Source organism: Brachybacterium sp. P6-10-X1, from assembly GCF_001969445.1.
Lineage (GTDB): Bacteria > Actinomycetota > Actinomycetes > Actinomycetales > Dermabacteraceae > Brachybacterium.
The window spans coordinates 2403345-2518687 of record NZ_CP017297.1 but is presented as its reverse complement, the minus strand read 5'-3'; the positions used below and the strand labels follow the sequence as shown (position 1 = coordinate 2518687).

The 115343-nt window shown below is 71.7% G+C and carries 92 protein-coding genes, 1 tRNA gene, 1 other RNA gene and 1 pseudogene (2 of these 95 cut by a window edge); 44 read left to right on the top strand and 51 right to left on the bottom strand.

Translation table 11 applies throughout. The features are described from left to right. Positions 1–778 carry the 3' portion of an Rv2578c family radical SAM protein gene (locus tag BH708_RS11340; protein WP_076808765.1) on the top strand. 275 nt of this gene lie to the left of the window's left edge, so 778 of the gene's 1053 nt are visible here — the last part of the coding sequence; its start codon lies beyond the left edge, outside the window; its stop codon occupies positions 776–778. Between the two features lie 53 nt (positions 779–831). On the opposite strand, the gene BH708_RS11335 is transcribed toward BH708_RS11340, so the two are convergent. The 4 genes from BH708_RS11335 to BH708_RS11320 all read right to left on the bottom strand — a co-directional run bounded on the left by BH708_RS11335 (position 832) and on the right by BH708_RS11320 (position 3077). Next, positions 832–916 (bottom strand) — tRNA-Ser (locus tag BH708_RS11335). Positions 917–1006: 90 nt separating this feature from the next. After that, entirely contained in the window at positions 1007–1555 is a 549-nt protein-coding gene (locus BH708_RS11330) for a hypothetical protein (RefSeq protein ID WP_157235898.1), read from the bottom strand. Positions 1556–1613: 58 nt separating this feature from the next. Beyond that, on the bottom strand, positions 1614–2144 hold the full coding sequence (locus tag BH708_RS11325) for a flavin reductase family protein (RefSeq protein ID WP_076808761.1): 531 nt from the start codon (positions 2142–2144) through the stop codon (positions 1614–1616). 201 nt (positions 2145–2345) lie between these two features. Then, positions 2346–3077 carry a TetR/AcrR family transcriptional regulator gene (locus BH708_RS11320; protein ID WP_076808759.1) on the bottom strand — a complete coding sequence of 244 codons (732 nt, stop codon included), beginning with the start codon at positions 3075–3077 and terminating at the stop codon, positions 2346–2348. A gap of 87 nt (positions 3078–3164) precedes the next feature. Here BH708_RS11320 and BH708_RS11315 point away from each other — a divergent pair, with 87 nt between their 5' ends. Then, complete coding sequence (locus BH708_RS11315) at positions 3165–4040, top strand: NAD(P)H-binding protein (RefSeq protein WP_076808758.1); 876 nt, start codon at positions 3165–3167, stop codon at positions 4038–4040. Between the two features lie 23 nt (positions 4041–4063). Here the strand turns inward: BH708_RS11315 and tyrS are convergent, their stop codons facing one another. The 5 genes from tyrS to BH708_RS11290 all read right to left on the bottom strand — a co-directional run bounded on the left by tyrS (position 4064) and on the right by BH708_RS11290 (position 10667). Continuing rightward, positions 4064–5419, bottom strand: a complete 1356-nt coding sequence (gene tyrS, locus BH708_RS11310; protein WP_083713520.1) for a tyrosine--tRNA ligase — start codon at positions 5417–5419, stop codon at positions 4064–4066. 559 nt (positions 5420–5978) lie between these two features. Further along, on the bottom strand, positions 5979–6086 hold the full coding sequence (locus BH708_RS11305; protein ID WP_076808756.1) for a methionine/alanine import family NSS transporter small subunit: 108 nt from the start codon (positions 6084–6086) through the stop codon (positions 5979–5981). Between the two features lie 172 nt (positions 6087–6258). Further along, on the bottom strand, positions 6259–7899 hold the full coding sequence (locus BH708_RS11300) for a sodium-dependent transporter (protein WP_076808754.1): 1641 nt from the start codon (positions 7897–7899) through the stop codon (positions 6259–6261). Between the two features lie 231 nt (positions 7900–8130). After that, positions 8131–9708 carry a PTS ascorbate transporter subunit IIC gene (locus BH708_RS11295; protein WP_076808752.1) on the bottom strand — a complete coding sequence of 526 codons (1578 nt, stop codon included), beginning with the start codon at positions 9706–9708 and terminating at the stop codon, positions 8131–8133. Between the two features lie 44 nt (positions 9709–9752). Continuing rightward, positions 9753–10667 (bottom strand): PTS sugar transporter subunit IIA, encoded by a 915-nt coding sequence (locus BH708_RS11290; protein WP_076808750.1) that lies wholly within the window; start codon positions 10665–10667, stop codon positions 9753–9755. A 241-nt stretch (positions 10668–10908) separates the two neighbouring features. Between BH708_RS11290 and BH708_RS11285 the strand changes: the two genes are divergently transcribed. From BH708_RS11285 to BH708_RS11275, 3 genes are all read left to right on the top strand, one after another. After that, complete coding sequence (locus BH708_RS11285; protein ID WP_076808748.1) at positions 10909–12276, top strand: M20 family metallopeptidase; 1368 nt, start codon at positions 10909–10911, stop codon at positions 12274–12276. A gap of 86 nt (positions 12277–12362) precedes the next feature. Beyond that, entirely contained in the window at positions 12363–13949 is a 1587-nt protein-coding gene (locus tag BH708_RS11280) for an AbgT family transporter (RefSeq protein WP_076808746.1), read from the top strand. Between the two features lie 390 nt (positions 13950–14339). After that, positions 14340–14900: a pyridoxal 5'-phosphate synthase gene (locus BH708_RS11275; RefSeq protein ID WP_076808744.1), complete on the top strand. Its 561-nt coding sequence runs from the start codon at positions 14340–14342 to the stop codon at positions 14898–14900. A gap of 26 nt (positions 14901–14926) precedes the next feature. On the opposite strand, the gene BH708_RS11270 is transcribed toward BH708_RS11275, so the two are convergent. Further along, the gene (locus BH708_RS11270; protein WP_076808743.1) at positions 14927–15562 is read right to left on the bottom strand and encodes a hypothetical protein; all 636 of its coding nucleotides are present in this window, start codon (positions 15560–15562) and stop codon (positions 14927–14929) included. 195 nt (positions 15563–15757) lie between these two features. Beyond that, positions 15758–16303: a GNAT family N-acetyltransferase gene (locus tag BH708_RS11265; protein ID WP_076808740.1), complete on the bottom strand. Its 546-nt coding sequence runs from the start codon at positions 16301–16303 to the stop codon at positions 15758–15760. 75 nt (positions 16304–16378) lie between these two features. Between BH708_RS11265 and BH708_RS11260 the strand changes: the two genes are divergently transcribed. Beyond that, on the top strand, positions 16379–16783 hold the full coding sequence (locus BH708_RS11260; RefSeq protein WP_076808739.1) for a CidA/LrgA family protein: 405 nt from the start codon (positions 16379–16381) through the stop codon (positions 16781–16783). Continuing rightward, positions 16780–17478: an LrgB family protein gene (locus tag BH708_RS11255; RefSeq protein WP_076808737.1), complete on the top strand. Its 699-nt coding sequence runs from the start codon at positions 16780–16782 to the stop codon at positions 17476–17478. The genes BH708_RS11260 and BH708_RS11255 overlap by 4 nt, the downstream gene beginning before the upstream one ends. Before the next feature lie 80 nt (positions 17479–17558). On the opposite strand, the gene BH708_RS11250 is transcribed toward BH708_RS11255, so the two are convergent. Next, positions 17559–18002 (bottom strand): helix-turn-helix transcriptional regulator, encoded by a 444-nt coding sequence (locus BH708_RS11250; protein ID WP_253705312.1) that lies wholly within the window; start codon positions 18000–18002, stop codon positions 17559–17561. 83 nt (positions 18003–18085) lie between these two features. Here BH708_RS11250 and arsB point away from each other — a divergent pair, with 83 nt between their 5' ends. The 3 genes and pseudogenes from arsB to BH708_RS11235 all read left to right on the top strand — a co-directional run. After that, complete coding sequence (gene arsB, locus BH708_RS11245; RefSeq protein WP_076808735.1) at positions 18086–19198, top strand: ACR3 family arsenite efflux transporter; 1113 nt, start codon at positions 18086–18088, stop codon at positions 19196–19198. Further along, positions 19195–19671 (top strand): low molecular weight phosphatase family protein, encoded by a 477-nt coding sequence (locus tag BH708_RS11240; protein ID WP_076808733.1) that lies wholly within the window; start codon positions 19195–19197, stop codon positions 19669–19671. Before arsB ends, BH708_RS11240 begins: the two co-directional genes overlap by 4 nt. An 88-nt stretch (positions 19672–19759) precedes the next feature. After that, positions 19760–20074, top strand: a pseudogene (locus BH708_RS11235) (iron chaperone); the annotation flags it as partial. Between the two features lie 140 nt (positions 20075–20214). Here BH708_RS11235 and BH708_RS11230 read toward each other — a convergent pair. The 6 genes from BH708_RS11230 to BH708_RS11205 form a co-directional block, all read right to left on the bottom strand. Then, complete coding sequence (locus tag BH708_RS11230; protein ID WP_076808731.1) at positions 20215–21306, bottom strand: zinc-binding dehydrogenase; 1092 nt, start codon at positions 21304–21306, stop codon at positions 20215–20217. Positions 21307–21312: 6 nt separating this feature from the next. Beyond that, positions 21313–22017, bottom strand: coding sequence for a phosphonatase-like hydrolase (locus tag BH708_RS11225; RefSeq protein ID WP_076808729.1), 705 nt, complete (start codon positions 22015–22017; stop codon positions 21313–21315). 244 nt (positions 22018–22261) lie between these two features. Then, entirely contained in the window at positions 22262–23962 is a 1701-nt protein-coding gene (locus tag BH708_RS11220) for an ABC transporter permease (RefSeq protein WP_076808727.1), read from the bottom strand. After that, entirely contained in the window at positions 23959–24819 is an 861-nt protein-coding gene (gene phnC / locus BH708_RS11215; protein WP_076808725.1) for a phosphonate ABC transporter ATP-binding protein, read from the bottom strand. The genes BH708_RS11220 and phnC overlap by 4 nt, the downstream gene beginning before the upstream one ends. Before the next feature lie 75 nt (positions 24820–24894). After that, positions 24895–25848, bottom strand: a complete 954-nt coding sequence (locus BH708_RS11210; RefSeq protein ID WP_076808724.1) for a phosphate/phosphite/phosphonate ABC transporter substrate-binding protein — start codon at positions 25846–25848, stop codon at positions 24895–24897. 76 nt (positions 25849–25924) lie between these two features. Next, positions 25925–27046 carry a TIGR03364 family FAD-dependent oxidoreductase gene (locus BH708_RS11205; protein ID WP_076808722.1) on the bottom strand — a complete coding sequence of 374 codons (1122 nt, stop codon included), beginning with the start codon at positions 27044–27046 and terminating at the stop codon, positions 25925–25927. 203 nt (positions 27047–27249) lie between these two features. Here BH708_RS11205 and BH708_RS11200 point away from each other — a divergent pair, with 203 nt between their 5' ends. The 4 genes from BH708_RS11200 to BH708_RS11185 all read left to right on the top strand — a co-directional run bounded on the left by BH708_RS11200 (position 27250) and on the right by BH708_RS11185 (position 34036). Next, positions 27250–28080: a GntR family transcriptional regulator gene (locus BH708_RS11200; RefSeq protein WP_216639464.1), complete on the top strand. Its 831-nt coding sequence runs from the start codon at positions 27250–27252 to the stop codon at positions 28078–28080. Positions 28081–28585: 505 nt separating this feature from the next. Next, the gene (locus BH708_RS11195) at positions 28586–30349 is read left to right on the top strand and encodes an ABC transporter ATP-binding protein (protein ID WP_076808720.1); all 1764 of its coding nucleotides are present in this window, start codon (positions 28586–28588) and stop codon (positions 30347–30349) included. Further along, a complete protein-coding gene (locus BH708_RS11190) occupies positions 30346–32520 on the top strand; it encodes an ABC transporter ATP-binding protein (RefSeq protein ID WP_083713519.1) in 2175 nt (724 codons plus the stop codon). Before BH708_RS11195 ends, BH708_RS11190 begins: the two co-directional genes overlap by 4 nt. Positions 32521–32890: 370 nt before the next feature. Continuing rightward, positions 32891–34036: an FAD-dependent oxidoreductase gene (locus BH708_RS11185; protein ID WP_076808719.1), complete on the top strand. Its 1146-nt coding sequence runs from the start codon at positions 32891–32893 to the stop codon at positions 34034–34036. Positions 34037–34219: 183 nt separating this feature from the next. On the opposite strand, the gene BH708_RS11180 is transcribed toward BH708_RS11185, so the two are convergent. The 6 genes from BH708_RS11180 to BH708_RS11155 all read right to left on the bottom strand — a co-directional run bounded on the left by BH708_RS11180 (position 34220) and on the right by BH708_RS11155 (position 39055). Then, the gene (locus tag BH708_RS11180) at positions 34220–35122 is read right to left on the bottom strand and encodes an AraC family transcriptional regulator (protein ID WP_076808717.1); all 903 of its coding nucleotides are present in this window, start codon (positions 35120–35122) and stop codon (positions 34220–34222) included. 7 nt (positions 35123–35129) lie between these two features. Further along, positions 35130–35909: a phytanoyl-CoA dioxygenase family protein gene (locus BH708_RS11175; protein WP_253705311.1), complete on the bottom strand. Its 780-nt coding sequence runs from the start codon at positions 35907–35909 to the stop codon at positions 35130–35132. 131 nt (positions 35910–36040) lie between these two features. After that, on the bottom strand, positions 36041–36610 hold the full coding sequence (locus BH708_RS11170) for a dihydrofolate reductase family protein (protein ID WP_076808715.1): 570 nt from the start codon (positions 36608–36610) through the stop codon (positions 36041–36043). Positions 36611–36793: 183 nt separating this feature from the next. Continuing rightward, entirely contained in the window at positions 36794–37681 is an 888-nt protein-coding gene (sigJ, locus tag BH708_RS11165) for an RNA polymerase sigma factor SigJ (RefSeq protein WP_076808713.1), read from the bottom strand. After that, positions 37678–38298 carry a carboxymuconolactone decarboxylase family protein gene (locus BH708_RS11160; protein WP_076808711.1) on the bottom strand — a complete coding sequence of 207 codons (621 nt, stop codon included), beginning with the start codon at positions 38296–38298 and terminating at the stop codon, positions 37678–37680. The genes sigJ and BH708_RS11160 overlap by 4 nt, the downstream gene beginning before the upstream one ends. Positions 38299–38458: 160 nt before the next feature. Continuing rightward, positions 38459–39055 (bottom strand): DUF4188 domain-containing protein, encoded by a 597-nt coding sequence (locus BH708_RS11155; RefSeq protein ID WP_083713517.1) that lies wholly within the window; start codon positions 39053–39055, stop codon positions 38459–38461. A 125-nt stretch (positions 39056–39180) separates the two neighbouring features. Here BH708_RS11155 and BH708_RS11150 point away from each other — a divergent pair, with 125 nt between their 5' ends. Next, positions 39181–39804, top strand: a complete 624-nt coding sequence (locus BH708_RS11150) for a MerR family transcriptional regulator (protein WP_076808710.1) — start codon at positions 39181–39183, stop codon at positions 39802–39804. Positions 39805–40002: 198 nt separating this feature from the next. On the opposite strand, the gene BH708_RS11145 is transcribed toward BH708_RS11150, so the two are convergent. Then, the gene (locus BH708_RS11145; RefSeq protein WP_076811167.1) at positions 40003–40422 is read right to left on the bottom strand and encodes a DUF779 domain-containing protein; all 420 of its coding nucleotides are present in this window, start codon (positions 40420–40422) and stop codon (positions 40003–40005) included. Between the two features lie 516 nt (positions 40423–40938). Beyond that, positions 40939–42462 carry an aldehyde dehydrogenase family protein gene (locus BH708_RS11140; RefSeq protein ID WP_076808708.1) on the bottom strand — a complete coding sequence of 508 codons (1524 nt, stop codon included), beginning with the start codon at positions 42460–42462 and terminating at the stop codon, positions 40939–40941. A 177-nt stretch (positions 42463–42639) separates the two neighbouring features. Here BH708_RS11140 and BH708_RS11135 point away from each other — a divergent pair, with 177 nt between their 5' ends. Further along, the gene (locus BH708_RS11135; RefSeq protein WP_076808706.1) at positions 42640–43644 is read left to right on the top strand and encodes an aldo/keto reductase family protein; all 1005 of its coding nucleotides are present in this window, start codon (positions 42640–42642) and stop codon (positions 43642–43644) included. 198 nt (positions 43645–43842) lie between these two features. Here BH708_RS11135 and BH708_RS11130 read toward each other — a convergent pair whose 3' ends face one another. Further along, entirely contained in the window at positions 43843–45414 is a 1572-nt protein-coding gene (locus tag BH708_RS11130; RefSeq protein WP_076808705.1) for a sodium:alanine symporter family protein, read from the bottom strand. Between the two features lie 353 nt (positions 45415–45767). On the opposite strand from BH708_RS11130, the gene ffs reads away from it, so the two are divergent. The 3 genes from ffs to BH708_RS11115 all read left to right on the top strand — a co-directional run bounded on the left by ffs (position 45768) and on the right by BH708_RS11115 (position 48375). Then, positions 45768–45864: signal recognition particle sRNA small type (gene ffs, locus BH708_RS11125), an RNA gene on the top strand. A gap of 126 nt (positions 45865–45990) precedes the next feature. Further along, positions 45991–46959, top strand: coding sequence for a CPBP family intramembrane glutamic endopeptidase (locus BH708_RS11120; protein ID WP_076808703.1), 969 nt, complete (start codon positions 45991–45993; stop codon positions 46957–46959). 36 nt (positions 46960–46995) lie between these two features. Beyond that, positions 46996–48375, top strand: coding sequence for a TIGR01777 family oxidoreductase (locus BH708_RS11115; protein ID WP_076808701.1), 1380 nt, complete (start codon positions 46996–46998; stop codon positions 48373–48375). A 30-nt stretch (positions 48376–48405) separates the two neighbouring features. Here the strand turns inward: BH708_RS11115 and BH708_RS11110 are convergent, their stop codons facing one another. The 5 genes from BH708_RS11110 to BH708_RS11090 all read right to left on the bottom strand — a co-directional run bounded on the left by BH708_RS11110 (position 48406) and on the right by BH708_RS11090 (position 56819). Further along, positions 48406–51690: an endo-alpha-N-acetylgalactosaminidase family protein gene (locus BH708_RS11110; protein ID WP_083713516.1), complete on the bottom strand. Its 3285-nt coding sequence runs from the start codon at positions 51688–51690 to the stop codon at positions 48406–48408. Between the two features lie 224 nt (positions 51691–51914). Continuing rightward, positions 51915–52904: a hypothetical protein gene (locus BH708_RS11105; protein WP_076808697.1), complete on the bottom strand. Its 990-nt coding sequence runs from the start codon at positions 52902–52904 to the stop codon at positions 51915–51917. A gap of 172 nt (positions 52905–53076) precedes the next feature. After that, the gene (locus BH708_RS11100) at positions 53077–54384 is read right to left on the bottom strand and encodes an MFS transporter (RefSeq protein ID WP_076808695.1); all 1308 of its coding nucleotides are present in this window, start codon (positions 54382–54384) and stop codon (positions 53077–53079) included. Positions 54385–54807: 423 nt separating this feature from the next. Then, complete coding sequence (locus BH708_RS11095) at positions 54808–56298, bottom strand: dicarboxylate/amino acid:cation symporter (RefSeq protein ID WP_076808694.1); 1491 nt, start codon at positions 56296–56298, stop codon at positions 54808–54810. Between the two features lie 110 nt (positions 56299–56408). Beyond that, on the bottom strand, positions 56409–56819 hold the full coding sequence (locus BH708_RS11090; RefSeq protein ID WP_076808692.1) for a VOC family protein: 411 nt from the start codon (positions 56817–56819) through the stop codon (positions 56409–56411). Positions 56820–56957: 138 nt separating this feature from the next. On the opposite strand from BH708_RS11090, the gene BH708_RS11085 reads away from it, so the two are divergent. Then, complete coding sequence (locus BH708_RS11085; protein WP_076808690.1) at positions 56958–58202, top strand: hypothetical protein; 1245 nt, start codon at positions 56958–56960, stop codon at positions 58200–58202. Positions 58203–58282: 80 nt separating this feature from the next. Here BH708_RS11085 and BH708_RS11080 read toward each other — a convergent pair whose 3' ends face one another. Beyond that, positions 58283–58828, bottom strand: a complete 546-nt coding sequence (locus tag BH708_RS11080; protein ID WP_076808688.1) for a hypothetical protein — start codon at positions 58826–58828, stop codon at positions 58283–58285. A gap of 347 nt (positions 58829–59175) precedes the next feature. Here BH708_RS11080 and BH708_RS11075 point away from each other — a divergent pair, with 347 nt between their 5' ends. Next, positions 59176–62553: a DNA polymerase III subunit gamma and tau gene (locus BH708_RS11075; protein ID WP_076808686.1), complete on the top strand. Its 3378-nt coding sequence runs from the start codon at positions 59176–59178 to the stop codon at positions 62551–62553. A gap of 18 nt (positions 62554–62571) precedes the next feature. Here BH708_RS11075 and BH708_RS11070 read toward each other — a convergent pair whose 3' ends face one another. Further along, positions 62572–63204: a transcriptional regulator gene (locus tag BH708_RS11070; RefSeq protein ID WP_076808684.1), complete on the bottom strand. Its 633-nt coding sequence runs from the start codon at positions 63202–63204 to the stop codon at positions 62572–62574. Further along, positions 63204–63626 carry a DNA-binding protein gene (locus BH708_RS11065; protein WP_076808682.1) on the bottom strand — a complete coding sequence of 141 codons (423 nt, stop codon included), beginning with the start codon at positions 63624–63626 and terminating at the stop codon, positions 63204–63206. The genes BH708_RS11070 and BH708_RS11065 overlap by 1 nt, the downstream gene beginning before the upstream one ends. A gap of 55 nt (positions 63627–63681) precedes the next feature. Between BH708_RS11065 and BH708_RS11060 the strand changes: the two genes are divergently transcribed. Together BH708_RS11060 and BH708_RS11055 are read left to right on the top strand one after the other, a co-directional pair. Beyond that, complete coding sequence (locus BH708_RS11060; RefSeq protein ID WP_076808681.1) at positions 63682–65040, top strand: PEP/pyruvate-binding domain-containing protein; 1359 nt, start codon at positions 63682–63684, stop codon at positions 65038–65040. Further along, positions 65037–65657, top strand: coding sequence for a histidine phosphatase family protein (locus tag BH708_RS11055; protein ID WP_076808679.1), 621 nt, complete (start codon positions 65037–65039; stop codon positions 65655–65657). The genes BH708_RS11060 and BH708_RS11055 overlap by 4 nt, the downstream gene beginning before the upstream one ends. Before the next feature lie 22 nt (positions 65658–65679). On the opposite strand, the gene BH708_RS11050 is transcribed toward BH708_RS11055, so the two are convergent. The 3 genes from BH708_RS11050 to BH708_RS11040 form a co-directional block, all read right to left on the bottom strand. Continuing rightward, positions 65680–66201, bottom strand: coding sequence for a transcriptional regulator (locus BH708_RS11050; protein WP_371329775.1), 522 nt, complete (start codon positions 66199–66201; stop codon positions 65680–65682). 117 nt (positions 66202–66318) lie between these two features. After that, positions 66319–66642, bottom strand: a complete 324-nt coding sequence (locus tag BH708_RS11045) for a 2Fe-2S iron-sulfur cluster-binding protein (protein ID WP_076808675.1) — start codon at positions 66640–66642, stop codon at positions 66319–66321. A 315-nt stretch (positions 66643–66957) separates the two neighbouring features. Next, positions 66958–68310 (bottom strand): glycoside hydrolase family 125 protein, encoded by a 1353-nt coding sequence (locus BH708_RS11040; protein ID WP_076808674.1) that lies wholly within the window; start codon positions 68308–68310, stop codon positions 66958–66960. 182 nt (positions 68311–68492) lie between these two features. Here BH708_RS11040 and recR point away from each other — a divergent pair, with 182 nt between their 5' ends. Beyond that, complete coding sequence (recR, locus tag BH708_RS11035; RefSeq protein WP_076808673.1) at positions 68493–69086, top strand: recombination mediator RecR; 594 nt, start codon at positions 68493–68495, stop codon at positions 69084–69086. A 19-nt stretch (positions 69087–69105) separates the two neighbouring features. After that, a complete protein-coding gene (locus BH708_RS11030) occupies positions 69106–70821 on the top strand; it encodes a hypothetical protein (RefSeq protein ID WP_076808672.1) in 1716 nt (571 codons plus the stop codon). Between the two features lie 510 nt (positions 70822–71331). Here the strand turns inward: BH708_RS11030 and BH708_RS11025 are convergent. The 4 genes from BH708_RS11025 to BH708_RS11010 all read right to left on the bottom strand — a co-directional run bounded on the left by BH708_RS11025 (position 71332) and on the right by BH708_RS11010 (position 76187). Beyond that, a complete protein-coding gene (locus BH708_RS11025; protein ID WP_076808671.1) occupies positions 71332–72660 on the bottom strand; it encodes a sugar ABC transporter substrate-binding protein in 1329 nt (442 codons plus the stop codon). A gap of 196 nt (positions 72661–72856) precedes the next feature. Beyond that, positions 72857–74119, bottom strand: a complete 1263-nt coding sequence (locus BH708_RS11020; protein WP_083713514.1) for a multidrug effflux MFS transporter — start codon at positions 74117–74119, stop codon at positions 72857–72859. Positions 74120–74320: 201 nt separating this feature from the next. Then, positions 74321–75310: a carbohydrate ABC transporter permease gene (locus BH708_RS11015; RefSeq protein WP_253705310.1), complete on the bottom strand. Its 990-nt coding sequence runs from the start codon at positions 75308–75310 to the stop codon at positions 74321–74323. A gap of 13 nt (positions 75311–75323) precedes the next feature. After that, entirely contained in the window at positions 75324–76187 is an 864-nt protein-coding gene (locus BH708_RS11010) for a carbohydrate ABC transporter permease (RefSeq protein WP_076808670.1), read from the bottom strand. Between the two features lie 408 nt (positions 76188–76595). On the opposite strand from BH708_RS11010, the gene BH708_RS11005 reads away from it, so the two are divergent. Next, entirely contained in the window at positions 76596–78728 is a 2133-nt protein-coding gene (locus BH708_RS11005) for an NAD(+) synthase (RefSeq protein ID WP_076808669.1), read from the top strand. Between the two features lie 512 nt (positions 78729–79240). Here the strand turns inward: BH708_RS11005 and BH708_RS11000 are convergent. From BH708_RS11000 to BH708_RS10990, 3 genes are read right to left on the bottom strand one after another with little or no spacing between them, the layout of a single operon-like run. Beyond that, complete coding sequence (locus tag BH708_RS11000) at positions 79241–80128, bottom strand: carbohydrate ABC transporter permease (RefSeq protein ID WP_076808668.1); 888 nt, start codon at positions 80126–80128, stop codon at positions 79241–79243. A gap of 49 nt (positions 80129–80177) precedes the next feature. Continuing rightward, the gene (locus BH708_RS10995) at positions 80178–81179 is read right to left on the bottom strand and encodes a carbohydrate ABC transporter permease (protein WP_083713513.1); all 1002 of its coding nucleotides are present in this window, start codon (positions 81177–81179) and stop codon (positions 80178–80180) included. A gap of 56 nt (positions 81180–81235) precedes the next feature. Continuing rightward, positions 81236–82681, bottom strand: coding sequence for an ABC transporter substrate-binding protein (locus BH708_RS10990; protein WP_157235892.1), 1446 nt, complete (start codon positions 82679–82681; stop codon positions 81236–81238). Between the two features lie 331 nt (positions 82682–83012). On the opposite strand from BH708_RS10990, the gene BH708_RS10985 reads away from it, so the two are divergent. Together BH708_RS10985 and BH708_RS10980 are read left to right on the top strand one after the other, a co-directional pair. After that, entirely contained in the window at positions 83013–84080 is a 1068-nt protein-coding gene (locus BH708_RS10985) for a sugar-binding transcriptional regulator (RefSeq protein WP_083713511.1), read from the top strand. Between the two features lie 393 nt (positions 84081–84473). Next, positions 84474–86060, top strand: a complete 1587-nt coding sequence (locus tag BH708_RS10980) for a mannitol dehydrogenase family protein (RefSeq protein WP_076808667.1) — start codon at positions 84474–84476, stop codon at positions 86058–86060. 524 nt (positions 86061–86584) lie between these two features. On the opposite strand, the gene BH708_RS10975 is transcribed toward BH708_RS10980, so the two are convergent. Then, positions 86585–87529: a hypothetical protein gene (locus BH708_RS10975; protein ID WP_076808666.1), complete on the bottom strand. Its 945-nt coding sequence runs from the start codon at positions 87527–87529 to the stop codon at positions 86585–86587. An 871-nt stretch (positions 87530–88400) separates the two neighbouring features. Here BH708_RS10975 and BH708_RS10970 point away from each other — a divergent pair. The 6 genes from BH708_RS10970 (at position 88401) to BH708_RS10945 (ending at position 96314) form a co-directional block, all read left to right on the top strand. Next, positions 88401–89768: an aspartate kinase gene (locus BH708_RS10970; RefSeq protein WP_076808664.1), complete on the top strand. Its 1368-nt coding sequence runs from the start codon at positions 88401–88403 to the stop codon at positions 89766–89768. Then, entirely contained in the window at positions 89765–90898 is a 1134-nt protein-coding gene (locus BH708_RS10965) for an aspartate-semialdehyde dehydrogenase (RefSeq protein ID WP_076808661.1), read from the top strand. Before BH708_RS10970 ends, BH708_RS10965 begins: the two co-directional genes overlap by 4 nt. Before the next feature lie 104 nt (positions 90899–91002). Next, positions 91003–91833 carry a TetR/AcrR family transcriptional regulator gene (locus BH708_RS10960; RefSeq protein WP_253705309.1) on the top strand — a complete coding sequence of 277 codons (831 nt, stop codon included), beginning with the start codon at positions 91003–91005 and terminating at the stop codon, positions 91831–91833. A 16-nt stretch (positions 91834–91849) separates the two neighbouring features. Next, positions 91850–92776, top strand: a complete 927-nt coding sequence (locus BH708_RS19825) for a PRC-barrel domain-containing protein (protein WP_076808658.1) — start codon at positions 91850–91852, stop codon at positions 92774–92776. Further along, positions 92773–94062 (top strand): glycosyltransferase family 4 protein, encoded by a 1290-nt coding sequence (locus BH708_RS10950; RefSeq protein WP_076808656.1) that lies wholly within the window; start codon positions 92773–92775, stop codon positions 94060–94062. The genes BH708_RS19825 and BH708_RS10950 overlap by 4 nt, the downstream gene beginning before the upstream one ends. Positions 94063–94121: 59 nt before the next feature. Further along, on the top strand, positions 94122–96314 hold the full coding sequence (locus tag BH708_RS10945) for an acyltransferase family protein (protein WP_253705308.1): 2193 nt from the start codon (positions 94122–94124) through the stop codon (positions 96312–96314). Positions 96315–96956: 642 nt separating this feature from the next. Here the strand turns inward: BH708_RS10945 and BH708_RS10940 are convergent. The 4 genes from BH708_RS10940 to BH708_RS10925 are packed head-to-tail and all read right to left on the bottom strand — an operon-like array spanning position 96957 to position 102108. Beyond that, positions 96957–97811 (bottom strand): carbohydrate ABC transporter permease, encoded by an 855-nt coding sequence (locus BH708_RS10940; RefSeq protein ID WP_076808654.1) that lies wholly within the window; start codon positions 97809–97811, stop codon positions 96957–96959. Next, entirely contained in the window at positions 97811–98809 is a 999-nt protein-coding gene (locus tag BH708_RS10935) for a carbohydrate ABC transporter permease (protein WP_083713510.1), read from the bottom strand. The genes BH708_RS10940 and BH708_RS10935 overlap by 1 nt, the downstream gene beginning before the upstream one ends. A gap of 9 nt (positions 98810–98818) precedes the next feature. Further along, entirely contained in the window at positions 98819–100165 is a 1347-nt protein-coding gene (locus BH708_RS10930) for an extracellular solute-binding protein (RefSeq protein ID WP_157235886.1), read from the bottom strand. Then, entirely contained in the window at positions 100141–102108 is a 1968-nt protein-coding gene (locus BH708_RS10925) for a glycoside hydrolase family 127 protein (protein ID WP_076808653.1), read from the bottom strand. The genes BH708_RS10930 and BH708_RS10925 overlap by 25 nt, the downstream gene beginning before the upstream one ends. Positions 102109–102260: 152 nt before the next feature. On the opposite strand from BH708_RS10925, the gene BH708_RS10920 reads away from it, so the two are divergent. The 5 genes from BH708_RS10920 to BH708_RS20140 all read left to right on the top strand — a co-directional run bounded on the left by BH708_RS10920 (position 102261) and on the right by BH708_RS20140 (position 108763). Then, the gene (locus BH708_RS10920; protein ID WP_076808651.1) at positions 102261–103235 is read left to right on the top strand and encodes a LacI family DNA-binding transcriptional regulator; all 975 of its coding nucleotides are present in this window, start codon (positions 102261–102263) and stop codon (positions 103233–103235) included. Between the two features lie 96 nt (positions 103236–103331). Beyond that, the gene (locus BH708_RS10915; protein ID WP_083713505.1) at positions 103332–104015 is read left to right on the top strand and encodes a M15 family metallopeptidase; all 684 of its coding nucleotides are present in this window, start codon (positions 103332–103334) and stop codon (positions 104013–104015) included. A gap of 49 nt (positions 104016–104064) precedes the next feature. After that, entirely contained in the window at positions 104065–104739 is a 675-nt protein-coding gene (locus BH708_RS10910; RefSeq protein ID WP_076808650.1) for a response regulator transcription factor, read from the top strand. After that, positions 104732–105820, top strand: coding sequence for a HAMP domain-containing sensor histidine kinase (locus BH708_RS10905; protein WP_076808648.1), 1089 nt, complete (start codon positions 104732–104734; stop codon positions 105818–105820). The genes BH708_RS10910 and BH708_RS10905 overlap by 8 nt, the downstream gene beginning before the upstream one ends. Before the next feature lie 252 nt (positions 105821–106072). Continuing rightward, a complete protein-coding gene (locus BH708_RS20140) occupies positions 106073–108763 on the top strand; it encodes an AAA family ATPase (RefSeq protein ID WP_083713504.1) in 2691 nt (896 codons plus the stop codon). 177 nt (positions 108764–108940) lie between these two features. On the opposite strand, the gene BH708_RS10895 is transcribed toward BH708_RS20140, so the two are convergent. Next, the gene (locus tag BH708_RS10895) at positions 108941–110152 is read right to left on the bottom strand and encodes an adenosine deaminase (protein ID WP_076808646.1); all 1212 of its coding nucleotides are present in this window, start codon (positions 110150–110152) and stop codon (positions 108941–108943) included. Between the two features lie 218 nt (positions 110153–110370). Here BH708_RS10895 and BH708_RS10890 point away from each other — a divergent pair, with 218 nt between their 5' ends. The 5 genes from BH708_RS10890 to rfbB all read left to right on the top strand — a co-directional run. Beyond that, positions 110371–111921, top strand: a complete 1551-nt coding sequence (locus BH708_RS10890; protein WP_076808644.1) for an alkaline phosphatase — start codon at positions 110371–110373, stop codon at positions 111919–111921. A 12-nt stretch (positions 111922–111933) separates the two neighbouring features. Then, positions 111934–112779, top strand: coding sequence for a polysaccharide lyase family protein (locus BH708_RS10885; protein ID WP_076808642.1), 846 nt, complete (start codon positions 111934–111936; stop codon positions 112777–112779). A gap of 249 nt (positions 112780–113028) precedes the next feature. Further along, on the top strand, positions 113029–114069 hold the full coding sequence (locus BH708_RS10880) for a hypothetical protein (protein ID WP_076808640.1): 1041 nt from the start codon (positions 113029–113031) through the stop codon (positions 114067–114069). Between the two features lie 277 nt (positions 114070–114346). After that, the gene (gene rfbA / locus BH708_RS10875) at positions 114347–115231 is read left to right on the top strand and encodes a glucose-1-phosphate thymidylyltransferase RfbA (RefSeq protein WP_076808637.1); all 885 of its coding nucleotides are present in this window, start codon (positions 114347–114349) and stop codon (positions 115229–115231) included. 77 nt (positions 115232–115308) lie between these two features. Then, on the top strand, positions 115309–115343 hold the 5' end (the start) of the coding sequence (rfbB, locus tag BH708_RS10870) for a dTDP-glucose 4,6-dehydratase (RefSeq protein ID WP_076808635.1). The gene runs 967 nt beyond the window's last position; the window shows 35 of its 1002 coding nt (coding positions 1–35); it begins with the start codon at positions 115309–115311; its stop codon lies off the right edge, out of view.

Genomic DNA, 115343 nt, shown 5'->3' with positions numbered 1-115343 from the left:
CCAGCAGGTCATCGTGAAGGTCAATGTCGCCGAGGTGCTGCGCGCCGAGCTCGCGAAGCGCTCCTGGAATCGTGACCTCGTCGCGCTCGGCACCAACACCGATCCCTATCAGCGCGCCGAAGGGCGCTACGGCCTGATGCCCGGGATCATCTCCGCCCTCGCCGACAGCGGCACGCCGATCTCGATCCTCACCAAGGGCACCCTGCTGCGACGTGACCTCCCGCTGCTGGAGAAGGCCGCGGAACGGGTTCCGGTGGACCTCTCGATGTCCATCGCCGTGTTCGACGACGAGCTGCAGAGAGCCGTCGAACCCGGCACCCCGACCACCGCCGCCCGCCTGGCGACCGTCCGGGCCGCGGCCGATGCCGGATTCCGCGTGACGGTCTTCCTCATGCCGATCATGCCCTGGCTGACGGACTCCGACGCCCAGCTCGACGACGCCCTCGCCCGGATCGCCGAGGCCGGCGCCTCACGTGTCGTCCACGGCGCCCTGCATCTGCGGCCCGGGGCGAAGGAGTGGTTCCTCGAGTGGATCTCGCGGGAGCATCCCGAGCTCGCGACCGGCTATGGCCGTTTCTACGGTCGGGAGTCCTATGCGCCGGCGAGCTATCGCAAGAACCTGTCCCGGCGGTTGCGGCCGTTGCTGCAACGGCACGGCCTGGCCGCCCACGAAGACGAGGATCAGCCCGAGCAGCGGCGTGCGGCCGCCGGCAGGGCAGTCGGGGCGCGGTCCGCCCCGGCGGCTCTCGACCTGGTCCCGCAGCCCGCTCTGTTCTGAGGTGAGCAGATACGAAAACGCCCCTCACCTGCAGGTGAGGGGCATTTTTTCGGCGGAGGATGGGGGATTCGAACCCCCGAGGGCGTGAACCCAACACGCGTTCCAGGCGTGCGCCATAGGCCGCTAGGCGAATCCTCCAGCGCTCGTGAGAGCAGGCATCAGCGTACCCGACGCTCCGGAGTGGTGCGAACCGAGCGGGTGCAGGTCACACTCACTCTCCCCGCGGCTTCAGCTCCTCGAGCTCTCTCCGTCGACGAGGCGCTCCGCGCTCCCCGAGTGTTCGGTCGCGCTCCGCACGTCGTTCGATGCGTGGAACCGCCACCGGGCCCAGAAATCCTCCGCGAGCTGGGGTGGTGGCACGGCCTGCGCGAACAGCCCGGAGATCTCGTGCTCGTCGTCCTGGAGCTCCGCCTCGAACTCGTCGGGCAGCGGGTCGATGTTCTGCGCGCGAAGCCAGGCAAGCGCGCGGTCCGGCAGCGAGGTGTCCGGCGCGCAGGCCTCGCGGCGCGCAGCCCAGACCTCTCCCGGGGCGGCGTCGAGCAAGGAGGCTCCCCGCCTCGCGTCCACGGCCCCGCCGACCTGGAAGTCTGCGAACGTCCCGCCGCGCCGCTCGTACTCGACGACGAGGTTCCCCGGCAGGGCTTCGATCGCCACCAGGTCCGGTCGCCAGGCGGCCAACCGCTCGCGGGCCTGCGCCACCACGGGCTCCGGCGTCGCCGCGGACAGGTGCGCAGTCGGGACGATCAGGAGTTCAGTGCTCGGCGGGGGAGGGGGCATCGTCGACCGTTCTGTGCTGGGGCACGGTCCAGGGTGTCGAGCGGCGCCCTCGGCCGGATCAGATCTCGTACTCGAGCAGCTGGTGGTAGCTGCGGTTGCGATACACCAGCGGCTCCTCGTTCGCGATCTCGGCCCGGTCCGCGGCGACCAGGACCACGTGGCTGCCCCCGGCGGGGACGCGCTCCAGGATCCGCCCGCTGATCCATCCGGCGGTGCCGTCCAGCACGGGCTCCCCGGTGGGCAGCTGATGCCAGGCGACCTGCGCGAACCGGTCGATCCCGGAGGTCGCGAAGATCGAGGAGACCTGGCGCTGGTCCGCGGCCAGCAGGTTCACCGTCACGGTCTCGGCCCGGCTCAGTGCCGGCCACGACGAGGAGGTGTCGTTGATGGTGAACGCGAGCACGGCCGGCTGCGCCGACACGGAGATCACGGACGTCGCCGTGAATCCACGTGGCTCGGTCCCGTCGGTCAGCGAGACGACGGCGACGCCGGCGGGGTGACGGCGGAAGAGAGCCGCGAAGGTCTCCCGATCCAGGACGCCGTCGGTGCTCGGGGCGCCGTTGGGGGTGGTCGTGGGGTCGGACGACATGGAGTTTCCTCCTCGAAGAGGACCGGCTGGGGACGGGGCCGCGGGGCCCAGGTCCTCTAGAAGCTTTCGGGTGACAGAAGCAAATCTAGGGTCTGTGCCCGCTCGGTGCGAGGAGTGTGACGCCATGAGGCCTGCGCCGGCAGCGGGCCCGACGGTGGTGTCCGGGGGAACCCGCCTCTGATCAGCAGACGCCTGGACGTCTCATGGGTGGTGGTGCGCCGTGTCCTGCGCGATGACGCGATCCAGCCAGTCCGTCAGCAGGAGACGCTCGCTCGTCGACAGTGCGCTCAGGTGCGGCGCCTCGGCCCGCAGGGTGACGGCGGCGGTGGTGGCGGATCGGTCCTCCGTCGGCACCCCGGTGCCCGTCACGAGCTGCGCGAGGCACGCCTCGAGCATGCTGGTCGCCAGCGAGAGGTCCCGCTCGGCCGCCGGCTGGGAGAGGAGCGCGAGGACCGCCCCCGTGCCGGCGGCGTGGATGATGTCGACGGCTCGGTCCTCGGCGACGCGTAGGCGCCCCGCGAGGGCGACGCGGTGCACCTTCTCGGCGAGCAGCTGGATCCCCGCTCGCGTCGCCGGCGAGTCCGTGGCCCGGGCAGGGTCGCTGACCAGTGCGAACAGCTCAGGGTTCGCGAGACCGAACTCGATCGTCATCTCCCAACCCGCTCGCAGGTCCGTGACAGGGTCTGTGTCGCCCGACGGGTGGGAGGCATCGGCCTTGGCGGCGGCGAAGGCGGCCATCTCGTGCTCGGCGACGGCGTCGAGCAGCCCCTCCTTGTCGCCGAAGATCCGATAGATCGTCGGCGCCTGCACCCCCGCCCGCTCGGCCGTGGCGCGGGTCGTGACGCCGGCCCTGCCCTGCTCGCGCAGCAGCTCCGCCGCCACGGCGACGAGTCGCTCGCGCACCTCGTCCCGGGTCTCTCTCACCTCGCGCATGTTCCCAACGATAACAAAGCCTTGATAACGCAGTGTTATCGCTGTTAGTGTTCACTCGTTCTCAGTGGAAACACCAGGAGGTCGACCATGATCGTGATCACCGGAGCCACCGGCGCCCTGGGCGGAGCCGTGACGGACCATCTGCTCGAACATCTGCCTGCGGAGAGGATCGCCGTGGTCGCCCGTGAGCCCGCCAGGGCCCGCAGGTTCGCCGATCGCGGCGTCGAGGTGCGTCGCGGCGACTACGCCGAACCGGGCACGCTGCCGAGCGCCTTCGCCGGCGCCGACCAGCTCCTGCTCGTCTCCTCGAGTGACCCGGCGGCCGATGCGGTCGCCCTGCACCGCGCGGCGATCGAGGGGGCCCGGCACGCGGACGTCGGCCGGATCCTCTACACCAGCCATCAAGGAGCCGCGGCGGACTCCCCCTTCCCCCCCGCGCGGGATCATGCCGCCACCGAGGCGATCCTGGCCGACTCCGGTCTCGCGTGGACCGCACTGCGCAATGGCTTCTATGCGCACAGCCTGCCCGGGATGCTCGGGTCCTGGCGCGAGACGGGAATGATCACGGTGCCGGCCGAGGGCCCGGTCTCGTGGACCGCCCGTGAGGATTCCGCCGAGGCGGCAGCGAAGATCCTGCTGGCGAGCACCCCGGTCGACGGGCCCGTGACCATCACGGCCGAGGCCGCTCCGACGTTCGAAGAGGTCGCGGACATCGCCACCCGGGTCACCGGGGAGTCGATCGCCTTCGCCGTGCAGGACCCGCAGGCGTGGGTGGAGGAGAAGGTCGCCGCGGGCACCCCGGAGTTCCTGGCCCGCTTCAGCCTCGGGGTGTACGAGGCCGCAGCCGGCGGGTACCTCGCCGGTACGGATCCTGCGCTTCATGAACTGCTCGGCCGGGCGCCCCGCTCGGTCGCCGACTGCTTCGCGGCGGACCGGGCCGAAACCGGCGCCGGGCGGCCCTGAGGGGATGCCGCGACACCGCAAGCTCACCGGACGTCGATCCGGAACCAGCGTCGCCGACCAGCGCGCAGCACCTGTCCGTCGGCCGCCTCGAGAGCCTGCTCGGGGTCACGGAGCCGCGTGCCCGCGAGCTCGACGCCCCCGCCGGTCAGCAGGCGGCGGGCCGCGCTGCGCGAGAGCTCCGGCCGCGCGGTCGTGACCATGTCCAGCGCGGTCAGCGGGCCCGGTGCGAGCCGCAGCGGGACAATGTCGCCGGGCTGCTCGCGGGCCGAGAAGACGCGGACGAACTCCTCCCGGCTGCGACGGGCGTCGTCGGCCCCGTCGTGCCGACGCACCACCGCCTCGGCGAGGTCGAACTTCGCATCCCGTGCTGCGGCACCGCCGCTCTCGGCCCGTCGACCCAGGTCCTCGACCTCGTCGAGCGGCAGATCCGAGTAGACCCGGGCCCAGGTCCCGACGAGCTCGTCGCGCAGAGTCATCAGGCGTCCGAACTTCTCGTCCGCCGGCGCGCAGAGGCCGACGTAGTTGTCCCTCGACTTCGACTGCTTCGGGCCGCCGTCCAGCCCGGCGGTGACCGTCGAGGTGATCACGGTCTGCGGGACCTGGCCGTGCTTGACCTGCAGCTCTCGGCCCATCGCCTCGTTGAACAGCTGATCGGTGCCGACGATCGTCAGGTCCGATTCCAGCGCGACGGAGTCGAAGCCCTGCAGGACCGGGTAGATCAGCTCGTGCATCGCGATCTCGGTGCCGGCGGTGATGCGGGAGCGGAACATGTCCCGGGAGATCAGGTGGGCGTGGGTGACCAGGCTCAGCTCCCGCAGCAGGCCGGGCACGCCCATCTCGTCGAACCATTCGGAGTTCCGTCGGATCTCCAACAGCTCCGGCTCGCTGCGCAGCACGCGGGTCACCTGCTCGAGGAAGGACTCGGCATTGCCGGTGATCTGCTGCTCGGTCAGCACCGGCCGTGTGGTGCTGCGCCCGGTGGGATCGCCGATGCGACTGGTCGTGTCGCCGAGCAGGAAGACCACGACATGGCCGCGATCCTGCAGGGCGCGCATCATCCACAGGTTCACGGCGTGCCCGAGGTGCAGGTCCGGGGCGGTGAGGTCGACGCCGAACTTGATGCGCAGCGGACGTCCCTCGCGCAGTCGAGCCAGCAGGTCCTCGCGGCCGATGATCTGGTCGGTGGTGCGCTCGAGCGCGGCGAGGATCGTCTCGGCGGAGTCGGCGGAGTCGGCGGAGTCGGCGGAGTCGGCGGGGTCGGGGGATTCGGGGGTGTCCGACGGCGCGGGGGCGTCGCCGTGCCGCAGGCGGTCCTCGGAGACGCCGGGTGGTGCAGGGCGCCGCGTGCGATGCGATGCGGGAGTGGTCGGGATGGTCATCGGGAGTCCTCTCGATCGGGCGAGGAGCTCCGGTCGGACGGCCCCCGCCGTGGATACGGAAAAGGCGAGGACCATGAGGTCCTCGCCTGGGGCTCTGAGAGAGCGGTGTTGGTGTGCTGCCGGCCTTACGGTCTCGGCGCGCGCACGACGCCACGGCTCGTCCCAGAGCCGTGCCGATAGTCGATGCGCGTGATCATGGAGGAAGAGTAGCTCATCGACGGCGACGGGGCCCGGTGCCCGTCAGGATCGGTGCGGAGAGAGGAGGGGATCCGCTCCCGCAGAGGTGCTCACCGGGTTGCGTCGCATCCACTGCCGGTCTGTGAGCAGCGAGCCGCTCAGAGGGCACCGCGTGCTCATATGCCGCCAGTGAACACGAGGGGGCACCGTGAGGGAGCCGCGCGGTGCGATGCGAGCACGGTGCTATGAGGCCCCGGTGCGTTGCGTTGCGTTGCCTTGCGATGCGGTGCGATGGGGCGCGGCACGGTGCGGGCGCGGTGGGGCGCGGTGCGAGGAGGGCGCGCTGTCGGCGCGGCGCGCCGTCGGCCGGGGTGGGCTGTGGTCAGTCGACCTTCTCGGGGTGACGGGCGAGGTTGACGACGGCGGCGACGAGGCCGCCCCAGACGGTCACGATCGCGATGATCATCATGGTGATGGAGGCGAAGGACATGATCACTCCTGACGAACGATGGTTGGTGGGGAATCAACGGGGCGGGGTGCTGGTCGGGCCGAGTGGCGATCGACCGAAGGAAGCGACGGGACCGGCCGGAGGAGGCGGCGCGACCGGCCGGAGGAGCGGCGGCCCCGGCCGGTGATCAGCCGGGCCGGCCGCCGCCTCCGACTCACTCCCGGGAGCGCAGCTCGTGCGGGGTGGATGCCTCCGGGGTCGTGACCAGGCCCTTGCCGGCCACGGCCTCGGGGGCGATCGGATCGCCGTCGGAGTCGTCCTTGTACAGGTTCGACCCGGCGGGCCACGGGATCAGCGAGAGCCCGATGGCGACGACCACCAGGCCGATGGCCATCAGCCAGCCGAACAGCAGCACGAACCAGCCGGGGTAGCCCTCGTAGTTGCCCTCGGCCAGGAGCAGATCCCTGGTTCCGAAGGCCAGCGAGACGCCGAGCACGATCGGCGCGATGGCGCCCACGCACACCAGCCACCAGCGCCCGATCGGGAAGGTGCCCTTGAGGTTGAGGTGGTCGCGGAGCGTGGGCAGTCCTCGCACCGCGTAGGTCACGATGATCGTGGAGACCAGGGCCGCCGCGACGATGCCGTACTCGTTGGCCCACTTGTCCAGCACGTCCAGCAGCGGCAGACCCGAAGTGGTCGAGAACAGCACGGTGGAGACCACGGCCAGCGGGACGCACACACCGAGCGTCGCGGGGAGGCGGGACAGCCCGAACTTGTCCTGGATCGCGGCGATGACCACCTCGACGATGGAGACCAGCGAGGTGAAGCCCGCCAGCACCAGGGAGCCGAAGAACAGCACGCCGATCAGCGCACCGGCGGGAGCTTCGCTGATGATCGTGGGGAAGGCGATGAACGCCAGGCCGACGCCGTCGGTGACGACCTCGTCGATCGCCACGCCCTGCGCCTGGGCCATGAAGCCCAGCGCGGAGAAGACGCCGATGCCGCAGAGGATCTCGAAGCTGGAGTTCGCGAAACCGACGACCAGGCCGGAGCCGGTCAGGTCCGTCTTCTTCTTCAGGTAGGAGGCGTAGGTGAGCATGATGCCGAAGGCCACCGACAGCGAGAAGAAGATCTGACCGTAGGCCGCGATCCACACCGCCGGATCGGTCAGCGCCCCCCAGTTCGGCTGGAACAGGGCTTCGAGCCCGTCGATCGCGCCGGGCAGGAACAGCGAGCGCACCACCAGGATGACGAACATGATCATCAGCAGCGGGATGAAGACGACCGAGCTGGCGGCGATGCCCTTCTGCACGCCGAGCGCCATCACCACGATGACCGCCAGCCACACCACGATCATGGAGATCAGCACGGCCGGGACCACGTCGAAGGAGATCGTGGCGTCGGCCCCGCCGAGGGCCTGCGTGTACTCGTTGAAGAACCCGGCGGCGTCATCGCCCCAGCGCTGGTCGAAGGAGAAGATCGTGTAGTTCGTCGCCCAGGCCAGGATCAGCGCGTAATACAGGGCGATGATCAGGGCGATCAGCACCTGCCACCAGCCGATGAACTCCGTCCAGCGCTTGAAGCGGCGCCAGGCGGCCGGCGCGGAGCCGCGCCAGCGGTGGCCGATCGCGTAGTCGAGGAACAGCAGCGGGATGCCGGCGGTCAGCAGGGCGACGAGGTACGGCAGGATGAACGCACCGCCGCCGTTCTCGTAGGCCACGGCCGGGAAGCGCCAGATATTGCCGAGGCCGACGGCCGAGCCGATCGCCGCGAAGATGAACGCGGTCCGGCCGGAGAAGGCCCCGCGGTCGGCTCTCCTGCCCGCGGTGGTCGGGGAGGGGGTGGATGCGGTCACTGTTCGCCTCCGGGGGAGGGTGCCGTGGGGTGGCACCGGATCGGTCAGGACAGGGAACGGCCCGGGAGGGCCTGGATGGCGCACGGGTCGCGGGTCTCGCGGCCGTGCGGCGGCCGGGGCGCGCGGCAGCGGGGTGTGCGGCCATGCACTGTGCGGGCATGATACGCGTCCGACGGGCGCGGCGACATCACCGCCGGGCCCGTGAGCGGCCGCCGAGGCGGGTCCCCGGCGTCAGTCGCGCGGCGGGGGCGGAGGTGCGGGGGCGCCGACCGGCGGGGCCACTCGCGGGTAGGTCGACGGATCGTCCCTGCGGCCCGACCCGTCGGTGTCGCCGTGCTGTGCATCGACGGCGTCCGCGGCGCCCCCGGCGGCCTGCGCCCGGGCCGGGGCGGGGTCCCAGCCGGCGTCGACCACGCGTCGCTGCATGAGGATGGCGCCGCCCAGGATCACGGCCCCGATGACCACCAGCAGCACGATGCCCGGCAGCACGCCGGCGCGCGCCGAGTACCCGATCAGGATGCCGAACCAGCCGAAGTCGGTGTCGCCGAAGGTGGTGTTTGCCGAGCCGAAGCTGCCGAGCACCTTCAGCAGCAGTGCGGGCAGGAACGTGACCAGCAGGCCGTTGACGAAACCGCCCGCGACGGCGCCGCGACGGCCGCCGGTGGCGTTGCCGTAGACCCCGGCCGCGCCGCCGGTGAAGAAGTGCGGGACCAGACCCGGCAGGATCAGCGCCAGGCCGAACACCGGGCCGAGCCACACGCCGAGGGTCAGCAGTCCCACCAGGCCGCCCGCGAAGCTGGAGAGGAAGCCGATCAGCACGGCGTTCTGGGCGTAGGGGAACACGATCGGGGCGTCCAGCGCGGGGATCGCGCCGGGCACCACCTTGGCGGCGATGCCCTGGAAGGCGGGGACCAGCTCGCCGAGGATCGTGCGCACGCCGAAGAGGATCACGGCCACGGCGATGCCGAACTGGAGGCCCTGGGTCACCGACTGCATGAGGTAGTTGCCCACGTCGCTCGCGCCGCCGTCGAAGGCCTCGAAGGCGGTGGTGCGGCCGGCGCGGGCCAGGTAGACCACGGCCACCACCAGGTACATCAGCACCATCGACAGGGCGGTGGCGACCATCGAGTCGCGCAGGAAGCGCAGCGACTCGGGCACCTTGATGTCCTCGGTGGAGCGGCTGGTGCCCTTGCGGTCCACCAGGCGTCCGACGGTCCCGGCGGCGATGTACCCGGCGGTGCCGAAGTGACCGATCGCGATCGAGTCGTCGCCGGAGACCCGCCGGGTCCAGGGCTGGGCCAGCGCCGGCAGGGAGACCATGAGGATGCCCAGCAGCAGGGCGCCCAGGGCCACCACGACGACGGTGGGCATGCCTGCCGAGGCCATCACCACGGTGATCAGGGTGGCCATGAACAGCAGGTGGTGGCCGGTGAGGAAGACGTAGCGCAGCGGCGTGAAGCGCGCCAGCAGGATCGCGACGACGAAGCCGAGGATCATCAGCCACGCCACCTGGGCCCCGAACTCCGCCTGGGCGATGCCGGCGATAGCCTCATTGGTGGGGACGACGCCCTGGGCGCCGAGCGCGCCCTGGATCATCACGCCCAGCGGAGCGAGGGAGGCGGTCACCAGCGTCGCGCCGGCGCCGATCAGCAGGAAGCCGAGGACGGCCTTGACGGCGCCGCCGGTCACCTGGCCGGCGGACTTGCGCATGGCGATCAGGCCGATGGCGGTGATCAGGCCGATGAGATAGGCGGGGACGCTGAGGAACTCGTTGACGAGGAACTCGGCGATCGAGACGAGCACGTTCATGGTCTGGCTCCGGGGTGGGGGTGCGGGTCAGGGGCAGCGGGGCGTCAGATCGCGTAGCGGCGTCGCAGCGCCGCGTCGATCTCCGCCTGTGAGGAGAAGTTCTCGATCACCTCGACGGGCACGCCGACCTCGCCGAGGGTCTGGGCGATCGCGCCGGAGGTGAGGATGAGGTCGGCGTCCTTGGCCTTGCCCTTGGCGGAGATGGTGTCGGTCGCCTCGATGCTCAGGTACGACGACCAGCCCCAGTGGTCCAGGACCTGCTCGGCGGTGTTCTTCAGGAACAGGCTGGTGCCCAGGCCGTTGCCGCAGACGGTCAGCAGGAGATTCTTCGAGGGGATGGCTTCGGGGTCGCTCGAGATCGCGGCGCCGGCCGCGTCGGAGGACCCGGACGCACCGGCGGAACCTGCCGGGTTGGCGGACGCGGCGGCAGCTGCGGCCCCGGAGGCGTCGGCCGTATCGGCGGTGCCGGCGGGGTGGGCCGTGTCCGCCGCCCCGACGGCCGGGGCACGGTCGTCGTCGCCGAGGACCTCGAGCACCTCCTGCGGGCTGGATGCGGTGTCCAGGGCGCGCCGGCGCTCGGGATCGGCCAGCACGCCGGCGAGGGCGGCCAGCGCCGTGCGATGGGCGGAATCGTCGGCGGCGGCCAGGGTCATCACCAGCTGCACGGGGTCGTTGGCCTCGTGCCCGAAGACGACGGGCTCGGCCAGGCGCAGGAACGACAGCGCGGTGCGGTGGACGGAGGCGTCCGGCCGGGCGTGGGCGAGGGCGAAGCCCGGCGTGATCACGATGTAGGGGCCGTGCTCCTCGACGGTGCGCAGCATCGCATCGATGTAGGCGGCATCGATCGCGCCGGTGGCGACGAGCAGATCCCCGGAGCGCCGGATCGCCTCGGAGCGGTCCGTGGCCGGGGCGTCCAGGTGGATGGCGGCGGGGTCGAGGAGGTCGGTGAGCTCGGACATGGCGGGTGTCCTCCGAAGCGGGGGCGTGGGGCGGGGTGACCCCGGTGGACGACCCCGGAGCAGCGCTGGGGCAGCCCGCGAGGTGCACAGGAGCGGTCCCCGAGTGACGCGGGGGAGACCCCTGAGCGTACGTTCTCGCCCTCCCTCGCAGCAGCTCCGGCGGCAGGGCGTATGTCACCGCACGGACGAACCGCGGCAACGTCCGCGCAGACGGGCCGCTCGGTGCCTTACGGTGATCCGCATGACGTCCCAGCAGCCGGCGCCGGAGGCGCAGCACACCGAGGTGTCCACCGCGTATCTCGCCCAGCTCGATGAGGAGCGGGAGGCCGCCATGGCCACCGCCTCCCACCCGGGCTCCTCCTTCGCCGGGGCCGATGCTGCCCTGCACGACCGCCTCGAGTCGCAGGTCGAGCAGGACGCCGCGGAGATGACCGCGCTGATGCTCGACCTCGGCGAGCATCCCGAGGTCGCGTTCGAGGAACATCGCTCCTCCCGCGCGATCGTCGACGCCCTCGCCGGCCACGGCATCGACGCCCAGCTCGGTGTGCACGGGCTGGACACCGCCATCCGCGCCGAGATCCACGGGGCGGGCGCCGAGGACGACGACGCGCCGACGTACGCGATCCTTGCCGAGTACGACGCGCTGCCCGGCGTCGGCCACGGATGCGGCCACAACGTCATCGCCGTCATGGGGCTGGGGGCGTTCCTCGCCCTGGCCGCGCTCGCGAAGGCGGACCCGTCGGCCGTCCCGGGGCGTGTCGTGTTCCTGGGGACGCCTGCCGAGGAGGGCCACACCGGTAAGGAGTACATGGCGCGCGAGGGTGCCTTCGAGGGACTGGACGCCGCCGTCATGGCTCACCCCTACGGCTACGACCTGGCTGACCAGACGTGGCTGGGACGTCGGACGCTCACCGTGGAGTACCACGGCCACACCGCCCACGCCTCCGCGCAGCCGTTCATGGGCCGCAACGCCCTGGACGCCGCGAGCCTGATGTACCAGGGGATCGGGCTGATGCGGCAGCAGACCCCGCCGTCGGACCGCATCCACGCCGTGATCCGCGAGGGCGGCGAGCGGGCGAGCGTGGTGCCCGACCACGCCCGGCTCGATCTGTACGTGCGCTCCCAGCGTCCTGAGACCCTCAAGGACCTCTCGAAGCGGGTGGAGGACGTGGCCCGCGGCGCCGCCCTGATGGCCGGGGTGGGCGTGAGCGTGGGCTGGGACCAGCATCCGCCCTCCCTGCCGGTGCGCACCAACGAGGCGCTGACCGGCCGCTGGGTCCAGGCGCAGCGACGACGCGGCCGCGACCCGCTCCCCTTCGGCGTGGTCTCGCCGATCCTGGCGGCCTCCACCGACTTCGGCAACGTCAGCTACCGGCTGCCCGGCATCCACCCGGTCATCCGGATCTCCCCGCCCGAGGTCGCCCTGCACACCCGGGAGTTCGCGACCTGGGCCGTCTCCGACGACGCCCGCGCCGCCGCGGCCGACGGGGCCTACGGCCTTGCCGCGACCGTGCTGGACGCCCTCCACGACCCGCAGCTGGCCACCGCCATGACCACCGAGTTCGAGAAGGCCGGGGGCGCGATCGACGTGCCGGGTTTCTTCGACTGACCTGACCACCGGACCGGCACCCCACGGCGCGGATCCCCCGACCGCGCGCGAGCCGCCCCTCCTCCCCACACCCCTCAGGAGTCCCCATGAGCGCAGCACCGACCGGACCGGCGAAGACCGGCCTGACCGACAGACTCCTGAACGGGGTGGAGAAGGCGGGCAACAAGCTGCCCGAGCCCTTCATGCTGTTCCTGATCCTCTTCGCGATCACCGGCGTCGTCTCCACCGCGATGGCCTGGGGCAACGTATCCGTCACGGTGCCCGGGTCGGACGAGCCCACCGTCATCAAGGGCCTGTTCACCGGCGAGGGCATGACCTGGCTGACCACCAACCTCGGCGAGAACTACATCGGCTTCCCACCCCTGGTGACCGTGATGCCGATCCTGTTGGCGATCGGCATCGCCCAGCACTCCGGGCTGCTCGGCGCCGCGATCCGAAAGCTGTTCGGCACCTCCCCGGCGTGGGCGCTGCCGTACGTGGTCGGGTTCGTCGGCGTGATCTCCTCGATCATGGCCGACTCCGCCTTCGTGGTGGTGCCGCCGCTCGCGGCGCTGGTGTTCAAGGCCGCCGGGCGCCACCCGATGGCGGGCCTGCTGGGCGGCTTCGCCGCCGCCGGCGCCGGCTACTCCACCAACATCTTCCCCACCTCGCTGGACGCCCTGTTCGCGGGCATCACCACCTCCGTGATGGGAGCGCTGCCCGGGTACGAGTTCACCCCGGTCAACCCGGTCTCGAACTGGTTCTTCAACATCGTCTGCTCGATCATCCTGGGCTTCGTGGCCGGCTTCGTCATCGACAAGCTGGTCGAGCCGCGCCTGGTCCGCATGGGCATCAGCCGCGACGAGATGGCCGAGGACGACGACGAGGCCGACACCACCGACTCCGAGCACATGCGCGCCAAGCTCAGCCCGGCCGAGAACAAAGGCCTGCTGGTCGCGGTGATCAGCGCCGTGGTGCTCACCGCGGCTTTCCTGGTCGCGTTCCTGATGCCGGCCTCGCCCTGGCGCAACGAGGACGGCGGTTTCCTGCCGAAGTCCCCCTTGCTGAGCTCGATCGTGTTCATCGTGGTCGCGTACTTCATGGTGGTCGGCATCGCCTACGGCGCGGTCGTCGGCACCCTGCGCACCAGCCGCGACGCGGTCCGGATGATGTCCGACGCCATCAAGGAGATGCTGCCGTTCGTCGTGCTGGCGTTCATCCTGGGCAACTTCATCGCCCTGTTCAACTGGTCCGGCATCGGCACCTGGATCGCGGTCACCGGTGCGGCCGGTCTCGAGGCCTCCGGGCTCGACGGGTTCGCCGCCATCCTCGGGTTCATCCTGCTGGCCAGCTGCCTGAACCTGTTCATCATCTCCGGCTCCGGGATGTGGGCGATCATGGGCGCGGTGTTCGTGCCGATGTTCGCGCTGATCGGCTACGAGCCAGCGTTCACCCAGGCCGCCTTCCGCGTGGGCGACTCCGCCACCCAGGTCATCACCCCGATGAACCCGTACATGATCGTGCTCCTGGGCATGGTGCGGAAGTACGAGCCCGGCGCCGGGTTCGGCACCCTGATGGCACGGATGCTGCCCTTCGTGGTGCCGTTCTGGATCGTGTGGACGATCATCCTCGCGATCTTCTTCGTCTTCGACCTGCCGCTCGGGCCGGGCAACGGCATCTTCCTGGGACAGTGACCGCCGCCGCCGACCGCTGAGCGCCCGGCCCGGCCGCTGGGCACCCGACTCGGCGTCGACGATCGCGCGGGGGTCGGGGGAGCGGGTTCACCCGTGCGGGGGAGGCGGCCGGACTGCGGCCCCGAGATTCTCGCAGCATGGATACGACATCACGCTCCGCTCGACCGGTTCTCGTCCTCGCCGTCGGTGCCGTGTCGCTGCGCGGGCCCGGTCCACTGCGCCGAGGCGTCGGGGCGGGGGTCCTGCCGCTCGTGGGGCTCAGGCTCGTCGCACCCAGGCCACAGTCATCGCCTATCGTGCCGGCCTCATCTCCCCGTGATTCCCCTGCCGTGGTGACCCTGCCTCGTCGACTTCTGGACGCGTCCGCCGGTGGCCCAGCAGGATGAACCCATGAGCGACCTCGCCGCACGACTGCGCACCCTGCCCGCCTTCCCGGAGGAGATGCCCGAACTCGATCTCGAGGCCCTGCCCGAGGATCCGATCGAGCTGTTCCTGGCCTGGCTCGAGGACGCGATCGCCAGCGGTGCCCGACAGCCCCATGCGATGACCTTCCAGACGCTCCTGGCCGACGGCAGCCCCGTCGGCCGCACCCTGATCCTCAAAGATCTGGACGAGACCGGCTTCCATGTCTCCACCCGGAACACCTCCCGCAAGGCACACCAGCTGGAGGAGGATCCACGGGCGGCGATGACGTTCTTCTGGCGCGAGAGCGGACGCCAGGTGCAGGTCTTCGGCCCGGTGGTCGCGCTCGGCGAGGACGTCTCCCAGCGCGATTGGCTCGCCCGCCCGAACTCCGACGGGCAGCCGAACCCCGAATGGCAGGTCTACGCGCTGGACCCGCACGAGATCGAGTTCATGCAGGCCCGGGCGGACCGCAACCATGTGCGCGCCGGATACGTCCGTGAGGGAGGGCGCTGGTCCCACGGCCCGGTCACGACCCCGGCCGGCTGAGCCGCGAGGGGACGAGCCGGAGACGGTCAGCTGACGATCGTGGCGTCGGCCCGCTGGGCCTCCAGCAGGTGGTCGCGCGAGTACCCGGTGATGCCGATGGTCTGTGCCCGGCCCGGATCGGAGACCAGGATGTTCCCGTCGGAATCCTTGCCCTGGGCGACGACGAAGTGGCCGTAGTCCGCCTCCTCGTCGATCAGCGTCCCGTGATGGACGTGCAGGATCACGACCGACCCGCTCGCGGCGGCGTCCACACCTTCCTCGTACTGGGAATGCGTGGCGGTGCCGTCGTACTCACGGATCCCCTTCTCGAGGTCCTTGAGGAACGCGCCCCAGTAGTCGACGCTCTTGGCCGATGCGTCGCCCTCCGGGGACAGACCGCAGGCGACGCGCATGTTCTTGACCGCGGTGGCATTGCCGCCCACCGCCGCGCCCTTCGTCCCCGAGACGTAGTGCTCGGGGGCCTTGCCGGCGGCGACCAGCGCGATCACGGCCGAGGTCGGGCCGCAGTTCTCGCCGTCCCAGGGGCCGGTGCCGATCTGGTCGATGACCACGAGGTCGCTCGCGGCGTTCGCCTCCTTGGCGGCCAGCAGACCGGCGGCAGCGGCCAGGCCGGCGATGCCGAGACCGCGGAACGCGGTGCGCCGGCTGATGGGGGTGGTCATGGGGCTCGTCATCCGGGATCCCTCCGATGAGTTCCTGGCGGTCGTCACGGGAGCGCCTGGATCACAGGTCGTCGTCCGCCGGGCCCCACGCTGGGAGAGACGAGGCCACCGCGACAAGGGGTGAGTGACGCACCGCAATGCGTGTCGTGGGCGACACGACGACCGGCACGACGCGCCGCGCAGCTTCCGTGCTGGTCAGGCGGACCGGAGCGGGGCTCTGACCGTGGTGACCGCCTGGTCGGTTCCCAGCTCGAAACGGCGATGCGGGCGTCCGTAGGCCATGGCGCGCCCCTGGTCCATGAAGCCGAGTTTCTCCAGCACGCGGGCCGAGGCGGGATTGTCGACGTCGACCAGCGCCACCAGACGCGGCAGCCCCAGCGGCCCGAACGCGGCCCGCACGCACAGCCGTGCGGCCTCCGTCGCGAGTCCCTGGCCCCACCGCCGACGGGCCACGGTGTAGCCGAGCTCGATGCCATGATCGGTGGCCTCCAGGCCCGCGTCGCCGATCAGCTCCCCGGTGCTCCGATCCACCAGGGCCCAGAACGCGAAGCCGTGCTCGTCCTGGTGCCGGCGGTACCCCTCGACCATCCGGGAGGTCTCCTCGGCGGCGGCCGCTCCACCCTCGCCGACGTACCGCATGACGAGCTCGTCCCCGTAGACCTCGAGCGCGGCCGAGGCGTCGGCCGACTCGAAGGGACGCAGCAGCACGCGGTCGCCGAGCAGCGGGAAGGAGAGCGGCATAGCGGCAGTGTGAGGTGCGCCGACGGCGGTGGTCAACGCGATTCCGGCGGGGTCCCACGGGCTACCCTGGCAACGATGTCCCGCGCCGCGCTCCTGCCTCCCGTGCTGCTCGGCCTCGTGGTCCTGCTGCTCGTGCAGATGGTGGGCCTGGCCGTGTCGGAGCTGTTCGGCCTGCCCGTCCCCGGTGTGGTCCTCGGGATCGTGCTGTTGATCGTGCTCGGACTGCTGCGGCCGACGCGCGCGGTGCTGCGCGTGGCGGAGCCGGCCGCGACCCCGCTGCTGCAGCACCTGCAGCTGCTGTTCGTGCCGCCGGGGGTCGGCATCGTGCTGGAGATGCACGCCCTCGCCCGGAACGCTCTGCCGGTCGCCCTCGCCGTCGGCGGCTCCTTCGTGGTGACCCTGCTGGTCGCGGGCTGGGTGCTGCAGGCGCTGCTGCGCCGGCAGGACCGCCGGCGGAACCCCGGGAGGGCCGGCGCGTGAGCACGCTCATCCACCTCCCGGTCTTCGGCCTCGCCCTGACCCTGAGCGCCTACCTGCTCTCGCTGTGGCTCTATCAGCGGTCGGGCCGGCTCGGCCTGTTCTCCCCGGTGCTCGTCACCGTGGTCCTGGTCGCCGCCGTCCTCCAGCTCACGGGGCTGCCGTACTCCGAGTACCTCGAGCAGGTCACGGTGCTGACCCTGCTGCTCGGCCCCGCCACCGTGGCGCTCGCGCTGCCGCTGCTGCGCAACGGTCGAGCCCTGGCCTCCTCGGCGCCGGCGGTGCTGGTGACCCTCGCGGTCGGCGGCGCGATCAGCGTCGCGATCACCGTGGGGGCGATGACCGCCTTCGGGGCGGGCGAGGACATGCTGCGCGCCGCTCTGCCCAGGTCGGTGACCTCGCCGGTGGGGCTGTCGATCGCCGAGATGCTCGGCGCGTCCGTGCCGCTCGCGGTGGTGCTGACGCTGATCTCCGGGGTGCTCGGAGCCGTCGTCGGCCCGGCGCTGCTGACCTTGGCCCGGGTGCGCGACGAGCGGGCCCGGGGATTTGCCATCGGGATGACCTCCCACGGCATCGGCACCTCGCGCGCGCTCGCCGAATCGTCGACCGCCGGCGGCTGGTCCAGCGCGGCCATGGTGATGAACGCTCTGGTCATGACGATCGTGCTGCCGATCGTGGCGTCGCTGGTGGCCGGCTGAGCACAGCAGTCGAGTTCTGCGTTGCTGGTGCCACAGCCGGCGGTGGCAACGCCAGTGCAGAACTCGGTGTGTGGCGGTGGTCAGCTGAGGTCGAGGAAGGCGCGCAGCTCCGCGAAGGCCGCCGGGACCACCGAGTAATGCGCCCAGCGACCCTTCTGCTCTCGGGTGAGGAGCCCGGCCTCGACCAGCTTCTTCATGTGATGGCTGACGGTGGGCTGCGAGATGCCGAGCGGTTCGGTGAGATCGCAGGCGCACACGTCTCCGCAGCCGCGCACCGCCACGTGCGAGAGCAGCTGCAGGCGGGTCGGGTCCGAGAGCGCCTTCAGGCGCAAGGCCAGATGCTCGGCCTCCTCGGCATCGACCGGGCCGGCCCCGAGTGCACAGCAGTCGACGGCGGCCGACGTGCCGGGCTCGCAGGACACGGCGTCCGACGTCGACCCCGGGCCGCGGTCCGAGGTGTCGGCGAGGGTGCCGGCCTCCCGGGAGGTGAATTGCATCGGCTGCGGGGACGTGGCGGGGGACATGGGCTCACCTTACATTGACGAGTATCTATGTCGCAGGCTACCGTTCGCATCGATGTCCGTCCATAGGAAGAGGTAGCGCCGTCATGACGACGACCGCCGCACGCAGTGCGCCGACGGGTGTCGCCGGGGAGATGTCGTTCCTGGACCGGTGGCTGCCGGCATGGATCCTGCTCGCTATGGTGACGGGTCTGCTGCTGGGACGCCTGATCTCCGGCATCGGCCCGGTGCTCGAGGCCGTGAGCATCGCCGGTGTCTCGCTGCCGATCGCCCTCGGGCTGCTGGTGATGATGTACCCGGTGCTCGCCAAGGTGCGATACGACGAGACCCGCCGGATCAGCGCCGACCGCCGGTTGATGATCACCTCGCTGGTGCTGAACTGGATCATCGGCCCTGCCCTGATGTTCGCCCTGGCCTGGATCTTTCTGGCGGATCTCCCCGAGTACCGCACCGGACTGATCATCGTGGGCCTGGCCCGCTGCATCGCCATGGTGCTGGTCTGGAACGACCTGGCCTGCGGCGACCGCGAGGCCGCCGCCGTGCTGGTGGCGATCAATTCCGTCTTCCAGGTGATCGCCTTCGGCGCGCTCGGCTGGTTCTACCTGCAGGCGCTGCCTTCGTGGCTCGGACTGTCGACCACCCCGGCGGAGTTCTCGATCGGGGCGATCGTGCTCAGTGTGCTGGTATTCCTGGGCATCCCGCTGCTGGCCGGTGTCCTCACCCGCGTGCTGGGGGAGCGGGCGAAGGGCCGCGCCTGGTATGAGGATCGCTTCCTGCCGCGCATCGGCCCCTTCACCCTCTACGGGCTGCTGTTCACCATCGTGCTGCTGTTCGCGCTGCAGGGCGATGCGATCCTCTCCGCTCCGGGGGACGTCGCCCGGATCGCGCTGCCGCTGCTGGCCTACTTCGTGCTCATGTTCCTGGGGGCCCTGCTTCTCAGTCGGGCCGTCGGCATGGACTATGCCCGCTCCACCACCGTCGCCTTCACCGCCTCGGGCAACAACTTCGAGCTCGCGATCGCCGTCGCCATCGGCACCTTCGGGGTCAGTTCCGGACAGGCGCTCGCCGGCGTCGTCGGCCCCCTCATCGAGGTGCCCGTGCTGGTCGGACTGGTCTACGTCTCGCTCTGGCTGGGCCGACGCCTGTTCCCCGGCGACCCCACCGTTCCCGCCCGCGCCCGGGAGAGGATCTCCGCATGAGCGCCCGGATCCCACACCACAACCCGTCCTCGGCATCCGGTTCCTCCCCGATACCGTCCGTCCTGTTCGTCTGCGTCAAGAACGGCGGCAAATCCCAGATGGCCGCCGCCCTGATGGAGGCCCGCGCCGCCGGCTCGGTCGAGGTGCACTCGGCTGGGACCCGGCCCGGCACATCGACCAACGCTCTGTCGGCCGAGGTCGTCGCCGAGGTCGGCGCGGACATGTCCGGTGGGCACGCCAAGCCCATGGACCCCGAGCTCCTGTCCCGCGTGGATCGGGTCGTGGTGCTGGGGGAGGAGGCCGTGGTCGATCCGGTCCCCGGGATGGCCGGAACAATCACCACCTGGCGCACTGACGAGCCCTCCGAGCGCGGCATCGGAGGCGTCGAGCGCATGCGCCTGGTGCGGGACGACATCGATCACCGGGTACAGGAGCTGCTCGCGGAGCTGACGGTCGACGGGTCCGCTCGCTGAACTCCTGGCGGGGCCGGTGGACGGTAACCTCGGGCAGGAGTGAGCGAAGACCCTGGCAGCTACCTGGAACCGGAAGAAGGACCTCTCCATGAGGGCGATTGCCGACCACGACGCCTACATCGCCGCGGCACCCGAACGTTTCCACCCCTCACTGCAGAGGGTGCGGGCGATTCTCGGCCGCACCCTGCCGGATGCAGAGGAGGTGGTGGCCTACGACATGCCGGGATTCCGGATCGGCGGCGCGGTCGTCGCGAGTTATGCGGCATTCAGCAAGCAGTGCGGGCTGTATCTCCAGGCGGGCGCCCTCGCCGAGCATGCCGAGGACATCGCGGCCGCCGGCCTCAAGGCGACCCGGACCGGGATCACCTTCTCCCCGAGCAGACCGATCCCGGACGAGCTCGTGGAACGACTGGCGCTTGCCTCGCGGGAGGCCGCCGTGGTCAGACTGCGCGATCATTCGACCAGGAGGCGGGCGGTGCCGGCAGCATCCCGTCCCGACCTGGCCAGAGGTATGACCGGCGGTGATGCGGGAGCTCGCGCCCCTCACGGCACGAGGAGCGTGCGCAGGTGCTCCGTCGGCCGCGCGAAGGCCGCCGGTGCCGCGTCCAGGTCGACCGGCTCCCCGAGGATCTGCCCCCACGGGAGCGAGCGTCCGGGTGAGGAGGCGAGCAGCGCGACGGCGGCAGCCAGGTGCCGGCTCTCGTAGTTGTGCACGCCGATGACGGTGCGTCGGCCGCGCACCAGCCGTTCCGGATCCATGGGGACGGTCGGGCCCGGGAACACGCTGCCGGCGAGCACGGCCGCTCCGCCGACGTCCAGGGCATCGAGCGCGGTCCTCACGCCGGCCGGCGCCCCGGAGAACTCCAGGGCCAGATCTGTCCCGTCGCGGAGCTCCGCGGCGGCGTCGGACGACGGGAAAGCCGAATCCGCCCCCGCCTGGAGGGCGAGCTCGCGCCGCACGGCCGACGGGTCGATCGCGCGCACCTGGGCAGCGCCGCCTGCCCGGGCTGCGGCGACCGCCAGCAGTCCCAGCATGCCCACCCCATTCACCAGGACGCGGGCACCCGGCAGGGGTGCGGACGCGGCGGCGCAGAGGGCGGCCATCACGGTCGCGCCCGCGCAGGACGCGATTGCGGCGGGCCCGTCGGGCACCGTGTCGGGAACCCGCACCACGCAGTGACCGGCCGGGAGCACCACATGGCTCGCGTAGGAGCCGGACAGCGGCCACGACCCGTCCCACGGCTCATGCCCCGCCTTGCGCAGGGTGCGGCACTTCGCGCCGTGCCCCGCCCGGCAGCGGTCGCACCTGCCGCAGGCCGAGATCACGGACCAGACGATCCGGTCTCCGGGCCGCACCGGCTGCCCCTCGAGGTCGGTCGGCTCGAGCTCGGTGTCCGTTCCGGGACCGGCGGCGGCCATCGGCCCGATCGCGGTCACCTCGCCCACGCCCTCGTGCCCGAGCACACCAGGGCACGGCGCGTCCCGTCGGCCGTCGACGGTATGCCGGTCGGAGCCGCAGATCGCGGCGGTCCGCACCCGCACCAGCAGCTCACCGGAGGCGAGCGAGGGCAACGGCCGGCGCACCAGCTCGAACCTCCCCCCGCCGGTCCACACCAGCGCGCGCACCGACGTCATCGCCGCTCAGACCAGTCCGCCGACATCGGAGCGGGCGGGCAGCTCCGCGACCGAGTCCACCACGAGGTCAGCGCCCGCGGCCTCATGGTCTGCGCGGGAGAGCTTCCCGGTGAGCACGCCGACCGCGAGCACCCCGGCCCGCCGGGCGGACTCGACGTCCACCGCGGTGTCCCCGACGGAGAAGACCTGGCCCGGATCCGTGACGCCGGTGCGCTCCATGACCTGCTGGATCATGAACGGGGCGGGGCGGCCCTCGGGCACCTCGTCGCCGCAGACCACCGCGTCCACCGTCGGGGTGTGGCCCCCGGGCCCCACCGTCCAGCCCATCCGATCGAGGATCAGATCGGCGATGTCCCGGGAGAAGCCGGTGGTCAGACCCACTGCGAGACCCCGTTCGCGCAGCGCGTCCAGCGCGGCCTCGATGCCGGGCAGCGGCACCGGAGGGTTCTCCGTGTAACTGCGCGTGAGCTCGGCGAGAAACCATGCGAAGGCCGCCTCGACCCGCTCGTCGGAGGCGTCGACACCGCCGATCCGGAGCAGGTTCGTGATGGCTGAGCGCTTCTCGGTGCCCATCCACTGCTGGAAGGTGGCGTCGTCGAAGCAGGCGCCCTCCCGCTCGACGGACCCGCGCAGCACGCGATACACCTCGTGGCGGTCGTCGATCGTGGTGCCGGCCATGTCGAACACGGCGAGCCGGTACTGAGGGGTCATGTCATCTCCTGGGTGGGGCGGACGGGGCGGATGCGGGGATCCGACGGGACGAGAGGGGCGGGGAAGAGAGGTTCGGACGAGGGACCGCCGACGCGGGACGGCCGACGGGGTGGGGCGACGAGGCCTGCCGACGGCGGTCGGCCGACGGGGTGGGTCGGCGGGGTCCGGCCGATGACGGTCGGCCGACGGAATGGGCCGACGGCGTCCGGCCGACGGGTCGTGGGCGCTGCGGGCATCGCTCGGGTCAGCGCACCGCGCGGCGCAGCCAGATCGAGAGCGCCTCGACGGCCAGCACCACGGCGACCATCAGCAGCACGATCGCGGTGACCACCTCGAACTGATTGACCCGGGCTGCGTTCAGCAGCAGGAAGCCGACGCCGCCCGCACCCACCACCCCGAGCAGGGTCGCGGAGCGGATGTTGGTGTCCAGCAGGTACAGCAGGTGCGCGACGAATGCCGGGGCCGCCTGGCGCAGGGTCGCGGCGAAGAAGACCTGCGGACCGGTCGCGCCGACGGTGCGCACGGCGTCCTGGACGCGCACGTCGGTCTCCTCGAGGGAATCGGCGATCAGCTTGGACAGCAGACCCACGGCCCCGAGCGCGAGGGCGAGCGTGCCCGCCACCGCGCCCAGGCCCGAGATCACCACGAAGATGATCGCCAGGATCAGCTCGGGGATCCCGCGGATCACCACGATCAGCAGTCGGAACCCGGTGTGCACGGCGCGCTGTGCGACCACGGTGCGGGCCGCGAGGACTCCGATGGGCACGGCGAGGATCGCGCCCAGCAGCGTCGCGGCCAGGGCGATCTGCAGCGTGACCAGCAGATCGGCGAACACGGTGGAGGCGGTGCCGCCGAAACCGGGCGGGAGGAACAGCATGGCCGTCTCCGGGATCGCGAGCAGACCGTCCAGCAGCACGGTGATGCTGATCTGGACCTCCGCCAGCGCCGCGAGAGTCACGACCACCACCGCCAGGCCCCCGAGCAGACGACGGATCCGCGCCAGGGACCACGGCACCTCGATCCGCGCCGCGGCAGACGGTTCCTGGCGTCCCCGGGAGCGGTCCAGAAGTCGGTCGGTCCAGGTGGACGGCGTGCTGCGGCCACCGCTGCGGGGCAGCATCGCCGCACGCACGGCGCCGGAGAGCAGCTCGACCGCGATGCACAGCGCGAGCACCACCAGCGCCAAGGACATGCCGCGCTGGTAGTCCAGGGCGCGCAGGGCGTCGGCGATCTCGAGGCCGATCCCGCCCACGCCCACGTACCCCAGCAGCACCGAGGTGCGCAGGTTGATGTCGAAGCGGTGCAGCGCGGTCGCGACCACCTGCGGCAGCAGCGCCTGCGGGATCGCGGCCCAGATCTGCTGCCGACGGGTCCCGCCGACGACCTCGACCGCCTGTCGGGGAGCGTCGTCGAGCTCCTCGAGCGCATCGGCGTAGAGCTTGCCGATCATGCCCACCGAGTGCAGCCCCATCGCCAGGATGCCGGCCAGCGGGCCCAGCCCGAACAGACGCAGGAACACGATCGCCAGCACCAGATCCGGGACCGCGCGGGCCAGCACGATCACGGTGCGGGCGGTCCCACGGGTGATCCTCCCGCTGGTCGTGGCGCGGGCGGCGGCGAGCGAGACCGGGACCGAGAGCACGACGGCGAGCACGGTGGACAGCACCACGATCGCCAGGGTCTCCAGGATCATCGCGGCCAGCTCGGACGCGGGCGGGAAGTCGAGCGGGACCATCCGGCCGGCGAAGTCCACGGCGTTGCCGAGCGAGCCGAGGATCGTCGGCACGGAGATGCCGAGGTCGAGGGCCGACCAGATGCCGAGGCCGAGCAGGACCGCCATCACCACGGCGGCGCCGAGCGAGCCGGGGGAGGGGCGACCGACGGGGCGGGCCGGCCGCTCGTCCAGGGCGGGAGCGTCGGAGGCGGTGGGCGTCGAGGTGCTCATGCGGGGGCCGCCGAGGAGGCTCCCGCCACCACCGGGGCGGCCGTTGGCCGTCGATCGGCGAGGGGCTCGAGCTCGGAGGCGGCGGGCGTCGCGACCGAGTCGTAGATCCGGGCCGCATCACGCGGGGCGAGGCCCGCGGTCGCGTGGTCGAAGACCACCTGCCCGCTGCGCAGCCCCACCACGCGGTCGGCGACCTCGAGGGCGATCTCGACCTGGTGCAGCGCGGTGACCACGGTCAGGCCGTCCTCGTTGCGCAAGGATCTCAGCAGGTCGATGATCTGGGCCGAGGAGACCGGGTCCAGGGAGGCCACCGGCTCGTCGGCCAGCAGGATCCGCGGATGCTGCTGCAGCGAGCGAGCGATCGCGACCCGCTGCTGCTGGCCCCCGGAGAGGGTGTCGGCCCTCTGGTGGGCGCGATCGGCCAGGCCGACGCGCTCCAGATGCGCCAGCGCTTCGCGGCGCACCGGCTTGGGATACATCAGCAGGCTGAGGCGGGGGCCGCGCAGCGTTCCGAGGGACCCGGTGCACACGTTCTCCAGCACCGACATCGGTCCCACCAGACCGAAGCTCTGGAAGATCATGCCCAGGTCGCGGCGCTTGACCCGCAGCTGGACCGGGGAGAGGTCCGCGAGCGTGTCCCCGAGGACGCGGACGGTGCCGGAGGTCGGCCCCTGCAGTCCGTTGAGGTGGCGCAGCAGCGTCGACTTGCCCGAGCCGGACAGCCCCAGCAGCGCGGTGATCGAGCCGCTCGTGAGGTCGAGGCTGAGGTCGTCGAGCCCCTTGACCCCCTGGCCGAAGTCCTTGGTGACGCGGCGCAGGCTGATGACGGGGTTCTCGGGGCGGGAGGTGGCGGTCATGAGCGGATCCCTTCGTGCGGGGTGCAGGTCGCGCCGGGCGTCGACGAGGCCTCGGAGCAGGTGTCGCGACTCGTGTCAGCTGACGGAGCTGCAGGCGTCGGCCTCGGTGACGGTGCAGAGGCGGCGGATCGGGTCGTAGTCCGCGTCGGAGACGGGGACGTAGCCCCACTCGATCTCCTCGGGCAGTTCGCAGTCCTCCTCGGACTCGCAGATCCCCTCCTCGACCAGGGCGGGCTTGTTGGCCGTGGTCCGGATGGCGTCGCGGATCTTCTCGATGGTCCCGGCGTCGAGCGTCGAGGTGTTCAGGGCGATCGGGTCCTCCGGGATCGGCTCGGACTCCCAGACCGGGGTGAGCGCATCGGGCTCGACCTGACCGGACTCGGTGAGGGTGGTGAGCATCGTGTCGTGGGCGAAGGCCGCGTCGACCTCGCCGCCGGCGAGGGCCAGCAGGGAGGCGTCGTGGCCGCCGGCGAGGACCGCCTCGAGGTCCGCGTCGATGTCGAGGTCCTCGCTCATCAGGCCCTCGAGGGGGACCAGGTAGCCGGAGGTGGAGGCCTTGTCCACGAAGGCGACCTTCTTGCCCGCCAGGTCGGCCAGAGAGGTGATGTCGCTGCCGGCCCGGGTGTAGCACAGCGAGGTGTAGGAGGGGGTCGCTCCCTCCTCGTGCACGGGCGCGGCGATGGCCTCGAGCGCGATGCCGCTGTCCTTGGCGATCACGTAGGAGAAGGGACCGTAGGAGGCGATGTCGACCTTTCCGGCGCGCTGGCCCTCGATGACCGCCGCGTAGTCGGAGGCGTTCTGGAAGGTGACGGGCCTTCCCGTGACCTGCTCGATGAGGGTGACGATGTGGCCGAAGGTCTGCTCGAGCGACTGGGAGCTCTCGGCGGGGACCGCGGCGAACACGATCTCCTGGGAAGCGCTGCCGGAGCTGCACGAGGACAGCGCACCGGTGCCGAGGACGCCGGCGGTGAGGCCGGCGAGGGCGGTGAAGCCCTGACGGCGGGTGAGGCGGGGCGAGGGGTGCGGCATGGCGGGTCCTGTTCTGGAGGGAGAGTTCTGGAGGGAGATCTGCAGGCGGGGGGCGCGGGGTCTGCGGACGATGGGGTCAGGCGGCCAGGGCGGGAGCGTTCTCGAGCACGCGCTCGGCGATCCCGAACCCGAGGGTCATGCCGACGCCGCTGGTGACGACGGCGACGGTGGTGGAGGCATCGGGATGCTCGATCACGAGCGTGGTGCCGGGCGCGTCGCTGTAGCGGCCCAGCCAGCGCTGGAGCACGCGCGGCCGCTCGATGCCGAGCAGCGCGGCGGCCCTGCCGAGCAGCAGCTCGGAGAGCCCTGCGTCGAGGAAAGGGTCGGGGGAGTCGTCGTAGGCGTGCGAGTCGCCCACGAGCAGACCGCCGCCGATCCCCGTGACCATGAGGTTCGCCCGGCACGCGGTCAGCTCGGGCTCGCGCTCGGCCAGTTCCGCGCGCAGGGCTGAGGTGCCGGGCATGGCGGCGAAGCCGTCGTAGCGGGCCAGCGAGGTTCCGGTGAGCACCGCGAGATGGGCGGGCAGGGGCTCCGGCCGCTCGATGAGGGCCATCGCGAGGGTGCACTGGGTGATGCCGTGACGATCGGCGATGGCGGGGACGAGGCCACCGACGCCGGTCCCGGGGCACACCACGACGCGCTCGGCGCGGTGGGTGCCACGGGTGGTCCCGACGACCCCGTCGGCCGTGTGCAGCACCCGCTCGTTCCAGCGGAACCGCACCCCCCGCGCTTCGAGATGCGCAGCCAGATCAGGCACCGCGGTGCGCGGGTCCACGCGCATGTCCAGGGGCAACCGGGCGCCGCCGACGGTCTCGAGCTCGTCGTGGGCGAGGGCGGTGCGGGTCTCGGCGACGGTCAGCATCTGCACCTGCTCGCTGCCGCGATGGGCGGCGAACTCCTCGAGCACCCTCAGCTCCGCGGCGGTGGCGGCGGGGACGACGGTGCCGGCGGTGGGGGCCCACAGGCCGGAGCCGGCCGCCGCGCGCAGCCACCCGGAGCGGGAGGCCATCGCGAGATCCTGGAGCTCGTCGGACTGGCCGGTGAAGCAGGCGTGACCGAAGTTCTGGATGCTGGAGCCGACGGGGCGCGCGGACTCCTCGATCACGGTCACGTCGAGGCCCTGGTCGAGGGCACGATGTGCGGTGGCGAGTCCGAGGATCCCGCTGCCGACGACGATCAGGTCGCATTCGGTGCTCATGTCTCGAGACTGGACTCTCGCCGAGCCCATGTCGAGAGATGTATATACAAGTCGACAACCTGTTGGCCATTTGTCACCGGGAGGTCACCAGCACGTCATCTGGGGAGCTCTCGGCCCGCTCCCGGGCGTTCGGCGTGCATAGGATCAGGGGCGGACCACGGCGAGAGAGGGCGCGGACGGCGACGGAGGGGAGAGGGGAACCGATGGCGGGCAGTGCACGGGGGGAGCGAGGGGCGGCGGCCTCCGACGGCGCGCGGGCCGGGCGCGGGATGACGAGCGAGGGCGGTGCCCGAGGCACGCAGACCTACGCCGGGATCGTCACGTACCTCCGGCGGGAGATCGCCTCGGGACACCTCGGCCCCGGGCAGACCGTGCCGTCCGAGTCCGAGCTGTGCGCCCGCTTCGAGACCTCCCGCGGTCCGGTGCGACAGGCGCTGGGCATCCTGCGCGACGAGGGGCTGATCTCCTCGGGGCGGGGCAGGCGCTCCGTGGTGCTGGAGACGGTGCCGGTCCAGCCCTTCGACGTGGCGCTGTCCTTCACCCAGTGGTGCCGCGAGGTGGGGATGGAGCCCGGCCAGCGCACCGAGTCCATGACGAGATCCTGGGCCACCCGCGCCCAGGCGGACTCCCTCGAGATCGATCCCGGCGACCCGGTCGTCCAGCTGCTGCGCCTGCGCTCCGCCGACGGGGTGCCGATCATGCTCGAGCGCCTGTGCTACCCGTACGAGGTGGGCCGCCACGTGCTCTCCTTCGACCCTGATTCGGGCTCGGTCTACGAGCGACTGATGGCCAGCGGCGTCGACATCCACCATGCGACCCGCATCCTCGACGCCGTCGGCGCGGACGAGGACGACTCCCGGCTGCTCGGCGTGGACCCGGGCGCTCCGCTGATGCGTCTGCGGCGGCGTGCCTTCACCATCGACGGTCGCCCGATCGAGTGGTCCGACGACCGCTACCTGCCTCGCCACGCCCAGTTCGCCTCCACCGCGGTGCGCGGCGCCGCGAACGGTCTGTCGATGCTCAAGGGCCTCTGACCCGGGCCCGGCCCGGGCCCGTCGGCTTCCGCCGGGACCGGTGAGGGTCCGCCGGTCCCCTGCATGCCGAGCTCTGCGCACTGGGTGCCACGGCGGGCGGTGGCCACGAGAGTGCGGATCTCGGGACCGGTGAGGGTCGGAGAGCCGGTGGGGCGGCGGTGGACCGGGACCGGGGAATGGGGCTGGGCGCAGAGGGAATCTCCTCCGAAAGTCGGGTGCGCGGAGGCACGGAATCCGGGAGGATGGAGCGCCATGGTCGTGTCCGGGTGCCGACGGGTGCCGACCTGCCCAGCGATCTGCTCCGCATGTCGATCTGGCCCATTCCACGATCTGCTCCGTCGTGCCGGCACGACCGGGCCGATCCCGCCTTCCTGACTCGCTTCGCGGACAGGATCTGTCCGCCTTCGCCCCTACGGTCGATCCTGCTGCCGACCGCGGTGGCGCCGCCGACCGCGGCTCGGCATCGACCTGTGCCCATCGCATCCTGCTCTGACCGAGGAACACCATGCTCTGGACCGTCATCCGACGCCACGTGCGCCCCTATCTCCCGCACGTGGCCGCCGTGATCGTGCTGCAGCTCGCCACGGTGATGGCGACCTTGTACCTGCCCAGCCTCAACGCGGACATCATCGACCAGGGCGTCGCCACGGGGGACACCGCCTACATCTGGCGGGTCGGCGGAATCATGCTGATCGTCGCGATGGTGCAGGTCATCACGGCGATTGCGGCCGTCTGGTTCGGCGCCCGCGTCTCCATGGGGATGGGCCGGGACGTGCGTCGTTCGATCTACACCCGGGTGGACCGCTTCTCCACCGAGGAGCTGTCCCGCTTCGGCGCCCCCACCTTGATCACGCGCGCCACGAACGACGTCCAGCAGGTCCAGATGCTCGTGCTGATGACGCTGAACTTCATGGTCATGGTGCCGATCATGTCCATCGGCGGCATCGTGATGGCGATCCAGGAGGACCCCGGGCTGTCCTGGCTGGTGTGGGTCTCCGTGCCGATCCTGGTGGTGATCGTCGGCCTGCTCGTCACGCAGCTGATGCCTCTGTTCCAGCGGATGCAGGACAACATCGACTCCATCAACGGCGTGATGCGCGAGCAGATCATGGGCATCCGCGTGGTGCGGGCCTTCGTGCGTGAGAAGCATGAGACAGCCCGCTTCGAGGGCGCCAACGCCACCCTCACCGACACCTCGGTGCGGATCGGCCGGCTGTTCGTGATCATGGGCCCGGCCATCACGATCGTGCTGCACCTGGCCACCGCCTCGGTGCTGTGGTTCGGCGGCCACCGCGTGGACGACGGTCTGGTGCAGGTGGGTGCGCTGACCGCCTTCATGCAGTACCTGCTGCAGATCCTGATGGCCGTCATGATGGGCACCTTCATGTTCATGATGTTCCCGCGCGCGATCATCAGCGCCCGGCGCATCGGCGAGGTGCTCGAGACCGCTCCCACCCTGTCCGAGCCCGCCGATCCCGTCGCGCTCGAGCACACCACCGGCGGGGCGAGCGTGGAGTTCCGCGACGTGACCTTCTCCTATCCCGGTGCCGAGTCCCCGGTGCTGGACGGTGTCTCCTTCACCGCCGAGGCCGGTCGCACCACCGCGATCATCGGTTCCACGGGGTCCGGCAAGACGTCCCTGATCAGCCTGATCCCGCGACTGCACGACGCCACCAGCGGGCAGGTGGAGCTCGACGGGGTGTCGGTCACCGACCTCTCCCGCGCCACGATCTCGGCCACCGTCGGACTCGTGCCGCAGCGGCCCTACCTGTTCTCCGGGACCGTCGGCCACAATCTGCGCTTCGGCGACCCGGCGGCCGACGACGAGCAGCTGTGGCGGGCGCTCGACGTCGCCCAGGCCACCGAGTTCGTCACCGACCGCACCACCGGCGAGGGGGAGAGCCTGCGCACCGGGCTGGAGTCCTCGATATCCCAGGGCGGCACCAATGTCTCCGGTGGCCAGCGCCAGCGGCTGTGCATCGCCCGCACCCTGGTGGCGCGGCCGCGGGTGTTCGTCTTCGACGACTCCTTCTCCGCCCTGGACGTCGCGACCGACGCTGCGGTGCGGGAAGGGCTGGATGCGCACACCGAGGGCGCGACCACGATCATCGTCGCCCAGCGCATCTCCACCATCACCGGCGCCGATCAGATCATCGTGCTCGAGCAGGGCCGGGTCGTCGGCCGCGGCACCCACGAGGAGCTGCTCGAGACCAGCCAGACCTACCGGGAGATCGTCGACTCCCAGATCACCGTGGAGGAGCCGGCATGAGCCGCGCGAAGAAGGACCGGACCGCCCAGGGCGACTCCGCGAAGAGCCCGTCGGCCCCGGCCGGGCGCGCCACCGCTGACCTCACCGAGGCGGAGATCCTGGAGATGCAGGATTCCATGAGCGGCGAATGGGGCGAGTCCGCGCCCCGCAAGGCGAAGGCCTTCTGGCCCTCCGCCATCCGCTTGGCCGGCACCTTCGGCGACCACAAGCTGGGGCTGGCCGTGGTGCTGGCCTTCGGGATCGTCTCCACGGCCCTGACCGTGTGGGCTCCCGCGATCCTCGGCGACGCGATGGACGTCATCTACGACGGGGTCCGCTCCGGTACCGGCGTCGACTTCCCGGCGCTGGGCCGGCTGCTGCTGATCGTGCTGGGGATGTACGTGGTCGCCTCCCTGTTCGACTGGCTGCAGGGGCGCCTGCTGAACGACGTGGTCATGCGCATCGTGTACGTGCTGCGCGAGAAGATCGAGGCCAAGGTCAACCGCCTGCCGCTGAGCTACTTCGATACCCGCCAGCGCGGCGACCTGCTCTCGCGCACCACCAACGACGTCGACAACGTCCAGACGGCCCTCCAGCAGGCCTTCGCCTCGCTCGTGTACGCGGTGCTGACCATCGTGGGCATCACCGCGATGATGTTCTGGCTGTCCTGGCAGCTGGCGCTCATCGCCCTGATCGCGCTGCCGATCTCCGCGGTGGTCATCGGGATCGTCGGCTCGAAGTCGCAGAAGCTGTTCACCGCCCAGTGGCGCAACACCGGCCGGCTGAACGGCCACGTCGAGGAGTCCTTCACCGGACACGACCTGGTCACCGTCTTCGACCGCCAGGACACGATGCGCGAGACCTTCGATACGCGCAACGAGGAGCTGTTCGACGCCTCGTTCAAGGCCCAGTTCTACTCCGGCATGATCATGCCGATCATGCAGTGGGTGACCTACCTCGGCTATGTCGGCATCGCCGTGGTCGGGGGCCTGCGGATCGCCGGCGGCCAGATGTCGCTGGGCCAGGTCGTCGCCTTCATCCAGTACTCGCGCGAGTTCAACGCCCCGCTGGGCGAGGTGGCCGGGATGGCGAACATGCTGATCTCCGGCGTCGCCTCCGCCGAGCGGATCTTCGAGCTGTTGGACGCCGAGGAGCAGGAGGCCGACGGCGAGATCACCGTGGCCTCCTCCGGGCCCGACGGGGAGAGCGTGGAGCGCCGGATCGAGCGTGCCGAGCTCACCGGCCCCACCCGCGGCCGCATCGAGTTCGATCACGTCGCCTTCTCCTACACCCCGGACAAGCCGCTGATCACCGACCTCTCGCTCGTCGCGGAGCCCGGGCAGACCATCGCGATCGTCGGCCCCACCGGCGCCGGCAAGACCACCCTGGTCAACCTGATCATGCGCTTCTACGAGATCGACGCCGGCCAGATCCGTCTGGACGGCGTGGACATCCGTGCGCTGGATCGCGGCGCGGTGCGCAGCCAGATCGGCATGGTGCTGCAGGACGCGGTGCTGTTCGGCGGGACCATCATGGAGAACATCCGCTACGGCCGGCTCGAGGCCGGCGATGACGAGGTGATCGCCGCGGCCAGGGCCACCTTCGTGGACCGTTTCGTGCGCACCCTGCCCGAGGGGTACGACACCGTGATCGAGGACGAGGGCGCGAACATCTCCGCCGGGGAGCGCCAGCTGGTCACCATCGCCCGCGCCTTCCTGGCCGACCCGGCGCTGCTGATCCTCGACGAGGCCACTTCTTCGGTGGACACCCGCACCGAGGTCCTCGTCCAGGAGGCGATGGCGGCGCTGCGCACCGACCGCACCAGCTTCGTCATCGCCCATCGCCTGTCCACCATCCGCGACGCCGACGTGATCTTGGTGATGGAGCACGGCGACATCGTCGAGCAGGGCGACCACGACGCGCTGCTGGACGCCGAGGGCGCCTACCACCGCCTCTACTGGTCGCAGTTCGCCTCCGGCGTCGACCCCGACGACGAGGAGGCCGTGCTCGAGGGGTCGGCCGCCGTCACCGGGGAGATGGCCGCGGTGACCGGCGACGTGACTGTCGTGACGGGGGAGGCGGCTGCGGTGGCTGTCGTGACGGGGGAGGCGGCTGCGGCGACCGGCGAGCCGACGGCGGCGACCGGCGAGCCGACGGCGGCGGAGAGAGGAACGCCCCCGACCGGAGGCTGACGGACCCGACCGGCCTCTGCTGCTCGCTCCGCCGGCCCCCGACCGGCCGTGGCCCGCCCACCCGGCCTCTGCCGACCCGGACCACCCGGCCCAGACCACCCGGCCCGCCGGCCGAGTTCTGCGTAGGTGGTGCCACAGGGCCGGGTGGCACCGAGAACGCAGATGTCGGAGAGCGGTGCCGGTGGGGGCCGGCCTCTGCTGCTCGCTCCGCCGGCCGAGTTCTGCGTAGGTGGTGCCACAGGGCCGGGTGGCACCGAGAATGCAGATGTCGGAGCGTGTGTGCCGGGTGATGGGGCCCTGGCGCAGGGCGGGGATGCGTTCGGGGGATACCTGGGATGCGCCGCCGGCACCTGCCGCGTAGCGTCGGGCCATGGACATCACCATCGTCGGCGGCGGCATCGCCGGCCTCGCCGTCGCTCACGAACTCGCCCCCGACCACGACGTCACCGTGCTCGAGTCCTCCCCGGGCCCGCGCGGCGGCGGCTACATGATCGATTTCTTCGGACCTGGCTTCGTCGCCGCGGAACGGATGGGCGTGATCGACGAGCTGCGGTCCCGCGGCCACGTGTTCGACGGCGTGCGTTACGGACTGCCCGACGGCAGCCGGAGCGGGACGCTCGATGTCGCACCGCTGGTCGAGGCCGCCGGCGGGCGCTACTTCTCGATCCTGCGCCCCGAGGTCGAGCTCGGCCTGCTCGCCCAGCTGCCGTCGACCGTGGACCTCCGTTACGACGCACGTGTCGTGGGATTGCGGGACGTCGGTCCCGAGCGGGCCGCGGTCACGACCGCCGATGGCGACGTCATCGAGTCCGACCTGGTGATCGCCTGCGACGGCGTGCGGTCCCCGATCCGCGAGCACGTCGCCCCCGGTCATGGCGAGATCCTGCCGATGGGGTATCGCGCGGCGAGCTATCTCTTCGAGGATCCGCAGCTGGCGAGCGATCTGGGGGAGCGGATGCTCATGACGGACACGATCCAGCGTGTGGGCTGGTTGTACGCGGCCGACGAGGCGCGGGTCGGGGTGATGCTGTCCGAACGTGTGGACCGTGCCGACACGGACAGGCCCGTTCCGGTTCCGACGCGGTTGCGGCGGGAGTTCGCGGGCCTGCATCCCCAGATCGACCAGGCGCTCACACGGGCCCCGGATTCCTTCTACGACGACCTCGTCGCCCAGAGCTATGCACCCCGCTGGAGCCGGGGCCGTGTGGTGCTGGCCGGGGATGCCGCCCACGCCCCGTCACTGCTCGCCGGGCAGGGCACCTCCCTGGCGATCGCCGGCGCCGAGGCCCTGGCCAGGGGACTGAGGGCCGCTGGTCCGCATGTCGAGGTGGGTCTTGCCGAGTACGAGCGCAGCTGGCGGCCGACCGCGGAGAAGGTGCGTCGCTCCGGCCGGCTCAGCGCCTCCGCCTTCATCCCCGCCACGACCCTCCAGCTGCGACTCCAACAGCTGGGACGCCGCGCGATCGGCCTGCCCGGTGTGAGCCACCTGGTCACGCGCCAGTTCATCGCAGCCTGAGGCGCGGCGCCGAGGCAGCCTGAGGCACGGCGCCAATGCGCTGTGCTGCCCGGCGCAGGGCCGACGGCCCCGATGCTCACCGGCGCAGGGCCGACGAGCCCGATGCTCACCAGCGCAGGGCCGACGAACCTTATGGTCACCGGCGCAGGGCCGACCCCACCAGCGCAGAGCCGCCGTGCGCGCTCACAGATGCAACGTGCCTCCGTGTCGACGGAACGCCCCGGGTGGCTGGCCGTAGTGGCGCCGGAACGCGGTGATGAACGCCCGCGCTTCGGGGTAGCCGCAGGCCCGGGCCGCCTGCGCGATCGGCTCGTCGGACTCCAGCAGCAGCTGCGCACCGCGCTCCAACCGGAGCCGTCGCAGCATCTCCATCAGGGAGGATCCCGTCTCTCGGGAGAACAGCCGTGCCGCATGACGGGACGAGAGGTGCACGTGAGCGGCGACGTCGCGCACGTGGATCGTGCGGGTGAGGTTGTCGGACAGGTAGCGCTCCATGGCCGCGACCGCTGAGGTGGTGCGTGCCGTCGGATCGAGCGTGACCGTCAGATCCTCGGCGGTGGCGAAGGCACGGGCGGTCTCGATGACGAGGGCGGCGCCGAGCGACCTGACCTGCCCGGAGACCCCGGAACGAGGTGCGGCGGCCTCCGCGGCGAGGGCGCAGATCAGCATCGGCAGGGAGCCGAGCGCGGGGGAGACCAGCGGACGGTCGGCGCGGACCAGGCCGTTCCACCAGCCGGGCAGGGAGGAGGGCGTCGCGTCGGTCGGCTGCAGGGTGAAGCCCCAGAACGCGATCCCGAGTCCCTCCGCGGGGTCGGCGATGATCTCGTGCACCTCGCCCGGGCGCGCGATGAACACGTCACCGGTCTGCACCCGGTGCTCCGCCTCTTCGACGGTGAAGGTGCCCGACCCGGAATAAGCCAGGCACACCTCGTAGAACGAGTGCGTATGGGCGTGATTGCGCCAGATGGACGGCTCGTAGAAGCCCCAACTGAGGTAGTCGACCGTGAACTCGTCGACCTCGCCGGTCACGAGCAGACCGGCGAGGTCGACGAAGGCGGTCGCTCCTGCGACCTGGTCGAGGCTCACCCCAGCATCATGCCTGGCCCGCACGCCCGGTGGGGTCGCTGCCGGCGAGGATGAGGCCCTGGCCGAGGGAGTGGTTGTGCTGGTCGGTCAGCGGCGGATCGGCCGGGTCGCGGAACTGGACCAGCCAGGTGGTGCGTGCCTCGTCGCTGACGTTGACGCCGGAGCTGTGCACCGTGAAGTAGGTGAAGAACAGCACGTCCCCCGCCTCGGCCTCCATCGGGACGAGCTGGTCGGTGGGGAAGTCGGGCAGGTGGAAGCTGCCCTGCGGATCGTGCTCACGCGGTCCTTCCTGGTGGCTGCCCGGGGCGACGCGCACGCAACCCTTGGCGTCCGGGGCGTCATCGAAGTGGAAGATCGCCGCAGCCACCTTGTGATGCGTGTGCGGGAAGAAGGGGTGGTCCTGGTGGGGTGGGAACGGGGAGCCGTTCTCCGGCGGCTTGATGAACATCTTGGTGTGGTGCAGCTGCACGTTCGGGGTGCGCAGAACGGCCGCCGCGACCGACGTGAAGCGCGGGTCGGTGAGCAGGCGGGTGTACGCCGCGTCGTAGAACTGGGCGTCGTGCAGATGCTGGAGGCTGGTCTTCCGTCCCATGGCGACGTCGGAGGCGGCGTCCCAGGTGGGGTCGTCGCCACGGTCCAGGGAGGCGATCAGCTCGTGGCTGCGAGTGCGGTACTCGGCCGCCTCCTCTTTGCTGAGCAGGCCTTTGACCAGGACATAACCCTGCTCGTCGTAGGTGTCGGCCAGGGCATCGAGGTTCGCGGGAGCAGTGGGGAGAGTGGTCATCATCGACTCTTCCTGTGGGGGTGGGGCGTTCAACGGGTCGTGCTCCTCGAGCCTACGAAGGGTGCGGCGGGCCGACCAGGCCGCACCCGGACGCGGATGTTCGCAGGGCGGACATCGACGGCGGAGTCGAGTGCTCAGCCTCGGGGCACGTAGTGCGAGATCGAGACCCCGGAATCGAAGTCCTGCGCGCTGACCCGATCGAACCTCACCGGGTCGTACGCGCCCGGCGCGAACAGCCCGATGCCGTGGCCGAACAGCAGCGGCTGGCGCTTGAGCACGAGCCGGTCGATCTCCCCGCGCAGCTGAGCGGCGAGGTGCGCGCCGCCGCACAGCCAGATGTCGCCCCCGTCCCGACCCTTCATCTCCCGCACCACCTCGACGGGGTCCGCATCGGTGACGGTGAGGTTCTCCGCGGGGTCGAGGTCGCGATGGGTGAACACGACCTGCTCGAGGTGACGGTAGGGACTGGGCGTGTCCGGCAGGCCGATGGAGTGGGTTCTCGCGCCCATCACCACGGAGTCGAAGCGGCCGCCGCTCTGGTCGATGCCGAGGCGGTCGGCGATATCGGTGGGGATGGCATCGGGGAAATCCTCGGTGATGCCGGCCATGTGGTCACCCTCGACGAGGAAGGCGTCGAACTGGTCCTGGGGTCCGGCGATGTAGCCGTCCAGGCTCACGGCCACGTAGTACACGAGCTCGCGCATGATCTCTCCTCGATCCGTCCGGATATGGCGGGCCTCGGACGGCAGACGGAGCCGCCCTGACCCACTATGCGGGAGACGGATGCTCCTGCGCGACACCCGGGGCAGGTCCGCCGTCCTGCCCGTCGCGGCCCCGGCCGTGACGCCGCCGCGCCGTCGGTCGGCGTCCGGGACACCGAGGTCTTCTCAGACCCGCACGGCGCCGAGCTTCTCGGGATTGCGGATCATGTCGATGCGGGTCACCACCGTCTGGGCGTCTGCTGTCTCGCCCTCGACCCAGACCACGCAGTCCACCCGTGGCCCGTCGTGTCCGACCAGCGCCGGCCGCCCGTTGACCTCGGCGACCTGCCACGACAGGATCGCGACCTCGGGCTTGGCCAGCACCCCGGCGGCGAACCGCAGCACGTGGTCCGTGCCGCGGACGGGTCGGCGGGCGGCCTTGGCGTGCCCGCCGCCGTCGGTGGTCAGGACGACACCGGGGGATAGCACCGAGACCATGTCCTCGAGCGCCGCCGTGCCGCGCACCGCCTCCAGGAATGCCTCGGTCAGGGCGCGATGGGCGCTCTCGTCGACCGGATGACGCGGAGTGCGCTCGCGGACGTGCGCACGCGCGCGGCTGACCAGCTGCCGCACGGAGGCCTCGGAGCGCTCGAGGGTCTCGGCGATCTCGGAGTACGGGGCGGCGAACACCTCATGGAGCACGAAGGCCGCACGTTCGAGCGGGGAGAGCGATTCGAGCACGACCAGCAGGGCCAAGGACACGTCATCGGCGATCTCCGCGGCACGCCCCGGATCCGCCGCGGCATCCGTCGAGACCGGCTCGGGCAGCCACGGGCCGATGTACTCCTCCCGCAGCCGGCTGCGCGTGCGCACCGTGTTCAGCGCTGTGCGGGTGACGGCCGTGAGCAGGAACGCGCGGGGCTCGCGCACGGACGCCAGGTCCACGTCCTGCCAGCGCAGCCAGGTCTCCTGGACGGCGTCCTCGCTGTCCTGGACCGTGCCCAGCACCCGGTACGCGGCCCCGAGGAGGGCCCTGCGGTGGGATGCGAATGCTGCCTCGTGGGTCGTGGTCATGGGGCTCCTGGGGGTCGGTGCTCCGTGCTCGAGGGTACCCCGCAGTCGTCCGCGAACCCCTGGCTGGTCAGGCCCAGTCCCGCGTTCGTGCGCGAGCGGTAGTTCTCCAACGAGACCAGCGCGGCCAGCTCGACCATCTGCCCGTCGCTGAGATCCGCGCGGAGCGCGGCCACCATCTCGTCGGTCACGGCCGACGGGGTCGCCGTGGCGGCCACCGCGTACTCCAGCACAGCCCGCTCCAGCGGGGAGTAGGCCGAACTGGTGCGCCACGCCCCGATGTCGCGGAGCTTGCGCGGGTCCACGCCGCGGTGGTGGTACTCCCAGTACCCGAAGTCCATGCACCAGGAGCAGCCGATCTCGCGGGCCGGGGCCATCACGGCCAGCGCCCGGAGCGTGGGTGGGAGCTTCTTCCAGAACGAGGCGGTCGCCTCGAGAACCAGCATCGAGGCGAGCGCCGGGCGGTGATGGAACGAGGCCTCCAGCGGATCCAGAACCTTCCCGTAGACGCGACGGACCACCCAGCGCGCGACCTTCTCGAACCGTCCGTCGCGGTCCAGGGGCACCCGCGGCGCCGGGCGCGAGGGGCTCAGGCTGTGCAATGGCGTGATGGCGGACATGGCTTCCCCTTCTCTCCGCGGACCCGTCGGCAGGGCCCGTCAGGAAGAGGACACCGGCCGGCGGCACGGTGTGACATCGCGGTCCGCGCACGTCGGCAGCTCGTCCTCCGGGGGCGGCCGACATCGCAGCATCGCAGGGCCGGGCCCGCGCCCCGGCGGCTCAGGCCCCCGCCCCGGCGCTCGCCGATTGCTCGCCGGGCAGGCGGGTGTCCAGCCGCTGGCGCGCCGCCTTTCCCCGGGCGGTCAGCGGCACGGTGCCGACGGCCTTCGCCAGGCCCACCGTCGCCCCGTTGCCGTAGAGCGTCTCGATGCCGGAGGAGGGGACGTCGTAGGTCTCGTGCCAGATCCCGACCGCGCCCGGATGCTTCCGCGCGAGCCGGTTGAACGTCTGCCAGGCGGGCAGGTGCGCCTTCTCGCTCATCCGGGCGTAGGCGTACAGGTGCTCCACGCTCTTCCAGTACTGCACGACCCAGGGTCCGGTGCCGCCGAACATCGAGTGCGCGTCGAGGAAACCGAGGTCCTCGCCCTCGCCGCGCTCGTGCGCCGCCTTGGCTCGAGAGAGCTCGGCCAGCATGCGCGGCATCGCGGCGAAGACGGGACCCCACAGGTCGGGACGGAGCGGCCGGTGGACCGTCATGCCGATGTGGAAGACGACGATGCCGTCGACCGGAGCGTGGGTGAGGCTGGGCGGGCGGGTCGTCGCGCGCCGCGACCTCCGGGGATGCGGGGTCGATGCGGGGTGCGGGTGGGAGCCCATGACTGGTCCTCCTCGACTAGAAAGTGCTACTTTCTAAGAGTGTGCTCACGGAGGTCCGCTGTCAAGGGCTATCCGGTGGGCCGGGGATGACGGCGAGAAGGTTCCGCGCAGCGGGAGAGGACGGCATGAGGATCTCGGAGCTGTCGGCGACGACCGACGTGCCGATCGGCACCATCAAGTACTACCTGCGCGAAGGCCTGCTGCCCGCGGGGCGCCGCAGCTCGCGCACCACCGCCGACTACGACGACGGGCATGCGGAGCGTCTGCGCCTGATCCGGGCGCTGGTGCAGACCGGCGGGCTGGGCATCGCCGCCGTCCGCCGGGTGCTCGCGGTGATCGATGACCCAGACCCCCAGCGGCTCGACGTGCTCTCCACGGCGCAGGACGCCCTGACGGGCGGCGGCGGGGAGGGCGCCGAGGCGCGGCCCGTCGACCCTGTGCACGCCTGGGTCGCCGCACGTGGCTGGCCGACGGGACCAGGAGACCCGGTCCTCGAGCAGCTGGGGAACGCGTGGGCGGCGTGCGAGGCGGCGGGGATCCATGTCGACGAGGCGATGATGGGCGATTACGCCGACGCGGTGGAGCAGGTGGCCCGGGTGGATGTCGCGGCGGTGCCCCAGGGGGCCGGCGACGCGGTGCGCCGCGTCGTCATCGGCACGATCATGATGGAGCCGGTGCTGTCCGCGCTGCGCCTGCTCGCCCAGCGGCACGTGTCCGTGCGGCAGGCCGGGAAACCCGACGACGACTGAATCGGAGACGCCGAGCCGGGCCCCGGGCCGGCGCCGCACCGCCCCGCCTGCGCCGCACCGCCCCGCCTGCGCCGCACCGCCCTGCCTGCGCCGCACCGCCCTGCCTGCGCCGCGCCGAACTCCCGCCTGCCCCGCGCCGAACCCCTGCTCGTGCCGTGTCGTCGGCACCGCCCCGCGGGTGCCGGGGCGGCGAGATCGTCAGTCCATGAGCAGTCGCGACCTGGTCAGGAACCTCTTGCCGTCGGGCGATTCGAGGCTGAAGCCGCCGCCGCGCCCGTCGACCAGATCGATCGTCAGGTGCGTGTGACGCCAATAGGTGAACTGCTCCCGGCTCATCCAGAAGTCCAGCGGCGAGGTGGCGCCATCCGGCAGCGGCACCTCGACGTGGCCCATGCGCACGTCGGCGTCCCCGGTGATGAGGTCGCCCTCGGGATAGCACATGGGGGAGGAGCCGTCGCAGCAGCCGCCGGACTGGTGGAACATCAGCGGACCGGTGCGGTCGATGAGTCTCTGCAGCTGGGTGACGGCGGCCGGGGTGAAGGCGACGCGCGAGAAGTCCTCGCCCTCGATCGTGGGATCCGCCTCGAGCACGTCATCGGCCGCGGTCGGCTCCGGCAGGTCGGGGGCGGGCGGCTGGCCCGGCTGCGGAGCGGGCCCGTCGGCGGCAGAAGGAGAGCTCCCGGCCGAGAGCTGAGCGTCGTACAGCCGGCCCGCGGTGCGCGGCGGCGCCCCGGGCGGAGGCTCGTCCGGAGGCGGCTGCTCGGGCTCGGGTTCGGGCTCCGGCGGGGCGGGTTCGGGCTGCGGAGGCTGCCCCGGGATCGGGACCGGCTCGGGCGGTCGACCGGGCATCGGTCCCGGCGGACCCGTGGGCGGCGGGCCCGGGGGATCGGTCGGTGGCGCCGTGGGCGGCTCGGCGGGCGGCCGCCCCGGCGGGGACATGGGTGGCTCGCTGGGCGGCGGGATCGTCGCGTCGTCAGGGGTGGAGGGATCGGTCATGGTCGTTCCTTCCGTGAGCGGCCGATGGGAAAAGTGAGGTGTGGCCGGACGGGCGGGCCGCGGAGTCGGGACCCCGATGCCCGCCCGTCGGGCGGTCGTGGGGCCGGAACCTCGCGACCAGCCCGTCAGCCGTATCGATCAGAAGAAGCCGAGCTTCTTCTCCGAGTAGCTGACCAGCATGTTCTTCGTCTGCTGGTAGTGGTCGAGCATCATCAGGTGGTTCTCCCGTCCGATGCCCGAGGACTTGTACCCGCCGAACGCGGCGTGCGCCGGGTAGGAGTGGTAGTTGTTCACCCAGACGCGACCGGCCTGGATGGCGCGGCCGGCCCGGTAGATGGTGTTCTGCTGACGGCTCCACACGCCCGCCCCGAGCCCGTAGAGGGTGTCGTTCGCGATCGAGATGGCGTCGTCGTACCCGTCGAAGCGGGTCAGCGCGAGCACCGGACCGAAGATCTCCTCCTGGAAGATCCGCATCGAGTTGTCGCCCTCGAAGATCGTGGGGGTGACGTAGTAGCCGCCGGAGAGATCCCCGCCCAGGTCGGCGCGCTCGCCGCCGGTGAGCAGCTTCGCGCCCTCCTGTCTGCCGATGTCGAGATAGGACAGGATCTTCTCGAGCTGGTCGTTGCTGGCCTGCGCCCCGATCATGGTGTCCGTGTCCAGCGGATCTCCCTGCTTCGTGGCCTCCACGCGGGCGATCCCGTCCGCCACGAACGAGTCGTAGATCGAGGCCTGCACCAGCGCCCTGGAGGGACACGTGCACACCTCGCCCTGGTTCAGCGAGAACATCGCGAAACCCTCGAGCGCCTTGTCGTAGTAGTCGTCCTTCGCCGAGGCGACGTCCTCGAAGAACAGGTTCGGGCTCTTGCCGCCCAGCTCCAGGGTCACCGGGATCAGGTTCTGCGAGGCGTACTGCATGATCAGCCGTCCGGTGGTGGTCTCGCCGGTGAAGGCGATCTTCTTGACCCGCTTGTTCGAGGCCAGCGGTCTGCCGGCCTCCGCCCCGAAGCCGTTGACGATGTTCAGCACGCCGTCCGGCAGCAGATCCCCGATGAGCTCGGCGAGCACCAGGATCGAGGCCGGGGTCTGTTCGGCGGGCTTGAGCACCACGGCGTTGCCCGCCGCCAGTGCCGGGGCGAGCTTCCAGGTGGCCATGAGGATCGGGAAGTTCCACGGGATGATCTGGCCGACCACGCCGAGCGGTTCGTGGAAGTGGTAGGCGACGGTGTCCTCGTCGATCTGCGAGAGCGCGCCCTCCTGCGCCCGGATCGCCCCGGCGAAGTAGCGGAAGTGGTCCACCACCAGCGGCAGGTCCGCGTTCAGGCATTCGCGGACGGGCTTGCCGTTGTCCCAGGTCTCGGCCACCGCCAGCATCTCGAGGTTCTCCTCGATGCGGTCGGCGATCCGGTTCAGGATCACGGCCCGCTCGGCGACGGCGGTCGTCCCCCAGGCGGGTGCGGCGGCATGGGCGGCGTCCAGGGCCAGTTCGACGTCCTCCGCGGTGGAGCGGGCCACCTCGGTGAAGATCCGGCCGGTCACGGGGGTGGGATTCTCGAAGTACTCGCCCTTGACAGGCGGGACCCAACCGCCGCCGATGTAGTTCTCGTAGCGGGGCTTGAAGGAGACCTTCGCGCCGTCGGTCCCCGGTCGTGCGTAGATGCTCATGTGCTCTCCTCGGTGCTCGTCGTCGAGTCGGGAGCGCGGGCCCCGGCCACCGCTCGGGTCGGGGTGCGCCGCGCTATGACGTGGATCACCAGGATAGGCCCTTCGGTCGGGGCCGTAGGGGCGTGATCCCGGGGTCGCGGTCGTCGGGCCGCCGCTCGCCGTCATAGGGTTGCCGGTATGGAACATCGTCACCTCGGCCGCAGCGGCCTGAAGATCAGCGAGCTCATCTACGGCAACTGGCTCACCCATGCCTCCCAGGTGGAGGACGAGCGGGCCCGCGCCTGCGTGCGTGCGGCGCTCGACGCCGGCATCTCCACGTTCGACACCGCCGACACCTACGCCAACACCGCCGCCGAGGTCGTCCTCGGTGAGGCCCTGAAGGGAGAGCGGCGAGAGTCGCTGGAGATCTTCACCAAGGTCTACTTCCCCACCGGCCCCCGGGGCCATAACGACACCGGTCTGTCCCGCAAGCACATCCGTGAGTCGATCGACGCCTCGCTGACCCGGCTGCAGACCGACTACGTCGACCTCTACCAGGCCCACCGCTACGACTATGCGACCCCGCTCGAGGAGACGATGCAGGCGTTCGCCGACGTCGTCCACTCCGGCAAGGCCCTGTACATCGGCGTCTCCGAGTGGAACGCGGACCAGATCCGCGCCGGCCATCAGCTGGCCCGTGAGCTCGGCATCCAGCTGGTCTCCAACCAGCCGCAGTACTCGATGCTGTGGCGCGTGATCGAGGAGCGTGTGGTCCCCACCTCGCGTGAGCTCGGCGTCTCCCAGGTGGTGTGGTCCCCGGTCGCCCAGGGAATCCTCACCGGCAAGTACACGCCGGGCACCCCGGCGCCGGAGGGCTCGCGCGCCCGGGACGAGAAGGGCGGCGCCGACATGATCAAGCGCTTCCTGGACGATCCGGTGCTCGAGGCGGTGCAGGGCCTGCAGCCGATCGCCGAGGATCTCGGGCTGTCCATGGCGCAGCTCGCCGTTGCCTGGGTGCTGAGCAACGACAACGTGGCCGGCGCGATCATCGGCGCGTCCCGCCCCGAGCAGATCAGCGAGAACGTGAAGGCCACGGGCGTCACGCTCGACGGCGACGTGATGGCCCGCATCGACGAGGTGCTCGGCGACATCCCCGAGACGGACCCCGCGAAGACCGTCTCCCCGGCGCAGCGCCTGGCCTGACGGGCGCGGCGGTCGCCGGCCCTGCTCGCGGCCGGCCCCGCTCGCTGCCGGCCCTGCCCAGCACCTGCACCGACAAGCACCGACAAGCACGGCGCCCGGTGTCCCGCGGAAGAACTCCACGCGACACCGGGCGCCGTGCTGTGCGGTCGGGATCCGGCCCGCCGTCCGGGGGCGATCGCCCCCGGAGGGCTCAGAGGGTCACTTCGCGGCGCCCTCGTCCTCCAGCTCGCCGCCGGAGCGGCCCTGGAGCGTGTGGCCGTCGGCCCGCATCTCCCAGAACTCGGCGTTGTTGATGCCGAGCTCCCGCGGGTCGAACTGCGGGTCCAGGCCCTGCTTCTTCTGCTGACGGTAGTCCTTCAGCGCCTTCAGGGCGGGGACCTGCAGGAACAGGATGCCGACCACGTTCAGCCAGGCCATCGAGCCCACGCCGATGTCACCGAGCCCCCAGGCGGCGCCCGCGGTGGTCACCGCGCCGTAGAACACGGAGATCAGCACCAGAGCCTGCAGCACCCGCTGCAGGACCCGCGCCAGCGGCCGGTTCTTCATCTTGCGGGTGAGGTAGGTCAGGTTGACCTCGGCCATGTAGTAGTACGCCACGATCGTGGTGAACACGAAGAACGCCAGTGTGATGGCGATGAACGTCGGTCCCAATCCCGGGAAGGCCGCGTCCAGGCCCTGCTGGACGTAGCCGGGTCCGGGCTCGACCTGCAGGCTGAGGTCGCCGATGCCGCTGCCGACGACGTCGCCGTCGCCGACGGCGTCCGCCCCCGGGTAGTTCTCGTTGGTGTACGTGTTGAACATCCCGGTGGAGATGATGATGAACGCGGTCGCGGTGCACACCAGCAGGGTGTCGACGTAGACCGAGAACGACTGAGCGAAGCCCTGCTTGGCCGGGTGGGAGACCTCGGCGGCCGCGGCCGCGTGCGGTCCGGTGCCCTGACCGGCCTCGTTGGAGTAGATGCCGCGCTGGACGCCCCACTTGATCGCGAGGCCGATGATCGCGCCGAAGACCGGCTGGACGCCGAAGGCGCTGCCGAAGATCAGTCCGAAGACGCGCGGGATCTCCTCGAAGTTCATGAAGAACACGATGATCGCGACGAGGACGAACGCGATCGCCATCACCGGCACCGCGAGCACGGCGAAGTGGGCGATGCGCTTGACGCCGCCGATGATGATGAAGCCCAGCAGGATCACCAGGGCGATGGCGGTGACCCACGTGGGGATGCCCCAGGCGTTGTCGATCGCCGAGGCCATGCCGTTGGCCTGCACGCCGGGCAGGAAGAAGCTCATGGCCAGGATCGTGACGATCGAGAAGAGGATCGCGTAGAACAGCGACAGGCGGGGAGCTTTGTGCTTGTAGGCGCGCTCGAAGTAGAACGCCGGGCCGCCGCGGTACTCGCCGGTGTCCGGGTCCTTCTCCTTGTAGATCTGGCCGAGGGTGCACTCGATGAACGAGGTGGAGGCGCCGAGGAAGCCGGAGACCCACATCCAGAACACGGCACCGGGGCCGCCGAAGGCGATCGCGGTGGCGACGCCGCCGATGTTGCCCATGCCGACGCGACCGGCCAGCGACATCATCAGCGACTGGAAGGAGGAGGTGCCGTCGGGGGAGACCTCGCCCTTCTTGAGCTGGTCGATCATGTCGGGGAGGTTGCGGATCTGGAGCAGTCCGGTGCGGATGGTGAAGTACAGGCCGACGAACAGAAGGCCGGCGATGAGAGGAATGGACCAGATCAGTCCATTGGCCCCCTCGATGAGTCCTGCGATCATGAGAGCTCCTGGGTGGGGAAACGTGACGCACGCATACCGGTGGTGACCGGGCATCCGTGCCCGCGAACCGCTCACGTGGCGTCCTTGCCAGCGGGCGGCATGTGAAGGCGGTCACGGGTACGCGCTGACGGCACTGTAATCGGTCAGAGAGCGTGATGCACACCCTGAAGCTCTCGTGACGTACTTGTGACGTCCCCGGGAGCTCTCGCCGGCGTCGGGATCGGCCGCGTCCGTTTCGCCGGACCGGACGCCGAGACCCGGCGGCCGACCGCCCGTGGCACCACCGGGCGGCACCGTCGTCGTGACGTGCGTCCTCCCGGTTGGAACCGAGGTGCTCCCGCCTCTACACTGGGGGAGACCCCTCGTGCGGTGTCATCTTGCTGAACTCCCCCAGGGCTTGACGGCAGCAAGGGCAGGTGAGCTCTGGCAGGTGCACGAGGGGTCGCTTCATGCCCGGGGGTTTTCCCCACCCCTTCGCGGCGGACATCCCCGTTCCCGTCCCCTGTGGTCGTTCCTACGGTGGATGGCGAGGCGGAGCAGCACTCGGCGCTCCCCGACGGATCCCAGGAGCGCCCGATGTCGCCGTCCCTCGCCCCGCACTCCTCGCCCTGCGCGCCGGACGGACCCGATCCGGCCGCGACCGCGCACGAGGTCGACGCCCCGCCGGCCCCACGGGCCCCGTCCGCCGAGGCCGGCCCGTCGCGCCCGGCGATCGCGCCGGACCGGCGCCGGGTGGCGGCGTTCCTGGTCCTGGCGATCGCTGCCACCGCCGCTCTGTCGGCACCCTTCGCTCTCGGAGCGCTGCCTCCCTCGGCCGTCGGCGTCGTGGTGCCCCTCGCGCAGCTGTCCCCGCTGCTCGCCGCGCTCCTCGTGCGCCGTCGGGACGAGCCCTGGTGGCGCGCGCTCTCCGTCGGCGTGCCGTCGTGGCCGATGCTGGTGATCGCCGCTCTCGGAGCGGTCGCCGCCTTCGCCCTGGTGCCGCTCGGTCGGGTGCTCATCGGCCTTGGCGCCGGGGCCCCGCTGGCCACCGACACCGCCCCCGTGCTCGCGCTCGCCGCCGCGGTGCCGGTGGTGTTCGCGGTCCAGGCCGCGTTCGCCATCGGGGAGGAGGCGGGCTGGCGGGGTTGGCTGCACCGCGAGCTCGCGCCGCTCGGATTCTGGCCGTCCGCCCTGGGCATCGGGGCGATGTGGGCGCTGTGGCACCTTCCGATCGTCCTCGCCCTGGGGCTCTCCCCCCGCGAGGCCGTCGGGTACCTGGGCAGCATCGTCGCCGTCGCCCCGCTGTTGTCGGTGCTGCGCGAGATCTCCGGCACGGCCTGGGCCGCCGTCATCGGCCACGGACTGTTCTCCAGCCTCCGCGTCGCGATCGAGCAGAATCTGCTCGGCCCCGTCGACCCGGGCATGGCCTGGTTGCTCGACGTGTCCTCCTGGGTGCTGTGGATCGCCGTGGCCTGGATGGTGCTGCGCGTCGCCGGAGGCCTCGCGCCCGGCGCCGGACCCGAAAGGACCGCGCCGGGACTGTCGGGACGGCGTCGCGATGCGTAGCGTGGCGGGACACCACCGTCGAGGCAGGGAGCTCCCGTGAGGATCGAGACCACCCATCGCGTGCCCTTCGCCCTGGCCGACGTCCTGGCCTGGCACGAACGGCCCGGCGCGGTCGTGCGCCTGACCCCACCGGGGCTCGGGGGCGTCGAGGACCCTGCGGCGGGTGGGCTGCGCGTCGGCCGGGTGGTCAGCGCCCGCCTCGGCCCCTCCATGCTCCCGAACCCGGTGCGGCCTCGCTGGGTGCTGCGCCATCGGGAGCACGACGTCGAGGCCGACGCCGGGCGTTTCGTCGATCAGCAGGTCCACGGTCCCTGGCGCGACTGGCGGCACGAGCACCGCTTCACCGCCGATGACCACGGCACTCTCGTCCACGATGCCGTCGATCTCGAGCTGCCGCGTCGACTCGAGAGCATCACCGGCCCCGTCGAGTCGCAGGTGCGCCGCCTGATCGCCTTCCGCGACCGCCAGCTGCGCGAGGACCTGTACTTCCACGCCCGCTACGCCGACATCCCGCGACGCACCATCGCCATCACCGGATCCTCCGGCCTGATCGGCACCCAGCTCGCCGCACTGCTCGAGACCGGCGGGCACACCGTGCGCCGGGTGGTCCGGGAGGAGAGCGTCCGTCCCGGCGAGATCTCCTGGGACCCGCAGGCAGGGACCCTCGACCCGGCCGATCTCGAGGGCGTCGATGTGGTGGTGAACCTCGCCGGGCGCTCCATCGCCACCCGGTGGACCGACGGAGTGCGCCACGAGATCCGTTCCTCCCGCATCCACGGCACGGCGCTGATCGCCCGAACCCTCGCGGGGATGTCCGACGGCCCGACGGCCCTCGTGCAGGCCAGCGCCATCGGCTTCTACGGCCCGCGACGGCCCGGTGAGCTGCTCACCGAGGCGGACCCGGGAGGGGAAGGGATCCTCGCCGACCTGGTGCGAGACTGGGAGCAGGCCGCGCACGCGGCGCGCGAGGCCGGGATCCGCACCGCCTTCCTGCGCACCGGTCTGGCACTGTCCGACGGCGGAGGGCCGCTGCTGCCGCAATTGCCGATGTTCCTCGCCGGCGTCGGCGGACGGTTGACCGATCCCGACGCCATGACCTCGTGGATCACGTTGGACGACGTGGTGCGCGCCTTCGCCCACGCCGCGCTCGACGCCGGCGTGGACGGGCCGATCAACGCCGTCGGCCCCCAGCCGGTCAGCGCCCGCGAGTTCGCCCGCACCCTCGGCGCCGTGCTGCATCGGCCGTCCCTGGTGCCCGTGCCCGGGGTGGGCCCGCGGCTGCTGCTCGGGACCGACGCGGCCGACGAGCTGGTGCGCACGGATCAGAACGTCTCGGACGCACGGCTCGAGGCGAGCGGCTACGAGGCGACCCACCGCACGCTGGAGACTGCGCTGCGCCATGTGCTGCGGCGGTAGGGGAGACCGTCGACGCCGGGCACGATCCCCTCAGTCGGCCCGCCCCAGGTCCTCGACGCGCAGGTCGTCGATCGTGAGGTTCGCCTGACGCCCGCCGCCGAGCTTCTCGATGCCGATCCACGTGGTGTCGGCGCTCGTCGAAGCGGTGAACTCGAGGCTCACCCGCTCCGTGTGCCGCGCCTGGGGCAGGGGCAGGCTGTCCACCTGCTCCGAGACGACCGGGTCCCCGACCGTGTCCTGGCCCACCACGATCCGATACGTGTCGGCGAATGCGGTCTGGTGGTCGAAGGAGATCCGATGACGGTGCCCCGGGGTGAGAGGAAGCGAGGACTGCGTGGTGGTCAGGATCAGCCCCTCGTTCTCCTCGTTCGCCATCAACGACCAGGTGCCGCGCAGCACATTGTCCGTCAGCTTGCCGCCCTCGACGGCATGGCCGTCCTGGTCCAGCCCGTACCAGCCGGCCTGTGAATACGGCTCATGGCGTTCCGCGAGCTGGGTGCGGGCGTCGCCGCCGATGTTGTCGGCGCCGGTCACGAACGGCCAGTACCCGGTGTCGACGTGCTCGAAGTCCTCGAACAGGATGGTCTCCTCGGTCGGCGCAGGGTCCTCGGGTGCGGTGAACGGCACCACGCGGATGTCGTCGACGCGCACCTCCGCCTCCCCCTCGGCGGCGGAGATCGCGAAGGACACCGGGGCGCCGTCGGAACGGAACGTCACGCGCACCCGCTGGAAGTGGCGACCGTGCTTGGAGTCCGAGGCCGTGGCATTGACGACGGTGGAGGCCGTGATGGTCGTCGCCACGCCGCGACCCCGAGCGGCCTGGTGGGCGACCGGCTCCACGCCCCGACCGGTGGCGGAGACCGTCACCTCCCGGGTTCCGGTGGGATCGATCTCGACCCACGCCCAGGCGGACCAGGTGCCCGAGGGCAGATGCCGGGCCGGGCGGCCCGGGTCGTGCAGATGCTGCGCGATCGACGCCGCCGCGCCGCCTCCGAACAGTGCCTGGCGGTTGCGGAACTCGTCCGTCTCCACGGAGACCTCGCCCTCCACCCGCCAGGCGTCCAGCGTGCCCGAGAAGAACCCGGGATCCGCCACCGGCGTGCCGAAGCCCCAGTGGGGATCCGGCGGTTCGGGCAGCTGCTCGCCCGGATAGAGCACATAGGCGCTGCCGGCCTCGGCATCGAGCGTGACCCGGCCGTCCTGAACGGGCACGGGGACCTCGTCCGCGCGGCCCGAGTCGCCGAGGCGGTACATGATCAGCGAGCTCGGTCCGGACCAGCTGTCGGTGAGCGTCCAGGTGGTGGTGCCGCCCTCGGGATTCCAGTGGTACAGCCGCTCGTCCCCGTCGGACCAGGGGAGCAGGTACCGGCCCGCCTCGTAGACGGTCGCGCCGTCGCTCGTGATGACGCGGTCGGTGGGGATCTCGGTGCCGGAGACGGATCCGACCGACGAGGTCACCTCGGTGCCGTCGGCCAGCACGATCCGGCCGGGGGTGTCGGCGGACGGGGTGGACCAGGAGATGATCGCGGAGCGCTGGAGGAACTTGGTGGGCAGGTTCCGCTCCCAGATGGTGGTGAAGAAGGCGTTCGCGTCCTGGTGCCCGGTCCAGCCCTCGAACTCCTGGATGTTCGCGTTGGACAGCAGCGGATCCGGGTTCCACACGTCCTTGCGGGCGTTGTCGATGAACCGGATCACCTGCGAGTTCAGGCCCTTGTTGCTGGAGCCGCCGTAGTTCTCGTCGGTGGCCCAGTGCGACCAGATCGACTCCCGCGGCATCTTGTCCGCCCACTCGGTGGAGACGACCCAGCCCTGCCGACGGAGCTCCTGGGCCAGACGCTGCCCCTCCCAGCCGTTGGGGTAGTACACGTCCATGTACAGGAAGGACAGGTTCTCCGGGGCCGCGTCCCGCAGCGACTGGAAGCGCCGCAGCACCGCGGTGGTGCCGAGGTCCTCCGGCCCGTCGATCATGTACGCCTGGTTCATCCAGCCCCAGCCGGGTTCGATCGGATCGCGCAGCAGATCCTCGGAGAAGGCGTGCGCCTCGGAGTACGACTCGGTGGCGTTGACATGCACGCCGAAGGTGGCGTTCCACGTCGCGCCCTCCGTCACCAGGGTGTGCAGCTCCGCCGTGCCGCCGGCGCGGGTATTGAGGTGGCCCGCGTAGTCGGGATGGGCGCTGTCGTGGCCCTCGGCCTGATACCCCTTGAGCATCACGGACTGGCCGAGCCCGTCGGTGGCCAGGCAGATGCGCTTGGTGTCGTCGAGGGTGCGCAGGAACGGGTGGGTGGCCTGGGAGACGATGTTGAAGGGGATGCGCTTGACCACCTCGTCGTGGACGGCGTCGGAGCCGGCGACCGGCTCGGCCACGTCGCGCGCCGCGATCGCGGCGTCCTGCCAGTCGACCACGCCGTCGCCGTTCGCGTCGGCCACCGGGCGCACGCGCACGAAGGGGTCCGCATCCGGCCCCAGGCCGTGATCCGCGGTCGATCCGCGCACCACGAAGGTGCCGGGAGTGATGGTGCCGTAGGTGGTGCCCTCGCCCGGGGCGAGGGTGATGACGTAGCGCGAGTTGTCGTTCTGCACCCGGGCGGCGGTCTCGCCCCCGGCGGTGTTGTCCTCGACCGCGTTGGTCTCGAAGCCGGCGGCGAGCTCCGCGCTGTGCAGCAGCGCGACGTGGGTGGGATGGGAGACGGCGGTGCCGGGCTCCTGCGCCGAGAGGTCGTAGACGTGGTCACCGCTGGTGGCGCGGTCCACGGACAGATCGGCGGCGACCACCCGTGCGCTCGGGTCGGTGCCGTTGACGGAGGCGAGGTCCAGCCGGGGCACCGAGAGGCGATGGACCGCCCGGTCGGGGTCGACGATGTTGGTCAGGCGCCAGGTGAACACGCCGTCGGCGACCGAGAGCACCGCGTCGAGGGAGATGCTGGGCAGCTCCGGCGCGGTGAGGCGGTAGGTCGCGCTCGCGGAGTCCTCGGCGAGCTGCGGCTCCTCGACCTCGACGGCACGCTCGACGTCGTCGATCATCACCGTGGTGTGCGCGCCGCCGTAACGCCCGGCGAGCGTCGCTCCGCCCACGGCGTAGTCCACGACCTGGGGGAAGTCCGGGTGCAGGCGGACGCGCAGCTCACCGTCGGTGATCTCGAGCGTGCCCGGGGGAGCGTCCACCGTAATCGGATCCGGTTCCGACGGTGCCGGAGCGGCCATCGCCGTCCCGGGCATGACGCTGCTCGCAACGCCGATGCCTGCAGCGATGCCCGAGGCCTGGAGGAAATGTCGACGATCCATGGGGTTCTCCATCGTGTGGTTGTGAGTCATCGTGAGGTTGTGAGTCGATTTACATCGTGCGCCGGGTCCTGCTCCGGTCAGATCGCCCTGTGCCGGCGGGAGACGTCGGCCTGCGACCCAGGGTCACCCTGCCGCCGGGGTCGACGATCAAGGATCCGGAACCACCCTGGCGCCCGGGTCGACGGCCGACGACCCGGACAGGTCGGAGCCCGGCTCGCCGGTTGTCGCTCGACGGTGGCGGGAGGTGCCGGGGATCAGCCCAGCTGAGCCGGGCCGGCCAGCTCCGCGGCGTCCTCGGCGGCCGATCGGCGGTCGCTGCGCCTGTCGTTCAGCTCGTCGGCGTGATCGGCCGGGGCCGACCGGGCGGACAGGGTCTGCTCTGCCGGCTCCAGCTCGGTGAACTGGCCGCCGGCCTCTCCGCGCACGCGGTTGTCGCTGCCGGTCGGTGCCGGGTCGTTGCCCTCGCCGCGGAGGTCCCCGCGGATGATGTTGCCGGTGACGTCCACCGCGCCGGTATTGTCCTCGATCAGCACGTCGGCGCCGAAGTAGTTCACGCCCGAGCAGCTGATCAGGTCCATGCCGTGGCCGAGCTGGACCTGATCGTTCCCGCGGAAGGTCGCGGCCCCGTCGATCTCGCTCTCGCAGATCGCGGTGCCCTCCGGGGTGCCGGTCACGCTCAGAGCGCCGGCCAGGGTCGAGTCCACGATGTCGGTGTAGGCCGTGCCGTCGGTGGTCACGTCCCCGTCGATCTCCGCGGTCTCCAGGTGCACGAGCCCCTGGGCCACGTCGACGGTGCCGGCGAAGCTGGTGTCGTAGGAGTACAGGAACGGCTCGGCGTCCGCGCCGGCCTCGCCCCGGTAGGCGCCGCCGACGGAGGAGTCGTCCAGGTAGACGCCGTACCCGGCAGTGCTGGTCAGATTCCCGTCGAGCGTGGACGTGGTGGCGTCGACGTAGCCGTCCGGAGCGACCTCGAGATCGCCGTGGAAGGTCGAGTCCTCGACCACGAGGTCGGCCCCGGAGGCGACCTGGGTCGTCCCGTCGACCGTCACGCCGTCGAGGACGCAGGACTCTCCCTCGGCGACGACGAGGTCCCCGGGGATCGTCACGTCGGAGGCATCGCCGCTGCAGTAGGTGGTCAGCGCCGCCGAGGCGGACCCGGCGCCGAGGGCGAAGCCGGCTGAGGCCAGCGCGATCGTGGACAGAGCGAGGACGGATCGGGGGAGGGGATGGGAAAGGGCGGGCACGTCGAGCTCCTTCGCTCGCTCCCGGGCAGGGATCGCCGGGGCAGGACATCGGGTGTCGGGGAATCCCGGCATCGGGGTTCCCGCGGACGACCGTAGCCGCACTGTGATCCACGCCGCAACTGCGACGCGCCCCGGAGCGGTGCCCCGCCGGTGCGCCTCCTGGCCGCCGACGTCAGAGGTGTTCGGCCGGCTGTTCCGCGAGAGTTCGCGCCTCGTCCAGGACGTCGTCTCCCGACGGGGGAGAGGTCTCCGGGTCACGACACGCGAGCGTGTTGACCAGGGCGGCGAGCACCACCACCCCGGCGGCTCCGACGGGGCACCACATGGCGGCCTGCGCACCGGCGCTCTCGGCGAAAGCCCCGGTGAGGGCGGAGGCACTGGATTGGCCGACGATCGTCGCAGAGCCCACCATGGTCATGACGGTCGCGGAGCGACCCTGCGGGCTGCGGTCCGCCGCGAGCGAGAACAGGGTCACGACCGTCGGCCCCACGCCGATCCCGGCCACCGCCATCGCGCCGATCACGCCCGTCAGGCCGCCCGCGAGCGCGAAGGCGATCATCGCGGCGAGCATGAGCGAGGAGAAGACGAGCCAGCGCGCCGAGAGCCGGAAACGGTCCGGGAACAGGGTCATGCTCAGGGCCAGGATGGTCGATCCCACGCCCATCACCCCGTAGACCAGTCCTGCGGAGTCATCCTCCCCGGTGGTCTGCAGGAACGCGGTGAGCGAGGTGAGCACGGTGCCGAAGAACAGGCCCACGCCGAGAGCGCCCGCCACCAGCACCAGCACCGGCAGGCCGACCAGGCCGCGCGCCGGGGCTTGGACGGCCGGTTCGTCCTCGCCGGTGGGGGCGACCTGAGCCGTCGGGTGCAGGGCGAAGGCCGTGACGAACACGAGGGTCAGGACCGCAGCGCCGATCATGGGCGCAGCGGGATGCATGGTGGTGGCGAGGAGCCCGACGAGGACGGGGCCGAACACGAACGCGGTCTCGTCGGCCGCGGATTCGTACCCCATCGTGCCGCTCAGGCTGCGGGCCCGCCGCCGAACGGGCAGTTTCGTGAGGATCAGCTGGAGCAGGCGGCTGCGCGAGAACGGGCCGATCTGCGGGGAGGAGGCGCCGATGAGGAAGCCGACGGTGAGCACGGCGGCGTCGGGCAGGGAGCTGAAGGCCACGGCGGCCATCGCGACCAGGGCCAGAGAATTCACGATCCCGGCCAGCAGGATCACGGGGCGCTGGCCCATGCGGTCGGCCGCGGCGCCGAGCAGCGGACCCACGAGCGCGGAGCCGAGGCCCACCACCGCGGCGTTCAGGCCCCCCAGCGCGATCGAATCGCGCGCGGAGACGACGAGGGTGAGGGTGCCGACGACCATCATCGCGAAGGGGAACCGTGCGACGAATGCGATCGGGAAGTACGCGGCTCCGGCGGCGCTGCGCACGGTGGTGGGCGCCTGCTGCGCCGGTGAGGTGTGGTCAGGGGTCATCGCTGCTCCGGACGGTGGTGGTGCCGCCTTGGACGATCCTCTGAGGACCCGAGGTAGATGCACCGCTGGAGCCCGGTGTGCCGGGCCGAAACGGACATGAGCAGTCTACGGGCGGCGGCGGCGCCCGGACCAGCGGCGACCGGGTCTCTGGTGCGCGGGCTCACCCTCGTGAGCGAGGTGTCGGCGCGGGGGAGACGGCCGAGGGTCCGTCGGCCGCGTGTGCCGGCCGAGAGTATGCGCGGCGTTGCTCCCTGCGGTGGAACAGGGCGCCCCACGGGGGTCGGGCGGCCGACGTGCCTGGACCGTGCGTCGAGGCCGGTTCTGTTCCCACGTGTGGAACAGAACCGGCCTCGATGCGTGCTGTCGCGGGGCGGTGCCGCCGCCGCGGGGCGACCGCGGCGAGGTGATGGCTGCCCGCGCCGGTCAGGCGGTCGCGGGCTGCTTCTCGCGCTCGCCGTCCGTGGTCGATGCCCCGTCGCCGGAGCCGTCCGGATCCTCCCCGGTCTGTCCGTCGGTGGTCGAGGCGGCCTCCTCGGCCTGGATGGCCTGGAAGGACGTGCGGCGGGCGTCGTCGTAGGCCCTCTGGTCCAGGATCTTCTCGCGCTTGGCGACGATCGTGGGCACCAGTGCCTGACCGGTGACGTTCAGGGCGGTGCGGCCCATGTCGAGGATCGGATCGACGGCCAGCAGCAGGCCGACGCCCTCGAGCGGCAGGCCCAGGGTGGACAGCGTCAGGGTGAGCATGACGACGGCGCCGGTCATGCCGGCGGTCGCGGCCGAGCCCAGCACCGAGACCAGCACGATGAGCAGGTAGTCGGTGATGCCCAGCGGCACCCCGTAGAAGTTGGCGACGAAGATCGCGGCCAGCGCCGGGTAGATCGCCGCGCAGCCGTCCATCTTGGTGGTCGCGCCCAGCGGGACCGCGAAGGAGGCGTAGTGGCTCGGCACGCCCATGCGCTCGGTGACCGTCTTGGTCATCGGCATGGTGCCCAGCGAGGAGCGGGAGACGAAGCCGAGCGAGGTCGCCGGCCACACGCCGCGGAAGAAGGAGCCGATGCTCAGGCCGTTGGTCTTCAGCAGGATGGGGTAGACGAGCAGCAGCACGATAAGCATGCCGATGTAGACGTCGGCCACGAACACGCCGAGCTGACCGATGGCGTCCCAGCCGTAGCTGGCCACTGCGTTGCCCAGCAGACCGGCGGTGCCGATGGGTGCCAGGCGGATGACCCACCACAGCAGCTTCTGGACGATCTCCAGCGCGGAGCCGGTGAAGCGCAGGAAGGGCTCGGCCTTCTGGCCCACGGAGAGCACGGCGATGCCGACGGCGATCGAGATCACCAGGATCTGCAGCACGTTGAAGCTCAGGGACACCGAGCCGTCGTCGCCCGCGCTCCCTTCGATGCCCAGGAAGTTCGCGGGGACCAGGCCGGTGAGGAAGTCCAGCCAGCCGCCCTGGGTGTCGGAGGCCTCGGCGGCCTCCTCGGAGACGCCGGAGCCGACGCCGGGGCTGGTCAGGGTGCCCAGGACGAGGCCGATCGACACCGCGATGAAGGAGGTGATCGCGAACCACAGCAGGGTCTTCCAGGCCAGGCGGGCGGCGTTGGTGACGTTGCGCAGGTTGGCGATCGAGGTGACGATCGCGAGGAAGATCAGCGGCGGCACCAGGGCCTTCAGCAGCGTCACGAAGATCGAGCCGACGGTGTCCAAGGTGGTGGTCAGCCAGTTGGGGCCTTCCGCGCCGTCCTCACCGGCGCCGGGGACCGGGCCGATCTGGGCGGCGACGAGGCCGAGGGCCACGCCGAGGACGAGGCCGATCAGGACCTGCCAGCCGAAGGGGATGCGGGCGATCGCGCGCAGCGGGTTGCGCCGGCGCGGCGTGCCGCTCTGGGCGGGGGCGGTGGTTGGTGTGCTCACGGGGTGGAACGCTACGCCGATGCCACGATGACATCAATGGTGTGGACACAGGGTCACATAAGCCGATCTTATGAGTTTCGGGGAGTGCCCGCAGGTGAGGTTGGGGTGGGTCACTCCTCCGGCGGGATCCAGGCCGCTCGCTCCACCTCGGACAGCAGCACGCAGAACTGATTTCCTTCCGGATCGGCCATGGTCATCCAGCCGGAGCCGGGGCCGAAGATGCCGCGATGGTCGGCCACCTCGCTCGCGCCGCGGCCGAGCAGCCAGTCGATCTCCTCGGCCTGCGTGCGCTCGCGCGGGCGGACGTCGAAGTGGATCCGCTTGGCGGGCAGCTGCTGGTCCGGGACCTCGAGGAACAGCAGGGTGTGGCCGGTGTCGGGATCCGAGATCGGGCACTCCTCGTGCCCGGGCAGGTTCGGGTCCTCCGGATCCGCCGTGTAGTCGAGGACTTCGCGCCACCACTCGCTGAGGGAGTAGGCGTCGTGGCAGTCGATACTGGTGTGGGAGACGAAGACGCTCATCTCGACAGTCTTCGCCGCGGGGCCGGGCGGGTCAATCGATGACGCTGTCCGAGCATCGGCCGATCGGCTGATGCCGAGGCGAGGATCTCCGACGCCCGACCGATGTGCGGAGCGCGGCGTCGATGACATCGTGACGTCATGCCCGATCGCACTGCCCCGCTCGGCGTCCCGTCCGAGGACGTCGCCGACCCGTCGGACACTCCGGCCGACTTCGGAGACCAGGAGCCCACACGCTTCGCGGCCGACGTGGAGTACCGCGGCCGCGCCCAGGGTCACGACTACCTGGTCCGCGTGCGGCACCGGTTCCTGGACAGCTCGTTCACGGTGATCCTGGACGGGGTGGAGCACGATCCCAAGGCCGAGGAGAAAGCGGCCCGCAAGGGCAGGGATCCGGAGGGCGCAGCGGACGACACGGAGCAGACGGAGTATCCCGCGGGTGATTCCGCCGGCCCGGCCGACGACGCGCACCCCACTGCCGCCGACGCTCACCCCGCTGTCTCCCCTGCCGGTGACGACGTCGCCGGCGACGGCCTGCGGTTCCGGCTCGAGGAGAACGTCACCGTCGTGCACTGCACCGTGCGGCGTCCCGATGCGGACGGGCACCTCGCCGATGCCGAGGTCATCTCCGTGCGCACGACGGGCCTGGGCGGCGCGGGAGAGGTCGATGTGCGCCACGGGCTCGAGCGCACGCTGCTGGTCCCGGACGACGACAGCCCATCGGCGGTCCGCGATCGGAAGCGCACGGCACATCCGACCCGCTACGCCCTGGTCGCCGCACTGGCCCGGGCCGCCGGATTCCTGCTGCCGCTGCTGGGTCTCGGGGCGCTGCTGAGCGGGTTGCTGGACCCGGTGACGGAGTGGCTCGGCGCGCGCGTCCGCCCGATCCTCGACGCGATCGCGGAGTTCTTCGACCCGGTCCGGGAGTGGATCGCGGGGGTGCTGCGTCCGATCGAGGAGTTCCTCGACGCTCTGTTCGCCCCCGTGCGGGCGTTCCTCGCCGCGATTCTGCGCCCGCTCGTCCAGGGGTGGGAATGGCTGACGGATCTGCTGCTGGGCTGGATCCCGGACCTCGCGTTGCCGTTCAGCATCCCCGCGTGGGTGGTCGACGTGGCGGTTCCCGTGCTCGTCGTGCTGGCCGTGTTCGCCGTGACCTTCAGCGGCCTGCGCCACCGCCACGAGAAGCTCGAGGCGACGCGTCGGGCGACCGATACGGCGACCCGGGAGGTGCACGAGGACGCGACGGGGTCGCCGGGGGAGGGAGCTCGGTCGTCGGTCGACGGTCGGCGCGATCGCGACGACGGGAGCACAGCGCCCGCGAGCTCGTCCGATGGGCAGTCGGCGGACCGTCCGCCGTCCTCCTGGTCGCGGCCCGCGCAGCGCTGAGTCTTCGGACCTTCCGGGGTCGGCTCCGCGCGCCGGCGCGGAGAGCATGCCGCGTCGCAGGGTGGACCCGTGGGGACGGCCTACGTCGTCTCCGTGCTCTCCTCCGCGGCGCGACCCCGCAGACGCCGGACGGGTGCGGAATGCAGGGCCAGCAGCAGCGCGGTTGCCACCGCCATCAACAGCGACAGCGCCGCCAGGCCGATCGCCGCCAGATACAGCACATCGACCTCCAGCGGGACGTCGTGGCGAACACCGAAGCGCAATCGCGGCAGGGCGCTGCCGCGGATCCCGTCGTCCCAGGCGCGCAGCAGTGTCACGCCCAGGGTGAGGACGGTTCCGACGAGGAAGCAGAGCGGCGGGAAAGCGTCCCGCGGGCGGGAGGTGCGGGTGGGGCGGAGCCACCCGAGGCCGCCGACCAGCAGCGGGACCAGCATCACCAGCTGCAGCAGGCAGAGCGCGGCGTACGGGAGGGCGATCTGATATCCACCGACGAGGACGATGGTCAAGAAGGCCGAGACCGGGCAGAGGATCAGCAGGCACACGCTCAGCAGCACGTGCAGCCAGCCCGTCGGGCGCGGACGGGGGCCCGATCGGGAGCGGGCGGAGGAGGTGTTCAGCATGCTCATCACGCTCATCTTCACACCCCTGGGGGCGGGGGTGCCCCCATGTTCCGAGTCGCGCCGCGAGGGCGGCCAGGTCGAGCGGGTGCGATCGCGAGCGCTGGAGCGACACGCACCGTGGGCGGTGCCGGTTCCACTGATCCGGCCCGCTGGTGAAGCGCATCGGTGGAATCGATGAGCGTGTTGCGATGAGCGTGTTACGGAGACCCGGGCGTGAGTGGGGGCGAGCGGTTCGAGCGGGTCGTCTGCTCCGCAGCGCGCAGAACCTTCGAGGGCCGACGTGATCCTTCCTCCACAGGACCCGTCCATCCCCACCGCCCGGGATCGTCGGGCGCCTCTATTAGCCTGTACGGGTGGCCACCGCTCTGTACCGTCGTTACCGTCCCGAGTCCTTCGCCGAGGTGATCGGCCAGGACCATGTCACCACGCCGCTGCGGCGTGCGCTGCGCGCGGGACGTGTGGGCCACGCCTACCTGTTCTCGGGCCCGCGCGGCTGCGGCAAGACCACCTCGGCCCGGATCCTCGCGCGCTGTCTGAACTGCGAGCAGGGACCGACGGACACCCCGTGTGGCGAGTGCGATTCCTGCCGTGACCTGGCGCGCGGCGGATCCGGCAGCCTCGACGTGGTCGAGATCGACGCGGCCAGCCACGGCGGCGTGGACGATGCTCGCGAGCTGCGCGAGCGCGCCTCCTTCGCGCCGGTGCGGGACCGCTACAAGGTGTTCATCATCGACGAGGCCCACATGGTCACCTCGGCCGGCTTCAACGCTCTGCTCAAGCTCGTCGAGGAGCCACCGGAGCACGTGAAGTTCGTCTTCGCGACCACCGAGCCGGACAAGGTCATCGGGACCATCCGCTCGCGCACCCACCACTACCCCTTCCGACTGATCCCGCCGCAGGTGCTCGCTCCCTACCTCGACGAGGTCTGCTCGGCTGAGGGCGTGAGCGTCGGGGAGGGTGTGATGCCGCTGGTGGTGCGTGCCGGCGGCGGCTCGGCCCGTGACTCCATGTCGGTGCTGGACCAGCTGATGGCCGGAGCGGGGGAGGGCGGTCTGGACTTCCAGACCGCCATCGCGTTGCTCGGCTTCACCGACACCGCGCTGCTGGACGGCGCCATCACCGCCGTCGCCGAGCGGGATGCCGGCTCCCTGTACGGGGCGGTCGAGCACGTGCTGGCCACCGGCCACGAGCCGCGCCGCTTCGTCGAGGACCTGCTGGAGCGGATGCGGGACCTGATCGTGCTGGCCGCCGTGCCGGACCGCGGTGCGGATCTGCTGCCGCAGGTCCCGGCCGACGAACTCGAGCGCATGCGCGGTCAGGCCACGATGTTCGCTCCGGCCGATCTCTCGCAGTGCGGAGACCTGGTCCACGAGACGCTGTCGACCATGAGCGGGGCGACCTCGCCGCGCCTGCATCTCGAGCTCCTCGCCGCCCGGCTGGTGCTGCGCGACGAGCGGGCCGCGCTCGCCGCGCCGACCGACGGTGGCGGTGACGGTCGGCCGGTCCCGGCTCAGGGCGGTCGTGGGGGCTCTGCGGAGCCGGGTGGTCGAGGCGGCCCCGCTCAGGGCGCCCCCCAGTCGGCACCCGGCGGTGCCGGGGGACGCGAGGAGGCTCGTCGCATCGCGCAGGAGAGGGCCGAGGCGTCCCGCCAGGCCCGGTCCGGTCGCACGCCGGCAGCCGACGAGGCTCCGCAGGATCAGGCGCCGGCGCCACAGGGGCGTGCCCCGGCATCGCCGCAGCAGGCCCCGCCCTCTCAGGACCAGCCCTCGGCGTCTCGGGAGCAGCAGGTGCCGGCCCCGCAAGGCGGTGCTGGCGCGGGAGCGGCGGCGGCCCAGGCCCCGCAGCCCCAGGCCTCGCAGCCGCAGGCACCGCAGCCCCAGGCACCGCAGGAGACCCCCGGAGCGCCCGCCCCCGGCGGCGATGCCGGTGGCCTGGATCCCGACGAGGTGCGCTCGCACTGGTCCGCAATTCTTGACGAGCTCTCTCAGATCCGACGTCCCAGCTGGGCATTGATCTCCCAGAACGGCCACGTCCACGGCGCGCACGGCTCGACCCTGGTGGTCGGGTTCCGCACCGAGGGCCTGCTCTCCGCGTTCCATCGCGGCACGGGCGCGGAGAACCTCGCCGATGCGGTGCGCCGCATCATGCACACCGACATCACCGTCGAGGCGGTCGTGGGGGAGGACCCTGGCCCCGGCGGTGGCGGCGGCAGCGGAGAGTCGGGTCCGAACGGTCCCGGAAACCCTCGGGACGCCGGTTCGCGCGGCGTCGGTCAGCAGGGTGGCGGTCAGCAGGGTGCCGGTCAGCAGAATGTCGGCCCACAGAACGGCGGACCGTCGGCCGGACCCTCGACCGGTGAACCGCGCAGCGGCGGACCTCAGGACGACGACTCACAGCACCCGGGGGGAGCGCCCGCGCAGGCTCCCGCGCCGACGCCGGCTCCCTGGGGTGATGCCGTCACCCGGATGGCACCGTCCTCCTCGTCCCCGGAAGCATCGCCGGAGCAGCCGCTCTCGGCGGGTCAGCGTGCCTCCGAACGCGCGATGCGGGCCGCCGCCCGCGCCTCGTATCAGAGCCCCGGCCCGGCGGCCCCGGCCCCGGGCCAGGTCGAGGACTTCCCACCGGAACCGGATGATCCCTTCCCGCCCGACCCCAGGGATGCCCACGAGACCGAGCCTCGGAGCGCCGAGCCCGTCGAACCCGCGCCTGGCACGGGCGGCACCCGCGAGGCGCCGCAGGGTCGTGCGACGGCTCCGGCGCAGCACGGTCCCGGCGGTACCGGTCGCTGGTCCGATGCGCTCGCGCCGGACGCAGGAGCGCCCGCCGCAGTGCCAGGTCGGCCCGAGCGGCAGGCACCGGGAGGGCCGTCCTCCGAAGCTGCCGTCGTCGCAGCTCCGGCAGCCGGCGACGAGACCTCCGGGGGAGCACCCGTGGTCGACGACGAAGGGCGTGACTCGCTGCCGCCGGAGGAGCCGCGCACCTACGGGCAGGCCGCCCTGAAGCGAGCGATCGCCGAAGGTCGCGTGATCCGCTCTCGCCCCGCACGCAACGCCACCGCCCAGCCGGCGACCGGCGGTACCGTTCCCGCTCATGCCCCGGAACCCCCCGGACCGGGATCGGCCGCCTCTCGGAGTTCGGCCGCCTCTCCGGGATCGGCTGACTCCCCGGGGTCGGCCCCTTCGTCGTCCCCGGCGGCCCCCACCGCGCCGGCGGCGTCCGGCGCTGCGGCCTCCCCGACTCCGATGCCGCCATCGGCCGCCTCCGCGCCGACCGACGAGTCCGGGTCTTCCTGGGGTGCCGTCACCGCGGCTGCTCGGCAGGGCCCCGCCGAGGAGATCGGTGCCGCCCCCGCAGCCGCCTCGGAACCCTCGAACGCCGGAGAGTCGGCCAGCGCCCGCGCAGCGGCGTCGTGGGGGACAGCCGCGGTCGCCTCGGCCCCGGCCCCGGAAGCCACCTCCGCTACCACCGCAGAGGGCGCCTCGACCACCTCTCCGGCGCGCAGCGGAGCTGCCCTCGTGCGGGAAGCGGCGCAGGCCTCGCGCACGGCCGGTCTGCGCTCGCGCAGTGCCCAGAGCGCAGCGGAACAGGACGCCCCGGATGCGGATCCCACGGGCGGAGCGACCCGTGATGACGAGAACGCCGTGGTCGCACAGCGCAACGGCCGCGAGATCATCGAGGCTGTGCTCGGCGGCAGGGTCCTCGAAGTCATCGACGAGACCGAGAGGTCCTGAACCGCACGGTGACCGGGCTCAGCCGGCAGAACGGTCGATGCCGAGCGTCGCCACCAGGTCTTCGTGCAGCTCGAACCACACCTGGTGGCAGGATTCCACCGCGCTGCCATCGACCCAGGCGGGCCGGCCATCCCGCGCGCGTCCCAGGGCCGTCGAGAATCTCGTGTCGTACCCCTCGAAGCGCTCGAGAAGGTCGCCCAATCGGGCCGCGATCGGGCCCAGAGCGTGCTCGATCCGGGTCAGCTCGTCCAGGATCCGCGCATCCCATCTCGCGTCGGAATGGTCGTTCTCCGCGACCGGGCTCCCGTCGGTCGGCCGCAGCTGCCACGCGGTGCACGCCTCGACCAGGCGCGCGTTCCAGGGCAGGAACGCGCGGTGTACCTCCTGAACCTCCTGCCGGCCGTCGGCGGCCTCGAGCTCGGCGGCGAGCATCCGCTCGTTCTCCGCGCGTCCCGCCGCCGTCAGCGACCATCCTCCGAGGTCGGCGAACCGCGCGAAGCTGACCGTGCCCTGCTGCTCGTAGCCGGTGAGGAGATCCGCCGTCCCGAACGGGTCCAGACCGAAGCGATCCGCGACCTCGAGCGTGTCCGCGAAGCCGCGCAGGCGCACGCCGTGCAGCACCAGCAGCTCGAAGGGTGAAGCGGCGCTCATCACTCGGCGTCCCGACGGGCGGCCAGGCGCGTGAAGTGCTGCTGGCACGCCTGCGGCGAGTTGAACCCCATGGAAGCGGCGATCTGGGCCCAGGTGAGACCGGCGGCGCGTGCGGTGAACAGCAGACCGGACTCCAGGCCCTCCACCTCCGCGCGGGCCGACGGCATCAGCGCAAGGGCGCTGAGCAGATCCTCCGGAGCGGCCTCCCCGGACCTCCATAGCGCGAGGTGGGCGAGATCCACCGCCGAGGCCGCCCCGCGATCGGGTCGCCACGGGGGAGCGGGCAGGCCCTCGCTCCCGAGTCGCAGCAGGTGTTCGCGCGCCTCCTGCTCTCGGCGCGCCTGGGCGTGTTCTCCGCGCGGTGGGAGCCGAGCGCTGGGCGGATCATCCTCGCGGGAGGCGTCGTCGTTCTTGCGGGGCATGGGGCGATCCTCCATACTCAACAAAAGCTTGTCAATAATAGGTTGAGGTGTGGTGATGCTGGTTCCTCTGCGCGAGGCGCATCCGGGCAGCTGCGGGGCGAAGGCAGCGACCCTCGGTGCCCTGTTGCGGGCGGGCCTGCCGGTGCCCGACGGGTATGTCGTCCCCTTCGCGGTGCAGCGGCGCGGGCGCGGGGAGCGCCCCGGCGGCGTGCGACCGGGCGCGGAGCGGCAGACGAGCGACCCGCCGGGCACGACCTGGCCGTCGGATGGCCGGTCCTGGACGGACCTGCCCACGATGCTCGCCGAAGGCCTGGGCGCGCTCGCCGAGGGCCCGGTCGCCGTGCGCTCCTCCGCGAGCGGGGAGGACTCGGCGGCCTCGTCCGCCGCCGGTCGGTACGAGACCGTTCTCGGCGTGCGCGGGGCGGACGCGATCGCCGTCGCGACCCGCCGCTGCTGGGCCTCGCTGACCTCCGCGCGGACCCTCGACCCGTCGGCCCCGGTCGGACCCGCCGCGGACGCAGGTCCCCCCTCGATCGATCTCCCGCCGAGCGACTCCCCGTCGATGGCCGTGATCATCCAACCGCTGGTCGATGCCGAGGTCGCCGGGGTCCTGTTCACCCCGGCCCACCCGGACGACGCCACGCGGATCGAGGCGTCCTGGGGGCTGGGAGCCGCCGTCGTCGGCGGGGAGGTCACCCCTGATGTGTACGAGGTCGCGGCCGACGAGGCCGTGAGCGCCCGGATCGCCGACAAGCACCGCCGCATCGACCGTTCCGGGGCGCGGACCGTCGCCCGCGAGGTGCCCGCCGCCCGGCGGACGGCGCCGTGCCTGGCCCCGGAGGAAGCCGTCGAGCTCGCCCGGCTCGGTCAGCAGATCTCCGTCCTCCTCGGAGGCCCCCAGGACATCGAATGGGCCCGGTCGGGCGGCAGCGTCCAGATCCTCCAGGCCCGTCCGATCACCGCGGAGCTGCCTCGAGCGGCCGCGGACCCGTCGCCGCCCGGCGCGCGCGGAACGCTCGCCACGCGCGGACTGCCGGGCACGCGCGGACTGCCCCGGGAGCACGGACGGCCCGACGAGCACGCACTGCACGGCACTCCGGGCAGCGCCGGGCGCGTGACGGGACCGGCGCGGATCGTGCGGGGCCCGGAGGACTTCTCCCGGGTGCGCGCCGGAGACGTGCTCATCTGTCCCTGGACCGACCCGTCCTGGACGCCGCTGCTGCGCCTGGTCGCCGGTATCGTGACCGAGATCGGCGGGGCGCTGTCGCACGCCGCCATCATCGCGCGGGAGCAGCGCATCCCCGCCGTCCTCGGGGTCACCGGCGCCGTCTCGATGCTCCGCGAGGGCCAACCGATCACCCTCGACGGCGCCACCGGGACCCTCGCCCTCGGCCCGGAAGGACCGGCACGATGACCCGGTATCTCTACCTCGCCCGCCACGGTGACGCCGACGCCTTCGGGCAGCTCACCGACATCGGCAGATCGCAGGCCGCCCTGCTGGGGCGCCGCCTCGCGCACCTGCCCATCGACGTCGTGTGGCACTCGCCGCTGCCCCGGGCGGTCGACTGTGCCCGGGTGCTCGCCCAGGAGCTGCCCGTGAGCGTCCTCGTCGACGAGGCCGAGGAGCTCATCGATCACGTCCCCTACGTCCCGCCCGCCGGCGAGCTCCCCGCGGCCTGGGCCCCGTTCTTCGACGGCTACGACGACGCGGAGGCCGCCGTCGACCACGACCTCGCCCGCCGACTGAGCGAGCGCTTCGGCGCGCGATCCCTCGCCCGGCGCGAAGCGGAGGCCGGCGACCGCGACACCCACGAGGTGCTCATCACGCACGCGTTCCAGATCGCCTGGTTGATCTGCGACGCCCTCGAGGCGCCGCCGGCGCGCTGGCTCGGGTTGAACTGCGCCAACGCCGCGCTGACCCTGATCGAGCATCGCGAGGGGCGTGCCCCGACGATCGTCCTGGTCAACGACATGTCCCATCTGCCGCGCGAGCTGCAGTGGACGGGATTCCCGGGAGTCGAACGGCCCTGAGACCGTCCGCGCCCCGACGCGATCAGTCCCGGCGCGGCTCCAGCAGGCTGAACAGGTCGGTGCGCAGCGACGTCGGGTTCACGTCCGGGGACGGCGGGGTCACGTAGAACTCCCAGAACGGGTAGGTCATCTGCTCCTCGGACTCCCCGACGTCCTCGGTGAACGCTCCCCAGCTCTCCGCCAGCCCGCCGTAGCCGCCGACATGACTGGTCCAGGCCACCCGGCCGGCCGGCAGCACCGACGCGGTCACGTCGTAGCCGCTGGGCAGGGTGATCGGTCCGGTCAGCGGCGCGTCCACGGGGAAGCCGACCTCGACGTCCGCCGTCGAGACCGGCGCGCGGTGGTGGAGGGCGAACGCCGGACCGATCGGGTGGATGCCCACCTCCTCCAGCGCGGAGACGAGGTGCGAGAAGGTGCCGTCCATCAGGGTCGACATCTCGTACATCGGGAAGTCGCGCCGGGTCACCACCGCGGTGGGGACCTCGGGGGCCTCGGTCACGCGGCAGGCGGTGACCGGTTCCGCGGCATCGTAGGGAGGGGGCATCGAGGTCATCGTGCTCATCCTGTTCGGAGTCGCGAAAGGGCCGTGCACGGTGCGACGGCCCGGCCCGACGATACCTGTTCGACCTGAGCCCGACCTGCAGGCTCTCGGGCCGTGAGCCTACATCGGCCCGATGGTGACCTCGGCGCCGGCGAGGTCCTCGTCCCACTCCACCTGACAGGTCAGTCGCGACGTGGGTTCCCGCTCGTCCTCGATCGTGTCCAGCACGTCCTCCTCGTCCTCCTGGATCTCGCCCGCCTTCTCGAAGGTGACTCGGTCGAGGAAGGAGTGGCAGGTGGAGCAGGACGCGTTGCCGCCGCAGGTGGCGAGGATCGGGTAGCTGTTCGCGACGAGGCATTCCATCAGCGACTCGTCGTCCTCCCACGGCACACCCTCGGTGCGGGTGCCGTCACGGTCGATCACGGTGATCTCGATGCTGCTCATGGGCGTCCTCTCGGGCTGTGGCGGGCCCTCGTCAGTGGTCCAGGGTCCTGCGGGATCGGGCGGGCCTGCGCGCCCGATGCCGACGACGGCGTACGCCGTGACGGGCCGACGGGCGGCGCGCTCCGGGCTCCTCCCTGCACCGTAGCGGCTGGGCGCTGGGAGCGTCGATCAGGACCGAGCCCGGACGTCGCCCGGCCGTTGATCGCCGACGACCACGCCGTCGTGCTGAGGACGTCGGATCGCCGCGGCGCCGCGGACCGCCGCGGCGGTCACCCGGAGCCTCGCGACGGTCACCCGAACCCGCGCGGCGGTCGCTCAGACCCGCGCGGCGGCCTCCCGATGCACCCCGGCCAGGTCCAGGGCCAGCTCGCAGAACATCGAGTTGGACCAGGAGAACCACGCGCGGGTGAAGACCGACGGGTCGTCGACATGGATGCCCTCGTGCATCATCCCGGTGCCGCCGTCGGTGCGGATCAGCTGCTCGAGGATCGCCCGCTTCTCCGCCGTGTCACTGCTGGTGAGCCCCTCGATGTTCTTCGCGATCGGCCACACGTGGCCCGTCGGCGTGTGCGGGGAGCCGACCCCCGCCAGCTGCGAGCCCGCGTAGTAGTACGGGTTGTGCGGGGAGAGCACCGCGGCGCGCGTGGCGAGATAGGTCGGATCGTCGGCCGCGACGCACTCCAGGTACGGCAGGCCCAGCAGGCTCGGCACGTTGGCGTCGTCGAGGAAGACGTGCCCGCCCATCCCGTCCACCTCGTACGCCCAGATCCGCTCGCCGTCCGGCCCGTCGACCAGCCCGTGCCGTTCGAGGGCCGTGCGGATCTCGGCGGCGAGCCGGCGTGCCTCGGCGGCGAGCTGGTGGGCCTCGGCGGAGGCGTCCCCCGCCCCCGCCACGTGCTCGAGCAGGTCGCCGAGGCGGTCCAGCGCCAGGGCCAAGAAGTGGTTGCCGGGGATGTTGTACCCCAGCTCGCAGGCGTCGTCACTGGGGCGGAAGCCGGCCCAGACCAGGCCGTTCGGCGCGGTCAGCGAGCCCTTCCCGTCCCGGGCCAAGGTGTCCTGGGCCGGGCAGTCCGTGCGGCGGAAGAAGTAGCCCGAGCGCTCCTCGTGATGCTGTTCGGTGACGACCGTGGCGAGGATCGCGCGGGCCGCGGGCAGGAACTGCTCGTCGGCCCAGGAGGTGTCCCCGGTCGCTCGCCAGAGCCGCCACGCCAGGTCCGGACCGTAGGCGAGCGAATCCAGCTCGAACTTGCGCTCCCACGCCCAGGGGTTGTCGAGGTCCGTGTCGTCGCTGTCCCAGTGGGAGGCATCCGGGGCGCGGTTGAACGCATTGGCGTACGGATCGATCACCAGGTAGTGCCAGTGCCGGCGCAGCAGACCGGCCAGCAGCTCCACCAGCACCGCGCGGTCCTCCTCGCTCCCCACCTCGGCGACCACCAGGCGCAGCAGCGGGGTCAGCTGGGCGGCGGAGTCCCGCAGCCACATGGCGGGGATGTCCCCGGTGATCACGAAGGTGGACCCGTCCTGCTCGGTGCTGACGGTGGTCTCTGCGGTGTTGCGCAGGTAGGAGACCACGCGGCGGGCGACCTCCGCGCGCTCCGGGGCGTCGCCGATGCCGCTGAGCACCCGCTCGTGCACGGCGTCGAGCAGGGTGGGAGGCAGCTGGACCATGGTGCTCCTCGTCGAAGGTCGGGCTGTGGTTCCCCCAGGGTAACCGGGTTCGTCATGACGATGGACATATTATTCAGGACGGAGACGCGCCTCGTTCAGGGCGAAGACGCGCCGCGGTGACGTGCGCGGAGGCACGCCGGATCCGGCATCCCCCGTCGGACGCGGGAACTACAGTTGTCCCCGTGTACGAAGGCATCGTCCAGGACCTCATCGACGAGCTCGGCAAGCTGCCGGGCATCGGCCCCAAGTCGGCGCAGCGGATCGCGTTCCATCTGCTGGACGCCGACGAGTCCTCCGTGCGCCGGCTCGCCGACGTGCTGGTCACCGTCAAGGACACGGTGCGCTTCTGCGAGGTGTGCGGCAACGTCTCGGCCGACGAGAAATGCCGCATCTGCACCGACACCCGGCGCAGCGACGAGGTGATCTGTGTGGTCGAGGAGTCCAAGGACATCGTCGCGATCGAGAAGATCCGCGAGTTCAAGGGCCGCTATCACGTGCTCGGCGGGGCGATCGACCCGATCGGCGGCGTCGGCCCGAACGACCTGCGCATCACCCAGCTGATGAGCCGCCTCGGCTCCGGCGAGACCACCGAGGTCATCCTGGCGCTGGACCCCAATATCGAGGGGGAGGCCACCGCCGCCTACCTCTCGCGGCTCCTGGGCCCGCTCGAACTGACCGTGACACGCCTCGCTTCCGGTCTCCCCGTCGGCGGCGACCTCGACTACGCCGACGAGATGACGCTCGGGCGAGCCTTCCTGGGTCGTCGCACCGTCTGAGAGTCGATCCTGAGCCCCGATGCCCTCCCCGCCCTCGCATCCGCTGCCCCCGCTGACAGACCTGCCGCCGCCGCGTGAGCTGCCCCGGGAGGAGACCCACCTGGTCCCTCCCTCCGAGATCATCGCGGAGTCCAAGCGCGCCCTGACCGGTCGCCTGCTGCGGATCTTCTGGGCCCCGGGCCTGGTGCTCCTGGGTCTGTGGTACGTGCTGCTGATCCTGTACGTCACCGGCGCCTCGCCGACCTTCTGGTTCCTCTCGGGGCTGGCCGCGCTCGGGGACCCGATGATCCTGCGCTCGGCCATGTCCTCCCTCGGCTTCAGCAGCAGCGGGCTGTGGACCGCGTTCGGGCTGCTCCCGGTGGCCGCGACCGCGCTCAGTCTCGCCCTGGTCCCGCTCGCGCCCAGTGCGATCGCCGGCATGGATCCCCGCCGATACCTCAGCGAGGCCGGCTTCCAGCGAGAGATCGCCACCCGCCTCACGGCGGTCCTGATGATCCCGCCGGTCCTGGTGGTCGCGGCGCTGCCACTGAGCGTCGCGCTCGGGCTCCCGCAGCCCTGGAACGGACTGGGCGCGGGACCGCTGATGGCGCTGTCCCTCGGTCTCGGCGCGATCCTGCTGGGCTGGGTGCTCGTGCGGCGCACGGTCAGCGCCCCGAGGGTGCTCGACCTCGACACGGCCGAGGCGGTGGAGCTGGCCGGCCGCCTGGGCCGGGACCTCGACGAGCGCTCCGCCGCCGCGCAGCGTGCCCTCGCCCAGGACCGTCGGCATCTGCCGCCGAGCCCCGGCACCTCTGCCGCCTCCGCCGCCCTGACGCCCCGCGGGGCGCTGCTCGCCCTGGCCCACATCGCCCGCGCGAGCCTGACCTGGGTGGCTCCGGCCGCGGCCGGGCTCGGGTGGCTCGTCTTCGGCATCACCGATCTCGTGACCACGTTCAGCGGCATCACCCAGAGCGACCTCACGCAGGTCAGCGCGCCGTTGCAGTGGCAGCTGGTCGCGCTCGGCGCACCGATGGCCGTCCTGGTCGCGTTCGGCGTCTCCCTCGCTCCCGGCCTGGCGATCCTGGCTGCGCAGAATCAGCGCAGGCTCGTCATCGACCAGCGCACCTACGCCTCCTGGGCCCACCGTGCCCGAGTGAACCCGTGGGAGGCGCGAGTGGTCTCACTGACCGGCTGGTTCAGCGCCGGCCTGGCTCTGCTCGGACTCACCGCGACCGCGGTGCTGCTGGCGCTGCTGGGGGCGGCCACCCCTGTCGCCTGGGCGGGGATCGTCGCCGGTGCCCTGGTGCTGACGCCGTTGCTGGGAGCGGGTGCCTCCGCGGCGATGAAGAGCGGGCTGCGGGACGTGCTCTACGGCCCGGCCGGGACGTACATGCGTCGCAGGACTCCGTACGCGCTGGTCGCGCCGGACATCGGCACCCGCGCGCAGCGGGCGAAGGATCCGGCCGTGCGGGCCGCGCTGCGTCAGCGTCTGCAGGCCGAGGGCGGCGACCACACGTGGGAGATCTTCGATCTCGACGCCGCGGGGGAGCAGCTCTGGGTCGACGACGACGAGCCCGGGGCGCGGGACACCGTGGTGCGCGCGGCCGACCTCGCCCAGGGCAGGCTCCCCGACTTCGGCGGCGACGGGTCGGCGCTGACCGGCGGCGGGGACGGGCCCCGGGGCGAATATCGCAGCGAGGACCTCCCGGGGCGCCACGAGATCCCCGACTCGGTCACCGGCCTGCGCAAACGCTGAGGAGGCCGGCGGGGCGGCGTCGACGCGGCCCCGTCGGCCGGCCGCCGCGCCTCAGGCGATCCGCGTGCCCCTCCCGAGGCGCGTGATCGGTACGGCCAGGCGGAGCACTGCCGGCGAGTGCCGCGAGTGCCGCGAGCGCCGCGACGCCCCAGCTCGCCACGCCCATCGGCCATATCGGGATCTGCGTCGGGGTGCCGAGCTCCTCCGGGTCGTCTCGGGCGTCCGGTGGGCATGTTCCGGGCACATATCGCGGAGAAGACGTGACGGGGGCGGCGAACAGCTGTGGATCGAGCCCGGGTCGTCGACTACTGGCGCTATGCCGAGCGTGCTGGCTATATCGCCACGGCGCATGCCATGACGCCAGAAGGCGACCATGGCCTGCCAGCCCGGTTGGGGGAGGCGGCCGGGAGCGGGCGTCACCCCACCGGGGCGGTCGGGAGCGGGCGTCACTCCGCCATGGCGGTCGGGAGCGGGCGTCACTCCGCCATGGCGGCCGGGAGCCAACGGGTGTCACTCCGCCATGGCGGCGTTGCCCTCCTCCTGCGCTTGCGGGATGCCTTCTTCCGCGGTCAGCCGGCCGATGAAGACCTCCTGGAAGATCGGCATCACGGCCTCGAGCCCGGCGTTGGCGCGGGCACCGGTGTCCGCCTCTGCGGCGTTCTTGGCGGCCTCGACGAACACGCTGACGTCGATGCCCTTGTCCTTCCAGAAGTCGAGGAAGGCCTGCTGGGCATCGACGTGGGCGGGGAACGAGACCCCCATCTTTGCCAGCGGCAGCTGCCCGTCCACGCTGCCCAGCCAGGTCAGCAGCGCGGCGATGCCCTCCTGCTTGTCCTCGTCGGCCTTCGCATTGCCGACCGCGACCACGCCGTGCACCAGCGACTTCGCACCTTCCGGTCCGGCCACAGGCGCCGCGAGCGCCCACTCGAAGGAGTCCGCCACGCCCTCGGAGACGGTGGTCAGGCTGTAGGGCCCGGACTGGAACAGCCCGAGCTTGCCCTGGGTGAACAGGTCGCGGGTGAAGTCGCCGTTCTCGTTGGTGTCGGCGGCGCTCGGGGCGACGTTCTCGACGTTGACCAGGTCGGCCATGTACTGGAAAGCCTCGATGCCCTCGGGGGGGGCGAAGGTGTACTTGTCGTCCTCCTGCCAGGTCGCGCCGTTCGACGCCAGCATCGGTCCGATGATCGCCTGCCGGTCCGCCTGCGAGTTGAAGCCGAACTGCTCGCGGGCGTCGACGTCGAAGTCCTTCTCGCCCGGGTGCCGCCCCTCGCCGTCGAGCGTCAGGGCCGTCGCGGCCTCGCGCAGCTCGTCGGTCTCGGCCGTGGGGTCGAACGCGAGAGCCGACGGGTCCACGCCCGCCTCCTCGACCAGCGTCTTGTTGTAGAACAGGGCGATCGAATCCCAGATCTGCGGCACGCCCCAGAGGCCGCCGTCGCGCGTGTAGAGATCGACCACGCTCTGCTCCCACTGGGAGGCGCCGTCGGGGATCACCTCGTGGATGTCCAGCAGGTCCTCGGAGTCCTTGTACAGGACATAGTTGGCGGAGTTCATCCAGTACACGTCGGCCGCGTCGCCGCTGGCCACGTCCAACGGCAGGCGGGTCCAGTAGTCGCCCCACGGGACCACGTCGATCTCGACCTGCCAGCCGCTGTCGGCCGTGAAGGCCTGGAACGACTCCTCGTAGGCTGCCACGGCGGTCTCGTCCCAGAGCCGGAAGGTCAAGGTGGGCTTGCCGTCCTCGCCGGAGCCGCCGCCTTCGCTGGAAGGGGAGCACGCGACCGCGGTGGTCAGCAGACCGGCGGCGGCGAAGGAGGAGAGGAGCGTGCGGCGCTTGAGCATGGGGGTCCTTCCGAGCAGGTGGGGGTCTCATTATCCTCCGTCAGGACTCGGCGGGGAGCAGAACGTGCGCAGCGGGCCGGGACGAGGCGGAGGGCCCGGGCGGGTGGGTGCCGCCGGTCCGACGACGGCCGAGCGCTGCCGGTGCGACGGCGGCCGAGCGCTGACTGTGCTCCGGCGGCCGGGCGCTGCCGGTCCGTCACCCCTCGACGTCGCGCTCGATGCGTCGGAGCTCCCGCACGAGCGCGACGTACGCGGCCCCTGCCGCTGCGGCGCACACGGCCATGGTGATCGCCATGGGTCGGGCGTCGGCCTCGCCGGCGATGCCGACCACAGGGGAGACAGCGGCACCGAGCAGGAACTGGACAGCGCCCATGAAGGCGGAGCCGGTACCGGCCGTGGTCGCCGCCGCACGCATCGCCAGGGACGAGGCGTTGCCCATGATCAGCCCGACCGAGAGGGTCGCTGTGAACATGCCGAGCAGGACGGGCACAGCGGAGGCCTCGGCGAGCACCACCACCAGCAGCCACAGCGAGGCGCTCAGCAGGCCGACCACTCCTGCACCCAGGGTGCGGTGGACGGCCACCCGGCCGGCCAGCCGGATGGAGATCATGCTGCCGGCGGTGATGCCGAGCGCGTTGACGGCGAAGAGCGTCGAGTACTGCAGCGTCGACATTCCCAGCACGTTCTGGACCACGAACGGGGAGGCCGAGACGTAGGCGAAAAGGGTCGTGAAGGCGAGGACGAGCACGAGCGCCGCCGAGACATAGGTGCGATTGCGCAGGACCGTCCCGGTGTTGGCCGCCACCTTCCGCAGCCCGCCGGCGTGGCGCCGCTGCGGCGGCAGCGATTCCCCGGTGACGAAGAGGATCCCCAGGATCATGAGGACGACCATCGCGGCGATCACCCAGAAGATCACCCGCCAGTGCGCGAGCTGCAGGATGCCTCCGCCGAGCACCGGGGCGAGGACGGGCATGATGCTGCCGACAACCATCATCACGTTCATCAGCTTCGCGGTCGTCGCCCCCGTGGTCACGTCGGTGACGACGGCGCGGGCGATGACCATGCCGGCGGCACCGCTGAAGCCCTGGACGAAGCGCGCGAGGACGAACACCGTGATGCCGGGCGCCAGCGCGCAGACGATGCTCGCCACCAGGCAGACGACGGTCCCCACCAGGAGCGGCCCCCGTCGGCCCAGCGCGTCGGACATCGGCCCGATCACCAGCTGCCCGGCGGCGAGCCCGACCATGAACGCGGTCAGCGTGAGCTGGACACCGGAGGCCGGGGTCCCCAGGTCCGACGCGATCTGCGGGAACGCCGGCAGGTACATGTCCGTGGCCAGCGGCGAGACCGTGGACAGCAGGGCCAGGACGCCGATCAGCAGCGCGGTCGGCGCCGGAGCGACTGCTCGCTGCGTCCTCGGCCGGGGCGAGTCGTGGGGGAGGCGGCGGGTCTGCGACACGGGGTGTTTCCTCGGACGGGGGCGGGGAAACGCGCGGTGCCTGCTCCGCGGGGCCGCACCGGGACGTGACGTTCATCGGGTGGGCGCGGAGCGTGCGCTGCGGCGGTCCCCTCATCCTCGCCCGTCACGAGGGCTGAGAGAGGCCTCACGGGGTGCCCCACGAGGGCACCCCAGCTCGTCGTGGGGCGCCTCCCGGTCGCCTCAGCGCAGCGTCGCGTCGCCGACCGAGCGGGTGATCTGCTTCTGGAAGACGATCATCAGGATCACCAGCGGCAGCATCGCCAGCGTGGTCCCGGCCATCACCAGGGTCCAGTTGTTGTCGTACTGCGACTGCAGCGCGGAGGTGGCCACGGTGATCGTGCGCCACTCGGGTCCGGAGGTGATCACCATCGGCCACATGAAGTTGTTCCAGTGCGTGACCACCGTGATCAGCACCAGGGTGACGATGATCGGGCGGTTCAGCGGCACCACCAGGTGCCACAGCAGCCTCAGCGTGCCCGCCCCGTCGATCCGCATCGCATCCATCAGCTCGCTCGGCACGCCGCGGAAGTTCTCGCGCAGCAGGAAGATCGCGTACGGCGAACCCAGCACGAAGGGCAGCACCAGCGCCCAGAAGGTGTTGCGCAGTCCCGCCTCGCTCATCATCAGATACAGCGGCACCACCACGACCACCTGCGGCACCATCAGCGTCGCCACGTACACCCAGAACAGCAGGTCACGGCCGGGGAAGCGGAGCTGGGCGAAGGCGTAGGCGGCCAGCACCGAGAACACCATCTGCCCCACCAGGATCACGGCGACCATCTGCACGGTCACGACCACGGGGGTCACGAAACCGTCGGGCGAGACGAACAGGGAGATGAAGCTGTCCAGCACCGGCGGGGCGGGGATCGACAACGGGCCCTCCTGGGCGAACTGCCGCGTCGAGGTGAACGCCGTCATCACCGAGAACAGGAACGGACCCACTGTGAGCACGGCCGCGACCGCGAGCACCAGATAGGTCGCCGCATAGCCGGCCAGGCCGCGCAGGTGCAGCGAACCGGGGCCGCGGCGGCGGTGGCGCTCCGCGGCTCCGGAGCGTCGGCCGCGGGGCGCGGGCCCGTGGCGCGGGAGGGCCCGGTCGGACGAGGGGGCCGCGGCGGTGTCGCCGGCGTCGCGCGTGCGCGGGGGCGCTGTGTCCTCGGTGGCGTGCATCGTCGGCCTCCTCTCAGCTCATGTCGTAGGTGATGCGGCGGGCGAAGTAGCGCTGCTGGATCAGCGTGATGATCACCAGCAGCACGAACAGGATCACGGCGACGGCGCTCGCGCGCCCCAGGCTCGAGGAGGTGAAGGCCTCCTGGTAGATCAGGGAGGCGATGACCTCGGTGCGGTGCTGCGGACCGCCACCGGTGAGGGCGTAGACCATGTCGAACACCTGGAAGCTCGCCACCACCTGGGTGACGGCCAGGAAGAACGTCGTCGGCCGCAGCAGCGGGATCGTCATGTGCCACATCGAGCGCCAGGGCCCTGCTCCGTCCAGCCGCGCGGCCTCGTAGATCGATCCGGGGATGCGGGAGAGTCCGGCCTGGAAGAACAGCGAGATGTAGCCGACGTTCTGCCAGATCGCCACGAAGGCCACCGCGGGCAGGGCCAGGGACGGGTCGGTCAGCCATTCGATCCGCACCCCGAGGATCTGGTTCAGCGCTCCGACCGACGGCTGGAAGATCCACGTCCACACCACGCCGAGCGCGAGCGGGGCGCACACCCAGGGGACCACCACGATCACCCGCACCACCGCCGACCCCGGGACCGCGCGGACCAGCTGGGAGGCCAGCGCCAGGCCCAGCGCGAGGGAGACGGGCACCGAGATCAGGGTGAACAGAGCCGTCACCAGCAGGGAGTTCGCCAGCGCCCCGTCGGCCAGCAGCGAGGCGTAGTTGTCCAGCCCGATGAAGTCGCGCGTGCCCAGCAGGTCCCAGTGGAACAGGGAGACGATGAAGGCCAGCAGCACGGGCAGGATCAGGAACGCGCTGACCCCGATCAGGCTGGGGGCGATCAGCAGCCAACCCAGCAGGGGCCGACGGGCGTTCATGCCGTCCCTCGAGCGCCGGGAGCCATGCGGGAAGTCACGGGCCAAAGGTATATCAGCCCCGGCCCTCGCCGGATCGTCCGGAGCTCTTCGCACCTGCCCCACCGGCCCGGACCGGGCACCCCGCCATCGACACCGCATGCCGGCTCCCGCGCCTGGGGCCTGTTCCGTGCGCCGGGTGCTTTGGGGGTCATCGCGCCTGGGGCCTGTTCCGTGCGGTGGGTGCTCGGGGGCCATCGCGCCTGGGGCCTGTTCCGTGCGCCGGGTGCTCGGGGGTCATGGTCGGGTGCGGGCGGAATGGCGGGCGTCCTGCCCATATGGCCAGCGCTCTCCGTATCCCGCCGGTAGCCGACCACGGCCCTGCGGCACCCCGCCCTGCTTCCGCTGGTCGGCCTCGATTACGCTTCCGATATGAGCTCAGCGACAGACACCGGCAGCGCGCAGCACGCTGATCCCCATGCCTCGATCTACGACCACGGCTTCCTGCGGGTGGCGGCGGTGACGGTGCCGGTCGCGCTCGCCGACCCGGCCACCAATGCCCGGCGTCACCTGGAGCAGCTGCAGGCGCTGGAGCAGCAGCAGGTGGGCCTGGCCGTGTTCCCCGAGCTGTCGCTGACCGGCTACTCGCTGGATGACCTGGTGCTGCAGGAGCCGCTGCTGGACGCCGCCGAGGCCGCGCTGGCCACCCTGATCGAAGCCAGCCGTGACCTGCTGCCGATCCTCGTGGTCGGCGCCCCGCTGCGCTCCCGCGATCGCGCCCGGCTGTTCAACTGCGCCGTGATCATCCACCGCGGGCAGGTGCTGGGCATCGCCCCCAAGCAGAATCTGCCCACCTACCGCGAGTTCTACGAGCGCCGCTGGTACGCCCCGGGCGACGATGCCGACGGCGTGCTGGTGCGGATCGCCGGGCAGGACCACCCGCTGACCCCGCACGGCATCATCACGGTGTCCGACGTGCCGGGGCTGAGCCTGTTCGTGGAGATCTGCGAGGACATGTGGGTGCCGGTGCCGCCGTCGGCCCAGGCCGTCCTCGCCGGGGCGACCGTGGTCGCGAATCTGTCCGGCTCGCCGATCACCGTCGGCCGCGCGGAGGACCGCAAGCTCATGGCCCGCTCCGCCTCCGCCCGCTGCCAGGCCGCCTACGTCTACGCGGCCGCCGGCGCGGGGGAGTCCACCACCGACCTGGCCTGGGACGGGCAGACCTTCGTGTACGAGTGCGGCGACCTCTTGGGGGAGTCCGAGCGCTTCCCGCAGGACCCGCGCGCCACGATCGTCGACGTCGACCTGGACCGCATCGTCGCCGAGCGCCGTCGCCAGAGCACCATCGACGAGAACCGCCGCACCCACGCCGCGGCGCTCGAGGCCTTCGAGACCTGGACCGAGACCTCGCTGTTCGCGCCCGGCGGGACCGAGGTCTCCGTCCCACGTCCCGCGACCGGACCGCTGCGTCGGCCCCTGCACCGATTCCCCTTCGTGCCCGATGACCCGTCGCGTCTCGCACAGGACAGCTACGAGGCGTTCTCCATCCAGGTCGCCGGGCTGGTGCGTCGGCTCGCGGCGATCGGCGGTGACGAGCCTGGCGGCGCGCGACCTGTCATCGGGGTCTCGGGCGGTCTGGACTCCACGCACGCGCTGATCGTGTGCGCCCGGGCGATGGACCTGCTGGGCCGTGACCGCTCCGAGATCCTCGCCTACACGATGCCCGGCTTCGCGACCACCGAGCACACGCGCTCGAACGCCGAGCTGCTCTCGGAGGCGATCGGCGCGAGCTTCGAGACGATCGACATCCGTCCCGCCTCCACCCAGATGCTCGCCGACATGGGCCACCCCGTCGGCCGCGGCGAAGAGGTCTATGACGTGACCTTCGAGAACGTGCAAGCGGGGATGCGCTACGACTACCTTTTCCGCCTGGCGAACCATCACGGCGGCATCGTGGTCGGCACCGGCGACCTCTCCGAGCTGGCGCTGGGCTGGTGCACCTACGGGGTGGGCGATCAGATGTCCCACTACGGCGTGAACGCCGGCGTCCCCAAGACGCTGATCCAGCACCTGATCCGCTGGGTGATCGCCGAGGGCCTGTTCGATGTGGCCACCAGTGAGCTGCTGCAGGCGGTGCTGGACACCGAGATCTCCCCGGAGCTGATCCCCACCAAGCCGGGGGAGAAGGCGCAGTCCACCGAGGACTCCATCGGCCCCTACGCGCTGCACGACTTCACGCTCTACCACCTGCTGCGCCGCGGCTACGGCCCGGCGAAGATCGCCTACCTCGCCCATCAGGCCTGGGGAGATCTCGAGGCCGGTCAGTGGCCTGCGGGATACGCCGACGGTGACAAGCGCGCCTACACCCGCGGCGAGATCCGCGGTTGGTTGACCGTGTTCACCCGGCGGTTCTTCTCCACCCAGTTCAAGCGCTCTGCGGTGCCGAACGCGCCGAAGGTGCTGGCCGGCGGCTCGCTGTCCCCGCGTGGGGACTGGCGGATGCCTTCGGACGTCACCTCGCGGGCCTGGCTGGCCGAGATCGAGGCGGAGGTGCCCGGGGACTGAGCGGGCGGAGCGTCGGAGGGCTGAGTGGGCGAGCCTCGGGCTGAGTGGGCGGATTGTCGGGGGCTGAAGCGCGAGGTGCCCGGGGACTGAGGGGCGGAGCGTCGGGGCTGAGCGGGCGAGCCTCGGGCTGATCGGGGCGCCGCTGACAGGTGCTCCATCCTCGTGCCGAGTTCCGCGTTGCGAGCGCTACCCACCGTGATCGCGAGCACTACCCACCGTCGAGCTCTGCGTTGCTGTCACGACCTGGAGCCGAGCTCTGCACAGTTGTTGCCACCAGCGATCTTGGCAACGACAACGCAGAGCTCGGCGGCAGGGGTGGGGGAGGCCAGCCGCCAGGCCCGGCCCGCCCCGCCAGGCCCGGCCCGCCCCGCCAGGCCCGGCCCGCCCCGCCAGGCCCGGCCCGCCCGTGCCGCCAGGCCCGGCTGGCCCGTCCCGCCGGTCGGGCCTGCTCCGCCAACCTGGCCTGCCCCGCCGACCGGGCCCGCCCCGGCTGGCCTGCCCCGCCCGCCGGCCTACTTCACCGCGCCCATCGACAGGCCGCGCACCAGCTGCTTCTGCGCGATCCAGCCGGCCAGGACCACCGGCAGCGACGCCAGCACCGAGGCGGCGGACAGGCGTGCCAGGAACAGCCCCTCCGAGGTCATGGTCGACATGAGGAAGATCGGCACCGTCGCGGCATTCGCGGCGGTGAGGTTCAGGGCGAAGAAGAACTCGTTCCATGCGAAGATCACGCAGATCAGCGCCGTCGCCGCGAGGCCCGGGGCCACCATCGGCAGCAGCACCGTGCGCATGGTGCGCAGCAGCGAGGCCCCGTCGATCGAGGCCGCCTCGAGCACCTCTGCGGGCACCTCGAGGAAGAACGAGCGCATCATCCACACCGCGATGGGCAGGTTCATCGCCGTGTACAGGATGATCAGCGTGAGGATGTTGTCGAGCATCCGGATCTGCCCCGCGATCACGTAGATCGGCATGATCACCGCGACGACCGGCAGCATCTTGGTGGAGATGAAGAAGAACAGGAAGTCCTGCGTCCGCTTCACCGGTCGGATGCTCACCGCGTAGGCGGCGGGCACGGCGAGCACCAGCACCAGCAGCGTCGAGCAGGCGGTGGCGATCACCGAGTTCAGCAGGTACGAGCCGGCGCCCGCGGTGCCGATCACCGAGGCGTACTGCTCCAGCGTCGGGGTGAAGAAGAACGTCGGCGGATTCGAGGCGGCCTGGGACTCCTGCTTGAAGCTGGTCAGCACCATCCACGCCACCGGGGCGAAGAACAGCAGCCCGGCGGCCCAGGCCAGCACGCTCAGCAGGTGTCCGCTGGTCCGTCCCTTGGGGCGACGCGACCGGATCGTGGGCGGCGCCGAGGGGGAGGTCCGCGGGGCGTCGGCGGTCACTGCGCTCATGACTCCGTCTCCTTCCGTTCGTTCCTCACAGGTCGTCGACGAAGGACGCTCATGACTGCTCCTTGCTGTTGATGCTCGTGAAGATCAGACGCAGCGCGAACATGGCGACGATGATCGTGGCGATCACGGTGATCACACCCATCGCCGAGGACTGCCCGATGTCGAACCCGAGGAACGCTCGCTGATAGATGTAGAACGGCAGATTGGCGCTGGCGGTGCCCGGGCCTCCCGCGGTCATCAGGTAGATCTGATCGAAGGTGTTGACGACGTAGATCGCGCCCAGCAGCACCGACAGCTCGAGGTAGAACCGCAGGTGGGGCAGGGTGATGTGGACGAACGTGGTCCAGGGCCCGGCGCCGTCCATCGAGGCGGCCTCGAGCACGTCCCCGGTCTGGGACTGCAGCCCCGCCAGAAGCAGCAGCATCATGAACGGGGTCCATTGCCACACCAGGGCGATTATGATCGACAGCATCGGCAGCTGGCTGGTCCAGTCCACCGGCGAGATGCCCACGAGGGAGATCAGCCAGTTCACGAGGCCGTAGGTGGGGTTGAACAGGGAGATCGACCAGAGCATCGCCCCGGCCACCGGCATGATGAGGAACGGCGTGATCAGCAGCGTGCGGATGAATCCGCGGCCGAAGAACTTCCGGTCCAGCAGCAGCGCGAGACCGAGCCCGATCACCAGCGAGACCAGCACGCAGCCCAGCGTGATGAGGATCGAGTTCAGCGCCGCCGTGCGGAACGTGGAGTCGAGGAAGATGTCGAGGTAGTTGCGCAGGCCCACGAACTCCTCGCCCTCGGGGCGCAGGAGGTTGCGGGAGCGCAGTGAGTACCAGATCGTCAGCAGGAAAGGGATCTGGGTGCAGATGACCACGAAGAGGAACGCGGGCATCAGCGGGAGCCGGCGCCGCCAGGCCTCGGCCGTGGAGTACCCGCCGTCGTGCGAGGTGCGACCGCCCGGTCCGTCGGCCGACGGACCGCGCGCGGGAGTGCGGGCATCGGCCGACGGGGCGTCTCCGGCGCCGTCGGGCATCGCCGTGGTGGTGCTCATCGGCCCGTCTCCTTCCGCTCGTGCGTGACGCTGCGTCGATCAGGGGTGCGCATCGCTCAGCCTTCCCATCCGTAGGTGCGGGCGACCGATTCGGCGAAGCCCTGCGACTGCTTCAGCGCCTCGTCGACGCTCTTCTGCCCGGCGATCGCGGCGGAGAACTGCTGGCCGACGCGCGTGCCGAGGTCCTGGAACTCGGGGATGACGACGTTCTGCAGACCGTCGTAGGGGACCTCGACGGTCATCGAGTTCTCCTGGGTGGAGTTCTCCATCGAGTCCAGCGTCGGCTCGGCGTAGTTCTTCGAGAGCTCGGCGTACTCGGGGATCTCGTAGGTCGACAGCCGCGAGCCGGGCGGCAGCGCCTCCCAGCCGATCTCCTCGCCGACCAGCTGGAAATAGTCCGGATGGGTCATCCAGGCGATGAACTCCCAGGCAGCGTCCTTCTTCTGGCTGGTCCGGGGGATGGCCAGGGCCCAGGAGTACAGCCAGCCGGCGTACTCGGTCAGCTGCGTCGGCCCCAGCGCGTAGCCGGTCTTGCCGACGACGGTGGAGGAGTCGGGGTTCTCGACCCCGGAGACCATCGAGGAGGCGTCGAACCACATGGCGGCGTTGCCCTGGCTGAAGTGGGTCAGGCATTCGCCGAAACCGGAGGTCGCGGCGCCGGGCTGCCCGTAGGAGCGCAGTGTGTCGACGTACATCGAGATCGCCTCGCGCACCTCGGGGGAGGTCAGCTGCGGCGCCCAGTCCATGTCGAACCAGCAGCCGCCGTAGGTGTTCAGCACGGTGCTCATCGGCGCGATGTTCTCGCCCCATCCGGCCAGCCCGCGCAGGGCGATGCCGCTCATCCCGCTGCCGGGATCGTGCAGGGTGGAGGCGAAGGAGCGCAGGTCCTCCCAGCTGGGACGTTTCGGCATCTCGAGGCCGGCCTCGTCGAACAGGTCCTGGCGGTAGACCAGGAACGCGCTCTCGCCGTAGAAGGGGACCGAGTACATCGAGCCGTCGACGGTCAGGGCGTCCTTGATCGTCGGCACGAAGTCCTCGGGCGCGTAGCCGTCGGTCTTCGCGATGTAGGGCTCGAGGTCGGTGAGCCAGTCGTTGGGCGCCCACAGCGGGGTCTCGTAGTTCGAGATCATCACGACGTCGAACTCGCCGCCGCCGGAGGCGACCGAGGCGGTGATCTTCGCGCGCGCCTCGTTCTCCGGGAGCGACACGAACTGCACGTCGATGTCGGGGTGCTTCTGCGAGAAGTCGTCGATGAGGCTGATCGCGTCCTGCATCTGCGGGTTCGACACGATCGCGACGACGATCGATGCGCGGTCACCGCTGCCGGAGCCGCAGCCGGCCAGGGCGGTGGCGCCGAGCCCGGCGGTCAGGCCGGCACCCAGAACGCTGCGGCGACGGGGTCGCGGCAGGGGGCTCGGCGAGCCGGCCGGACCGGGCGCGCTGGGGTCGGCCGGTCCGGGCCCGCCGGGGGGCCGCGTCGGATGTGATCTGGGGTGTCCCATGCGCAGTTCTCCTCTGAACGGCTCGAGGCCCGACTCCCGGCGAGGGTTCCCCCGTGGCCCGGGGCGGAACGCGGCGCCGCAGGGGGATCGGCGGGGCTCCGACGGGTCTTGGGGGTGGATCCGGTGTCGTGGCCGCTGGTGACGGGATGCCGGCGGATCCGCCGCAGGTGCAGACGGCGGTCCCGCTGGGCGAGGTGGGCGGCGACATCGCAGCCCGCTCATGTGATGAGTGGTTGTGCTCACCTGTGAGTGAGCGTAGTCATATACTCTCAGTTGAGCAACAGGCGGGTCGCAGATGTTCGTGATTCGCGGGAGACGGGAAGGTGCGTTCATGGCGCGCGACGGCACGACGCCGGGGCGGTGGGACCTGGCTGACGGGCAGGTCGGGCCCGCCTCGGCTGACGGGCGGGGCGGATCGGTCTCGACCGACGAGCGGGTCGGGCCCGTCTCGGTCGGCGCGGATGGTGCGGGTTCGCCCGGGGACGGCTCGGTGAAAGCGGTGCTCGCGACCGAGTACTTCTTCGACGGCCTGTCCAAGGTCGAGATCGGGCGTCGTCACGGCCTGTCCCGCTTCCAGGTCGCCCGCCTGCTCGACGAGGCGCGCGACGAGGGCATCGTGCGCATCCAGATCGTCGACCCCAGCGCCGCCGGCCGCGACCATGCCACCCTCGCCCAGCAGCTCGGCATCTCCTCGGTCACGGTCGCTGCCGCGCGGCCGGGCGAATCGATGCGCGCGGCCATAGCCCGCCAGGTCGCCCGATTGCTGACGACGCGGCTGCGCGAGAGCGGGCGGCTGGGCATCGCCTGGTCCCGCACCCTCATGCATCTGCCGGAGTTCCTCGAGGTCCTGCCCGCGGTCGACATCGTCCAGCTCGTCGGCCCCCTCAGCGCCGCCGGCTATTCGACGGCCGAGTCCTCCGCCCTGGTCCACACCCTCGGTGCCCGCGCCGGCGGTCGGGTCTGGGCGCTGCCCACCCCGCTCGTGGTCGACTCCCCGCAGGTCGCCGCCTCGCTGCGGTCGATGGATGAGGTGCGCACGACGCTCGATGCGGCCGACGCCCTCGACGTCGCCGTGGTCTCCCTCGGAGCCTGGTCCGCCGGCGCCTCGACCCTGTGGGCCCGCCTCGGTGCCGACGAGCAGCGGCGTGCGCAGGAGGCCGGGATCGTCGCCGAGATCTGCGGCATCATGCTGGGCGGAACGGGCGCCGTCTGGCATTCGGCGCTCGAGGACCGGGTGATCGGGGTGCGTGCTGACCAGCTGCGACGGGCCCGGGTGATCGCTGCGGCCCCGGCCGTCGGGCGCCCCGAGGCGGTCATCGCCACCGCTCGCTCCGGGCTCGTCGACGACATCGTGCTCGCCCCGGAGCTCGCCGACCAGGTCGCCGCACTGCTGGAGTGAGGTGCGCTGTCGACGTGAGGTGGGCAGCTGGCGTGAGGCACGCGGCTGGGGTGGGGTGTGCTGCTGGCGTGGGGTGTGCTGCTGGCGTCAAGTGCGCTGCGGGGGCGGGGCGTGTTGCCGGCGTGCAGTGCGCTGCGGGGGTGGGACGTGCTGCCGGCGTGCAGTGCGCTGCTGGCGTGAAGTGCGCAGCTGGCGTGGGGTGTGCTGTTGGGGTGAGAGGCATGCTGCTGAAGAACAGCGCGCGGCTGTAGCAGGTGGGGCGGGCGTTCTCGTGCCGGGATCCTCGTCCGCTCCCGCACGTCGGCCCTCCATCACGTGAGCGCGAACCCCTGCTCATCTGGCGACGGGTGTGTATCGTCGGCCCCAGCAGAACTCGCCGACGAAGGATGAGCCATGACCGCCCTGAACGCTTCCGCCCTCCCCGACATCACTGCGCGCGGCGATGTGGCAGTGCCCCGGTACCCGCTCGATGAGCGGGCCGTCGGCATCGTCCACTTCGGCGTCGGCGGCTTCCACCGCGCTCACCAGGCCATGTTCCTGGACCGTCTGATGAATGCCGGGCGCGACCGCGATTGGGCGATCTGCGGCGTCGGCCTGCTGCCGGGAGATTCCCGCATGCGTGACGCCCTCACCGCGCAGGACGGCATGTACACCCTGGTCACCAAGGACCCCGACGGTGAGCGCGACCCGCGGGTGATCGGCTCCATCGCGAAATATCTCTTCGCGCCCGACGACCCCGAGGCCGTGCTCGCCCAGATGACCGACCCGGCGGTGCGCATCGTCTCGCTGACCGTCACCGAGGGCGGCTACAACTACAACCCCTCGACCGGCGAGTTCCAGTACGAGACCGAAGCCGTCGCCGCGGACCTGTCCACCCGCTTCGACGCCGCGGGAGCCGCCGCCGTCGGCCGGGCCGGAGAGGACGCCGCCGGGTCCAACACCGCCCACGGCACCGGCCATCCCCGCACCATGTTCGGCTTCGTCGTCGAGGCGCTGCGTCGTCGCCGCGAGGCAGGCACCGAGCCGTTCACGGTCATGTCCTGCGACAACGTGCGGGGCAACGGTGACCTGGCCCATCGCATGATCCTCGCCTACGCCCGCCGTCGCGACGAGAACGGGCTGCATGGGCAGGAGCTGCTGGCGGACTGGATCGAGCAGCACGTCGCCTTCCCCAACTGCATGGTCGACCGCATCACCCCGGCGACCGTGCCGGAGGACATCGAGATGGTCTCCGGCGACTACGGGATCGACGACGCCTGGCCGGTGGTCGCCGAGGACTTCGTGCAGTGGGTCCTGGAGGACGAGTTCCCCGCCGGTCGCCCTGCCTACGAGGAGGCCGGGGTGCAGATGGTCGAGGACGTCGAGCCCTACGAGCTGATGAAGCTGCGCCTGCTGAACTGCTCCCACCAGGCCATCGCCTACTTCGGGCTGCTGCTGGGGCTGACCTACGCCGACGAGGCCGCCGTGGACGAGCACCTCGCCCCCTTCACCCGCACCCTGTACATGGACGTCGAGGGCACGCCGACCGTCCCCGAGGTGCCGGGCATCGACCTGACCGCCTACAAGGACGAGCTCATGGCGCGCTTCGCCAACGAGGCCATCAAGGACACCCTGGCCCGCCTCGCCGCCGAGTCCTCCGACCGCATCCCCACCTGGATGGTGCCCGTGATCCGCGAGAACCTCGAGGCCGGCCGCTCCGTCACCGCGACGGCCGCGATCGTGGCCTCCTGGGCACGGTATGCCGAGGGCACCGGGGAGAACGGCGAGGAGTGGCCCGTCGTGGACCGTCTCCACGACCGCGTGATGGCTGCCGCCGCGAAGCACGACGAGGACCCGCTCGCCTTCCTCCGCGACGAGGAGCTGTTCGGTGACCTGGTCGAGCACGAGGCGTTCACCGAGCCCTACCTCCACGCCCTGGACGTGCTGCGCACCGACGGCGCCCGAGCCCTGTTGAGCGAGCTGGTCGAGGCCGAGGCCTGAGTCGTCCCGATCCCGTGCCTTCGCCGGGAGGCCGTGCCGGCCCAGCGGCCCACCCGGGCAGACAGCCTGGCCCGGCAGCCCGGCCTGCCCGGCCTGGCCTGCCCAGCCCGGTGGCCTGGCCTGCCCAGTCCGGCCTGCCCGGCCCGGCAGCCTGGCCTGCCCAGTCCGGCCTGCCCGGCCCGGCGGCCTGGCCTGCCCGGCCCGGCGGCCTGGCCCGCCAAGTTGAGTTCTACGTTCTCGGTCCTTCCGGTGGTTTTGGGAACGACTGTGCAGAGGTGGATCACGGGGAGGGGTCGGCTGTCGGGCTCGCCTCGGTCGAGTTCTGCTTTCGTGTGGCTTCCGGCGCTTTTGGCACCGCTTCTGCAGAGGTGGACCTGTCGGACCTGAGTGCTCCGGTGGATCTGTCGGACCTGAGTGCTCCGGTGGATCTGTCGGACCTGAGTGCTCCTGGGGAACACTCGGCCGTGCGCGCTCTGGGAGTTCTTGCGGCTTGCGGGGAGACTGGGTGAGATCGGAGCGTCGGCTCACCCCTGCCAGCCATGCCGGCGCAGCGCGGTGGCGATCCTCTCCGTCCCGCGGGCGCAGGAGTTCCGGAGGTCCTTGGCCACCGTTCGCACCTCGATCCAGCCTTCCGCGTTGCGGAGCTCGGTGCGCCCGATGTCCTCTTCCTGCTGTTTCTTGGTGAGGTGAGTCGGCCCTTCGTGCTCGACGCACACCTTCCACTGCGGCCACGAGAGGTCCGGTTCGCCGAGCCAGATTCCGTCATCGCGGATGGCCGTGTTCAGCAGGGGCACGGGCAGGCCCGACCGCAGCACGCCCAGACGGAGCCGGGTCTCGGCGGGGGAGTCGCTGCCGATCCGTATGTCCTCCAACGAATGCCGGAGGCGAAGGGCGCCGCGGCCATGGTGGTGGAGCACTGCCTGCCGGAGCTGGTCGAGCGTCGCATGCGGCGAGCTGCGACCCTCGAACATGGCGCGCGGCATCCGCACCAGGTGGTCGCCGATCTCCGTGAGGTCATCCGTCGACAACGTGGCGGCGAGGTCCAGCCAGGTGCGCACGCGAGAGGTGAGGCGTGCATCGCCGACCTCGGCCACGTCCGAGGCGGTCAGGTCGAGGCTGCGCCAGCGGAGCTTCTTCGTGTTCCGGCGCCGCACGGTGGAGTTCGTGAGGTGGATCCGTGACGCCGGGTCCGTGAACTTCCATGCTCTCGCCCCGATCTTCTGGGGGAACCCCCACAGGCGCGATGCCGTCGGCCCGCAGGCGGCCACCCGTGGGTCGTTCTTGGTGAGGGCCGCGACGACATCACTCTCCAGGATCTCCGCGTCCGCCCGCGCGTAGAGGCCTCGCACCACGGAACGGACGTCGGGCGCGCGGAGACGCTCGACGGTGACGCCGGCCGCCGCGGCTTCGGTCCGGGAGAAGACAGCGGGGAGCATGTCATCGGCGAGGGGCGTGCGGAGGCGAGGCATGGGCCAAGGGTGTGCGATCGCGGACCAACGTTCCCTCGGGATCCACAACGGCCTGCTCAGTACGGTGTCGGCATCGGTCCTCCCCGCCCGGGCCCAGTGTGGCGCGGACTCCGGACACACACAGGCCCTGCCACGACCTCGGTCCGGGCCCGATGGCCCCGACCGAGCTCTGCGCTCTCGTTGCCACAGCGAGCCATGGCAACGAGAGCGCAGAGCTCGCTGGGGGGAGAGAGTGATATGAGGGTGAGCAGGAGTGGGGAATGGGGTGGGAGGGAGGAGAGGGAGGGAGTGCGGCGCCGCGGGGCGCCCGGTGCCGGTGGTTGTGCCATGTCGGTGATTGTGCGGTGCCGCGCGGCGCCCGGTGCCGGTGATTGCGCGGTGCCGATGGTTGTGCGGTGCCGCGGGGCGTCCGGTGCCGATGGTTGTGCGGTGCCGTCGGTTGCCCGGTCGCACGCACGGGGAATTGTTGTGTCGGACACGTAGACAAAGTTCCATGACCAGCGGTCTCGTCTCGAATGCCGAGGTCACGGGCGTTACGGGAGCACTCCTCGTAGACTGGCGCTCGGGTCCGTGAGCTCGGCAGAGCCCGGAACCGGAACATCCGGTGCCCCGGAGTCGGCTCGTCCGACACCGTGGAAGTCGGGTGCTCGGTGCCCCGGAGTCGGTTCGTCCGGCACCGCGGGAACCGGGCCGTCCGGTCCCGGGGAGCTGGTCCATCCGGCATCCCGGACGGCTCCTCGGAGCGTCGCGCCGGCGAGAACCGTGCCGCCCCCCGGCACCACCACCGTCATCGCCCGCCGCCCCGCGCCGCCCACGGCCCACCGCAGGAACGCCCCAGTCCCCAGCCCGCAACCGTGAAGGAACTCGTCTCATGAGCCTGGTCGTCCAGAAATTCGGAGGATCCTCCGTCGCCGACGCCGACTCCATCAAGCGTGTCGCCCAGAGGATCTCGAAGTACGCGAAGGCGGGCCACAAGGTGGTCGTCGTGGTCTCCGCGATGGGCGACACGACCGATGATCTCCTCGACCTCGCCGAGGAGGTCTCGCCGACCCCGCCGCCGCGCGAGCTGGACATGCTGGTGACCGCCGGCGAGCGGATCTCGATGGCCGTGCTGTCGATGGCGCTGAACGACGTCGGCATCGACGCCCGCGCCTACACCGGCTCGCAGGCGGGCCTGATCACCGACGAGGTGCATGGCAAGGCCCACATCCTTCGCGTGACCCCCGGCCGCGTCCAGGAAGCTGTCGACGAGGGCTCGGTGGCGATCGTCGCCGGCTTCCAGGGCGTCTCGCAGTCCACGAAGGACATCACCACCCTGGGCCGCGGCGGCTCGGACACCACCGCTGTGGCGCTCGCCGCCGCGCTCGAGGCCGACGTCTGCGAGATCTACTCCGACGTCGACGGCGTGTTCACCTCGGATCCGCGCGTCGTGCCCGCCGCCCGTCGCGTCCCCTACATCTCCTGCGAGGAGATGCTGGACCTGGCCGCCAACGGCGCGAAGATCCTGATGGTGCGCAGCGTGGAGTACGCCCGGCGCTACGCCGTGCCGCTGCACGTGCGCTCCTCGTACTCCGGGCGGCTGGGGACGATCGTCTCCGACGACCCCGATCGCGTGATCCCCATCGACCCCGATGTCACCATCCGCACCGCGGACGTCGCCCGTCGCGACGCCGCCGACCCGACCAAGGAGCTCCCCATGGACGACCACTCGGACCCCGGCCTCGAGGCGCCGATCATCTCGGGCGTCGCGCACGACCGCAGCGAAGGCAAGATCACCGTCGTCGAGGTCCCGGACACCCCGGGCAAGGCGGCGCTGCTGTTCGACGTCGTCGCCGGATCGGGTGCGAACATCGACATGATCGTGCAGAACTCCTCGACCGTCGACGACACCGTCGCGATCTCCCTGACCCTGCCCGAGGACGACGTCCCCGCGGCACTGGCCGCCATCGAGGAGGCGCGCGAGGCGATCGGCTACGCCGAGGTGCGTTACAACGACCAGATCGGCAAGGTCAGCATCGTCGGCGCCGGCATGCGCTCGCACCCGGGCGTCTCGGCGACCCTGTTCCGCTCCCTCGGCGAGGCGGGCATCAACATCGACATGATCTCCACCTCGGAGATCCGCATCTCGGTGGTCACCGAGCAGGCCAAGCTCGATGACGCCGTGCGCGTCATCCACAGCGCGTTCGGCCTGGACGCCGAGCAGACCGAAGCCGTCGTGTACGGAGGGACCGGACGATGACCAGCAGCACCCCCAGCAGCAGCACCCCGAGCGACGCCACCGGCTTCGACGTCACCACCACCCCCGGGTACGCGCCGGACGGGCCGGTCATCGCCCTGGTGGGCGCGACCGGTCAGGTCGGCCAGGTCATGCTCGCCCTGCTCGCCGACCGCGCGGTGCCCCACTCCGGGGTGCGCGCCTTCGCGTCGGCCCGCAGCGCCGGCAGGACCGTGCCGTACGCCGGCCAGACCCTGCTGGTCGAGGACGCGGAGACCGCTGACATCACCTCCCCGGGCAAGCGCGTCGACATCGCGATCTTCTCCGCCGGCGGCTCCACCTCGAAGGCGCTGTCCCCGCGATTCGCCGAGGCCGGCGCGACCGTCGTGGACAACTCCTCGGCCTTCCGCCGTGACGACCAGGTGCCGCTGGTGGTGTCCGAGGTGAACCCGGAGGCGATCGACGCCACCCCGCGGGGGATCATCGCCAACCCCAACTGCACCACCATGGCTGCGATGCCGACCTTGAAGCCGCTGCACGACGCGGCCGGCCTGGCGCGGCTGAAGATCGCCACCTACCAGGCCGTCTCCGGGTCCGGCGTCGCCGGGGTCGCGGAGCTGGCCGGCCAGGTGCGCGCCGGCGCCGACGAGGTGGAGAAGCTCGCGCTCGACGGGTCCGCCGTCGATCTCGGCGAGCCGTCCACCTACGTGCGCCCGATCGCGTTCAACGTGCTGGCGATGGCCGGGAGCCTGGTCGAGGACGGCTCGGGCGAGACCGACGAGGAGCAGAAGCTCCGCCACGAGTCCCGCAAGATCCTGGGACTGCCGGAGCTGCCGGTCGCGGGCACCTGCGTGCGAGTGCCGGTGATGAGCGGCCACGCGGTGGCGGTCCACGCCGAGTTCGACCGGCCGATCACCCCCGATCAGGCCCGTGAGCTGCTGGAAGCGGCCGACGGCGTCACCGTCGTCGACCTGCCGACCCCGCTGGATGCGGCCGGCAGGGACGGCACGTTCGTCGGCCGGATCCGACAGGATCAGTCGGTTCCGGACGGAAAGGGTCTCGTTCTGTTCGCCGTAGCGGATAATCTTCGGAAGGGCGCTGCCCTGAATGCCATCCAGATCGCCGAACTGATCGCCACGAGGACACGCTCATGACACTGCCCGCCACGGGTGGCCCCGCGGGGCCGGGGCCCGCTCCGCTCTCCGTCGCGTTCTCCGATCGGGCCGGCGAGGAGACCTCTGACGGGAGCTCGGTGAAAATGAGCGTGGATCCTCTGGCCAACGTGCTGCGCACGCTGGATACGATCGCGGCCGCGGAGTCGGAGGTCGGCGACGACCTGCGCGCCGTCGTCGGCACCCCCGGGGAGGTGGCCGCCGCCGCGTCGCCCGCCGGGGCCTCGCCCGCCGCGTCGGCCGATCCCGAGGCTCCCGGTGTCCCGACCGGCACGGCGGACCCCGGTGGGCCTCGCGCGACGGCCGGCTCCTCGAGCACGCCCCCGGAGTCCACCGGCCCGGGCCAGGCGCGGCGGGAAGCCATCCTCGACGGCGCCTCGGCCCTGTTCGCCGAGCGCGGGTATCACGGGGCGAGCCTGCGGGACATCTCGCGCCGGGTGGGCATCTCCCACCCGGGGATGCTGCACCACTTCGCCTCGAAGGACGCCCTGCTCGGTGCGGTCATCGACCGGCTCGAGGCGCACGCGCAGGGGTTGCTGGACTCGGTCGAGTCCCTGCAGGGCTCCTCCGCGACCCTGCTCGCCGCGCTGTCGGGGCCGTGGAATCCCACGCAGCACTCGATGGCGCTGCTGACGACGCTGTCCGCCGAGATCGTGAACCCCTCCCATCCGGGCCGCTACCGGATCGCCCGACTGCGCCTGGTCCACGAGCACGTGCTCGAGGAGGTCCTCACGGGCCTCTCGGACAAGGGGCTGCTGGTGCCGGGTGCGGATCCCGCGTTCGTCGCCCGCACCCTGTTCTCCCTGCTGTTGAGCCTGACGGTGCGCGAGCACTCGGTGCGCGAGCTGCAGCAGAACGGCTCCGGTGACCCCACCCGGGATGTGCGAGACTTCGTGCACCTGTGCGTGGTCGACTGAGGAGGAGCAGGTCCGCGTGACCCAGACGTCGGGGGGCGAGGCCCCCGCTGAGCACCCCGAGGGAGACGGTTGCGCCGCCTCCGCGGGTCCGGCGTCGCAGCTCGGTGCGGGATCGACGGCATCGACCGGTGTGGAGTGCGGGGCTTCGGGCCCGGGGTCGTCCGACGCCGCACGCCTGGCCCGTCGCAGACGCCTCCAGGCTCTGGCCGGCGTGACCGTGCTGGGCAGCGACGGGGCGCAGGTGGGGCGCGTGCGCGACGTCTATCTGCACGATGCCACCGGCGAGCTCGCCGCGATCACGGTCGTGCGCCGCCAGCTCAGCTCTCGCAGCGTGCTGATCCCCACCGCGGCGATCGCCGTCCTCCCCGCGCAGCACACGGAGCCGGACGAACCCGACCCCGATCGTCGGGCCGAGGCGCAGGTCACGGCCGCGCGCCACGGGGGTGACAGCGCGGGCGGCGACGGCGCAGGGCGCAAGGGGACAGGGGGCGACGGCTCAGGGCGCGAGGGGGTCGACCAGGACGAGGCGTCCTACCTCGGGCCCGATGCCGACGGCGCCGCCGTGCAGCTGCCCGACACGACCTCCCACGGGTCCCGGGACGACTCCGAGGGTGCCGGCCGCTCCGAGGGGGCCGGCCGCTCCGAGGGTGCCGGCCGCTCCGACGGTGCCGACCGCCGCGCCACCGTCCGTCGGACGGCCGACCGGCAGCACCGGCGGGCCGCGACCGATCGCGACGCCGATCCCGCCCACCCGCAGGCGATGTGGCTCTTCGTGGACGCCGCGTCCGCCCGCGCAGGCCTGCGACCACCGGACACGCTCCACGCGTCCCCGCGCACGTTGCGGGAGGCCGCCCGCGCCGTGGGCCTCGAGGACGCTGCCGGTGCCGTCGACCCGGAGGAGGCGTCCCGGGCCGCCGGCCCGGAGGAGGCCGCCGCCGGATGAGGATCCTGCTGCTGACCCACTACTACGCCCCGGAGTTCGGGGCGCCGCAGCGCCGCTGGTCGGCACTGGTCGAGCGCTTCCTCGCCGCCGGGCACCGCGTGACCGTCGCGACCCCTGTGCCGCACTATCCCGGCGGACGCCCCACCCGCGAGCAGTACCGGGCGCACCCCGTCGGCGCCGTCGAGCGCGGACGTCACGGGGAGACCGTGGTGCGCACCGCCTACCTCCCGCACCGCGCCGACATCACCTCCCGCACCGCCGATCACCTGGTCTCGGCGCTGGACGCCCTGCGTCGGCTGCGGCGGCGCTTCAGCCGTCCCGGCACCCGACCCGACGTCGTGGTCGCCACCGCCCCCGCGATCCCCACGCTCCTGGTGGGCCGCACCCTCGCGGCCCTGTGGGGCGTCCCCCTGGTGGTGGAGATGCGCGATGCCTGGCCGGATCTGGTCACGCACGTCGGCCCCGCCGGCGCCCTGCCCGCCGAGGAGGTCCACGCCCCCCAGCCCGGAGCGATGCGCCGCAGCCTGCGCTGGGCGGTGGCGCTGGCCAAGGGGCAGGTGCACGAGCAGGTCACCAGCTGGCAGAGCGGCGCGCAGGCCGTGGTCACCACCACCGACCGTTTCGCGGACGTGCTCGAGGAGCGCGGAGTCTCCCCCGTCGAGGTGGTCCGCAACGGCACCGATCTGGCGCAGGTCACCCCTCAGCGCGACCATCTCGCGGACCACCATCGCGCCCTGCGCTGCCTCTACCTGGGCAACATGGGCCGCTCGCAGGGTCTGGACATCGTCGTGCGGGCGGCCGCGAGGCTGCACGAGGAGGGGATCGACCTGCAGGTGCGGATGATCGGTCACGGGATCGAGGCGCCTGCCCTGGCGGCGCTCGCCGAGGAGCTCGGAGCACCCGTGGAGGTGCTGCCGCGCATCCCGCATCGCGAGGTCGGCGCCCAGTACCGCTGGGCCGACACCGTCGTGGTCTCGCTGCGCGACTGGGCGCCGTTCCAGTGGACCGTCCCCTCCAAGCTGTACGAGATGCTCGCCACCGGACGCCACATCACGGCGCTGCTGGACGGGGAGGCGGCCGACGTGGTCCGCGCCGCGGGCGCCGGCGACGTGCTGCCCCCGGGCGACATCGAGGCGCTGACGACGCTGTGGCGGGAGCTGGCCGCCGACCGCCCCCGGGCCGGGGTGCGCGCCAGCGGTCGCACCTGGGTCGGGGAGCATGCGGACGACGACGTCCTGGCGCGCCGCTACCTGGAGATCCTGGCGGACGTGGCCGCCCCGGACTGATGCACGACAGGAGCGTCCGGGCACCATAGGATCGCCCCGATCGACGGGAAGGAGACCCCGTGACCGCCGTCGGCGAGAAGACCCCTGCCGCCCCCGCGGCCAGGAAGTCCGGTTTCCGCCCGGACGTGCAGGGACTGCGCGCGATCGCGGTCCTGTTCGTCGTGCTCTACCACTCCGGGGTCTCCTGGCTCTCCGGCGGGTTCGTCGGCGTCGACGTCTTCTTCGTCATCTCCGGGTTCCTGATCACCACCCACCTGCTCGAATCGCTCGAGCGCGACGGGCGGATCTCCTTCGGCAGCTTCTACGCCAAGCGCGCCCGACGCATCCTGCCGGCCTCCCTGGTGGTGGGCATCCTGACCGTGCTGGCGGCCTGGATCTGGATGCCGCCGCTGCTGATGAACGAGGTCGCCAAGGGCGCGGTGGCCGCGGCGCTGTACGTGCCGAACATGCTGTTCGCCGTGGAGGGCACCAACTACCTGGCCGAGACCAGCCCCTCGGTGTTCCAGCACTACTGGTCCCTCGGCGTCGAGGAGCAGTTCTACCTCTTCTGGCCCGCGATCCTCGCCGTCGGATTCTGGCTGAGTCGGCGCAGCGAGCGGCGTCTGCTGGTCCTCTCGGCCGTGCTGATGGCGGTCTCCTTCGCGGCGTGCGTGGCGCTGATGAGCGTCTCCCAGCCCTGGGTGTTCTTCTCCCTGCCGACGCGCGCCTGGGAGCTGGGCGCCGGCGCGCTGGTGGCCTTCCTGATGCGCTCCGGTGCCCGCTGGCTGCAGGCGGCCGGGACCGGGGCGCTGTCCTGGGTGGGCCTCGCGCTGCTGCTGGTGGTGGGCCTGGTGTACACCGAGACCACACCCTTCCCCGGCTACACCGCTGCCCTGCCGGTGCTGGCCACGGTGCTGCTGATCATCGGCGGTGCTGCGCCCGGTCAGGTCAACGCGAACCGGGTCCTCGGGCTGCGCCCCTTCCAGTTCGTCGGCGCGATCTCCTACTCGCTGTACCTGGTGCACTGGCCGCTGCAGGTGATCCCGCAGGTCGCCGTCGGCGAGGCCGACCCGCTGCCGCTGTGGCTGCGCCTGGCACTCGGGGCGGTGGCGATCCCGCTGGCCTGGCTGCTGTTCCGCGTCGTCGAGCGGCCCGTCATCGCCTGGCCCACCCTGCGCAAGCGGTCCCAGCTGTGGACCGGTGCGGCAGCCCTGGCCACCTCCGCGGCGCTGATCGCGACCGCCGGCGGCAGCTACTACCTGACCTCCGCACGGGGCGAGACCGCCACGAACCAGACGGCGGGGGAGGAGACGCAGCTGCAGAAGGATCCCCCGGGCACCGGCTTCGTCCCGGAGAACCTCACCCCGCCGCTGGAGGAGGCCGAGGCGGACAACCCCTCCATCTACGCCAGCGACTGCCACCGCTCGCAGGACAGTACCGACTCCAGCGGCTGCCGGGTGGGGGAGAACGAGAGCGCCCCGCTGGTGTTCCTGTTCGGCGACTCCCACGCGGCCAGCTGGTACCCGGCGCTCGCCGAGCTCGCCGAGCAGGGCGAGATCCGCCTGGACACCAACACCAAGAGCTCCTGCCCCAGCACCGACGTGCCCCTGCTGCTGGAGGGCGTTCCGTACACTTCCTGCGACACCTGGCGCCAGGGCGTGATCGATCGCATCCACGACGAGCAGCCCGACCTGGTGCTGCTGGCGAACTACGGCGCCGAGCGCCCCGAGCTCGAGGGCGGCGGTGACTTCGCCACGCGCTGGCAGGAGGGGCTGGAGTCCACGATCGAGGGCATCGAGGGGTCGGGGAGCGATGGTTCCGGGGCCGACGGGTCGGCCGACGGGTCTGACGGCGATGAGGGGGTCGACGGGTCGGGCGGCGGGTCTGACGGCGATGAGGGGGTCGACGGGTCGGGCGGCGGGTCTGACGGCGATCAGGGGGCCGACGGCCCCGTGGTGGACGTGCTCGCCGACGTCCCCGACCAGGGTGAGACCTCCGCCGTGTGCCTGTCGAAGAACCTCGAGGACACCGCCCAGTGCGCCGTCTCCCGCGCCGAGGCCTTCGACCCCGCCGTGACCGAGGCGGAACAGGCGGCGGCCGAGGCGACCGGGGCGCGCTACGTGGACCTGACCGCGTACCTCTGCAACGAGACGATGTGCCCGCCCATCATCGGCAACGTCCTGGTCTACCGCGACGGCCACCACCTCACCACCCACTTCAGCCGGCTGATGGCCGAGCCGCTGGGGGAGGAGATCGAGGCGTCGCTGGGATAGGACTGCCGGGCAGAGCTCCGCGGTTGCCCACCCTTCTCACCCCTCCCACCCGGCTCTCCCCGCCCACGAGATCCTCCCCATCCCACCCCTCGGACCCCGCCTTCCCCATCCCACCCATCGCACCCATCCCACCCCTCCCCATCCCACCCCCCATCCCACCCATCGAGTTCTGCGTAGTTGTTGCCACGTGGCCGGGATGGCACGTGAACGTAGAAGTCGCTGGTGGGATGGGTGCTGGCGGGGTCGGTCGCCGGGCGGGGGTCGTTGACGGAGAGCTGGCCGGTGATTGCTGGTGAGGGTCGGGCGAGCTCTGCGAAGTTGTTGCCACGTGGCCGGGATGGCACGTGAACGCAGAAGTCGCCAGTGGGTCCGGTCTCCGGAGGGGGTGGTCGCCGGAGGGGGCGCCGGGGACCGACAGGGGAAGGCACCGACGGGGGAGGGCCGCCGACAGGGGAAGGCACCAGCGGGCACCGCCCGCCGCAAGGCTCCGTCGCCGGCAGGGCCCGGCCGCCGGCGGTCCCCGTCGTCGGCGGGGCCGGGCCGCCGACTGGCCCCGTCGCCGGCAGGGCCCAGCGGATGCCGGCGGCAGTGGGGGCTGGCGGGGTGGACGGCGCGGCCCCTGCCGGCCCGGGGGCGGGAGCCTCAGCCCTTGACGGCGCCGGCGGCGAGCCCTTGCACGTAGAACCGCTGCAGGCTGACGTAGAGGACGATGCAGGGGATCATCGCGATCACCGCACCGGCCACCAGCTGCCCGAAATCGACCTCCCCGTACGTGCCGACCTGGATGTTCAGCAGGGCGATGGGGAGGGTGAAGTACTTCTCCGTGGTCAGGAAGGTCAGCGCCCCCAGGAATTCGGTCCACGAGGTCAGGAACGCGTAGAGCGCAGCGCTGGCGATGCCGGGCAGCAGCAGGGGCCGCAGCACGCTGGTCAGCATGCGGGCGGTCCCGGCTCCGTCGATGATCGCGGAGTCCTCCAGGGCCTGCGGCACCGTGTCGAAGGTGTTCTTCATGAGGAAGATGCCGAACGGCAGGGCGAAGTTCGTGGAGAAGAGCGTCAGCCCGAGCAGGGAGTCCGTCAGTCCCACGGAGTTCATCAGGAGGTACAGCGGCGTGAGGATCGCCTGGAACGGCACCATCATCGACAGCAGGATGAGGCTGAACGCCACCCGGGAGCCGCGGAAGCCGAACTTCGAGAACCCGTACCCGGCGAGCGTCGCCACCACCGCGGTCAGGACCGCGGTGGACAGCGAGACGATGATGCTGTTGAGGATGGGCCGCAGCATCGCGCCCTCCGGGGACAGGAAGAAGGAGAAGTTGTCCCACGTCAGGGTGAACGTCTCCGCGAGGTCCGGGGTCCCGAGAATCACCTCATGGGGCTGGAAGGCCCGCAGGATCGACCACAGCAGGGGGATGGTGAAGATCAGCGCGAACACCGCGCCGAGGATCACGTAGGGGACTCGACGGCGGTCCTTGGTGGCCGGACGAGAGCTGCTCATCACGTGTCACTCCCTCTCAGCAGGACGAACTGGACGGCGGTGATCAGTGCGGTGAAGACGACGAGGATCAAGGAGATCGCGGTCGCGGATCCGAGCTGGAGCTCGACGAACGCCCGGTTGTAGATGTGGCCGACGATGGTGGTGGTGTCCGTGCCCGGGCCACCCTTGGTGAGGATGAAGAACTGGTTGAAGGCCAGGAACGAGCCGATCACGGAGATGATCAGCGACATCGCGATCGCGGGACGGATGATCGGGACCGTGATCGACAGCTCGCGGCGCAGCCAGCCCGCCCCGTCGATGTCAGCGGCCTCGTAGACCTCCGCCGGGACGCCCTGCATCGCCGACAGCAGCAGGATCATGGTCAGGCCCGGCACCGCCCAGATCACCAGGAGCGACAGCAGGATCGTCCCCAGCACGCCGTCCAGCAGCCAGGCGGTGCTCCCGTCGGTGATCCCGAGCGCCTCGAGGATCCGGTTGATCGCGCCGGAGTCGGGCTGGGCCTCGAGCACCAGCATGTAGCTCAGGGTGGTCAGGCCGACGACGAAGGGGAGGAAGAAGACTGTGCGCAGGAACGTCGAACCCCGGCGGTTGGCGCGCACGAGCACGGCCAGACCGTAGCCCAGCAGCAGGATGGGGACGGTGACGATGCCGGTGTAGATCAGCGTGTAGCGCAGCGCCTTCCACATGCCGGGGTCCTGCAGCGCCTGCCGGTAGTTCTCCAGCCCGATGAAGCGGTACTCCCCGATCAGGGGCCAGTTCGTGAAGGAGATGTAGACCGCGAACCCCAGCGGGATCAGGGCGAAGAACGCGACGAGGGCGATCGCAGGGGCGACCAGCAGCATCCCGGTCGCGGGGCGATGGGTCAGGGAGCGGGGTCTACGGGAACGACGGGAACGTGGGGAACGACGGGGTCGACGGGAGCGTCCGGACGCGGTCCGTCCGGTCGAGGGATCGACTCCGGCGGGCCCCGGCAGCGACTCGTCCTCGAGTGCGGTCATGGCGGGCTCCTAGAGCTGGGTCTGGGTGAGGATGCGGTCGTACTCGGACTGGGCCTCGGCCAGAGCGCCGGGGGTATCGCCGTCGAACACGGCGCGGCGGATCATCGCCAGCCACGGGCTGGAGGACTGGTTGTAGAGCAGGTTGTAGGCGAGGGACGAGGGTACATAGCCCTCGTCGAGCTGCCTGACCGGCACGGTCGCCTGCTCGTACCTCGCGGAGAAATCGGCATCGGCGCTGTCGGACCGGATCGGCATGTATCCGCTGGCCGGCAGGGAGCGCTGGACCTCGAGCTCCAGGGTGTAGCGCATGAACTGCCAGGCGCCGGAGGCGTTCGCGGCGCCGTTGAGGATGCACATGTTGTCCCCGCCGGAGAACGTGGCCTTCCCTCCGTCCGGTCCGGGCACGAGCACGTTCTGGGAGAGGGGGCGGAAGGACTCGTCGGCCTCCGCCACGGCGGGACCGTAGGCGGACGGGAGGAAGACGACCTCCCCGGAGCGGTAGGCGTTGCCCCACTGGGCGCCGTCGGCGACGTAGGTGCGCCGGGGGACCAGCTCGTCGACCCAGAGCTGGCGGTGGAACTCCAGGACCGCCTCGACGACGTCGTTGCCGAGGACGTTGCCCGATTGGTCCCCGAGGTCCCCGGAGATCAGGTCGGTGCCCGCCGCCCAGATCATCGGCTGGATCGTGAAGCCCATCGCCCCGGAGGCGTTGCCGGGGAACGCCCACGGACGGACGTCCGGCAGGGCGGTCTTCAACGACTGGCACGTCGCCATCAGCGACTCCAGGCTCCCGGAGACCTCGGCCAGCTCGAACCCGGCCCTGCCCAGCAGATCCGTGTTCGCGAAGAGCGTCGAGTAGTCCCCCAGGAACGGGGTGCCGTAGATCCGGTCCTCGTGCGTGAGCAGACCCATGTGGCCGGCGGAGAGCGCATCGCGGAAGGGCAGCGCCGCCACCAGATCGGTGAGGTCGGCGAAGGCGTCGCGCACGTAGAACAGCGGGCAGTTGATGAGGTCGACGTCGACGAGGTCCGGGACGGAGCCGCCGCGGATCGAGGTGGCGAGCTTGGTGACGTACTGGGCGTCCGGGATGGGCAGAACCTGCACCTCCAGGTCCTCGTGCTGCTCGTTGAACGACGCGGCGGCCGCCTGGACACCCGTCTGCGTCGCAGAGCGGCACCAGGCGGTCACCGTCCCGGTCGCGTCCTGCCCGAATCCGTCGGCGGTGGTGTCGACGGGCGGGAGCGTGCCCGCGCAGGCGGCGAGGGCGCTCAGACCCGCGCCGGCCGCGCCGAGCGTGAGCCCGCCGGTCAGGAGACGGCGCCGCGAGAGCATCAGTCGGCCTCGAGGGGCAGCCACACTCGCATGGGGCCGACGGAGCGGTTGGCCCAGGCGTAGTACGGGATCGCCGACCAGGTGGCGGGGGTGCGGGTCACCTCGGCGTCGACGCTGCCGTGGACGGGGTAGGGCCACGCCGCCGCCGCGGGTGAGACGGTGACCGCACTGCCGGAGACGGCCAGCGGCACCGCGCCGTCGAGGGCGGGGACCGGCGCGCCGGGTACCGGGTCCACGCCCGGGTCCACGGCCGCGTCGTCGACCGAGGCCGCGCCGTCCTGGTCCTCGTTCTCGATCGCGTAGACGAGGGGGCCGCGCTCGAGGGCGACGGCGCCGCGGGAGGCGTCGAGGCGGTGGTGGGTGCCGACGAAGCGCGCGGCGAGGTCCAGGCGCAGCTCGATCACGTCGCCGGCCTGGAAGGTCGTGCGGATCTCGGCACTGGTGGGGCCCGGGGTGCCGGCGCCGGCCGACGGGAGCGGCACCTCGGTGCCGCGGTGGGTGAGCTGCGCGCCCTCGCGCGACCAGGCGGGGATCCGCAGCGTGAGGGCGCGCACCTCCGCGGGGGCCTCCTCGACGGTGATCCGCACCAGACCGTCGGCGGGGTACTCGGTCGTCACCGACACGCGCAGTCGGCCGGGCCCCTCGCCGGCGGACCACGTGCCGGTGGCGTACTGATGGAGCTGCAGGCCGTCGGGGGTGGCGGTGGCGGCGAGGTGGTCGAGGCTCGCGACGGTGCGCATGATGTTCGGCGGGCAGCAGGCGCAGTCGAACCAGGCACGTCGGCCGTGGGCGATCGAACGGCCCTGGTCGGCTGTGGCACCCTCGCGCAGCTGCAGGGAGTTGACGTAGAAGAACTCGGTGCCGGCCAGGGAGACGCCGGGCAGGAAGGCGTTGAACAGGAGACGCTCGATCGCCTCGGCGTACTGCGCCTTGCCGGTGGCCAGCAGCAGACGCCAGGCCCACTGGATCGCGCCGATGGCGGCGCAGGTCTCGGCGTAGCCGCGGTCGGTGGTCATCTCGAAGGGGTCGCCGAACGCCTCCCAGTCCCAGCGGGCACCCATGCCGCCGGTGACGTAGGTCTTGGTGGCCATCAGGTCCGCGAACACCGACTCGGCTCGGGCCAGCAGATCGACGTCACCGTCCTCGATCGCCTGGTCGGTCGCACCGGCGAAGAGGTACAGGGCGCGGACCGCATGGCCCTCGACGGAGCGGGCCTCGCGCACCGGCACGCCGGCGGAGAAGTACTCCGGCCCCGGCGCGGCGCCGGGGAAGCGCTCCTCGCCGCCGCGGACGTCGAGGAGGAACCGGGCCAGGTCGAGGATCTCGTCGCGGCCGGTGAGGCGGTACAGCTCGATCAGCGCCATCTCGATCACGGGATGGCCGCAGGTGGAGTGGCGTGCCGCGGGCCCGAAGACGGTGCGCAGATGCTCGACGATCCGCAGCGCGACGGCGAGCAGCTCGTCGTCACCGGCGCTGCGGGACAGGGCGACCGCCGCCTGGATGAGATGGCCGTAGCAGTACAGCTCGTGGTCCCAGGCCATGGAGGAGTAGCGGTCCTCGGGGGCGTGGCGCAGGGTGTGCACGCTGTTGAGGTAGCCGTCGCTCTGCTGCGCGGCCGCGATCATCGCCGTGGCCTCACGGGCCATGGCGCGGAGGTCGGGGTCCTCCTCGCGCCCCAGCTCCAAGGCGACGGCCTCGAGCCACTTGTAGGCGTCGGAGTCCTGGAAGATCATGCCGGAGGCCTCGCCCGACTCCGTCCCGCCGACGATGCGGAAATTGCGCAGCGTGCCGGAGTCCTCGAGCTGCTCGTATCCCGCCCGCAGGGCGTCGGCCCGGTTGCGCTGCTGACGGATGTGCCAGAAGCCGCCGGTGATCCGGGCGTCGCCGGGAGCGAGTGGGCGGCGGGCGGCGCTCGCGTGAGCGGTGGGGATCGCGGGGGCGGCGAGCGCGGTCGGAGCCGTGGTCATGGAGGTCCTCACAGGAGTGCTTCATTGCGGAAAGTGCGGAAACGAAGTTTCTGTGTCGATAATGGCACGGTCGCCGTCGTGCGACAACCCCCCGCCCCGGGCACGGCGCCCGGACGACGCCAGGAGGACATGTGCCCCACACGCCGACGCCGATGCCCCGCATCGCGGATGTCGCCGAACTCGCCGGAGTGTCCGTGAGCACCGCCTCGAAGGCGCTCAACGACACCGGTCAGCTGCGCGAGGACACCAGGACCCGGGTGAAGGAGGCCGCCGCGAGACTCGGGTTCGTCCCCGGGCGCACCGGACGCGGTCAGGCCGATCCCCGCACCTACACCGTGGGCCTGCTGACCACCGACAGCTTCGGGCGCTTCACCATCCCGCTCCTGCGCGGCGTCGAGGACGCGCTCGCCGCGGGGAGGATGGCGATCATCCTGTGCGACACCCGCGACGACGTCCTGCGCGAACGTCACTACCTGCGGTCCCTGCAGGACAGGCGGGTCGACGGGCTCATCATCACCGGACGCACCACAGACCCCCGCCCCTCGATCGGCCTGGCGATCCCCACCGTCTACGCGCTCTCGCCCTCGGTCGATCCGACGGATCATTCCGTCGTGGTCGACGAGAGCGCCGGGGCGGTGATGGCGGCCGAGCACCTGCAGGCCATGGGGTCCCGGCGGATCGTCCACGTCACCGGCCCGCAGCGGCACCACTCGGCCTCTGAGCGGGCGCTCGCCGTCCAGGACGCGCTCGGGCGATCCCTGATCACCGCGCCCCTGTTCGGTCACTGGTCCGAGGAGTGGGGGCGCCACGCCGTGGACATGCTGCTGACCTCCCACCCCGACGCCGACGCCTTCGTGTGCGGATCCGACCAGATCGCCCGTGGGGTCACCGACCGGCTCCGCGAGCAGGGCGTCGACGTGCCCGGGCAGGTGCGAGTCACCGGCTTCGACAACTGGGACGTGATGGCCCTGGCCTCGCGCCCACCGCTGACCACCGTGGACATGGGGCTCACCGAGCTCGGCCGCCTCGCCGGGAGCACCCTGCTCGACCTCGTCGAGGGCGAAGCAGACCCTCCCCGTCGCCAGGAGCTCCCTCCCCGGCTGGAGGTGCGCGGCTCGAGCCTGTGAGGCGATGGCCGGCCCGCCGACCCGTCGGGCCGCATATCGCGAGCGTATGCGTTGTCGGATACGCCCTCGCAACGTCCCGCTGTCTTGAGTGGAGGCATGAGATCACACCGCACCCTCGCCCCCGCACACCACGCGTCCCGTTCCGTCGGCCCTCGTCGTTCCGGTCGCCGCGCGCGTCCCGCCCGTGCCCTGGGCACCCTCGCGGTGCTCGCTCTCCTGGTGGCGTCCCTGCTGGCCTTCGGCTTCGCCGTCCGAGCGGCCGTGTCGCCGGGCGCCCCGGTGGTCCCGTCGGTGGTCGAGCTGCTCCCGGGAACCGGCCTCGATGAGGACGACGGTCTGCTGCCGTCCGACGAGATCGTCACGGTCTTCGACGACGAACTGCCCGCGGTCGGGAACCTCGACGCGGACCTGCTCGGCGCCCTACGCGCCGCGGCCGCCGACGCCGCGGACGACGGGGTGACGTTCCAGGTCAACAGCGGGTGGCGTTCTGCCGACTACCAGCAGAGCCTGCTCGAGGACGCGATCGATGAGCACGGCTCGCGCGAGGAGGCGGCTCGGTGGGTCGCCACGGCGGAGACCTCCTCGCACGTCACGGGCGACGCGATCGATCTCGGTCCGACCGACGCCACCTCCTGGCTCGCCCAGCACGGCCAGGAGTACGGACTCTGCCGGACCTATGCGAACGAGCCCTGGCACTACGAGCTGCGGTCCGGCACCCCCGATCAGGGGTGTCCGGTGCCGTACGCCGATCCCACCGAGGATCCCAGGCTGTCCTCGTGAGCCGGCGTCGCAACCGGCACCGGGCCGCCCCGGATCATAGGCTCGGCCCATGCGGGTGCTGATCGTGGAGGACGAGACCTACCTGGCCGAGGCCGTGCGCGACGGGCTGCGGCTGGAGGCGATCGCCGCCGACGTGGCCGAGGACGGGGACACCGCCCTCGAGCTCCTCGCCCTCAACGACTACGACGTCGCCGTGCTGGACCGGGACATCCCCGGGCCCTCGGGCGACGAGGTGGCGCGGCGCATCATCGCCGGCGGGTCCGGCACCGCGATCCTCATGCTCACCGCCGCTGACCGGCTCGACGACAAGGAGTCGGGCTTCCAGCTCGGGGCCGATGACTACCTCACCAAGCCCTTCGAGCTGCGCGAGCTGGCGCTGCGCCTGCGGGCGCTCGACCGACGCCGGCCGCGGTACCGGCCCCCGGTGCGCGAGTTCGCCGGGCTGCGGGTGGATCCGTTCCGCCGCGAGGTCTTCCGCGAGGACCGCTACGTGGCGCTCACCCGGAAGCAGTTCGCCGTGCTCGAGGTGCTGGTGGCGGCCGAGGGCGGAGTCGTCAGCGCGGAGGACCTGCTGGCCAGGGCGTGGGACGAGAACGCCGACCCCTTCACCAACGCCGTGCGCATCACGGTCTCGGCGCTGCGCCGGCGGCTCGGGGAGCCGTGGCTGATCCTCACCGTGCCCGGCGTCGGATACCGGATCGACGCGGGGGACGCCCATGACTAGGCCCCCCGGGCCGAGCGTCCGCACCCGTCTGGCCCTGAGCTATGCGCTGTTCCTGATGCTGGCAGGCGCCCTGCTGCTGGCGGTGGTGTGGGTGTTCCTGCTGCGGTACGTGCCGGATTCGGCGATCACCACCCGGGACGGCTTCGTCCCCAACCGCTCGGACCTGATGCGTGCCTTCGCCCCGCCCGCGGGGGCCGCCATGGTCTTCCTGCTCGTGTTCGGTCTGGTGGGAGGCTGGTTCCTGGCCGGCCGCATGCTGGTCCCGCTCGAGCGGATCGGGGAGGCGGCCCGGGCGGCGGCCGACGGGTCGCTCTCCCACCGCGTGCGGATGCCGGGCCCGCAGGACGAGTTCCGGGAGGTCGCCGACACCTTCGACGTCATGCTCGAACGGCTCGAGGACCACGTCGCCCAGCAACGACGCTTCGCCGCGAACGCCTCCCACGAGCTGCGGACGCCCCTGGCGACCTCCCAGGCCCTCCTGGAGGTGGCCCGATCCGACCCGCACGGGACGGATCGCGAACTGGTCGAGCGCCTGCACGCGGTCAACGCCCGGGCGATCGCGGTGACCGAGGCGCTGCTCCTGCTCAGTCGCGCCGAGAACCGCTCCTTCGACCCCGAGGCCGTCGACCTCTCGCTGCTTGCCGAGGAGGCGGCCGAGCAGCTGCTCGAGATGGCGGAGCGCCGCGGCATCACCCTCGAGGTGACGGGCGTGCCCGGGAAGGTGGCCGGCTCGCCCGCTCTCCTGTCGCGCCTGGTCGAGAACCTGATCCAGAACGCGATCGTCCACAACAGCGGGGCCGGCGGATGGGTGGCCGTGCGCCTCAGCAGCGGTCCGAGGGACAGCATCCTCGAGGTCGAGAACACCGGGGCGGTGATCTCCCCGGCGCTCGTGCGGACCCTGGCCGAGCCCTTCCGCCGCGGCACCGACCGCCTCCGTGAGCACCGCGGTGACCACGTCGGAGCCGGCCTGGGGCTCGCGATCGTGCGCAGCATCGTGACCGCCCACGACGGGACGCTCGACCTCAGGCCGCGCACCGCAGGCGGCCTGCTCGCCACGGTGCACCTGCCGCGGACGGGCTGAGCACCCCGCCGGTGCCCGGCCTCCGCGGCGGGGCTGACGGCGGTCGTGTCGGGACGTTCTCGGCCGACGGGCCCGGCGGGGACGGTGGCGGGTTCCGGGGCGCGGATCTCGGCGGTCCGCGCCGGAGCCTTGTGTTCGGGGCCGACGGGGCTTAAGCTCCTTCGCTCTCCCTCCAGAACCCCGGTCGATCCCGCGCGCCAGCACGCGCAGAGACATCCCGCGCGCCCGCACGCGCAGAGACGGAGCCCCTGCATGCCCGAAACCGGCCAGCCCGACCGCACGCCCCAGAACGCAGACCAGCCCGCTGCCGGGCAGCCCGGCTCCGTCCATCAGCCCACCGACCAGCCCACCGACGAGCCCACCGACGAGCGCACCGATCGACCTACCGACCGACCCACCGACCAGCGCGCCGACGAGCCCACTGACCGTCCCACCGATCGCCCCACCGCTGACCCTCGTGCCGCCGAGCAGCACCACGTCGACCGTGCCTACGCCCGCCTGGACGCGGAGCTCACCCAGCTGCTCGAGCGCCAGGACGACGCCCTGGCCCGGCCCGCTCACGACGGCGTCGCCCTGAACGAGCGCGATGCCGAGGTGCGCCGACTCGGCGCACGGCGCACGGCCCTGCAGCACGCCGAGCACGCGGCGATCTTCGGGCGCCTGGACCGCGAGAACGGCATGCAGCTGCACATCGGCCCCGTCGGGATCCGCGACGGCGATCAGCGTCTGGTCATCGACTGGCGCGCCCCCGCCGCCGAACCGTTCTACACCGCCACCGCCCGTGCTCCGCAGGGTCTGCGCCGCCGCCGGCACCTCACGATCGAGGACCGCACCGTCGTCCACGTCGACGACGACCTCCTCGGCGGTGCCGACGACGCCGCACAGGCCGAGGGCGTCGCGGGCGAGGGCGCGCTGCTGCGCGCGCTGAGCCGCTCGCGCGACGGGCGCATGCACGAGGCCGTGGCCACGTTGCAGGCCGAGCAGGATGCGATCGTGCGCGCCCCGCGCTCGGGCGTGCTGGTCGTCCAGGGAGCCCCCGGCACCGGCAAGACCGTCGTCGCCCTCCACCGCGCCGCCTACCTGCTGTACAGCGCACCGGAGGTGCTGCGCCGCGGCGTGCTGGTCATCGGCCCGTCGGCCCGCTTCCTGCACTACATCGGTGATGTGCTGCCCGCCCTCGGCGAGACCAACGTCGTCACCGGCACCATCGCCTCCCTGCTGCCGGGACTGGACGACGTCGGCCCCGCCGCACCCGAGGTGGCCCGCCTGCTGGGCGATGCCGCCATGGCCGAGACCGTCGGCGCCTTCCTCACCTCCCTCCAGGGGGCGAGCTCCCCTCAGGGCCGCACCCTGGTCTGGGACGGCGACGAGGTGCTGATCCCGCGGGAGACGATCGAGCGCGCCACCGACCGGGCGCAGAAGCAGCACGAGCACCACAACGACGCGCGTGAGGTCTTCGTCGAGGTGCTCCTCGGTGAGCTCACCGCCCTGGTCGCCGAGGCCGACGCGACCCTGCTCGCCGACGTCGAGACCGGCTTCGAGGCGGAGGTCGGACGCCTGGACGCCGCCCTGGACCGCAACCCCGACGCCGTCGGCCCGCGCCAGGACGAGGAGGATCGCGCCGGCGAGGAGGCGCTCACCGAAGCGCAGCTGCGCGCCGAGCTGGCCGCCGACGAGGCCGTGCGCGAGGCGCTCGATGAGCTGTGGCCGCAGCTGACCGCGGAGCGGGCCATCACCTGGATGCTGCGCGAGGGCCTCGACGAACGGACCGCACCGCAGCTCGATGCCGCCGAGCGCGAGCTCCTGGCCGCCACGGCGGAGGAACCCTGGACCGTGGCCCATGTGCCGTTGCTGGACGAGGCCGCCGAGCTGCTCGGGGAGGAGGACGCCGACGAGACGGCGGCCGCCGAGACCGCCCGGCGCCGACGTGTCGACCATGCTCGACGGGTGATCGCCTCGACCCCGGACCTCGCCGGGCTGGTCTCCGCCGACGAGCTCGCCGAACGCTCCGCCGAGGCCGACACCCGCGACCTCGCCACCCGTGCGCTCGCCGACCGCACCTGGGTGTACGGGCACGTGATCGTCGACGAGGCCCAGGAGCTCACGCCCATGCAGTGGCGGATGCTCGCCCGGCGCTGCCCCGTGAAGTCCATGACTGTGGTCGGCGACATCGCCCAGACCTCCGCCGACCTCGCGAGCACCACCTGGGCCGAGCGCCTCGCCGAGCTGCGCACCACGCCGCGCCTGGAGGAGCTGAGCATCTGCTACCGCTCCCCGCGCGAGCTCGTCGAAGCGGTCGAGCCCTTGCTCCGGGAACTGCGTCCCGGTGCGCGGCGCCTGGACGCCGTGCGCGCCACCGGACATCGCCCGGTGATCGCCGACGGCGTGGCTGATGGGGTGGCCGACGGGGGTGCCGACGGAGTGCCCGACAAGGATGCCGACGGGGTGGCCGACGAGGGTGCCGACAGGGTGACCGACGAGGGTGCCGACAGAGTGCCCGACGGAGTGTCCGACGAGAGTGCCGGTGGGGTGGCCGGCAGGGTGGCCGACGAGAGTGCCGGTGGGGTGGCCGGCAGGGTGGCCGACGAGGAGGAGCAGGTCATGGCGTGGGCTCGGGCCGAACGGGGCACCGACCGCTGCGCGCTGCTCACCCCCGACGTGCCGCAGATGCTCGGGGTGCTCGAGGCTGCGGGGATCCAGGCCTCGCCCGAGGATCTGCGGGCCCACCTGGTGGTCCTCGCCCCGGAGGCGGCCAAGGGGCTGGAGTTCGACCACGTGCTGGTCCACGCCCCGGACCGCATCGTCCAGGAGTCGGGCCTGGCCACGCTCTACGTCGCCCTCACCCGCGCGACGGCGACCTTGGCCGTGGTGCAGGCCGGGCCGATCGGGACCGACCTCGGCGAGGCGTGGGAGCGGAGGTCGCTGCGCACCGCTCGGGCGTGAGGTCATCGCCCTCCTGGTCGAGTTCTGCGAAGTCGGTGCCACCTGGCGTCTTGGCAACAGTTGTGCAGAAGTCGGCGGGCTGGGGCGGCGTCGGCCCGCTGACGGGCGGCTCACCCTGCCCGCCGCCCGTTGACGGGCGGGTCGCCCTGCCTGCCCGCCTGCCCGCCCGCTGCCGGGTCAGCCCTCCCGCGCCGCGCGGAACGCGGGGAGCACGACCTCCTCCCGCAGCGCCGCCCGCGCCTCGGCCGGGGCGAAACCGGCGTCGAGCCCGGTGAGCACCACCTGCTCGAGATCCGCGAGGCCCCAGTCGAAGGCGTCGGCGACCAACGTCATCTCCCGCGAGGTGCAGGTGCGACTCATCAGGCGATTGTCGCTGCTCAGCGCGACGGCGAACCCATGGCGGTGCAGGGCCCCAGCGGCGTGGGTCGCGAGGTCCTGGGCGGCACCGGTCTGCAGGTTCGAGCTCGGGCACACCTCGAGGCAGATCTGCTCGCGGTGCACGCGCGCAGCGAGGGGTCGGAAGCTCGCGGTGGGGCCCGACGGCACGTGCGCTCCCGCAGTGTCCGGGACGCCGACGGCGCCATCCGACCGGCCGGTGTGCCGGACGTCCGCAGCCTCGTCGACGTCCTCGAGCAGCCGCACCCCGTGCCCGATCCGCTCGGCCCCGCAGTCCAGGGCATCCGCGATCGAGGCGGGCCCGTCGGCCTCCCCGGCGTGGATCGTCACGTGGACCCCGTGGCGCCGTGCTCGCTCGAACTGCGAGCGGAACCGGGAGGCCGGGAACCCTGCCTCCGGCCCGGCGAGATCCAGCCCCACCACTCCGTCCTCGCGCCGCGCGATGGCGAGGTCGACGAGGTCCTCGGTGGGGTCGTTCTGGCGCAGGTAGGCCAGCAGCTGGCCGACCACGATCCGCGTCCCGGCCCGTCGTGCGTCGGCCGCGCCCTCGTCGAGCCCGTCCTGGACGGCCTGGACGGCCTCCTCGAGGCCGAGCCCGCCCTCCGTGTGCTGGTGCGGTGCCCAGCGGGTCTCGGCGTAGACCACCCCGTCGGCCGCCATGTCCTCGACGAACTCACGGGCGATGCGGCGCAGCGCGGGAGCGGTCTGCATCAGGGCCAGGGTGCGCTCGAAGGTGGAGAGGTAGGACGGCAGGGAGCCGGAGTCGGCCGCGGCGTGGAACCAGTCGGCCACGTCCTGTGAGGTGGGGACCATGGCGCCGCCGGGCACGTCGAGGGAGCCGTCGGCCTCCCGGGCCGGCGCGATCGGGGGCGGCGCGATGCCGAGCTCGGCGCACAGCTCGAGCACGGTGCCCGGGCGCAGCCCGCCGTCGAGATGGTCGTGCAGGGCGACCTTGGGCAGGGAGCGCACGAGCGCGGGGGTGAGGTGGTGCATCCGGGCAGGATACGGCGTGGCGGTGGAAGCGTGCCTCACTCGGCCCGCGGCCGCCCCCATACCGCCGCGAGGCGGGCTCCGTCCGGTGGGAAGCGGCGGCTGCCCATCACGCCGCACCGATCACGCCGGCCCCGACGATTCTGCGGAAGTTCACGTGAGCGCTACCAGGACTGGCTACGGTCGCCGATGATCACCCCTCCGTCCCCGGGAGCTCCTCCATGCCGGCATCCGCCGCCCCGCCCGCCCTCAGCCGTCGCCGCTTGCTCCAGGCCGGCGGCGCCTCCGCCGCCGTGATCGCCCTGGGCATCAACGCCCCGGACGCGGTCGCCGACCCTCCCCAGAAGGCGGAGGACCTCTTCGCCCTCGGCATCGCCAGCGGTGCCCCGCGACCGGACGGGGCGGTGCTTTGGACCCGCCTGGCCTCGGAGCCTCTGGCCGAGGACGGCCACGGCGGCATCGACCCGCACCCGGTCGGCGTGCGGTGGCAGGTCGCCACCGACGTCGAGTTCTCGCAGATCCTCCGGCACGGCCAGGCGCTCGCCCAGCCGGAGCTCGCCCATGCCGTCCACCCGCGGGTGGAGGGCCTGGAGCCGGCCACCGAGTACTTCTACCGCTTCCTGGTGGGTCCGCAGACCAGCCCCGTCGGCCGTTTCCGCACCCTGCCCGCCGACGGCGCCGAGGTCGAATCCTTCGCGTTCGGAGTGGTCTCCTGCCAGGCCTGGTACCACGGGAACTTCACCGCCCACCGTCACCTGGCCGCGGAAGAGGAGCTGGACCTGGTCGTCTTCGCGGGCGACTACATCTACGAGTACGGCATCACGGAGTCGAACCTGTGGCGCCAGGGCGCCGAGGTCACGGCCGCGCACACCGTCGAGACCGAGACGCTCGAGCAGTACCGCCTGCGCTACTCCCTGTTCAAGACCGATCCCCATCTGCAGGCGGTGCATGCCCGGGTGCCGGCGGTCGCCGTCTGGGACGACCACGAGGTGCAGAACGACTACTCCGGCACCGGATCCAGCACCGGCATCCCCGAGGACCTGTTCGCCCACCGCATCGCGGTCGCCTATCGTGCCTTCTACGAGAACATGCCGCTGGACGTCGAGGCCCTCCCCGACGGGCCGGACACCGACATCACCACCGGCTTCGACGTCGGCTCCCTGGCACGGTTCTCCCTGCTGGACACCCGGCAGTTCCGCGACCCGGAGCCGGTGGACGAGGCGGACCGGCAGGACGAGCAGCGCACGATGCTCGGCGCGGAGCAGGAGGCGTGGATCAGCCGGCGGCTCGAGAGCTCGCCGACCACCTGGAACCTCCTGGCCAGCGGCGTGGTCCTCGCTGCGGTGAGCGATGACCGGGTGGACATGTGGGACGGCTATCCGGCCGCCCGCCGGCGCCTCCTGGAGGCGTTGGGCACGGCGTCCAATCCCGTCGTGCTCTCCGGCGACATCCATAAGCACGTCGCGGCGGAGGTGCGCGCGGACTACGAGGACCCCGACGCCGCCACGATCGGGGTCGAGCTGGTGTGCACCTCGGTGGCCTCCGACGGCGACGGCGCGAAGGACGACGAGTACACCGAGGACTGGCTGCGCCATGAGTACGTGAGGCATTACGACGGCCGACGCGGCTACCTGCACGTGCGTCTGAGCCCGGAGGAGATGGTCTCCAGCTTCCACGTCGTGGACTGGGTCGAGGCCGACGACACCGCCCCGAAGCAGCTTTCGGTCCGCTACACCACCGCGGTCGACGACCCCGGCCTGATCCAGGTCTGACAGGAGCCCCGCATGAGCCCCCGCCCGCAGGCCGTGACCGGCCTGGACGCCGAACCCGCCCTCGCCTCGATCACCCTGACCTGGCAGCCGCTGGGCTGGGACCCGCTGATCGACCACTACCGGATCTATGCCGTCCGCGGCGAGTCCGCGCCCGACGGGAGGAACGAGTCCGAGCTCCTGGCCAAGACGGTCTATCCCCGCTTCGTCCACTCCGATCTCGATCCGGCGGGGGAGACGTGGACCTACGTCGTCCTCGCCGTCTCCGACGCCGGCCGGCGCGGGAGACCGAGCGCCCCGGTGACCGCCGCCTCGCAGCCGTCGGTGATCGCCACCGGTGACGAGGTCGCCGCGATCGGCGCCTTCGACGGTCGCACCCTGGAATTCCTCCACGCCCCCAGCGGATACGCGAACATCCCCGAGCAGTTCCCGGACGCGCTGATCGAATACGACCAGGGCGTCGACGACCCGGGCACGGCCTGGCCCTACCTGCTGCCGGGCCCGGGCGATGCGTGGGCGGGTAGGACGGCCTATCGCGCTCGCTGGACGCTGACGCTGGACGAGGCACCCTCGGCGGACCACGATCTCGCGGTCTGGCTCGTGGACACCACCCGCCTCGGCGGGATCCTGCGGGTCAGCGCGAACGAGGAGCACGTGGTCGACATCGAGCTGCCCGAGGGAGCCACGAGAGGATCCCGGGAAGGGGACGCGACGGTGCCCGGCTCCACGCTGCGACGGTCCTTCCACGAGCACGTCGTCCCCGCTGGGCTGCTGCATGCCGGGGAGAACGTCCTCGAGCTGGAGCTGGCCGAGGGTGGCTGGGTGGCCTGGGACGCGGTGGGGCTGTTCGCTCGGTCCTGACCCGCGCAGCCGACGACCGACCGGTTGGCCGAGCGATCCTCGCGGTGTGCGGTCGCCGGATGGATCCTGCAGCACTCGAGATGCGCTCCGTCGCTGGTGAGAGCATCGGGCCCCGGTGCGCTCGGCGGTACGACGACGGTCCACGGCGACGCGTCACCGGCCGATCGCGTTCAGCGCTGCGCTCAACCGACGCCAGGGCTTGGCGCACTTGTAGAGATGTGATGCCCTCGTGACATGACGAGAACAACGATGCCCCTGAACGACATCCGCACGATCGCCGATGCCGACGGTCCGTTCGCGACCGTGTACCTCGAGGGCCGTTCCCCGGCGGAGGACGCCGCCCAGCAGGTCCGGCTGCGCTGGGAGGAGCTGCGTCGCCGTCTCACCGACGCCGGGGCGGACGAGGCCCAGCTCACCGCGCTGGAGGACGCGATCCTGGTCGAGGAGGTCGGAGAGGTGATGACCGACGGTCGCGTGCTCGTCGCGGGCGCGTCCGGCCTGCTGCTGGACGCCCCGTGGGACGCCGCCCTCGGCGCCGGAGATGCGGCCCATGTCGAGCAGGAGGCCCAGCTCGGCCCCTACCTGCGCGAGCGCTCCCTCTCGGTGCGGATGCTGGTCGCGATCGCCGACCAGCAGGGCGCCGTGGTCCGACAGCTCGTCGTCGCCGCTCAGCACGCGCTCGACGAGCAGGACGAGCAGGAGGTCACCGCCGCCTCCGACGAGTCGGTGCACAAGCCCCGCCAGGGCGCTCTGTCCCACAATCAGATCCAGCGCCGGGCCGACGAGGCCGTGAAGCAGAACGCCCGCGGCGTCGTCGAGCACCTGGCGACGGTCGCCGATCGCTGGTCCCCGGATCTTCTGGTCCTGGCCGGCGAGGTCCAGGGCCGCACGGCCCTGCGGGACGAGCTGCCGGTGGCGCTGTCGGAGATCGCCACCGAGGTCGAGGCCGGAGGGACCGACGACGACGGGGCCGAGCAGGCCCTGGCCGACGCCCTGCGAGAGGTCGCCACCGAGGTCGGCGCACAGCGCACCCGGGAGCTGACCGAGCGCTTCGAGCACGGTCGTGCCCACGGTCTGGCCACCGAGGGCGTCGGTGGCGTCCGGCGGGCGATCGAGCGCGGTGCGGTGGAGACGCTGCTGCTCGAGAGCGAGCGGCACACGACCGACGAGGCCTCGCTGGTCGCCGCCAGTGCTCGGATCGACGCCCAGGTCGGCGTGATCGAGGAGCCGGTCCAGGACGCCGTGGCAGCGCTGCTGCGCTTCGAGATCTCCGACGACACCGCCGACTGACCCCGCGACGGGCCGCGACCGGCCCCGCGCGGACACCGCCGGGTGACCCCGCCACGGGACGGTCCGGTGCGTGTCGAGCGCACGGCGAGTCGAGCCGGCCTCGACTCACCGCATCCACCGGCGCTGTGCCAGCAACCACCGCTCGTACGGGGGCTGCCTGCTGGCGGAGCGCCGGTGGATGCTCTTCGCCCGTTCCCGAGGACTCGCGCAGCACATGTCGCGACATCGCGTGCGTACACTATGGTGCAAAACGGACATACAAGACATACTGGGGTGCATGCGTGGCATCATCCTGGCGGGCGGCACGGGCTCGCGACTGCATCCCTTGACCATCGGCGTCTCGAAGCAGCTCATGCCTGTCTACGACAAGCCGATGATCTACTACCCGCTGAGCACCCTCTTGCTCGCCGGGATCCGCGAGATCCTCATCATCACCGCCCCGGAGGACCAGGCTGCCTTCCAGCGGGTCCTGGGGGACGGGCAGCGATTCGGCGTCCGGCTGGAGTACGTCGCCCAGCCCAGCCCTGATGGCCTCGCCCAGGCCTTCGTGCTCGGGGAGGACTTCCTGGACGGTCAGCATGCCGCGCTGGTGCTGGGGGACAACCTCTTCTACGGCCACGGCATGGGCACCCAGCTGCGCCGCTTCCGCGAGAAGGAGGGTGCGGCCGTGTTCGGGTACTGGGTGAAGGATCCCAGCGCCTACGGCGTGGTCGAGATGGGCGAGGACGGCGTCGCCCTCTCACTGGAGGAGAAGCCGGCCCGGCCCCGCTCGAATCTCGCCGTGCCCGGGCTCTACTTCTACGACGCCACCGTCGTCGAGCGGGCGAAGGCGCTGCAGCCCTCTGCCCGGGGCGAGCTGGAGATCACCGATCTGAACCGCTCCTACCTCGCGGACGGCATGCTGCACGTCGAGGTGCTCAACCGCGGCAGCGCCTGGCTGGACACCGGCACCTTCGCCGATCTCGCCGCCGCCGGCGACTTCATCCGCACCGTCCAGGAACGCCAGGGGCTGTCCATCGGGGCGCCCGAGGAGGTCGCCTGGCGGATGGGCTTCCTCGACGACGACGAGCTCCGCGACCGCGCCGACCCGTTGGTGAAATCCGGCTACGGCCGCTACCTGCTGGACGTCCTGGACCGCGAACGCGCGGACCGGCCCGTCTGACCCGCCCCGCGCGGCATCATCGCCGCGTCCTCACTCCTGCGCGGCACCGCCGCGCCCCGCCCGTGAAGGAGCCCCCGATGTCCCGACATCTCCTGGTCACCGGTGGAGCCGG

What these genes read in the sequence shown, in the direction of transcription:
- BH708_RS11330 (WP_157235898.1), bottom strand. Translation starts at nt 1,555, where the DNA reads ATGCCCCCTCCCCCGCCGAGCACTGAACTCCTGATCGTCCCGACTGCG.
- BH708_RS11325 (WP_076808761.1), bottom strand. Translation starts at nt 2,144, where the DNA reads ATGTCGTCCGACCCCACGACCACCCCCAACGGCGCCCCGAGCACCGAC.
- BH708_RS11320 (WP_076808759.1), bottom strand. Translation starts at nt 3,077, where the DNA reads ATGCGCGAGGTGAGAGAGACCCGGGACGAGGTGCGCGAGCGACTCGTC.
- BH708_RS11315 (WP_076808758.1), top strand. Translation starts at nt 3,165, where the DNA reads ATGATCGTGATCACCGGAGCCACCGGCGCCCTGGGCGGAGCCGTGACG.
- tyrS (WP_083713520.1), bottom strand. Translation starts at nt 5,419, where the DNA reads ATGACCATCCCGACCACTCCCGCATCGCATCGCACGCGGCGCCCTGCA.
- BH708_RS11305 (WP_076808756.1), bottom strand. Translation starts at nt 6,086, where the DNA reads ATGTCCTTCGCCTCCATCACCATGATGATCATCGCGATCGTGACCGTC.
- BH708_RS11295 (WP_076808752.1), bottom strand. Translation starts at nt 9,708, where the DNA reads ATGAACGTGCTCGTCTCGATCGCCGAGTTCCTCGTCAACGAGTTCCTC.
- BH708_RS11290 (WP_076808750.1), bottom strand. Translation starts at nt 10,667, where the DNA reads ATGTCCGAGCTCACCGACCTCCTCGACCCCGCCGCCATCCACCTGGAC.
- BH708_RS11285 (WP_076808748.1), top strand. Translation starts at nt 10,909, where the DNA reads ATGACGTCCCAGCAGCCGGCGCCGGAGGCGCAGCACACCGAGGTGTCC.
- BH708_RS11280 (WP_076808746.1), top strand. Translation starts at nt 12,363, where the DNA reads ATGAGCGCAGCACCGACCGGACCGGCGAAGACCGGCCTGACCGACAGA.
- BH708_RS11275 (WP_076808744.1), top strand. Translation starts at nt 14,340, where the DNA reads ATGAGCGACCTCGCCGCACGACTGCGCACCCTGCCCGCCTTCCCGGAG.
- BH708_RS11270 (WP_076808743.1), bottom strand. Translation starts at nt 15,562, where the DNA reads ATGACCACCCCCATCAGCCGGCGCACCGCGTTCCGCGGTCTCGGCATC.
- BH708_RS11265 (WP_076808740.1), bottom strand. Translation starts at nt 16,303, where the DNA reads ATGCCGCTCTCCTTCCCGCTGCTCGGCGACCGCGTGCTGCTGCGTCCC.
- BH708_RS11260 (WP_076808739.1), top strand. Translation starts at nt 16,379, where the DNA reads ATGTCCCGCGCCGCGCTCCTGCCTCCCGTGCTGCTCGGCCTCGTGGTC.
- BH708_RS11250 (WP_253705312.1), bottom strand. Translation starts at nt 18,002, where the DNA reads ATGTCCCCCGCCACGTCCCCGCAGCCGATGCAATTCACCTCCCGGGAG.
- arsB (WP_076808735.1), top strand. Translation starts at nt 18,086, where the DNA reads ATGACGACGACCGCCGCACGCAGTGCGCCGACGGGTGTCGCCGGGGAG.
- BH708_RS11240 (WP_076808733.1), top strand. Translation starts at nt 19,195, where the DNA reads ATGAGCGCCCGGATCCCACACCACAACCCGTCCTCGGCATCCGGTTCC.
- BH708_RS11230 (WP_076808731.1), bottom strand. Translation starts at nt 21,306, where the DNA reads ATGACGTCGGTGCGCGCGCTGGTGTGGACCGGCGGGGGGAGGTTCGAG.
- BH708_RS11225 (WP_076808729.1), bottom strand. Translation starts at nt 22,017, where the DNA reads ATGACCCCTCAGTACCGGCTCGCCGTGTTCGACATGGCCGGCACCACG.
- BH708_RS11220 (WP_076808727.1), bottom strand. Translation starts at nt 23,962, where the DNA reads ATGAGCACCTCGACGCCCACCGCCTCCGACGCTCCCGCCCTGGACGAG.
- phnC (WP_076808725.1), bottom strand. Translation starts at nt 24,819, where the DNA reads ATGACCGCCACCTCCCGCCCCGAGAACCCCGTCATCAGCCTGCGCCGC.
- BH708_RS11210 (WP_076808724.1), bottom strand. Translation starts at nt 25,848, where the DNA reads ATGCCGCACCCCTCGCCCCGCCTCACCCGCCGTCAGGGCTTCACCGCC.
- BH708_RS11205 (WP_076808722.1), bottom strand. Translation starts at nt 27,046, where the DNA reads ATGAGCACCGAATGCGACCTGATCGTCGTCGGCAGCGGGATCCTCGGA.
- BH708_RS11200 (WP_216639464.1), top strand. Translation starts at nt 27,250, where the DNA reads ATGGCGGGCAGTGCACGGGGGGAGCGAGGGGCGGCGGCCTCCGACGGC.
- BH708_RS11195 (WP_076808720.1), top strand. Translation starts at nt 28,586, where the DNA reads ATGCTCTGGACCGTCATCCGACGCCACGTGCGCCCCTATCTCCCGCAC.
- BH708_RS11190 (WP_083713519.1), top strand. Translation starts at nt 30,346, where the DNA reads ATGAGCCGCGCGAAGAAGGACCGGACCGCCCAGGGCGACTCCGCGAAG.
- BH708_RS11185 (WP_076808719.1), top strand. Translation starts at nt 32,891, where the DNA reads ATGGACATCACCATCGTCGGCGGCGGCATCGCCGGCCTCGCCGTCGCT.
- BH708_RS11175 (WP_253705311.1), bottom strand. Translation starts at nt 35,909, where the DNA reads ATGATGACCACTCTCCCCACTGCTCCCGCGAACCTCGATGCCCTGGCC.
- BH708_RS11170 (WP_076808715.1), bottom strand. Translation starts at nt 36,610, where the DNA reads ATGCGCGAGCTCGTGTACTACGTGGCCGTGAGCCTGGACGGCTACATC.
- sigJ (WP_076808713.1), bottom strand. Translation starts at nt 37,681, where the DNA reads ATGACCACGACCCACGAGGCAGCATTCGCATCCCACCGCAGGGCCCTC.
- BH708_RS11160 (WP_076808711.1), bottom strand. Translation starts at nt 38,298, where the DNA reads ATGTCCGCCATCACGCCATTGCACAGCCTGAGCCCCTCGCGCCCGGCG.
- BH708_RS11155 (WP_083713517.1), bottom strand. Translation starts at nt 39,055, where the DNA reads ATGGGCTCCCACCCGCACCCCGCATCGACCCCGCATCCCCGGAGGTCG.
- BH708_RS11150 (WP_076808710.1), top strand. Translation starts at nt 39,181, where the DNA reads ATGAGGATCTCGGAGCTGTCGGCGACGACCGACGTGCCGATCGGCACC.
- BH708_RS11140 (WP_076808708.1), bottom strand. Translation starts at nt 42,462, where the DNA reads ATGAGCATCTACGCACGACCGGGGACCGACGGCGCGAAGGTCTCCTTC.
- BH708_RS11135 (WP_076808706.1), top strand. Translation starts at nt 42,640, where the DNA reads ATGGAACATCGTCACCTCGGCCGCAGCGGCCTGAAGATCAGCGAGCTC.
- BH708_RS11130 (WP_076808705.1), bottom strand. Translation starts at nt 45,414, where the DNA reads ATGATCGCAGGACTCATCGAGGGGGCCAATGGACTGATCTGGTCCATT.
- BH708_RS11120 (WP_076808703.1), top strand. Translation starts at nt 45,991, where the DNA reads ATGTCGCCGTCCCTCGCCCCGCACTCCTCGCCCTGCGCGCCGGACGGA.
- BH708_RS11110 (WP_083713516.1), bottom strand. Translation starts at nt 51,690, where the DNA reads ATGACTCACAACCACACGATGGAGAACCCCATGGATCGTCGACATTTC.
- BH708_RS11100 (WP_076808695.1), bottom strand. Translation starts at nt 54,384, where the DNA reads ATGACCCCTGACCACACCTCACCGGCGCAGCAGGCGCCCACCACCGTG.
- BH708_RS11090 (WP_076808692.1), bottom strand. Translation starts at nt 56,819, where the DNA reads ATGAGCGTCTTCGTCTCCCACACCAGTATCGACTGCCACGACGCCTAC.
- BH708_RS11085 (WP_076808690.1), top strand. Translation starts at nt 56,958, where the DNA reads ATGCCCGATCGCACTGCCCCGCTCGGCGTCCCGTCCGAGGACGTCGCC.
- BH708_RS11080 (WP_076808688.1), bottom strand. Translation starts at nt 58,828, where the DNA reads ATGAGCATGCTGAACACCTCCTCCGCCCGCTCCCGATCGGGCCCCCGT.
- BH708_RS11070 (WP_076808684.1), bottom strand. Translation starts at nt 63,204, where the DNA reads ATGAGCGCCGCTTCACCCTTCGAGCTGCTGGTGCTGCACGGCGTGCGC.
- BH708_RS11065 (WP_076808682.1), bottom strand. Translation starts at nt 63,626, where the DNA reads ATGCCCCGCAAGAACGACGACGCCTCCCGCGAGGATGATCCGCCCAGC.
- BH708_RS11060 (WP_076808681.1), top strand. Translation starts at nt 63,682, where the DNA reads ATGCTGGTTCCTCTGCGCGAGGCGCATCCGGGCAGCTGCGGGGCGAAG.
- BH708_RS11055 (WP_076808679.1), top strand. Translation starts at nt 65,037, where the DNA reads ATGACCCGGTATCTCTACCTCGCCCGCCACGGTGACGCCGACGCCTTC.
- BH708_RS11050 (WP_371329775.1), bottom strand. Translation starts at nt 66,201, where the DNA reads ATGCCCCCTCCCTACGATGCCGCGGAACCGGTCACCGCCTGCCGCGTG.
- BH708_RS11045 (WP_076808675.1), bottom strand. Translation starts at nt 66,642, where the DNA reads ATGAGCAGCATCGAGATCACCGTGATCGACCGTGACGGCACCCGCACC.
- BH708_RS11040 (WP_076808674.1), bottom strand. Translation starts at nt 68,310, where the DNA reads ATGGTCCAGCTGCCTCCCACCCTGCTCGACGCCGTGCACGAGCGGGTG.
- BH708_RS11030 (WP_076808672.1), top strand. Translation starts at nt 69,106, where the DNA reads ATGCCCTCCCCGCCCTCGCATCCGCTGCCCCCGCTGACAGACCTGCCG.
- BH708_RS11025 (WP_076808671.1), bottom strand. Translation starts at nt 72,660, where the DNA reads ATGCTCAAGCGCCGCACGCTCCTCTCCTCCTTCGCCGCCGCCGGTCTG.
- BH708_RS11015 (WP_253705310.1), bottom strand. Translation starts at nt 75,310, where the DNA reads ATGCACGCCACCGAGGACACAGCGCCCCCGCGCACGCGCGACGCCGGC.
- BH708_RS11010 (WP_076808670.1), bottom strand. Translation starts at nt 76,187, where the DNA reads ATGAACGCCCGTCGGCCCCTGCTGGGTTGGCTGCTGATCGCCCCCAGC.
- BH708_RS11005 (WP_076808669.1), top strand. Translation starts at nt 76,596, where the DNA reads ATGAGCTCAGCGACAGACACCGGCAGCGCGCAGCACGCTGATCCCCAT.
- BH708_RS11000 (WP_076808668.1), bottom strand. Translation starts at nt 80,128, where the DNA reads ATGAGCGCAGTGACCGCCGACGCCCCGCGGACCTCCCCCTCGGCGCCG.
- BH708_RS10995 (WP_083713513.1), bottom strand. Translation starts at nt 81,179, where the DNA reads ATGAGCACCACCACGGCGATGCCCGACGGCGCCGGAGACGCCCCGTCG.
- BH708_RS10990 (WP_157235892.1), bottom strand. Translation starts at nt 82,681, where the DNA reads ATGGGACACCCCAGATCACATCCGACGCGGCCCCCCGGCGGGCCCGGA.
- BH708_RS10985 (WP_083713511.1), top strand. Translation starts at nt 83,013, where the DNA reads ATGGCGCGCGACGGCACGACGCCGGGGCGGTGGGACCTGGCTGACGGG.
- BH708_RS10980 (WP_076808667.1), top strand. Translation starts at nt 84,474, where the DNA reads ATGACCGCCCTGAACGCTTCCGCCCTCCCCGACATCACTGCGCGCGGC.
- BH708_RS10975 (WP_076808666.1), bottom strand. Translation starts at nt 87,529, where the DNA reads ATGCCTCGCCTCCGCACGCCCCTCGCCGATGACATGCTCCCCGCTGTC.
- BH708_RS10970 (WP_076808664.1), top strand. Translation starts at nt 88,401, where the DNA reads ATGAGCCTGGTCGTCCAGAAATTCGGAGGATCCTCCGTCGCCGACGCC.
- BH708_RS10965 (WP_076808661.1), top strand. Translation starts at nt 89,765, where the DNA reads ATGACCAGCAGCACCCCCAGCAGCAGCACCCCGAGCGACGCCACCGGC.
- BH708_RS10960 (WP_253705309.1), top strand. Translation starts at nt 91,003, where the DNA reads ATGAGCGTGGATCCTCTGGCCAACGTGCTGCGCACGCTGGATACGATC.
- BH708_RS10950 (WP_076808656.1), top strand. Translation starts at nt 92,773, where the DNA reads ATGAGGATCCTGCTGCTGACCCACTACTACGCCCCGGAGTTCGGGGCG.
- BH708_RS10940 (WP_076808654.1), bottom strand. Translation starts at nt 97,811, where the DNA reads ATGAGCAGCTCTCGTCCGGCCACCAAGGACCGCCGTCGAGTCCCCTAC.
- BH708_RS10935 (WP_083713510.1), bottom strand. Translation starts at nt 98,809, where the DNA reads ATGACCGCACTCGAGGACGAGTCGCTGCCGGGGCCCGCCGGAGTCGAT.
- BH708_RS10925 (WP_076808653.1), bottom strand. Translation starts at nt 102,108, where the DNA reads ATGACCACGGCTCCGACCGCGCTCGCCGCCCCCGCGATCCCCACCGCT.
- BH708_RS10920 (WP_076808651.1), top strand. Translation starts at nt 102,261, where the DNA reads ATGCCCCGCATCGCGGATGTCGCCGAACTCGCCGGAGTGTCCGTGAGC.
- BH708_RS10915 (WP_083713505.1), top strand. Translation starts at nt 103,332, where the DNA reads ATGAGATCACACCGCACCCTCGCCCCCGCACACCACGCGTCCCGTTCC.
- BH708_RS10910 (WP_076808650.1), top strand. Translation starts at nt 104,065, where the DNA reads ATGCGGGTGCTGATCGTGGAGGACGAGACCTACCTGGCCGAGGCCGTG.
- BH708_RS10905 (WP_076808648.1), top strand. Translation starts at nt 104,732, where the DNA reads ATGACTAGGCCCCCCGGGCCGAGCGTCCGCACCCGTCTGGCCCTGAGC.
- BH708_RS20140 (WP_083713504.1), top strand. Translation starts at nt 106,073, where the DNA reads ATGCCCGAAACCGGCCAGCCCGACCGCACGCCCCAGAACGCAGACCAG.
- BH708_RS10895 (WP_076808646.1), bottom strand. Translation starts at nt 110,152, where the DNA reads ATGCACCACCTCACCCCCGCGCTCGTGCGCTCCCTGCCCAAGGTCGCC.
- BH708_RS10890 (WP_076808644.1), top strand. Translation starts at nt 110,371, where the DNA reads ATGCCGGCATCCGCCGCCCCGCCCGCCCTCAGCCGTCGCCGCTTGCTC.
- BH708_RS10885 (WP_076808642.1), top strand. Translation starts at nt 111,934, where the DNA reads ATGAGCCCCCGCCCGCAGGCCGTGACCGGCCTGGACGCCGAACCCGCC.
- BH708_RS10880 (WP_076808640.1), top strand. Translation starts at nt 113,029, where the DNA reads ATGCCCCTGAACGACATCCGCACGATCGCCGATGCCGACGGTCCGTTC.
- rfbA (WP_076808637.1), top strand. Translation starts at nt 114,347, where the DNA reads ATGCGTGGCATCATCCTGGCGGGCGGCACGGGCTCGCGACTGCATCCC.